Raw genomic sequence first — 109,341 nt, 5'->3', positions numbered from 1 at the left:
CCGCTACGAACGCAAAGCCGTCCACTTCCTCGCCTTCGCCAGCATCGCCAGCACCCTCATCTGCTACCGCCGACTCACCAATTGAGATGACCTTTTACCCCCCGGTAACACGGCAGTACCGAGACACGGTCCCGTGTCCGCGCCCGGTCAAAGGTGACGGTGTGACTCACCGTCTGTGCGGGTGAGTTGACGGCAGAGCGTCGCTGAGCCACACCGGGACGCGCTTGCCGAAATCGGCATCGAATTGGGTATGAAGGACGTCGCCACCTCGACCAGCGGCGTCGTGCCGGGAAGTGTGATCGACCAGTTGCTTTTCACCGAGAACCGGCGCGACGGCGTGCGCACCATCAGCGCCCTGATCCGGCGCCCCGTCACCACTGAAGCCACTCGGTCCCGGGGGGCCGTAGAACGGTCTGCGCGGATGGGCATATGGCTGTGCGGAGCAGGAATCATGTGACGGTGATCGGCCAGTCCGGTCGCCCCGTGCTGATGCTGGCGCACGGGTTCGGGTGCGACCAGAACATGTGGCGGCTGGTGGTACCGCTTCTGGAGCGCGACTTCACCGTGGTGCCCTTCGACCACGTGGGAGCGGGACGTTCTGACCTTGCGGCGTGGAGCATGGAGCGCTATTCCTCGATGGAGGGATACGCCGATGAGTGAGCTCCTCGCCCAGTTCCGGACGCTCGGGATTTCCCATGATCACCGGAGGCATGGCACCTGACCAGCCCAGATAGTTCGCGTCCAGCGATTCCAGGAGCTCATCGATGTCCTCGGCACTGAGCCCGCCCCGATGGCCGGCGGCCGGATCGTCTATGAAACACGGCGACGGGGCGAGCAGGACCAGACCGGCGAAGGCCTCCGGCTCCCGCGCCGCAGCGAGAACGCCCATCATCGCGCTCACCGAATGCTCGGCGTCGCGGAACGAACGCCGGGGAGAATCCGCGGTGCCGGAAGTCGAGCCGGGGCAATGGAGGCCCACTGGGCTACACGGGCGCGAATGTCGGGAAGTCGGCGGACTCGTTCACCTCCGCCCATACTGTCTTGCCGTGCCGGGCGTGACGCGTGCCCCAGCGCTCGGCGAGTTGGGCGACCAGGAGCAGGCCGCGTCCTCCCTCGTCGTAAGCGCGGGCGCGGCGCTGGTGCGGGGTGGTGCTGCTGGCGTCGGAGACCTCGCAGAGGAGGGCGCGGTCGTGGATGAGGCGCAGCTGGATGGGGGGCCTGCCGTAGCGGATGGCGTTGGTGACCAGTTCGCTGACCACCAGTTCGGCGGTGAAGTCGAGGTCCTCCAGCCCCCAGGTGCTCAGCTGTTGGGAGACTCTCGACCGGGCCCCGGCAACTGCGGCGGGGTCGGCCGCCAGGTCCCAGCTGGCGACCTGGCGGCTACCGAGGGCGTGGGTGCGGGCCAGGAGCAGGGCCACGTCGTCGTCCGGGCGAGCCCGTAGCAGGCGTTCGAGCACGATGTCGCAGGCGGCTTCCAGGGAGGCAGTGGGCTCGGCGAGGGCTTGGCGCAGCAGGGTGAGGCCGGTGTCGATGTCGTGGTCGCGGGCTTCGATCAGGCCGTCGGTGTAGAGGGCGAGGAGGCTGCCTTCGGGCAGGTCGACCTCCGCGGCTTCGAACGGCAGGCCGCCCAGGCCAAGCGGCGGACCCGGTGGCAGGTCCAGGATGTCGACGGTGCCGTCCCGGGTCACCACGGTAGGCAGCACATGGCCCGCGCGGGCGAGGGTGCAGCAACTGCTGACGGGGTCGTAGACCGCGTACAGGCAGGTGGCGCCGACGTCCCCGTCGGTTTCGGTGTCCGGGTCGGCTTCGGTGTCCGGGTCGGTGGAGACTTCCGCGGACAGGCGCAGGACGACGTCGTCCAGGTGCGTGAGGAGTTCGTCGGGCGGCAGGTCGATGTCGGCCAGCGTGCGAACGGCGGTCCGCAGCCGACCCATGGTGGCGGCCGCGTGAATGCCGTGGCCGACCACGTCGCCCACCACCAGGGCGACTCGGGCTCCCGACAGCGGGATGACGTCGTACCAGTCGCCGCCCACCCCCACCTCCGCGCCGGCGGGCAGGTAGCGGCAGGCGACCTCCACAGCTGACTGCCGTGGCATACACGGCGGGAGCAGGCTGCGCTGGAGGCCGAGGGCGGTGGCGCGGGCGTGGGTGTAGCGGCGGGCATTGTCGACGGCGACGGCTGCCCTGGCGGCGATCTCCTGCGCGAGGAGCAGGTCCTCGTCGTCGTAGGGACTGGGATTGCGATGGCGGGAGAACTCCGCGACGCCCAGGACGGTGCCACGGGCACGCAGGGGAACGACCAGGGTCGAGTGGGTCTGGTGGGCGTCGACGCCGCGGCCGGGTCCCGGGTTCCCCGGCGAGCGGTCGAGAGTCCCGTCGAAGTGGTGCCGTGAAGGTTGTCCGGTGGTCAGGGCGCGGTCCGGCGGCGATCCGTCCGGGTAGGTGTGGCGCTGCTGCCGCGTGATGGTCGCCTCCGGGCAGTCCTCGGTCACCGACCGCTGGGCGACCCGGCGCAGTACCAGCGGCTTCTCCTCCGGGGTGTCGTTTCCGTGGAGCGCGGAGTCGAGCAGGTCGACGGTGGCGAGGTCGGCGAAGTGCTCGGTGGCGAGGTCCGCCAGTTCCTGCGTCGTGCGGGAGATGTCCAGGGTGGTGCCGATGCGCAGGCCGGCCTCGTTCACCATCGCCAGCCGCCACCGCAGTCGGAGGTCCCGCTCCTCCTGGAACGCCATGACGCCCTGCTCGGAGGTTCGGTCCACGTATCCGGTCGTTGCCGCGATCAGTTTGCGTGCCGCCGCGCCGATCAGCTCGGCGTCGCTCGTCAGTCGCGGCAGCTCTTCGAGCAGCCTGTCGAGAGCGATGCCCTGTGCGAGCCGGTGAGCCCGCAGCATCGCGCTGAGGGATACTCCGCGCCGGGCCAGCCGACGTGCCCGTTCGACGTCGGCGACGGGCGGATCGATCCGGCTCAGCTCGATGCCGTGCTCGAGGCCGCCCAAGACGCCGTCGATGTGGTCGGCGATGTTCTCCGAGGTGATGCGGGCGGTCTCCGGGTCGTTCGACAGCTCCGGGACGTCACGCCGCAGGCACCGCTCCACGTCGGCGATCAGCCTGTCCGCGCTCAGACTGAGCTTATGCGCGGCACGGGACACGAGGCTGTCCGCGGCGACCTCCACAAGGATGACGTTACGCCGAACAGGCGAGAACGCATCGGCAGGAAACGGACGGCCCGGGGCACCTTCACGACCGTGCTGCTGCCCTTTCGCCGGTCGACACCCTCGAGATCGGCCGACGAGTTCTGCCCGGCCCCGACGGGAGGAGGCCGGGCAGGATTCTCAGGAGTCCAGGCGGATCACTGAACGGAGCCGGCGTACTCCTCGCCCCGGTCAGTCTCCGGTGCCACCGGCCCCTCCTGGCGGTGCTTGCCGGTAGCCCGGCGGCCGGGCAGGACCGTCAGCACTATCAGGGTTCCACCAGCCATGATGATGCCGCCGATGAGGCTGGTGTGGGCGATGGCGTGGGCGAACGACTCGTGGACCGCGCCGATCAGGGTCTGGGCCTGCTGGGGTCCGCCGCGCGGGTTCTTCGCGACCTGTTCGGCGACCGCGAGGCCGCCGCCCACCGAGTCCTTGGCGGTGTCCATCGCGGCGACCGGGAGGTGGCCGCCGAGCAGGTCGGTCAGGTTGTCCTTGTAGGACGTGGCGAGGAGCGAGCCGAGGATGGCGATGCCCAGGGAGGCGCCGAGTTCCAGCGCGGTGTCGTTGGCGCCGCCGCCGACGCCCAGCTCCGACTCGGGGAAGGAGCCCATGATGGTGTCGGTGGCCGGGGACAGGCTCAGACCGATCGCGAAGCCGAGCAGCAGCAAAGACGCCAGGAAGTCGGTGTAGGTCGAGCCCGACTCGATCCGCGTCAGCAGAAAGACGCCTGCGGTGCCGACCACCATGCCGGTTCCCACCACCGGCTTCACGCCCAGCTTCGGGGCCAGTCGTCCGGTCACCGCGGCGCCGGCGAAGACGGCCCCGGCCAGCGGCAGCAGTCGCACGCCGGTGTCCAGCGCGTTGTAGCCGAGGACGAACTGGAGGAACTGGGTCGCGTAGTAGATCGAGCCGAAGGTGCCGAAGAAGAAGAACAGCACCGAGAGCATGGAGCCGCTGAAGGGGCGCTCCTTGAACTTGCGTACGTCGAGCATGGGGTGGGGGTGGCGCAACTCCCACACGACGAAGGCCGGCAGGCCGAGACCGGCGACCACGGCCGCGGTGATGGGGCCGGTGCCCCAACCGAAGTGCGGGCCCTCGATGGTCGCGTAGACCAGGCTGCCGACGGTGACGATCGAGAGCAGACCGCCGACGTAGTCGATCCCGCCCATCTTCTCCGCCTTCGACGGCGGCACCAGGAGCAGTGCACCGACGACGCCGACCACCGCGATGGGGACGTTCATCAGGAAGGTCGAGCCCCACGCGTGGTTCTCCAGCAGCCAACCGGCCGCCAGCGGACCGGCGGCGATGGCGAGGCCGGAGGTCGCGCTCCAGGCCGTGATGGCCTTGGCGCGCTCCGCCCTCGGAAAGATCGCGACGAGCAGCGACAGGGTGGCCGGCATCACGACGGCGGCGCCGACGCCCATGATCGCGCGGGCTGTGACGACCAAGCCGGTCTCGTCGACCAGGCCGCCCATCACCGATCCGCCCGCGAAGATCAAAAGGCCCAGGATCAGCGCGCCGCGGCGGCTGTACTTGTCGCCGATCGAGCCCAGTACGAGCATCAGCGCGGCGTAGGGGACGGTGTAGCCGTCGATGACCCACTGCAGGTCACTGCTGGACAGGCCCAGGTCCCGGGTCATGTCGGGCGCGGCCACGATCAGCGATGTATTTGCCATGACCACGATCAGCAGGCTCAGGCACAGCACCAGCAGGGCCCACCAGCGTCGCGGGTACGGCTCCGTCATCTTCTCGGCGGGCGTGTGGGCAAAGAGCGGCATCGGAAGCTCCTCAGGGCGAAGCGGCAGCTTCAAGGGGTGGTGGGTCCGCAGGAGCAGTGCGGGCACGGCCACGGCACTGCGGGCAGATATTTGCTCAACGATGTGCAGATTAGTTTGTTGCCCATCGATGTGCAAGTATTGGCGTGCCCTTCCCCGTCGACCGGAGGTCCGACATGATCAGCCCACGCGTCACAGGCAGCGGGCGCCGCCAGACACAGCTCACCCGGGCCCGCATCCTCGAAGCAGCGAGGCGGCAACTCGGCCGCGATCCCGACAGCAGCCTCAGCGACGTCGCCGAGGCGGCCAGCGTGGTGCGTCGTACCGTCTACGACCACTTCGCCGGCCGGTCCGCGCTGGTCGAGGGGCTCGTCACGGACGCCGCGGAAGCGCTGCGACGGGCACTGGCGGCCGTGACGATCCACGATCCCGACGCCGCAACCGACATGGCCCGCTTCGTCCTGGCCCTGTGGCCCGTCGGCGACCGCTATCGCATGCTGCTGAGACTCGCGCCTCAGGACCTGGGAGCGGAACGCGTGAACGAAGTCCTCGCCCCCGCCCGCGACATGGCGGCGTCGATCATCGAGCGGGGGCAACGGCAGCGCGTCTTCCGGACCAGCGTCCCGCCCGGGCCGCTCAGTCGGGCACTCGAAGGGCATCTGCTGGCGCTCCTGGAGTGCGTGAACGCCGGAACCTGGCGCGACGACGGCACGCGCACCGCGACCGCCGCCCTGATCGCGGTGGGGGCGGACGTCGACCTCGCCGCCGCACAGGTCCACCGGCTCGGCCGTCCCGAGTCCGTCGGCGCCTAGAAATCCCGTCCGAGTCCGAGTCCGACTCCGACTCCGACTCCGACAGTTTGGGCGCGCGTCCGGAGATCACTTCCCGAGAAGACCCGAGAGGAAAGCCATGTACCAGTCCCGGCATGACCAGGAGCCCGCGGGCGAGCCGTCTTACGGTGACGCCGCCTTGTATGCGAGCCCCCCGGCACCGAGGAGGCGGCGCAGGATCATCGCCGTCGCCTCCCTGGCCGCGGTGCTGGCCGGCGCCGTCGCCGTCGACCGTGTTGCCGCGGCCCGCGCGGAGAGCCGTACGGCGGAAGCGTTCCAGGAGGGCATGGCGACCCCAAAGCGGCCTTCGGTGCACGTCAGCGGCTTTCCCGTACTCACGCAGCTGGCCGAGGGCAGCCTGCGGCACGTCGACATCACCGCCCACGACATCCCGGCGAGCGGATCGAACCGGCCGCTACCGTTGACGCAACTGAGCGTCGGCCTCGACGGGTTGAAGACTTCGGGCAGCGCCGGCGAGGCCCATGCGCGCAGCGTCGAGGCGACCGCCTTCCTGTCGTACAAGGACGTGTCGGGCGCGCTCGGCCTGGAGGTCTCGCAGGGCGACGAGCCGGGCCGGGTGGAGGTGCGCGTCGGCCTGCCGCTCGTCGGCGACGTGACCGTGAGTACCGCCGTCTCGGCGGCCGGCGCCAACCGCATCGCCTTCACGGACGTCCGTGTCACCCAGGGCGAGTTGATCCCTCCCGTGAAGGCTCTGCTCGACAAGGCCTTGGCGGAGCCCGTCCCCCTCCAGAACATCCCCGAGGGGCTGCACCTGCGGTCGGTCACCACGGCGAAGAGCGGCATCAGCGCCCGCTTCACCGGCAAGGCGGTCACCTTCCACCCGAGTTCGTCGTCCGCGTGATCCCTCGGGGTGTCAGGTGCGTGCTCTCAGCGTGCCGTCGAGGTCGGGCAGCGGTCGCCGGGCGACGTCCTGAGCGTCCTCCGAGGGAGCGGGCCCGTACCGCCGGAAGAGCACCCCGCCACCGCCAGAGCAAACAGGCAGGTGAGCCCGGCAGCCGGCCTCAGATAACCCCTCATTGCGTATGCACGAGTGGATGTGTCCGAGGCCGCGGTGGCGCAGAACCTGCATCAGTTCAGGCTGTGAGTCGGCCAGACGGGCGCTGAGGCGGAATCCCGCCGCGACGAGTTCCGCCGGGTCGTCGATGCCCCGCAGGTGTTCGTCGAAGGTCTGGCCGGGCTCTTCGAGGGCGTCCGTGACCGCCGCGTCGAACAGCTCCGCCTTCGATGCGAAGTGGTCGTAGAAGGAGCCGAAGCCGACATCGGCGCGCTCCGCGACAGCCTGAATGCTCGTCGCCGTTCAAAGCGGTTACGGGACAGGGCTGACCTCGGCATACGCACGAGTTTGCCCATGAGATCCACATGCCACAGTTCTGATGAATCGATCAGTACATACCTGACGATTTCGTCACTAGCCCAGGATCCAGCTATTGACGATCGAAGAATCAAAGCTGATGATTTCCTCATTACAGCAATGTCGCTTGGAGGACACCATGTCCGAAACTCGCGTCGACGCGGTCGGCGTCACGGACGTCAGGACGGCCCACCAGGACCTCCACAGTGAGCAAGGAGCCCTGCGCGGCGAGCACCCGGGCCGGGCCCGAAATCCTGTGATCAAGGTGGCGGACGTGGCCTGGCTGGAGTTCGAGAAGCCCGACCTGGACCGGGCCGAGGTGTTCGCTCGTGACTTCGGCTTCGGGGTCGCCGCGCGCACCGAGCGTGAGCTGTGGCTGCGCGGAACCTTCGCCGGCTCGCCGTGCATGGTGATCCGCAAGGGGCGCGCCAGCAGGTTCATCGGCCCGGCGTTCCGCGCGGCCGAGCGGGCCGACCTGGACCGGCTGGCCCGCGCCACCGGCTCGGACGTAGGCGACGCCCACGTCCCCGGCGGCGGAAGAGGCGTCGACCTGCTCGACCCCTCCGGCTTCCCGGTCCGGGTCGTGCACTGTGGCGAGCAGTTGCCGGGGCTGCCCGAACAGCAGCCGCTGCTTCTCAACTTCGGTACGGACCATCGTCGTACGAACGTCACGCAGCGGCCACCCCGGGAGCCCTCCCGCATCCAGCGCCTGGGGCATGTGGTGCTGGAGACACGGGTGTTCGCCCGCGCTCTGGACTGGTATCTCGACACGCTCGGGATGATCGTGTCCGACTTCCTGTTCCTGGACGGGCAGCGCGACCGTGGTCCGACGATGGCGTTCATCCGCTGCGACCTGGGGAGTGTGCCGGCCGACCATCACACCCTGGCCATGCACCTGGGGCCGGGCAACGGTTACGTCCACTCCGCCTACCAGGTCACCGACCTCGACTCGATCGCCGCCGGCGGTGAGTACCTGGGCGAGCGTGGATACCAGCGCAGTTGGGGCATCGGCCGGCACATCCAGGGCAGCCAGCTGTTCGACTACTGGCGCGACCCGGACCACCTCATGCTGGAGCACTTCGCCGACGGCGACCTGTTCTCCTGCGACCTCGAACCCGGTTGGGCACCCATGTCGACCAGCGGCCTCGCCCAGTGGGGCCCGCCAGCGACCCGCGACTTCCTCGGCGCCGGCCCTTCCCCCGCAAGGGTCCGCGACGTCATCCAGGCCCTGCGCGGCGACAACGAAATGGACCCGGCGCGCCTCCTGGGCCTGCTGAAGGCCGCGAACTCCTGACCCCCGACTTCCTGACCCCCGACCCCCTGACGAAAGCACTGACATGAGCACCAATGTCCTGCGTACCGCAGACGGCTGGTGGGTGGCGCGCGACGCGCACGCCGTCCGTATCGACACCAAGGCCGTCACCACCGCCGAGCTGCTCGCCGACCGGACCACCGTCCGGGAGGCCGCCGACTCCGGCGATCCGGGTACTCCGCTCGCCGACCTGGTGGCCCTCTCCCCTGTCACCACTCCGTGCCGGGTGGTCGCCCAGATGGTCAACTACCGCAGCCACGCACGCGATTCGGGCTTCACCGGCGACATCCCGCCCGCCTTCTTCCGAAAGGCGTCCGGCTCGGTCAGCGGCCCGCAGGAGAGCATCGTCCGGCCGCAGCATGTGAAGTTCCTGGACTACGAGATAGAGCTGGGCCTGGTCATGGGTGCGCCCCTCCCCGTCGGCACCGTCGTCGAGGAGCGGGACCTGCCCGCCTACGTCGCCGGTCTCGTGATCACCAACGACGTCAGCGCCCGAGACGTACAGCTGACGAAGACGCAGTTCTACGAGAGCAAGTCGTACCCGACCTTCACTCCCACCGGCCCCTACCTGGCCCTGCTTGAGCAGAAGGACTTCGCCCATCTCCTGGACCTGCGGCTGAAGTTGTCCGTCAACGGCGACCTGCGCCAGGACCGCACCCTCGCCGACATGATCGTCCGCCCGGCGCAGGCGCTGACCCTGCTGGCCCGCTTCCAGGCCCTCGCTCCCGGGGACCTGCTGCTGACCGGAACCCCCGGCGGCACCGCGCTCAAGGCCCCGCCCAAGGCCGTCGAGAAGATCGGCTCGCTGCTGCCGCCCGCCATGAAGTGGAAGGCGTTCTTCAAGAGCCAGGCGAAGAACCCGCGCTACCTCCGGCGCGGCGATGTGATGACCGGGACGATCGCCACGCCGGACGGGCGGATCGACCTCGGTGAACAGCGCACCCCCGTGACCGACGCGAACTGACCGACACGAACCGTGACCCGAAGTGAGCCGCACATGACCGTCGAGCACAACTCGGCAGACGTACCCGTGGTGATTGTCGGAGCGGGGCCCGTGGGCGTGACCGCCGCCCTGTTGCTGGCCCGGCGTGGCGTGAGGACTGTCGTCCTCGAACGCCACCACGACGTCTACCCGCTGCCGCGCGCCGTCGCCACGGACGACGAGGTGCGCCGCATCCTCCAGGCCGCAGGGGTCCAGGAGGAGTTCGCCGCGATCGCCCGCCCCGCGCGGGGCTGCGGCTGCTGGACGCCGGGCACCGCGTGATGGCCGAGTTCCCGCGCGTCGCGCAGGGACCCCACGGCTTCCCGCAGACCAGCATGTTCGACCAGCCCGAGCTGGAACGGCTGCTGCGCGACACCCTCGCTCGCACCCCGGCGTGCGAACTGCGCGGCGGGGTGGAGGTCGTCGGCGTCGAACAGGACGGCCACGGTCCGGTCCGCGTGACCTACCGCGACGACACGAGCGAACACCTTCTGCGGGCGGACGCCGTCCTCGGCTGCGACGGCGCGGGCAGCCTGATCCGCGACGCCATCGGCGCCGCGTGGGAGGACTTGCGCTTCGAGGAACGCTGGACGGTCATCGACGTGCGCACCAGCCTCCCGGTCCGCTGCTGGGAAGGTGTCGAACAGGTCTGCGATCCGCAGCGGCCGGCGACGTTCATGCGCGTCAGCGAGGACCGCTACCGCTGGGAGTTCCGGCTCCGGGACGACTCGGCACTGAGTCACGAGCGGCTGCGGGAGCTGATCGCTCCCTGGGTGGATCTCACGTACGGCGCCGACTTCGAGGTGATGCGGCAGGCGCGGTACACCTTCCGGGCGCGGGTCGCCGACCGCTGGCGCCGGGGGCGTGTCTTCCTCCTCGGCGACGCCGCCCACCTCACCCCGCCGTTCATCGGGCAGGGGCTGTGCGCGGGCCTGCGCGACGCCTACAACCTCACCTGGAAACTCGCCCGAGTTCTCCAACAGGGCGCCGAGGAAAGGCTGTTGGAGACCTACGAGGGCGAACGCAAGCCGCACACGCGCCGCATGGTGCGGCTCGCGGTCGCCATGGGCTGGGCCATGACCGGCGGCCAGGACGGTGCCGCGGCCGTTCGCCGCGGTGTCCTGAGCGCGGCCGTCCGTATCCCTGGCCTGAGTACGGCGGCCGCACGCGACCTCAGTCCCGCCCTGACCGCGGGGCCGCTCGTACGCCGTCGTACGCGCTGGAGCGGCCGCGGTCTCGTCGGCACCTTCTGCCCCCAGCCGTGGGTGGCCGTCGACGGACGACGCGCCCGCCTCGACGAACTGCTCGGCGACTCCTTCGCCCTGCTGACCGCCGTACCGCTCTCGCCCTCGCTGAAGGCGGTCGCCGACGGCCTCGATGCCCGGACCGTTCCCGCGGCCGACCTGGGTGACGACGGCCACCTCGCCGCCTGGCTGCGCGAGGGGCGGGCGGACGCCGTGCTGCTGCGGCCCGACCGTGTCGTGATGGACGTCGTCCCGCCCGGTGGCGATGACTTCACGGACACCGCCGCCTGGGCGTCCCTTCTGCACACCACACGAAGCCCCGTCCCTTCCCAACGGACCGTTGAGAAAAGCCTGTTGAGGAGCACAACGCGATGAAAACGCCGTACCCGGACCCCTTCTTCACTCCTGATCCGCAGGCCGCAGCCGCCAGTCGCATCGTGGACTTCGCCCACGCGGCGGCCGGGCACCGGGGTGTTGCCGTGGACTCGGACTACGCCTCCCTGCACCACTGGTCGGTCACCGATCTCGAAGGATTCTGGGGCGCGGTGTGGGAGTACTTCGACATCGAGGCGGCCACGCCCCATCAGCGGGTGCTGGAGGACGAGCGGATGCCCGGCGCCCGCTGGTTCCCCGGCGCCACCCTCAATTACACCCACCACGCCCTGCGCAGCCTCGCGGACGACGACGCGGCGATCGTCGCGCTCGACGAGACCGGTGCCGGCCACGAGGTGACCGGGCGGCGGTTGCGTGCCCAGGTCGCCTCCGTCGCCGCGACCCTGCGCGATCTCGGCGTGGGCCGGGGCGACCGGGTCGTCGGCTACCTTCCCAACACCCCCCACGCGATCGTGGCGTTCCTGGCCGCCGCGAGCCTGGGCGCCGTCTGGTCGGTGTGCGGGCAGGACTACGCTCCCCAGGCCGCTGCCGACCGCTTCGCGCAGCTCCAACCCACCGTCCTGATCACGGCCGACGGCTACCTCTTCAACGGCACCACCCATGACCGCCGGGAGGCCGCCCTCGAACTGGCCCATGCGCTGCCGACGTTGAAAGCGACCCTGCTCGTCGACCACGTAGGTCTGCCCTGGCCCTCGCGGAGCTGTCCCTCGCTGGTCATCCCGTGGGAGGACGCCTCCACCCGCACCGAGCGACTCGACTGCACGCCCGTGCCGTTCGACCACCCCCTGTGGGTCGTCTTCTCCTCCGGCACCACCGGCCTGCCCAAGGGCATCGTCCACGGTCACGGCGGCGTCCTGCTCGAACATCTCAAGACCCTCGGCCTGCACTCCGACCTCGGCCCCGGCGACCGCCTCCTCTGGTACACCACCACCCACTGGATGATGTGGAACCTGGTCGTCTCCACCCTGCTGACCGGCGCGACCACCTGCACGTACGACGGCAGTCCCGCCCCGCTGACCAGCCCGGACGTTCTGTGGGAACTGGCGGCCCGCCACCGCGTCACCGTCTTCGGCACCAGCCCGCAATACCTCCTGGCCATGGCCAAGTTCGGCATCGACCCGTCCGTGCACGACCTGTCCTCGATCCGCGTCCTCGGCTGCACCGGCTCCGCGCTGCCCGCCTCCGCCTACCCCTGGGTCCGCGACCATGTCGGCGGTCACGTCCTGCTCGCCTCCATCAGCGGAGGTACCGACATCGTCTCCGGCTTCGCCGGCAGCGCGCCCACGATCCCGGTCTGGGCGGGGGAACTGTCGGCTCCGCACCTGGGTGTGGCACTCGCCGCGTACGACACCGAGGGTCTTCCGGTCGTCGACCAGGTCGGCGAGCTGGTCGTCACTCGCCCCATGCCGTCGATGCCGCTGTCCTTCTGGAACGACCCCGACGGCGCCCGTTACCACGACGCCTACTTCTCGGCGTACCCCGGTGTGTGGCGGCACGGCGACTGGATCACCCACACCGCCCACGGCTCGGTGATCGTACACGGCCGCTCCGACTCCACCCTCAACCGCAACGGCGTACGCCTGGGCAGCGCCGACATCCACGACGTCGTCGAACGCCTCCCGGAGATCACCGAAGCACTCGTCATCGGCGCGGAGGAACCCGACGGCGGCTACTGGATGCCGCTGTTCGTCGTCCCGGCGCCCGGCGTCGCCCTCGACGACGCTCTGCGCGACCGCATCCGCGACGCCATCCGCACCGGCGCTTCACCCCGCCACGTCCCCGACGAGATCCTCGAGGTCCCGGCCATCCCACACACCCGCACCGGCAAGAAGCTCGAGGTCCCGGTCAAACGCCTGCTCCAAGGCGCCTCCGCCGAGCAGGTCGTCAACCTCGCCGCCGTGGACGCCCCCGAACTCGTCGACTACTACGCCCGTCTGGGCGCCGAACGCCGCGGCCGAAGGACCACGGCTTGAGAACGGCCGACGCTGTTGGGCTACGGATGACCTGCACGCTCCGTTCCACGATGTAGGCGTGGGCGGCCGTCAGGACCGTGTGCTGGTCGGCGACGATCCCGGCCACCTGCTCGGACTTCAGCAACTCGTCCACGGCGGCGCGGCTGTCGGCTCCGACGACAACGCTTCCGTGGTAGCGGCGCAAGGCCGGGGTGTCGTGACAGACACCGAGTGTGGGGTGCACGCACCGCGACCAGGGCAGGAACGTGTACGTGCGCAGGTCGCGCGCACCGGCCTCGTGGAGCGCGGAACCGATGCGGTCGTGGGCGTACGCCCGGAACGCCCGACCGCGCACACCACGGCGCAGGAGCAGAACCGTGCCGTGGCCTACGGCGTCGTCGTGGCCGTCGGTCCACCAGCGGCCTCCGCCGGGGTCGGTGACCTGTCCGAGGACCCGTTCGAAGAGACTCTGATCATCCAGGTAGACCTCCCGCATGCGCATCGGCATGGCGAGCGCGGCGACCCTGCTCCCGAACCGCACGGTCGAGGACGCGTTGGAGTGGTTCGGTGGTCTCATGGACGAGCTCACCGCGGCCATCGACGACCCGGCGGTCGCGTACGCCAGAGCTTCCGGATGACCGGCAGCCTGCACCGCCGCTACCCGCAGCTCAGCCGGGTTCTCCTGAACCACGGGCTCGACGTGGCCTACTCCGACCGTGGGTTGGCGCCGCGCACACTGCGCGACATCCGTACCGCGGCGGCCGCCGGGCGCTTCGAGGTGGAGGACCTGGACCTCGCCCTCGCCCTCGCCATGACGGTCAGCGCCCAACTGGCCCTCGGTTCGCTGCCGCACGCGCAGCCCGACCGTGACGACGCGAAGTCCTCGGACCTGGTGGTGCGTGGTCTGCTGCGCCACTTCGGCATGACCGCCGACGAGGCCGCGCGGATCTGCTCGCTGGACCTGCCCGCCCTGGACATGGTCGACGCAGCCGTCAGGTGAGCGTCCGCTGCTGGTCGGCGAGACGACTCACGCGTCGGCGGCAGCCTCCGCGACCGCCACGGACGCGACATCGTCGACCACCGCACCCGCCTGTTCCTCCGGCACACCGGCCGCGATGAGCGTGGCGACGGCGACCCGGGTTCCGTCGTCTTCCAGCGCCCCGGTGTTGACGGCTTCCAGCAGCGCGACCGTCATGGCCTCCAGTCCGGCGCTCAGCACAGCGGGCGGCAGATGGGTGTGAAAGACGCCGTCGCGCTGCCCTCGTTCCAGGATGGCCGTGGCCTCGTCGCGGGCCGGTGCCAGGATCTCGGCCACGCGTTCCATACCCAGGTCCTTGCGCGCCAGCGCCACGAGCATGCGATAGCGGTCACCTACAGGCCACACGGAGAGCACGAAGTACGCGAGGGCTCGCTCGGCCGGCTCCGTCGAGTTCGCTCCGGCCGAGACGACGCTCCGAATCGCCTCGGAGGCCTCCTCGGCGAGAGCCTCCAGCAACGCCGCGCGTCCGGGAAAGTGCCCGAAGAGGGTGCGCCGCACGATACCGGCGGCTCGCGCGAGTTCCTCCAGGGTGACGTCAGGGTTCCGCCCCAGTTCCTGGCGGGCCGTGGCCAGGATGCGCGCCCGGTTGGACCGTGAATTACGTCGCATTGGCTCGCGGGCCACGGGCTTGGGCACGGAAACAACCTCGGTGGATCAGTATGGGGTGAACGACGGACCGGGACGAGCCGCCCGACCAGTCTGCCACGGGTCCTTCGGCGTGATCCGGAACCGGATCTGTTCCGGGCCCCGTCGGGCCGGCGGGGCCCGGCCCGGCGGTCAGTCGCCGGACATGCCGGTTCCGCTGAGGGCGGGGACGGTGACTTCCGGGCGAGTGAGGGAGAGGGCGCCGCGTCGGAACTGGTCGAGTTTGTCGATGATGGTCCGGCCGACGGGTGTATGCCCCCAGATGCTGATGCCCTGGTGGGTGGTGGGCTGCCAGGTGGCTTCGTCGATGATGACGGGGTTCCAGCCGACCTCCCATTCGAAGCCGGAGGGCGTGCGGGCGTAGTAGGAGAGCTCTTTGTCATGGATGTGCTGTCCCACGGACAGCGCCATGTCGAAGCCGAGTTCACCCACGCGCTGGTAGCTCTGGGCGATGTCGTCGAGGGTGGCGGCCTGGACGTTGAGGTGCTGGACGCGGGTGCGGATCTGGTCGATCGGCAGACCCTGATCGGCGGCGACGGCGAGGGAGCGGTGGCGTTGAGGCCGCCGACCTGGCGCGGCGGCTCAACGACTCCTCCGCGCCCCTCGCCGCCGATCACGCGGGCCGTTTCGGGTACTTCGCCACCCTGCCCATGCCCGATCCCACCGCCTCCGCCACGGAGGCCCGGCGGGCGCTGGACGAACTCGGCGCCGACGGGGTCACCCCGCTGGCCGACAACCAGGGCACCGGCCTCGGCGCAGGCGGCCAGGACCCGCTGTGGCAGGCCCTGGACGAGCGGGGCGCGATCGTCTTCGTACACCCCGCCGAGTTGCCCGCACCGGCCGTCGAGGGCATCCCACCGTTCACCGCCGACTTCCTCCTGGACACGACCAGGGCCGCGTGCCTGCTCGTACGCAACGGCATCGCGCGCACATACCCGAACATCCGGTTCATCCTCAGCCACGCCGGCGGGTTCGTGCCGTACGCCTCTCACCGCATGGCCGTCTCCATCGCGGGCAACACCGGGCGCAGCCCCCTGGACGTGCTGGACGACTTCCGCGCCTTCTGATTCGACACCGCACTGTCCTCCAGTCCCGCCGCCCTGCCCACCCTGCTCGCCTTCGCCTGCCCCGGGCACGTCCTCTTCGGCAGCGACAGGCCCTTCGCCCCACACCTGCCTGCCAGTCTTCGCGGGCGGCCTGGACACCGGCGTGGACCTCGACCTCCTCCAGGCCGTCAACCGCGGCAACGCCGAAGCCCTGTTCCCCAGCCTGGCCGACTCCCCCGTACCCACTCCGGTTCGCCCGGTCCCGACCCGCCTGCGCCGGTCCGCCCAACGGGCCGCCGCCCGCTTCGTCTTCAAGCTCGTTCAACCCGGCACCGACTGAGGAAGGTCCCCAAGACCTCCCCACCCGTACGCCATCGCGCACGGCGTCGGCATCCCACCGGGCCCGGCCGAGTCGGTGCTGCAGGCCGTACGGTGTGGCCTCCCCCGGCCCGCTCGGCGATGCTCCAGCGGCTTTTGCGCGGCAGCTCCGCCAGCAGCCCCAGCGCCGGATCTCGAATCCGGCGCCGGGGCTCCCCCCCCGAACCGTCTTCACGCACCGATGATCACCAGTGGCCGTACCAGTCTGCGTCTCGCCCGGCGCCGGGCGCTCCGGCCGACGACTCCGAGCGTTCAGGTTGGCTCGGAGGTCCAGTTCATTTTCTTCGCCCGCATCTTCGTGCGTCCGACCTTCCTGAGAATCAGTGGCACTCCCGTGGCGACGGCCGCCTCGACTGCCGCCAGGATCCAGAATCCCCGGGTGGTGCCCGTGGACAGGGTGATACCCAAGGCAATGGCAGCACCGACAGAGATCCCCAACGACGGTCGCCAGTCGTCGGTACGGATCACCGTCCAGCACAGCGGCGGGAAGGAAAGGGCCGCGATGATGAAGACGACGGCATACCAGCCGTAGCCGTCCGGCACCCCACACGCGCTACGTCGGCCGTCGTCATGCCAGTCGCATCCGCCCTCGACAAGCCCGGTCGCCCCCCCAGCCGAGCGCGACAGCGAAGCACAGCGCGTAGAGGAATCCCCACCCCTGGCCGGACCCTACTGGGGCATCTCGGCTGACCTTCTCGACGGCGTCACCCGGCACCGGCCGCGACCTCAGGAGCTACGACCGGACCACCAGCGGCGCACCACGCCCCACGTCCGGTTCCACGCCCGGAGATCGACCGCAGCAGACCTCGCCGGAGACGTGGTCGGCCGCCGGATCCTGGACGCCGGTTGCGGCTCGGGCCCCCTGGCCGCCGCACTGCGCGACCCCGGGTGCCGTCGTCACCGGCATCGACGCCAGCGCCGGGATGCCGGCGTTGGCGAGGCGGCGGCTCGGTGACGACGTAGCCCTGCACGTGGTCGACCTGAGCGGCCGTCTGCCGTTCGCCGACGGTGCGTTCGACGACGTGGTGGCGTCGCTGGTGCTGCACTACCTGGAGGACCGGGGGCCGACACTGGCCGAGTTGCGGTGAGTGCTCAGGCCCGGCGGCCGGCTGATCATGTCGGTGGAACACCCCTTCATGGCCTGCACATTCCAGGAAGCTCGGCCCGACGACTTCGTGATCTTTCACCCAAAGCCTCCTTGGCGAAGAACTCCTCGACTGGAAGCACGAGCGCAACCGCTCGCCCCTACAAGTCCGCGCTCGCGTTGAGCGAACCTCGCCCGCACGAAGACTTGGAAGATCCTTCGCGACTGCCGCCCCAGGGGCGACGGCGTCCACCACGCCATGCTCGACATCGCCCGCCCGCACGACCTCATCCTCCCGGGACAAGTGAACGGGTCTCACGGCGGCGGAGCCGTTGGGCAACCCGTGACGCCCTCGATGTCCGCCGGGCGTCGAGAGTTTCATGGTCATTCCCGAGACGCTGGACCAGCGAGCGCCGGCACAACTGATCTTCGCGTCTTCCGTTAACCAGAGGAACCCACCCGCATCACTCCGATAGCATGATCGATCTACTTAGCCAACGTCTAACAAATCGGCCAAAACAGTTGATATCGAGATCATCGCGGGTGTTTTCGCGAATAAACTGCAGAATTGCGTTCGCAGCGTGGCGCCAACCGCGGGCGATGCTGTGGGTCATGGCGGGCGTGACGGCCTTCGGGTTCCTCGTCGCCCTGGAGATCGCCGCGCGCCGTTACGGCCTACCGGGGCCGATCACCAACCAGGCGCGCGAGGTGATATTCGCTCCCAAGTCGGGTTTCCTGCTGTACGCCGGTATGGCGTTGATGATGGTGGTCCTCACCTGGCGGCAACGGTTCATCGCGGCTGGAGCCGCGGTCGGTATCGACGTCGCCATCTTGCTGGTGCGGTGGGCGGTCGACGCCGAGGTGACCGAGGGCCACCCCTTCGGCAACGGCGCATTGTGGGTGATTCTGGGCCATGCGGTGATCGCCATCACGCGCCGCACCGGCCGGGAACGTGTCCTGCTGCTGAAGGGCGTCGGCCTCGGCCTGCTGCTGGTGACCGGGCGCAAGACTGGCGATACCTGGCTCCTCATCACGTCGAAGACCCGCCCGACGACGCTCGACCAGTACGTGGCAACCGCCGACCACGCGCTGGGCAACCCGTCGTGGCTGGTGGGCCGGATGGTCACAGCCACCGGACCGATCGGCGCCCATGTTCTCGGCTTCGTCTACATTCAGCTCGCGGTGGCCGCGGTCGTCGTGGCGCTGTACCAGCTGCGTAGCGTGGCGGTCGAGCGCCGCTTCCCGCGCCATCATCTGGTGCGCACCTTTCTGGTCATCGGCCTCCTCGGGCCGGCCATCTACATGATCTTCCCGGTGGTCGGACCGGTCTTCGCCTTCGGCGCGGACGGCGGGCATTGGGCGGTGGCCAACCTGTGGCCGAACACGCCGCCGCCGATCAACACCCCGCGCCAGATGCCATTCGACGAGATCACCCCACGCAATTGCATGCCCAGCCTGCACACAGCGTGGGCCACCGCGATTTTCATTCATTCCCGTAGGGGCCCTCGGATTCTGCGATTCGCAGGCACGTTCTGGCTGATTGCCACGCTCAGCGCAACGCTGGGATTCGGCTACCACTACGGCGTGGATCTCGTTGCCGGTGTGGTGTTTGCATTCACGATCGAGGCAGCGCTGCGCTCACTCGACCGCGGCTGGGACCGGTCAGGAATTCAGCTGGTCACCTACAGTGCCACGGTCTTCGCCGCGCTCTTGGTGTCATATCGCTATCTTCCGGTGGAGATGGCCACATATCCGTGGATATTTGGGCCGCTTCTCATTCTGGCAATGGCCTCAGTGGTCCGCGGCTACATGCAGACCGCCAGGCTGTGGGATCCGAAGACCGCACCAGCGCGGCTACCGGAACCGCAACCCGAACTGGTTTGAGTTACAGGCCATTTCATTCGGGGAGTATGCGGTAGCAGATGAGTGCGGCCGCGACAGTCGGTTCCACGTGCAGCCGGACGTGGCCACGAACACCATCGCGGCCACGACCTCCCTGCCACTCCGCGTCTCCGATGATGCCTTCCGCGCGGGCCGGCGGGAGCACTCACGCCACTGCTCCCCTGGCGAAGGCGTCGGCCCTCGAACGGCCGGTCGGAGCGGGTCACGACGTTGTTGACGTGGCGTCGGTCAGCGGCTTCGGCGGATAGGCGCGGAGCACGAGTGACGTGGTGGCAGGGCCGTAGCGGGCAAGCGCGTCGACGACTTCCTCGAGTCGTCCTGCTTGCGGGCAATGGACGTCGAAGATGAGGCAGTCCTCCCCGGTGACTCTCAGGGTGGAGACGACCTCGGGGATCCGGGAAGCCAGGTCCAGGGCGCGGGAGAGCTGGGCATGCGTAGTGCGCAGGCGAATGATCGCGTGAATGTTCAGACCGAGTGCCGCGGGGTCGACATCGGCCCGGTAGCCGGTGATGACGCCGCTCTTCTCCAGCCGCTGGATGCGCGCACTGGCCGCGGGCTGCGACAGTCCGACGCGGCGTCCTACCTCCGCTCCGGTCAACCGGCCTTCGGTCTGGAGCAAGGCGAGGATGTCCCGGTCGATCCGGTCAAGTGATTCCATCGTTGTCCGTACCATCTTCTTTGAGATCGCTTGCGTCGCTGTCGCTGTTCTGTTGCTTCCAACAGAATCAGCGCCAGACGTCCCCAGGATCGCAGGGGGCGACGAGTGAAACGGTGGCAAGCAGTGGTCGCGTACGTCATCATCCCCGGCATCGACGGCTCCGACGAGCAGCACTGGCAGACCTTGTGGGAGCAACAGTGGGGAACCTCAGCGGTGAGAATCTCCCCTGCCTCGTGGTCCGCCCCCGACCTGGATGACTGGGTCGACGCTGTCCAGAGGGCATACGACGATGCTTGCCGTGAGGACAGCCACGTTGTGCTGGTAGCCCACAGCTTGGGCTGCTGGGCGGTCTCCACCTGGCTGAACAAGAACCCGACGAGCCCGATACGCGGCGCGTTCCTGGTCGCGCCACCCGACCCACAGGGGCCGGCGTTCCCACGTCAGACTGCCCCGACGTTCATCGAACTGTCCGCACGACCGTTGCCGTGCCCGGCCCTGGTGGTGGGCAGCACCAACGACCCGTACTGCACCCCCGAGGCAGCCGTGGACTTCGCGGAGCGATGGACGGCGCGATGGCATCAGGCGGGCGCGTACGGACACATCAACTCCGCCAGCGGCCTGGGCCCGTGGCCGCTTGGCCGCGAACTCCTGGACTCACTGACCCAGTTGTGATCAGCCACCGCAACTGATGTGGCGTCAAAGCCAGTTCAGGAGACCTCAGTCGCTTCCGCCCACGACATCACCGAGCTTGCACCGCAAACAGAACGGCTGTTCTGTTAGTGTGCTTCACAAGCAGAATGGCAGTTCCTTTTGCGGGGGGGTGTGATGCCGCGACTCACCGACGCGCGCAAGGAGCTCCGGCGCGCCCAGATCACCGAGGCCGCCGTACGCTGCTTCGGCCGCAACGGCCTCGAGCGGACCTCGATCGCCGACATCACCGCCGAGTCCGGCCTCTCGACCGGCTCGATCTACGCCCACTACGACAACAAGGCCGACCTGGTCCAAGCCGCAGCCCGCGAGGTGCTCGCCCAGCGCGCCGCGGTCCTCGGCGAGTACGCCGGCAGCGACACCCCGCCCGACCCGGAGGAACTGCTGGCCCGCCTGATCGCCGCCATCGACGTGGTCGACGCCCGGGTCGGCGTGCAGACCTGGGGCGAGGCGACCACCGACCCGGCCATCCGCGACATCGTCGTCGACATGACGGACCGGATGCGCGCACTGCTGCACGACTGCGTCACGGCCTGGCTCGTCAAGGTAGAGCGCCACGAGCCGGCCGAGGCCCGCGAGCGCGCCACCCCGATCGCTCACCGGATCTCGGCGCTCTACCTGGCCGAACTGCTGTACGCCGCCTTGCGATCACCGACCGAGGAGACAGCTTTATGACCACCCTGACCGCTTCGTTCGCCGGCCGCACCGTTCTACGGGTCGGCTACGGCGCATTACAGCTCGAACGCCTGCATGACCGCCGCGACGAGGCGGTCGAACTGCTGCGCCACGCGGTCGAGTTGGGCGTCGACCACGTGGACACCGCCGAATTCTACGGCTTCGGTTTCGCCAACGACGTGATCCGCGAGACGCTGCGCCCCGAGGACGGCGTCCTGGTGGTCACGAAGGTCGGCGCCGACCCCGACCCGGGCGGGCGGTTGCCGCTGCGTCTGGCGCAGCGGCCCGAACAGCTGCGCGCCAGCGTCGAGGACAACCTGCGCAGCCTCGGCGTCGACCGGCTCCCGGTGGTCAACCTCCGCCGTCTGGACACCGGCCCCGGCCTGCGTCCCGAGGGCGACCAAGTGGTCGGCCTCGACGACCAGCTCGCGGTGATGACCGCCCTGCGCGACGAAGGCAAGATCGGTGCGATCGGTCTGAGCAGCGTCACCCTCGACGGCCTGCGCCGCGCTCTGCCCGCGGGCATCGCCTGCGTGCAGAACGCGTACAGCCTCGTCTCCCGCGACGACGAGGACATGCTGCAGCTGTGTGCGGCCGAGGGCATCGCCTGGGTGCCGTTCTTCCCGCTCGGCGGGGCCTTCCCGGGTCTGCCCAAGATCACCGATGAGCCGGTGGTGCACGCCGTGGCCGAGTCCCTGGGCGTCGCACCCTCCCAGGTCGGCCTCGCCTGGCTACTGCACCACGCCCCGAACGTGTTGCTCATCCCCGGCACCGCCGACGCCGCCCACCTCGAGGCCAACCTGGCGGCCGGCAAGATCACCTTCGACGCCGCGACCCTCGCCACCCTCGATGCGATCGAGTCCCGTCCCAACGAGCTCCCCATCGGCTGACCGGAACCGTTCTTAGGACGGATCATGAAGGCCATCGTCTATCGCCACAACGGCGGCCCCGACGTTCGTCAACTCGTGGACCGTGACCTGTCCGCGCCCGGTCCTGGAGAGGTTCGCGTCCGGGTTGCCGTGTCCGAGATCAACCCGACCGACTGGCAGGCGCGCTCCGGCGCCGCCCACCCCAAGCACTTCTTGGAGGTCACCCCGCACCTCAACGGCGCCGGCACGATCGACGCCGTCGGCGAGGGGATCGACCAGAGCCGGGACGGTCGGCGGGTCTGGGTGTTCATGGCCGCCGCCGGGCGGCCCCCCGGTACCGCCGCCGAGTTCGCTGTCGTACCCGCCGAGCAGGCCGTGCCGTTGCCCGACGAGGCCGGTTTTCGACGTCGGCGCCTCGCTCGGCGTCCCCGCGCACCGCGCGCTCACGGTCGCCGAGGACGGGCCGCGCCGTCTGCGGCCCGGGGCGCTCGACGGCAGGGTGGTGCTCGCCGCGGGCGGGGCCGCGGCGGTCGGGCATGCGGTGATCCAGCTCGCCCGATGGGCCGACGCCACCGTGATCAGCAGGTAGGTGGCGAACAGGGTGAGCACGGCCAGGGCGCTCTCCAGCACGCGGTCGCGCAACCGGCTGCGCAGTGCCACCACGACGGCGGCGCAGGCGGCGCTGATCGCGATACCGCCCGCGTAGGCCGGCAGAAAGCGTGCGGTGGCCCCCGTCCAGGTGACGGCCTGTCCCTGAACGGCGACCCCGACGACCACCGCGTAGAGGGCAAGTGCGGTGCCGTCGTTGATCAGGCTCTCCGCCCTCAGGACGGTCTGGATCCGACGGGGCAGGAGCCGGGCGACCGTCTGCACAGCGATGGCGTCGGTGGGGGCCACTACGGCGCCCAGGACGAGGGCGAGCGGCCAGGAGAGGCCCAGCGCGTGCCTCACCCCGGCCACGGCGGCAGCGGTGGCCGACACCTGATGGGTCGCGAGTAGCACGGTCCCGCGCAGATTCGTCCGGATCTCGCGGAGCGAGGTGGTCAGTGACTCCCCGTAGAGCAAGGGTGGCAAGAAGAGCAGAAGAACGACCCAGGCGACAGGACCAGCGTGCGGAACCCGGGGGTGAGGCCGATCAGCCAGCCACCCGCCACCAGCAGGACCGACTCGTCCCAGCGCAGGCGGCGGGCCAGCCACGTCATGGCCGGCACGGTCGCGAGAATCGCCGTGCCGACTTCCAGGCCCCGCATGCGGCACCGCCTTCCCGATGGGTCAGGCACCTCCTTGCCTGGTTGTTCAGCCCTGGGCGAGTTCCGCCAGGGCGTCGAGACGGGTGGGCGTCCAGCCGAGCTCGCGGCGCGCCCGGGCGCCGCTGAACTGCTGGTCGAGGACGAACGCCTCGGCGATCGGGCCCATCCGCCGTACGGCCTCCTCGACGGTCAGCGACTCGATCCGGTCCGGGCATCCGGCGGCGTGGCTGAGGGCCCGGGTGACGTCCGCCAGCGGAAGGTTCTGACCGCCGACCCCGGCGTAGACGGAACCGGCCGGGGCGTTCAGGGCCAGGGCGTACAGGTAGGCGATGTCGTCGACATGGACCAGTGCCCAGTGGTTGGAGCCGTCCCGGATGCAGGGCACGGCTCCCGCCGTGCGCCCCGGCTCGACGAAGAACGACTGCGCCAGTCCGCCGGAGCGGCCGTAGACCAGCCCTGGCATCACGACCACCGGGCGCTCGGGCGAGCACCCGCTTCTCGTTCTCCAGACGCCAGGCGGTGATACGCGGCGGGCTCAGCGGGGCGTCCTCGTCGACGACCCCGTCGGTGTCGCCGTACGCCCACACCCCGCCCGTGTGCACATGGGGTCCGCTTCCCACGCCGTCCTGCAATGCCTCCGCCGCCGCGCGGTCGACGTCCGCGGTGCCCTCGGCGTAGTCCATCCCGAGGTGGATGACCCCGTCGGCCCTGCGGGCCGCCTCATGGAGGACATCGGTATCGCTGAGCGCCCCCGCAACCGGGGTGGCACCGAGGTCAGACACGGTGCGCGCCGCGTGCTCGCTGCGCGCCAGCGTCGTCACGCCGATGCCGTGCCCGGTCAGTGCGCGGATGGTGGAGCGGCCGATGTAGCCGGAGCCGCCTGTGATGAAGATCTGCATCGCTCTCACGGTCCTTGTGGTCGGCCACTCGGGGACGGCGTCGGGGTCCTGCGGCAGCCGGTCGGGCGCCGGATCCGCGTCGACGGTCGCCGGCCGTCAACTGCTGGAGGACACGCGCCGCCTGGCCGCCGCCGCGCAGGCGCTGTGCCGGCTTGTAGGGGTTACGGATCCGGAAATTTCGCAGGGGGCTCGACGACACCGGAGTCCACGCCAGGGTGCGGCCCGCGCTAACGGTGTCGAGGTCCTGGCGGAGGGAACCAGCGAAGCCCCACATCTGGCTTCGGGGCATCCTGTTCAGCCTGGTGGATCCACTCCAGCAGCAGGGTGGTCGCGCCGGCGCCGGACGAGATCGGCAGCGACTCCCGGTGCGCCGGGGCCGGCTTCCTTGCCCCCCCGTGTACCTTGACCGCCTTCGTGTAGGCGGTGGCGGCCCGGTCAAGGGAGATGGTCTCCGCGCCGGGACGGTCCTTGAGCCAGGCCGCGAACATCTCCGAGGTGCGATCGGGCAGCACGTCCACCACCCGGCCGGTCTCGACGCCGACCAGGACAGTGCCGTAACTGCAGCCCTTGCGGAAGAGGGATTCGTCGACCGACAGCACCCGGCGGGGCCCGGTCCCGCACCGACGGTGCCGTCGGGAGTCTGAGCAGCCGGGTCCGGCCCGCGGCCAGCCTCAACCCCCAGCGCAGCCGCGCGGCCGGACGGCCGCCCAGCTCCACCGCGACCGACCGCCTCCACCCCGTAAGGCCGCTGTACCCGAAGCAGAACCCTGCCCCGTCGGCCGCCCAACGACCGCTCGTACAGCATCCGTTGACTCGTCCAGCATCCGTGGACACGACCTGTGCTCCCGTGCGGCCCGTTTGCGACAATCCGGGCACCACCCCGGCCCGCCGACGGACACCGCCTTCACCACTACGGCGTCCGCGCAGGCGTTCACGCGCTCCACTCGCACATCGATCCCGGGAAGCAGCACACCCTCAACCGTTTCCCTCCCTGTCCTGGGCATTCACGCAACGGCGGCCGGAGCCAAATTCCGGCGAGGGTACACAGCACCGAGAAGCCGACGCACATCCACCGGTCCAGCCGGAAGATCCGGCTACGGCCGATCCGCTCCCCCAACGGCCCCAGCAGCGCGGCGCCGCACATCGCGGCAGCCAAGACCAGTCCCCATAGTGCGGAGCCGACCGCGAAATCCTTGGCGACCGGCGGATCGGCCACCCCGATTCGTGCACAGCCGCTGGGTGAGATCCGCGTGGGGCACGGCACTCTCCTGCCCCTCCTCCTGCCCCTCATGATCGGACTCGGCCGCGCCGGGCAGCGGGCGCTTCGGCCGCTGGAGGCGCGAGTTGTTCCTGCCGGTGCTCACCATGACCCCGGCATGCGCTCGATCGCCACCATGGCGGCGTCGTCATCCAGATATCCGCCGGCGTGGTGCAACAGGTCCGCGCACAGGTGGGCCAGGAGAGCGTCGGGCCCCTTGCCGGACTTGCCGGCCACTCGTTCCGCGAGCGGGTAGAACGTGCCGTTCCGGTCGCGGGCCTCGATGACTCCGTCGGTGTAGAGAAGGGCGATGTCGCCGGGCTCAAAGGCGAACGTTTCCGGGAAGAGTTCGGATTCCACGAATTCGGTGAGACCCAGAGGAGGCGCTGCGTTTCGCACCTCGAGCAGGCCGACCTGGCCGCCGCGCAGCAGCAGGGGCGGGGGGTGCCCGCAGTTGATCATGTGAAGGGCCGGATCGTGGTCCGGGACGTCCAGCACGGCGGCGGTAATGAACGCCTCGCCGCGATCCTCGGTCTCGCCTTCGGGGGCAGCGGGGTCGTCCAGGTCCGAGGAGACGGTTCCCTCCAGGAAGGCGACCAACGCGGGCAGGTCGGCCTGTCTGTGGGCCGCGGCCCGGAATGCGCCGAGAAGGAGGGCGGCGTCCCCGACCGCCTCGAGGCCCTTGCCCCTGACATCGCCGATGACGATCCGGGTTCCTTTGGCCGTGCGGGCGGCGGCATACAGGTCGCCACCGATCTGCGCCTCGGTCTCCGCGGCCAGGTAGACAGAGGCGATACGCAACGGGCCGATCCGTTGGGGAATCGGCTTGAGCACCACTTCTTGTGCGGCCATCGCCACCGAGCGCAGTCGGCTCACTTCCCTTTCATGGCGTCCTCGCAGGTGGGCAAAGAAGGTCACGAGCGCTGACATCAGGATCAGGACGATGAGCTGGAAGGTGTGGTTCAGATCAATAAGGCTGGTGCGCATCACCGCGACCACGGTCTGGGCCAGGACGGCGAGCGCGCCGATGAGGCCGGTCGCCCAGGGCCCTGCGAACGACGCGGTGAGAGCAGGTGCGGCGACCAGAAAGGGCCCGAGGTGGACGCTGGGCGGAGCGAGTATGTCGACCACCGTGACAATCGCGATCAACGCGATCGGTACCGCCAGCAGAAAATGACGTGGCTCCCCGGACAAACCGTGACCTTTACCGAGTCGTCGAGAAACCATATGTCCTGGATACACCGCATCGCGCCCCGGCGCCCGCGCCGACAGGCGGCACTCCTACCGCGCCTGCACCGACCATCACGCGGCGGAGTGCTGGATCAATCGCCCGAAGCGCCACCGGACAGCGGCCACGCGGTACGACGAACTCGCCGTCGGCCACGAAGCCACAGTCACCATCACCGGCATCAACGAGTGGCTCTGACGACGTTGAACGTCGACGTTGAACGCGAGTACCGCAACGTGGTCAGATACGGCCGTCGTACGCACGAACCTGTCATCCCGGGAGATCCGTCGTGCCCTACTACCTGCTCACAGTGGAGAGCTCGCATCGCACCGGCTTCGGCCTCCAGATCAAACCCACCGTGCGGATCAAGGATCTGGCGTCACGGGTGAAAGACCTGGACATACCCATGCCGGGCGACAAGCTTCTGCTTCTCTTCCCGGGCGAGGGGACATGGCAGGCGCCCCTGGCCGGGTTCGGCGTCGAGGCATGGAGCCGGGACGGCGTTTACTACAGCCACAGCAGCCCCTCGGACCCGGAATTCACCGTCACCATAGGCGGCAACCGCGAGCCCGCGGATCTCCCCGTGGGCACAGAGATCTGGCTGGACGACACAGCCCCTACGGGAGGCCACCGGACGAAAGGCTGGCGGCAGATCATCGAGGACATCACATCGGCGCCGTGGTGGCAGGCAGACCCGGACACCATCGACCCGCCTGTCCCGGATCGCTAAGGCCTCGTCACCTCGGCCACGCGCATCATGAAGGCCAAGCACTTCAAAAACGCGCCCCAGGCTCGCGACTACCCCGAGCGCCATGCCGTGGACGGCGGGATCAACCGTCTCAAACGTCACCGGGCCGTGGCCACCAGGTACGAGAAGCTTGCCGTCCGCTACGAGGCGACCGCGCTCGTCGCAGTCCTCAACGAATGACTGCGATCAGCACTTTCCCCATAGGCCCCGGGCCAGCCGGCCTGGGGCCGTAGCCGCTGGACGGCGCGCAGAGCGAGCGTCGGCCATCGCGCTTGCCCGTGGGGCTCACTTCCTTGTCCGTGCATCGCAGGTACAGGCGATCTCCACTTCGGCTCCGCAGATCCTCCGTCGGCGCCCTCGGTCGTCAGGACCGTCAGGGCCCTCCAGCAGATGGCCAGCTTCGCAGGGCCATGTCGGCCACCTGCTGGAGGTCGTCGCGGGTGGCGCCTCCGGCGGCCTGGACAGCGATGCCGTTTGCCACGGTCATGAGGTAGCGGGCGAGTAGTTCGGGATCGGCGTCGGGGGGAGGTCGCCTTCGTCGACGGCTTGCCGGAACCGGTCGTGGAGGCGGGAGGTGTGCTCGTTGCGCCAGGCGATGAGGGCGTCGCGGGCATTGCTTCCCGGGCCGCCGGCGGCGAGGGCCCCTTGGACACCGAGGCACCCGGTGGGGCAGCCGGGGAAGGTGGTGGCCCGAACGGAGCCGTCGAGGAACGCGGCGGCCACCTGTCGGGCGGTCGGTTCTTGCAGGGCCCGGGCCCCGTACGAGGCGGGGCCTTCGGTGTAGCGCTCCAAGGCCTTCCGGAACAGGTCCTCCTTGTTGCCGAAGGCCGCGTACATGCTGGTGCGGGTGATGCCCATGGCGTTGGTCAGTTCGGTGAGGCTGGCACCTTCGTAGCCCTGTCCCCAAAAGACCCGCATGGCGCGCTCAAGGGCCTCGTCGGCGTCGAAACTCCTCGGTCGGCCGATCGGTGCCTGCTGCCGCGTCTCCATGCGATCGATCACACCTCTTCCATACCGATCGGTACTGAATTTTATGGAGGTCATTCGCATGGGAGCGCTCGTAGGCAGGACCGCCGTCGTCACCGGCGGCGGCATCGGGATCGGCCTGGCCGCCGCCGTTCGGCTGGCAGCCGAGGGGGCACACGTGTTCATCACCGGCCGGCGCAAGGCCGTGCTGGACGCGGCCGTCGAGACCATCGGCCCGGCGAGCGCCACCGCGGTGGTGGGTGACATCTCCGATCTGGCCGCGCCGGACCGGCTCTACGACACGGTCCGCGCCCGGGGCCGTGGCCTGGACGTGCTGTTCGCCAACGCCGGCACCGCGTCGTTCGCGACGCTGGCGCCTGGAGGCCCTGACGCCCGCGCGCCGCGCAGCTCTGCGGGCGGCCCTGCTGCGCGGCCGGGAACCGGTCGACGACCAGAGCCGTCTCGCGGTGCGTCGCCGTCCTCGACGTGCTGCGAAACCTCGCCGCCACCGGCCCCGTTCTGCTGGTCATCGACGACCTCCAGTGGCTCGACGGGCCCAGCGCCGAGGTGCTCGCCTTCGCCGTACGCCGCGTCGAGGGCCTCGACATACGCGTGGTGGCCGCCGAGCGGGTGGCCGACGGCGAGCAGCCCGAACGGCCGCGCTGCTGCCCGCCGGGCACCGTCGAACTTCCCGTGCCGCCGCTGGCGGACGGCGAGGTGGCACACCTCGTGCGCACCGGCATCGGTGCCGACCTGCCACCGGCGGTGCTGCGGGCCATCCAGGCAGCCGCTGCCGGGAACCCTTGGTACGCACTGGAGTTGGGGCGGGCGGCCACGCGCGAGCGAGGTCCCGTCGGCTTCGGCCGGACACTGCCCGTACCCCGCAGGCTTCGTAGCCTGCTGCTGAACCAGGCGCGTACGCTGCCGGAAAAAGTGCGGCGCACGCTCCTCGTCACGAGCGCCGCCGCCCGCCCCAGCCTCACTCTGCTGCGTGCCGCCGGGCTCCAGGACCCCGCCGCGGACCTCGCGGAGGCCGAACGACTGGGCGTCGCGACGGCCGACGCCGACGGAACCATACGTTTCCGCAATCCGCTGATCCGGGCCGCTGTCTATGCCGACGCCCCGGAGTGCGGCCGCCGGCAGGCACACGCCCTGCTGGCTCGTGCGGTCACCGAGCCCGTGGAGCAGGCCCGCCACCTCGCTCTCGCCCACCCGCGCGAGGACGAGACCACCGCCCGCACGCTGATGTCCGCGGCGGAGTCCGCACGCCGCCACGGCGCACCCGAGGCCGCCTTTGAACTGGCCGAGCTCGCTGTCCGACGCACCCCCGGCGACCGCTCCGCGGATCGCGCCGACCGGCTGCTGGCCGCGGCCGAGTACGCATGCGACGCGGGACAACTGGAGGAGGCGGGGCAGGCGGCCGAGACCGTCCTCGCCGAGTCGGTCTCCGCACGGCAGCGGGTGCGGGCCCGGCTGATCCTGCTGCGCAACGCCGGGCAGGCGCTGGGAGGCTTCCATGACCTGATCGAGGAGGGTCTCCGGGACGCCGACGGCGACCCTGAGGCCGAGACATGGCTGCACCACTGGGCGGCGGTACGCGGCCTGCCGTGTGGGGAGTTGGAGGAGGCGGCCCGGCATGCCCGGCGCGCTGCCCGGCATGCGGCCCGGGCCGGCGACACCGACACCCGGATCGGGGCGCTCGCCACCCTCGCCCGGGTGCGGTCCCTGGCCGGGGAACCGGTCGCCGCCGACGCCGCGCTCGAGGAGGCACTCGCTCTGGTCGGCGGCGCCGACGCCGGCCCGGAGAGTTGGGGCCTGATCCGGATGCGGGCGATCCTCGCCCTGGACTCCGACAAGGTGACCGAGGCCCGGGACCAGGTCGCCGGACTCCTCGCGGAAATCGGCGAGTTCGCCGGGGTCGAGGAGGTCACGGCGACCTTGGTGTCGCTGACTCGTATTCAGGTGCGCTCCGAGGACTGCCAGGGTGCGCGCTCACCCACGCGACGCGCGTGTCGGACGAACGGTCGGGAAGCAGGCCGACCACCGTCGGGGTATCGACGTCGGGTGACGATGCCAGGTAAGTGACACCCCGTCACGCTCTACGCAAATCTTCGACTGAACCAGATTCGATCCCTCCTGGGCGCGTCCACTCGACGCGTGCCCGCCGCCGCGAGAGACCCCGCGCGCACCCTTGGCACGAACTCCTGGCCAATCATGGCAACATTCCGGGACATGCAAGTACATTTCCGACCACCGCTTCGAGATGCCACCGGCAGACGGGGGTAGAGGATGAGCGCGGACGACCGCGTCGCGGTGACAACCGGCATCGCACGGCTGCACGCGTCGCCCGGACTTGCCGGGCCCGGACGGCTCGGGCTGGTGACCAACCACACCGGCGTCCTCCCCGACCTGCGTCCGGCCGCGCCCGCGCTGCTCGAGGCCGGCGCGCGGCTGATCGCCCTGTTCGGTCCCGAGCACGGGCTGCACGGGACCGGCCAGGCCGGCGCGAGCGAGGCCGCTCAGACGGACCCCACCACCGGCCTGCCGGTCCACGACACATACCGGTGCAGCGGCGAGCGCCTCGACAAACTGCTCCTCGACAGCGGCGTCGACGCCCTCGTGTACGACCTGCAGGACATCGGGGCCAGGTTCTACACCTACGTGTGGACCATGTTCGACCTGATGGTCTCGGCGGCTCGCACGGGCGTACGGTTCGTGGTCGCCGACCGGCCGAATCCCCTCGGTGGACTCGTCAGCGAGGGCCCGCTGCTCGACCCGGCGTGGGCCAGTTTCGTCGGGCGCGCGGCGGTACCCGTCCGCCACGGCCTCACCTGCGGTGAACTCGCCCGGCATCTCAACGCCTCGGCCGTGCCCCAAGTAGCGGGCAGTGTCGCTGACTTGGCGGTGATCGAGGCCGTCGGCTGGCGGCGCGCCATGGACGCGGAGACCACCGGCCTGCCGTGGGTCGCGCCCTCGCCGAACATCCCGACGCCGGCCACCGCCACGTTCTACCCCGGCACCTGTTTGTTCGAAGGGACGAATCTCTCGGAGGGCCGTGGTACCACGCAGCCCTTCGAGATCGTCGGGGCCCCGTACATCGACGCGCGGTTCGCGCCCTCGCTCGCCGAGCTCGCCTTGCCTGGAGTGCACTTCCGTGATCTTCGGTACGTACCGACCTTCCACAAACACGCCGGACGGCCGCTACGCGGAGTCCAGCTCCACCTCACCGATCGCAAGGTGTTCGCGCCCGTCCGTACCGCCGTCGCGATGCTCGCCACGCTGCGACGGCTGTACCCGGACGACTTCGACTGGCGTCCCTCGGACGGGGGCGCGGAAGGAACCGGCCACCGTCACTTCATCGACCTGCTGTGGGGGTCCGACCGGTTGCGGCGCGCCGTCGACGCGGGCGACGACCCACTGCCGCTGTGCGACCCGCCGGCGCCGCCCGGCCGGTGGGCCGGCGACGACGTGCTGCTCTACTCCTGAGACCTCCTGGCCCGCCGCCACGACGCGTTGCCCGCTGTCATCACCAACGCCACGACCAGCCCCATCGCCGACACCGACACCGTCGTCGTCGGCGTCGACGCCGCGGGCGACGTTCGACGCCGTCCGTGATCCGCGTATGGAAGGACAACCCCATTGCTGACGACAACCCCGTCGACGACCGATCGCACGACGACATCCCGGCTCGAGATTCGTGGCTTCGGCGCTGGCGACGGCCCGGGCTTGGTGGAGGCGTGGCGCCGGAGTGCGCCGGCCGACTCCATCACCCCGGACCGCTTCCGCTCCCTGGTACTGCTCGACGCCAACTTCGATCCGGAGGGCCTTCGGGTCGCCGTCGACGGCGACCGCGTCGTCGGCGCGGCCTACGCGGTGCGCCGTCTGACACCGATGTCCGGCACCGACCTGGAGCCGGAGCAGGGCTGGATCCCGTTCTTCTTCGTCGACCCGGCCGCCCGCGGTCGCGGCCTCGGCCGCCGGCTGGTGACCGAAGCCCTCGACTGGCTGCACGGCCACGGCCGCACCCGGGTGGACTTCTCCTCGTACACGCCGAACTATGTCCTCCCCGGCCTGGACGCCGAGGCGTACCCGGAAGCGGCCGGGCTCCTTGAGTCCCTGGGCTTTCGCACGCTGTACGAGGCGGCGGCGATGGACCGCGGCCTGGTCGGCTATCGGATCCCTGAGGATGTCGCGTGCCGCTTGGACGAACTGACGGCGCAGGGCTACCGGTTCGCCACTCCGTACGACGACGACCTGGTGGACCTGTTCGCGCTCGCCGGGAACCACTTCGGCCCGGACTGGGCGTGCACGATCCGGCAGTGTCTGGCCGCGGGCACCCCACTCGACCGGATCGTCGTCGCCCGGGACCCTTCGGGCCGTCTGGTCGGCTGGGCGATGCACGGCACGTTCGATTCGGTGGACGAGCGGTTCGGGCCGTTCGGCGTGCTGGAGGAGATGCGCGGCACCGGACTCGGCAAGGTCCTGCTCCACCTGGTCCTGGAGCGGATGCGGGCGCGCCGTGCGCACTCCGCGTGGTTCCTGTGGACCGGCGAGCAGTCCCCGGCGGGCCACCTGTACCGCAAGAGCGGTTTCACCACGACCCGGGTGTTTCGCGTGCTGCGCCGGGAGACCGCTCGATGACGCCGTCACACCCAACCGGTGGCCTGAGCCGCCGTCACTTCGCGCTTGCGCTCCCCTGGGCGCTGCTCCCTCCGGCCCTGCTCGCCTCCGGATGCGCCGCGCCGTACCAGGGCACCGGGCGGCCCGGGGAACCAATCATCCTCACCCTGCTCTCCCACTATGCGAGCGGGACACTCAAGGAGGCCCTGCAGCGCCCGGTCGACGAGTGGAACGCCACTCATGACCGGGTCAAGGTGCGGACGAAGGCTGTCGAGTTCACGGACCTGCTGACCACGTTCATGGTCCGGCAGGCCGCAGGCCAGGGCGCCGACATCCTCCATCCGTACTGCCTCTGGAACGGCCAGCTCGTCCAGGCCGGCGTCCTGCGGCCCGCTCCGTCCGAGCACGCCGAGGAGATCAGGCGCGGCTACGGCGGGGCCGCGGTCGGCGCCTCGTCGGTGGGAGGCAGGATCTACGGCTATCCCACCGAGGTGCAGACGTACGCCCTCTACTACAACAAGCGGCTGCTGCGCGAGGCCGGCATCGAGCGCCCTCCGCGCACCTGGCACGAGTTGGAGGAGGCGGCCTACCGCACCGCCAAGCGGGACCGGTACGGCAACACGCTGGTCCAGGGGTTCGGGCTGTCGACCTACGACGACTCCACCACCGTCGGCCAGACGCTCGCCCTGCTCAACGCCGCCGGCGGAACGTTCGTCTCCGCGGACGGCAGGAGCACCGCCATCGACTCGCCGGCCGGCCGGGCCGTCTTCGATCTGGAGCACCGCCTCGTCGTCAAAGGTGTGAGCGCGCCCGGCGTCAACGTCTACAAGGCGTTCCAGTCCGGACAGGTGGCCATGGTGGTCAGCGCCGGCTGGTGGACCGGAAGCCTGAAGACCGAGATGGGCAAGGCCTACCGCGATGTCGGCGTCGCTCCGCTGCCTCTCCCTGCGGCGGACGACAAGCGCTCCACACTCTCCACCGGCTTCATGCTGGGGGTCAACACCGCCAGTGAACACCCGCGCGAGGCCTGGGAGTTCCTGCGCTGGCTCAACACCGAGAAGGTGGGCACGAACAGCGCCAAGAAGGGTGCGACAGCGACCCGGATGAGCTCCCTGCAGGTGTCGGTCGGCTCCCTGACCGGCCGCGCCGACGACATGCGGACACTCCTGAGTGAAGGCAGCGATCCGAACCTGCGCCCCTTCCTGGACGCGCTGGCGTACGCGGTGCCGGAGCCGAACGTACCCGGCGCGCAGCAGGCCAAGTCGCTGCTGCGCAAGAACATCGAGGCGTTGTGGACCGGTCAGCAGTCGGTCGACGAGTCACTGCGCACCATCCGCCGTCAGGTCGATCAGGAGGTGTCGCGCTCATGGTGAACACCTTGACCCCGGAGACGACCGAACGGGTGCACAGCCCGCGGGGCGCCGGGTCTACCGTCGACGGCCTCCGCCGGACCCGGCCTCGACGCCGCCAGGCCGTCGTCGCCTATCTCTTCCTGGCCCCGACGTTGCTGTTCTTCGCGGTCTTCCTGATCCTGCCCCTCGGCTTCGCGCTGCTGCTGTCGATGTCTCGCTGGGCCGGGTTCGACCTCGGCGACATCGACCCGGTCGGCCTGGACAACTTCACCAACCTCTTCGTGGACGGATCGACGTTCCTGGCGCCGATCCTCACCAATACGCTGCTGTTCGCCCTGGGCACCGTGGCCCTCGCGCTCGCCGGCTCCGTCCTCGTCGCCAACTGCATCGACAAGCTGCGGTTCCAAGGGCTGTGGCGCACCCTGTACTTCCTGCCGATCGTCACGACCGTCGTCGCCATCGGCAACGTATGGAAGTACATGTACGAGCCGGGCGGCCTCGTCAACGGCGTCCTCAACGCCCTCGGGCTCGGCTCGGTGGCGTTCCTCCAGGACCCGGACACCGCACTGCCCGCGGTCGTGGTCGTGCAGGCCTGGGCCTCGGTCGGCACGGCGATCCTCATCCTGACCGCCGGGCTGAAGTCCATTCCCGAGTCGTACTACGAGGCCGCCGCGCTCGACGGTGCCGGGCCCGTCACCGTCTTCTGGAAAATCACACTGCCGCTGCTGCGGCCGTCTCTGCTCTTCGTGTGCATCACGCAGTTCATCACCGGTCTGCAGTCGTTCGCGCTGATCATCGTGATGACCAAGGGCGGCCCGGGTGACGCGACCAATGTCGCCGCACTGGAGATGTACCGCCAGGCCTTCACGTACGGAGACTGGGGCACTGCGAGCGCCGCCGCCTTCGTGCTGTTCCTGGTGGTCCTCGTGGTCACCCTCGTGCAGTTGTGGATCTTCCGGCGCAAGGGGGAGGACACATGATTCGCCGCCGTTTCCCGTGGTTCTCGTATCTGGTGGTCGTGATCGGCGCCGTACTCACGGTGGTGCCGTTCCTCGACATGGTGATGACGTCCTTCAAGGGGCCCGGCGAGTCCGGCACGCTGCCCTACCGGTTCCTGCCCCAGGCGTTCGACCTGTCCAACTACCGGGCGGCGATCCACCAGCTCGATCTGCCGGTGCTCTTCCGCAACAGCGTCATCGCCACCGCCGTGATCACCGGATCGGTGCTGCTCACGTCGTCACTCGCGGGCTACGCGCTCGCCAAACTCCACTTCCCCGGCCGGAACTTCATCTTCCGCCTTGTGCTGTCGACGATGATGTTCCCCCCGTTCCTCTTCTTCATCCCGCACTTCCTGATCCTGGTGCACTGGCCGCTCGCAGGCGGCAACGACCTGTTCGGGCGTGGCGGCGCCGGCCTGACCCTCAGCATCACGGCGCTCGCCATGCCGTTCCTCGTCAACGGCTTCGGGATCTTCCTGATGCGCCAGTTCATGGTCTCCATCCCGGACGAGGTCCTCGAGGCCGCGCGCATCGACGGGGCCGGCGAGTTCGCTGTGTGGTGGCGGATCGTGGTGCCGCAGACCAAGCCGGTCATGGTGACGCTCGGGCTGCTGACCTTCGTCGATGCCTGGAACGAGTACATCTGGGCGCTGCTCGTCTCGACCGCCAACCCGGACGTGATGACCCTGCCCGTCGGCATCCAGCTCCTGCAGGACTATGTCGACCCGACCCGCACGATGCCCATCGTCATGGCCGGCCTCGTCCTGAGCATCCTGCCGGTCCTGATCCTCTTCCTGCTGCTGCAGAAGTACTACATCCGCGGCGTCATGCTCAGCGGCCTCAAGTGAAGTACGCAGCCGCCGACACCACGCTGACCACCAACTACTCACTTCCCGTTCCAGCAGGCCCCCTCAGGCCGCCACACCTATCGTGGAGAGGAGGAAGGGGCGACTGCACATCGTCGATGTGTACGCCCAGGGCTGCAACGTCAAGGAGCGCGTCATGTCGCGCAGCAGCAACGCCGCCATCCTGGAAGGCTTCGGATCAGCGGTGAACGCTGACCACCTCGGCGAGCTCGAGGAATACGTGGCGCCCGACTCTGTGGACCACGACCCGGCCCCAGGACAGGTTCCGGGACCGGAAGGCTATGAGGAGATGTTCGCCACGATGAGGCGGGCCTTCCCCGATCTGCACATCGAGGTCGAGCACGTGATGGCCACCGACGACGAAGTCGCGTTCTCCTACACCATCACTGGCACACATCTCGGTGAACTGATGGGGCACGGTCCGACGGGAAAGACGGTGAGTTACCGAGGCATGCAGATCAGCCGCTTCGCCGACGGGAAGATGGTCGAGCGCTGGGGTAGCAGCGATGAGCTCGGCATGCTCCGTCAGCTCGGTCTCGCCTGATCAAGTACACACCACCGGGCCATCGGGCGGTCGGCCTTCGACTCGGCGCGATCCCGCCGGGGCCACCGCGTTCGCGTCGGTCAGATCTTTCGGGTCCAGGCGCCCTCCTGGGCCTGCTTGAGGAGGTCCTCGATGGCGGGCGGCCACACGTTGCAGTAGGTGCCGTCTTCGGCGCCGATGACGGAGACCATCCTGACCCGCCATGATCTGGGCGAAGTTGGCCCTGACGTCGTCCTCGCGGGTGAAGTTGACCGCGTCGTCGTGCCAGCGGTAGGTCGTGTCGGCCATGCGGTCGTTAAAGCCGGTCTCGTACGCCGCGCGTGCAGCGGGTACCGGAAAGCACTCGATTCCACGCCCAGCCCGATGAGCCAGTCGACGATCGGCTCCGCTTCGTTCGGGGCATGCGAGGCGTAGCCCACTATGTCTCGCTGCACCGACGTTTCGACGGCATCGTTGTACCCGGAAACCCGGGCTCGCGAGTCCAGCTCTCTCGCGATCGACATCGAAAACACATCCTTCACCTGACAGGCAGGACCGGACAGCGACAAGCGGACTCCTGGGCATCGTGACGTCGGTGAAGCTGGTCCTCATGCGAAGCAAACGGTTCGTCCGGGCGATCCCGGCTCTGCGACAAACCAGTCCGCTAGGTCGCGGGGCGTTCGGCATCAAAGTCTCCGGGCCCTTCCAGGCTCCGTGAGGCGCAAACCGAGCACCCGGCTCACTGGCTATTGGAGGAGATGTGACCAACCTGCTCTCAGCAGTTCTCGAGGCCCATGGCGGCACGGAGCGGTGGGGCCGGCTCGCAACCGTGACTGCCACCATCGTCAGTGACGGGGAGCTCTTTGTGGCCAAGGGCCTGCCCCAGGACCTCCAGCCACGTCGGATGACTGTCGACATGCACAAGGAACACGCTTCAGTGCGCCCTTTCGGGGCTCCCGAACAGCGCTCGGACTTCACACCTGACCGCATCGCGATCGAACGCGCCGACGGCACCGTCGTAGCCGAACGTTTCAATCCTCGAGTGTCATTCCGGGGACACACCCTGGAAACGCCCTGGGATCCGCTGGACCGCGCCTACTTCAACGGCTACGCCCTGTGGACGTACCTGACCACGCCGTTCTTCGCGATCATGAACGGCATGGGCGTAGAGGAGGCGGAACCGTGGAACGAGTCGTCAACTGAGCGATGGCGTCATCTGAGGGTCACTTTCCCGGCCGACATCGCAAGCCACAGCACCGTGCAGGACTTCTATTTCGGGGACGACTTTCTGCTCAGGCGCCACGACTACCACGTCGACATCGCCGGCGGCTTCGCGGCCGCGCAGTACGTCTACGACATCGATGAAGCAGACGGAATCAAGTTCCCGACCAGGCGTCGCGCGTACCTCCGCCGGTCCGACGGGCGTCCCGACCACGATCACCTCATGGTCAGTATCGACCTGCGCGATGTCCACTACTCCTGACAGCACCAGCCAAGCGGAGCCCTGGTTCCTCGCCGAGGACACCCAGCTACTCCGTGGGTCGTCCCTGCAGGACGCATCCGTTCACAGAGGAGGCTGCCCTGGTGCGGCAGGCGGCTCAGGCGCCGACAAGCGAGGCACAACGGCGCAGACCACGCCGGAGGACGGGCTGTCAGACCTGGTCGGCACCGGCCCGCTTGCGCGCACGATAGTTGCGCAGGTTGGCAGCGTTGCCGCAGACATGGACGTCGTGCCAGACGCCGCTGTTGTTGCGGGAGCGGTCGTAGAAGGCAGTCAGGCACCGTGTGTTTCGGCAAGACTTCAGGCGGCGCAGGGTGTCGGTGCACTGCGCCTGGTAGACCTCGATGAGGGCGAGTGACGCCACCTGCCGCCATCCCGTACCGCGGGGCTCGGCGTGGATGACCCCGTGCTCATCGAGCCGCAGTGCGGTGGGCAAGGTCATCAGGGAAGCCGCCGGGCCGCCCTCCGTCGTCGAGTCACCGAGCTGGGCGTGGAGGCTCCGACTCAGGTCATGTCGGAAGTCGCGCAGGCCCTGCACGTCCTCGGCGGTCAGTTCGATGCCGGGTGCGGGCCGGTGGGTCACGCCACTCCAGCTCTTCAACGCCTGGTCAAGCCAAGCACGGGCGGCCTCGGCGGTCTGCAGAAGGTCGGGCTCCCGGGGCTTGCTGGCCGACAGTGTGTTGAGCAGGTCCTGCACGAAGGCCAGCCCGCCCGGGGCGGGCTCCAGGCCATATCGGGCTGTCGCGGTCCAGGACATTCGCGGATCTCTTTCGGTGACGGCAGCTACAGCAACATGTCCATAGCCTATTTACTTATTACGTCTGAAAGTGTAACTCTCCGAATGACGAGGCTCCCCGAAGTTCCGCGTAGGTTCCGGTGGGTTCGCCCATACGGGCTGTGCGGCTCGGGTGCGTCGCGGACAGAAGCATCGGGACGTCGGATAGACACTCGGCTGACGCCTCTTCGCACCGGGCGCCCCGACCATTGCGTGACCAGGCGGCCAGGCGCGGCCGCTCAGCCCTTGGCGGACCTCGCCGAGCCCCACAGCGCGCCCTGGTTGACGCGGCCAGGATGCAGTTCCAACATGCCGCGGTAGAGGTCGAGAGTGGTCGTGGTGCGGTCTGCGACCGCCTCGAAGTCGTGGATGTAGCGCCGGGTCTCGGCGATTGTCTTCGGGTCGTCCGGACGGTCGGGGTTCTTGTGTCCCGCGACCACCGCTGTCGGCTCCAGCGCGGCGATGGTGTCGAGCGCGTTCAGCCAGGCTCGCCGGCCCTCGGCGGGCGATTCGGCGAGATAGAGGTGAACATCGTTGTAGACGGCGTCTCCGGCCACGACCAGGTCGATCGACGGCACGTGCAGACAGGTGGTGTCATCGGTGTCCGTGTGCCCGAGTCCCACGATGACAAGGTCATGGCCCTCCAGCTCCAGCCGATCGCCGGCCAGTGACTCCGCGGCCACGAGCCTGTCCGGGATCTGGCCGGGGAAGCGCTTGTCCCAGGACGACGCCACGAACTCCGGTGCCATCTGCTTCTTCATCTGCTCCACCACCGCCGGCGTCGCCACTGCGCGCGCCCCAGGGAAGCGTTCAAGAAGCGTGCCCAGCCCGAACCAGTGGTCACCGTGCCCGTGGGTCACGAAGACCGTGGTGAGGTTCATGCCGCTCGCCGCAACCCAGTCGGCCAGCCGGTCGGCCTGGTCGGCAGTCATCAGCGCGTCGACCAGCACCGCGTCGCGCTCACCCGTGATCAGTGTGGCCGTGATGGGCGACCACATGCGCCGGGGGACGTCGGGCGGCAGGTCCGCGATCTCGGTGGGGATCGACGGCGCCACGTGGACACTCCAGCTCAGTCGCGCTCCGGGCATGATCGCTTCCTTGGGACTCAGAGGCAGCTACGAGGGAGCCGTATCCGATCAGCCATGTCGATACCTGTGAGTGCTGCCTGGCCTGTCGTACTTCTCCAACCGAAAGTAACTCGACTGAACGACAGAGTCAAGATGTGTATGACTATGTCGTATGGTCGTCGTTGCGCAGGCATTCAAATTCCGCTGCGCAAGCGGACCGCCGCCGCAGGTACATGACCAGAGGACCGTGCGGGCCGTACGTCGCCCCTCAGGGAGGAGTCATCATGACCGCATCCGCGCCCAGCTCTCTGGAGTACGAAACCTTCGTTTCCGACGGCACACCCCGGGCCGGCGAGGAACGTCTGCCGAACGGCGACAGACTCGTTTCCTCACCGCTGACCTCAACGCTGATCTTCGGGGAAGAGGACGCCGTGCTGGTCGATCCGCCTTTCACCCGTGATCAGACCGAACAGGTCGGTGACTGGGTCGAGCGGTCCGGCAGGCGCCTGACTCACATCTACTCCACCCACGGGCACGGCGATCACTGGTTCGGCACCGCGGAACTCGTGAAGCGATTCCCCGGGGTCACTGTCTACGCGACCCGCGGCACCATCGAGGTCATGCACCAACAGGCCACCGACGGGCGCGAACAGATGTGGGACAAGCGCTTCCCCGGCCTGATCCCCGACAGCCCGGTTCTGGCCCAGCCCATTCCCGCCGACGGCTTCCAGTTGGAGCGCAACCTGATCCTGGCCGTCGAGGTCGGACACACGGACACCGACGAGACGTCCGTCCTGCATGTACCGTCCCTCGGTCTCATAGTGGCCGGCGACGTCGCCTACAACGGGGTGCACCAGTACATCCTCGAAGGCGGCAATGGCGGCCTGCAGAAGTGGCTTACGGCCATCGATCGCGTCGCCGCGCTCGAGCCGCGCACGGTTGTGGCCGGCCACAAGAACAAAGAACTACCGGACGATCCCGCCATTCTCGACCGAACCCGGCAGTACCTGCTGGACGCCATCCGGCTGCTCGACGAAAACCCGACCGCCCGAGAGTTCTTCGACCGGATGACAGGGCTCTACCCGGATCTGCTCAACCCGGGTCCGGTGTGGTACGGAGCGATCGGGCTACTGGGAAAGTGACCCGGAGAAGTCGTGATGGCGACAGAGCAGCGGCTGACACGAACGGTGCCAGCGAGACTTCGCCGTTCACCTGAGTAACTTCACGCTACGGAATCCGGGTGCTCGACCAGACCAAGGAGTCGAGGGTCGATAACACGTCACCGCAGCTTCAGGAGGGGGCCGGCCCGCTGCCCCCATCGCACGACGATGTGGCAGCCGAACTACCGTCCACTCGCCGCCATCTGAGGCCATGAACCGCGCGGGCGCCGTCCTGCCCCATCCGGCTCGGGTCGCGCCCCTGCCGGCCGGCAGCCATCCTGAAGGGAGTACCGACCGCCCACGACCAGGGCAGGAACTGCCAATTTAGCGCCGCCCAGCACGCCGTAGGCGGGCGTCGCCGACCGAGGCGTCCTGTCGCGCCGCCGCCTTCCGCCTCGGCAGGCAGCTGATGCCCCCTGCGCAAGAGGGATTACATCTGGTCCTGTGCACCGCCTGGTCCCGTCCGGACCAGACACGTTCGCTCCAACTGCGGGGCGTCCGGGGCGATGGGCACCCAGCGCGCGACGGTGACGCCGTGGCCGCGGCAGGCCACGCGGCGGGCTGCGGACCGCGAGACGTGGAAGGCGGCCGTGCGAATCTTCCCCCTCCCTGCGTTGCAGGAGCCCGGTTCGAGTTCCCTTTTCCCGGAGGAACTTCAGATGACCACGCGTACCGACGTCATCGACCACGCCGCCCGGCGGCTTGTCGTGGGGCTCCCCACTCCCTACGACGCGGCCCGCGAGCGCTACGAAACCCTCGTCCCCGAGGCCGATCTCAGGCGCTTCACCGACATGCCCTCCTGGCAGGCCACGCTCGAACTGGCCGAGATCAACGCTCCGCACGGCTTCATGCGCTATTACCGCAGCGACATCACCGCGGTGATGACCGGATCGACGTCCTGTTGGAAGGCCACCCAGTACCTCATGGGCAACCACACCATCGCCGAACGCATGTACCGCCACGACCCATCGGTCATGCTCCACGCCCCTCTGCGGTCCCTCCTGTACATCGACCTCGACGGCGTCACGAAACTGGCCATCGACCAGCCGAGCCTGCTGTTCGCCAGCTACGGCGACCCGCACATCACCGACGTCGGCCGCGAACTCGACGCCCACCTCGCCCGACTGGTCGCCCTGCTCGGCGGCGAGGTGCCCCCGCAACTGACCCAGTGACAGTTCCGGACGGTCGACATGCCGCGAGCGCGATAGGGCCCAGCAGTTGTTGACGGCCCGTCTCCCCCTCGGCCCCGCAGTGCGCGCGGCCTCGCGACGGTCCTGCCTGGAGCGGCATCGCTTGCTCCACATGACGTCAGTCAACTGCCGTTCGTGCGGCAATAACTTCACTGGTCAAAGGGCTGACTGAGTCCGTCCTCGGTACGGTCGGAGCGGTGTCCGACGCGCGTCGGGGTCGGCCACCATGGGCGTGGACGGCTTCCGCGCCTGGAATGACGGCTGCTTTGACTCCTGTAGCTGTCGCCGATAATTTCGCGTTCATGTCTGATACTCCGCGCCTTCCAGGGCTGAAGTTGGCCGAGGCAGATTGGTTAGTGCAAGCCGCGTTGGCGGTCGGTACGGAGCGAGGCTTCCCTCCGCTGGCGGTGGCCGTTGTCGACGTTGCCGGAGAGGTGATCGTCCTGCGGCGAGACGATGGCGGCATGCCTATGACCAGCCGAATTGCTGTGGCCAAGGCGCGCACAGCACTCATTGCACTGAAGCCCTCCAGCCAGATCAACCTACCCGGAGGGATCGTCGACAGCATCCAGCACCTCTACGGCGGCGACTTCGTGCCGTGGGCCGGCGGTGTTCTGGTCACCGACGGTGAGTTGATCCTCGGTGCCGCAGGCGCATCCGGTGCCCATGCTCTCGAAGACGAGGAGGCCGTGCAAACAGCAGTACAGCGGTGGCAGGAGAACCGTTCCGTAGATGGCCAGAAATGAAGCCGCCGCGGTAATGCTAGGCAGCCCCCTGGGGGCGAGTTCGCATTGCGCACGAACCCGATAAGGCTTGGCTCGACGGACAACAGGGCCTGCGCGAGCTGCCCCTCCTCAAGCCGAAACGCTTCAACTACCCGGCCCCTGATCCCATGCCGATCAGGCGACCCAACCAGAACAGGCGCAGCATGAGACCTCAAAGGCGCTCCGCGTCCTGGGTACGGTCGAGGTCGCGTCTGACGCACGTCGGAGCCGCTCACTCCTAACGCGCTGACCCGCGATTGATCTTGGGGCGTGCCGGCCTGGGGTTCGGCTGGCGGTGGTTCACTCGCGGACCGGCCCGTTACTCGTACCGGTACTTCAGCGAGTCCGCCTCCGACTGCTCGATGTCGGCGATCGTCAACTCCGGCATCCGCAGTTGGGCCAGCGTCACCTCTGCCGAGGTCGGCTGGGCGTCCGCCGGCAGCCACTGCTCCGGCTTCCAGGCCCCGCTGCGCAGCAGCGACTTGGGGCAGTGCGGGTAGACCTCCTCGATCCCCAGCACCAGCGCACTGGCCGGCGGCTTGCCTACGGCGGTCAGCTGCGACAGCAGCTCCGGGCGGGTGGAGACGACAGCCCGGCCGTTCACCCGCAGGGTGGTGGTCCGCCCGGGGATGACGAACAGTAGCCCGGCCCGTCCGGTGGCAATGACGTTCTGCAGGGTGTCCAGCCGCTTGTTGCCGGTCGCGTCCGGTATCGCCACCGTCCGTGCGTCCAGAACGGCGACGAACCCGGCGGGGCCGCCGCGCGGCGAGACGTCGCAGTTGCCCTCGGCGTCCGCGCTGGCGACCAGGACCAGCGATGAGCAGCCGATCAACCGCCGTGTCTGTTCGGTGAGTTCGGTCATCTGCTTGCGCACGGCGGCGTCGCCGGGGAGTGCGTACGCCCGGCGCAACGCCTCCAGGTCGGGCACGGCGTCGAGGCGGAGCGAGTCGAAGGCACTGCCGGCCAGAGGTGTCGTCATGTCTCCGACCCTAACGAGCCGACCTGCGGTCGATGTTGGTCGGGTGGGGGCAGGGACATGGAGACGGCCGGGCGAGTTGTCTGGTGTGTGACGATCGAACAGGCCCGCGCGGCCATGTCCCGTCCTGACATCTGCGGGCTGTCGCGCCAACATCTCGGCGAGTTGGCCGGGGAACTCGCCCCGCGCTGGGTAGCGCCCTGCGTGTCCGGGCGTCACGGGCGACGTGAGGGCGACGGTCGGCGGGAGGCGGGGACCGGGCCGAAACACGAACCGGTCTTCATCGACCGGTTCCCGGTGGCACTGGTCCATCTGCGGACCTGGCTCACCCATGAGGAGTCGGGTGTGCTCTACGAGGTGGGATCCTCCACGATCGGCCGGGCCATCCGGGAGGCCCGCCCGCTGCCGGCAGGCGGAGCCCGGGACTTTAGGGCATCGCGGGTCAGCCTTTGGAGGGACGTGGGGCCCGCAGGTGCGCCCGCTCCTTCAGCTCCTCCTCGTCGACCAACTTGAGCATCGGCTGACCCGGCGCGCACACCATGGTCACGACGAACTTGGTCGGCGCATCCGACAGGGCGTTGCCGTCCTGGTAGTGGATCACGTCACCACCCGGCTCCCAGAACGTCCCACCGGCCTCGACCACTCGCTCCGGCTCGCCCTCGAGCTCGAACCGGACCGCGCCCTCCATCACGTAGCCGAACGACGGCCCCGAGTGGCGGTGCGGAGGGAGCCCGGGGTGACCGGGAGGCCAATCGACAAGGATGGTCATTCCCGAACCACCCTCGGGGAAGAAGGGCGGAGTGACGTCTTGCAGCAACTGGACTTCGGGCGGCAACGAGATCTCGTGCCCCTCGTCGGCGGTCCCGTGCACTGGGTTCTTCTCTGACATGCACCACACCTCCGTAACCCTGCCTGAAATGGACGAACTTGCGTCGGCCACTGCGTCTGGACCAGTGAAGCGATCCACTCGTTCGGCGGTGACCGAGTTCGTCGGTTCCGGGCTCACACACCTTGCTCCATCATGAGGACCACAGCCCGCATCCGTGACACACCATGCGCCTTCTGCCTCGCTCAGATAGTCCCGAGACCACTGTGCCTCCCGTCGGCGGCCGCCACAATCCGGGAGCGGGCGGCATCGAGAACACATCGCACCATGTCATCGGCCGGCACCTGGCAGGCGTCGGTCAACGGGGGTGCCGGCGGAGCTAGTCTTCGACCGGCAGGACTCCGGGGAGTGCACCCACTCGGGTCCTCTTCCCTGACCTTCTCCTGAGGGAAGGGGCGGCCGGTACCGGAGCATCGTGATCCCGGCTCCCAGGTTTGCGATATGTGCGGTGGGACGGCGGCGGGCGAGCGCCAGCTGGTCATGTGTGGCCTTGGTGGCGACGGCTGTTTACCCGAGGGCGCCGCCCGCGCCTATCTCCGGGACTTGCCCGGCGCCTAGAGATCCTTAACGGCTGAGGTTACGGCGGTTGGAAGTCGAGGCCGGTCTTGGCGATGAGGCCCTCGATGAGACGGGGGCGGTACTGCATCCGCTTCAGCCGCGTCTTCACCAAGGCGGTGAGCTGGTCGAGGCTGTGTTTCGTGAGGTTGGCCAGCGACCTCTTCAGGTGCGACCACACGCTTTCGACGGGGTTGAACTCGGGAGCGTAAGGGGGCGGCTGGTAGACGGTCAGCCATAACCGGGCGGCGATCAGCTCGCGCATGGTACGGCTGACGTGCGTGTTCAGATTGACCCCATCCTCACAGTCCCAGACCAGCACGACAGGACCGCCAAGCTGCTGGTGGGCGGCAGCCAGCAGGCGGACGTAGTCGGTCTCGGTGAAGCCCTTGCGGCGGCCCTTGGCAGGGCCGCGGTCGAGGTGGATGCGGTAGATCAGCCGGGGCCGCCGGCCGGGCTTGGTGCAGATCAGCGCCGCCATAGAGACGCGTTTGGTGCCCTGGCCGGTGCCCCGCACGACCGGTGTGTGGCCCCGGTGGCCCCAGATGCGGCCTTTGGGCGGCCTCAGGCCCGGGCCGGCTTCGTCCTCGAAGCAGAGCCAGGCGCCCAAGTCCGCCACCCTCTCTTTATGACGGGCCACTGCTCGTCCTTCCAGGCGGCGATCTTCGCCTCGTTGTGCTCGGCGGCCTTGCGGGAGGGCACCTGCATGCTCCAGCCGATGCGGTGCAGCAGCAGGTCCAGCCCGGCCAAGGTGTACTCGGCGCCGAACAGGCGGCGCACGATCTCAGCGATCTGGGCCAGCGTCCAGCACTGGTCACTCCAGCCGGAGGCGGCAGGACCGGCGTCCAGCACCGCCTCCCGCACCCGGAGTTGTCCCGTGTCCAGCTTGCAGCGGGCCCCGCCGGGACCCTTGGAGGCCAAAGCCTGCCGACCGCCCGAAGCCAATGCACGCCGCCACCGGTCCGCCGACATCCGGGTCACCCTGAACCGCCGGGCCACCTCCCGGTCACTGGCCCCGGCCTCGATCAGATCAGCGGCTTCAAACCGCACTTGCTCACGCCAAGCCCGCTCCTCGGCCGCCAGCCCACCGCCATCGGGATACCTCACCTTCCCGGCACAGCGCATCCCACGGGAGCCGTCACGACCCGACGCAACCCGCACCGTTAAAGATCTCCTAGGGCCTGTCTGACGGGTCGCGTCACCGACCCCGCACCCGACAGCGCTTTCACCCGAATGGCGCAACATGACGTGCCACCCACATGGGTGAAGATCACGCTGACTAGTGCCCCAACCGAGGCAATCCGTGAAAGGGAAACCAAATGCGCATTCGACGAATCCTCGCCGCCGTCATCGCCACGACAGCCCTCGCCGGACTCGGCCTCACAGGCGCCGCCACCGCGCAGGGTGCCACATCCTACGTCACCCCTTCTCAGTGCAAGCAGGGCGGCGGGACGCCCGATCTGGCGGACAACACCTGCAAGGGCGGTATGTACAACGGGGAGAAGATCGACTAAACCCCACAAGGCGCCCCGCAGCCACGCGCTGCGGGGCGCTCCCCCGCGAGCGTGGCCGGGAGAGTCGCAGGGACCGTGCCGACCCGTCGGGCACGCTGGGTCCGAGTCGACCCGGAAGCACGTGGCGGGTGGGAACTCCTCATCTCGGCTGCCAGCTCGCGGCTCGTCATGATGAGCGAAGGGACGGACTGGCGCTCGCCTTCGAGGGCGCGCCCGCCCATGACGAGCACCTGTTCCAAGTCGCCCTCCCGCGCGCCTCGCCGGGCCCCTTGGTGGCCAAAGCCTGCCGACCGCCCGAAGCCAATGCCCGCCGCCACCGGTTCGCCGACATCCGGGTCACCCTGAACCGCCGGGCCGCCACCTCCCGGTCACTGGCCCCGGCCTCGATCGAATCAGCGGCTTCAAACCGCACTTGCTCACGCCAAGCCCGCTCCTCGGCCGCCAGCCCACCGCCACCGGGATACCTCACCTTCCCGGCATAGCGCATCCCACGGGAGCCGTCACGACCCGACGCAACCCGCACCGTTAAAGATCTCTAGCTACAGCTGCTTGACCGCGGCGGACACCGGCTCCTGGAGACGCATCTGGACAAGGTCATCGTCCTGGTCCGCGATTTCCTCGGCCGGGCGCACGCCGCTCGGGCGCCCCCGCCCTGAGCCCGCGCCGGACGATGGGACCACGAACACCCAGTTGCGCGACGCCCCGACCGGCCCAGGGCACATCATCAGTGACCGCGATGCTGGTGCCGCCTTCGCTGCGCCGGCCCTCGACTTCGGCTGCCTGCCGGGCCAGATCTGGATCAGCGACCTGACGGCCACCTCCCGGAGTCCGCAGACCACTCTGGCCCGTGGGTCCGCTACTACCCCGATCCCAGCAACGGGGCCGCATGGCACGACATCTACCGGTCACAACTAAGCGACCTGACTGCAGACACTCAGGCGCTGCTCGTCACTCTCGCCGCACTCGTGAACCCCGCCAGCCCGTAACTTGCGGCTCGGCTAGATGACCACCGTCGCCGTCTTGCGTACGTTGTGGAACAGCAAGGGCAGTGGCAGAACACCGGCCGACTGAGGCGCGCTCTGGCGCGCATCCGTCTTTCCGCCATGGCAGACCACGCCGGTCGCGAGACCCGCTGCCCCCTGCCTGCTGGGGGCAGCGGCGGAACGTGACCGCTGCGCGCCAGGCCGACCGCACCCCTTCCAGCCGCCTCACGCCTGAGCGCTGACGCCACCGCACGCCACACCTGGGCCCGCCTCCGCCGTCACCGGCCGGCGCGGGCCCGTCGCCGTTCCCAGCTGGACAACGGTGCTTGGCCCAACTCGCCGACGTCGCCGAGCTCGAACTGCTCACCATGTTCAACCCACCTGGTCCGACACACCGTCGCTCTGTCCAGACATCTCAACTGACGTGCCACAGCCAAGACGGTCCAGGCGGTCACGGGCCGGTACTGGTCCGCTGCCACCTATGGCGGGGTGGGCCGCGCTCGGATACAGCCGGCCCCTGAGCTCCTGCTTGATTTCTCCGCCGTACTCGGCGTGGTCTCCGACGACTTGGCGGCGATGACCGACCGCGGCGCCATACCGTCCACGGCCTGCTCCAGCCCGGTCGCGGCCCGCACCAGGAAGTTCACGTCCAGGCCCGCCCGCGCAAGCCGAGCCGGGTCGAGCCGAACCGAGCCCCGAAGCATCCGCCCTTCGCGCCTGCACCCAGCACCCAGCACCCAGCACCCAGCACCCAGCACCAGGATCCTCATCGGCCAACCCACTCTGAGCGTCGCCACAGCGGGCGCCGCCGCGCTATCGCCACAGGCAACCGCGACGCAGCCATGTTCTTACATTCTCCGGCAGTGGCGGCCAGGTACCGTAATGCCCGACTTGTGCGACATAGCCAAACGCCGTACGCTTATTTCCATCGGGAGCTCGAGGTGCAGCGCCCCTCCCCCCGGCGCCGCACCCGGCAGTGGTCGTACGGCGTGCAGCGCTGTTCCCATGCCGCGTTCCCATCGATGGAGGTCTGACGATGATCATTGACGCTGCGGAACTCGACGCCGCCCACGCGTACAAACTGCTGATCGGAAGCATCATTCCGCGCGCCGTGGCCTGGGTCAGCACGGTGTCGACCGAGGGCGTGGCCAATCTCGCGCCCATCTCGTTCTTCACCGCCGTCGGCAGGAAGCCGCCCATGGTCTCGATCACCATGCAGCCGCAGGCGGACGGCGTCACGCTGAAGGACACCTTCATCAACATCCGTGACACCGGCGAGTTCGTCACCAACCTGGTGACGCTGCCGCAGGCGGACGCCATGCACAGTTCGGCATACGGGTTCGAGCCGGACGTGGATGAGTTCGAGGCGCTCGACCTGGGCAAGGAGCCGTCCGAAGTCGTGCGCGCACCCCGGGTCAAGGACGCGCCGATCTCCTTCGAGTGCGTCGTCGACCGGATCATCCCCGTCGGGGACGACATGGTCGACCACGTGGTGTGGGGCCGGGTGGTGCGCTTCCATGTCCGGGACGACCTCTACCTGGAGCGGGGCCGGATCGACACCGCCGCCCTCCCGGCCGTGGGACGCCTGGCCGCCGAGTACACGCTGGTCGAGAACGTCTTCACCACCCCCCTGGACAAGGACTTGCTCGAAGCCCGGCACGGTCGGCGGATGCAGCGCCTGGACGGACTTCCCGCCGACTGGTCCCCGATCAACACCAAGGAATGGTCCCCCTCGGGCGAGGTCAGGGTCGCTCCCGGAAAGTGAGCACAGCAATGAGGACAGAGCGGATCGGAACGAGCGATGTGCGGTTCCGGCGGCAGGGCGAGGGGGACTTCGCTGTGGTGTTCGTCCACGGCTTCCTGGACGACCAGTACGTCTGGGACGACCTGATCGGCGAACTCACCACTCCCGGCATCGAATGCGTCACTCTCGATCTGGCCGGGAGCGGCGACCGTACGCAGGCGAGCGGGCCGTTCACCTACGACCGGTTCGCCGACGAGGTGGGCGCCGTGGCCGACGCCCTCGGCAAGCCCTTCGTGATCGTCGGGCAGAGCCTGGGATCGGCGGTGGCCGAGCTGGTGGCCGCACAGCGCCCCGACCGGGCTCTCGGTCTGGTCCTGGTCACCCCGGTCCCACTGGCCGGCACCCGGCAGCCCGACGAGGTGATGGACACCTTCCGTTCCCTGGGCGGTGACAGCGACGCGCAGCGCGCGGTCAGGACACAGCTGTCGGCCGCGCTGGCGGAGGCGGACCTCGACCGGCTGGTGGTGAGTGGCACGCGGATGCGTCCCGAGACCGTGCGGGAGGCCGCCGACTGCTGGAACAACGGGCACCCGGCGGGCGAGCAGCCCAGCCGGTACACGGGGCCCGTGCTCATCGTGCGCGCCGAGGACGACGGCTTCGTCACCGAGGAATCGGTCGCCCAGGGGGTCGCGCCGCGGTTCGCGGCGCCCGAGACGGTGGCGGTCGCCCAGACCGGGCACTGGGCCCACTTGGAGCAGCCGACCCGCGTCGCGGGCCACCTCGATCGCTTCCTGGCCCGCGCGCTGCCTGCCGTGCAGGTGTCGGCCTGGACCAACGCCTTCGAGGAGAAGTCGGCCAACGCGTTCAGCGACGCCTTCGCCGCCGACGTGACGCTGGACGCGAGCGCCCTCACCCGCACGGTCGAGGGCCGCGACCAGGTCAAGAACGTGATGGCAGCGGCGAGCACGATCTACGACTCGCTCGTCTTCACCCAGGAGACCGCCAGCGGGGAGCGCTCCTACCTGGAGTGGCGGGCCACCGCGTTGGGCGGCATGCAGATCGACGGCGTGACGATCCTGACGAAGAACGCGGACGGGCAGATCGTCCGGGCCGCCATCCACCACCGGCCGCTGGGCGCCGTCCACCGGTTCTCCGCCGAACTGGGCCGCAGGCTGAACGGCGTCCTCGACGCCGAGTACTTCCACCGGGGCTGAGCCCCCGTTTCCGTCATTCCGGCCAGGGCCCGGCCCTGGCCGCACCGAGGAGGTTGTTCCATGGTCCAGCGCGAGGATGTCGCATTCGACGTCGACGGCGGGGTCACGTTGCGCGGCTGGCTCTTCCTGCCGGACGGTCCCGGCCCCCACCCGGCGATCACCATGGCCCACGGCTATGCCGGGGTCAGGGACCACGGCCTGGAGCCCTTCGCGCGGGCCTTCGCCGATGCGGGCTTCGTCGTCCTGCTGCACGACCACCGCAACTTCGGCGCCAGCGACGGCCTTCCCCGGCAGGACATCGACCCCTGGCGGCAGATCGCCGACTGGCGCCGCGCCATCTCCTACCTGGAAAGCCGACCCGAGGTCGACGCCGACCGGATCGGCCTCTGGGGCACCAGCTACGCCGGCGGCCACGCGATCGTGCTGGGTGCCACCGACCGTCGGCTGCGCGCCGTCGTCTCCCAGGTGCCGACCATCAGCGGCTTCGAGCAGGGGCGGCGCCGCATCGCGCCGGAAGCGGTCACGAAGCTGGAGGCGGCTTTCGACGAGGACGAGCGCGCCCAGGCCCGCGGTGAGGCCCCCCGCACCCAGGCCGTCGTCGGCGACGACCCGGCTGTGCCCGCCTCCTACCGCACGCAGGAAGCCATCGACTTCTACCTCCAGCCCGTACCGGAGGGTGTGTGGAGCAACGAGGTCACGATCCGCTCCAACCGACTGGCCCGCATGTACGAGCCCGGGACCTGGGTCACCCGGGTCTCCCCCACGCCGCTGCTCATGGTGGTCGCCGCGAACGACACCGTGACCCTCACCGACACGGGGCTCGCGGCCTTCGAGCAGGCCCTGGAGCCCAAGCGGCTACAGATGATCCCCGGCGGCCACTTCGACCCGTACACCACCGAGTTCGACCAGGCGAGCACCGGCGCCCTCGACTGGTTCCGCCGGCACCTCTCCTGACGAACGCCCCCCACAGAGTGCAAGGACGACCCATGCCCCATCTGACCTACTCCATCGACGATGGCCTCGCCACGCTGCTCCTGACCAACCCGCCGCAGAACCGCATCGACCCGCAGATGGCCACCGACCTCGCCGAAGCGCTGGAGGCGATCGGCCACAGCGACGCCCGCGCGGTCCTGGTGCGCGCCGAGGGCCTGGACTTCAGCTTCGGTGGCGACATCGTCGACTGGCCGGATGCGGACGTACGTGAACTGCGGACCCTCTTCGAACGCTACATGCAGGTCTTCAACCAGCTCGAGCGGCTCCCGCTGCCGGTGATCGCCGCCGTCCACGGGCTGTGCTTCGGCGGCGGTCTGGAACTCGCGCTCCGCGCCGACGTGATCTTCGCCGGCGAGACGGCCCGCTTCGGCCACCCCGAGCAGACCCTGGGCATCGTCACCCTGCTCGGCGGGATCTACCGGGTCGCCGAGCGTGCGGGCCGGGCACGCGCCGCGGAGTGGGCACTCACCTCCGAGCAGGTGCCCGCCAAGGTCATGGCCGACGCCGGTGTCGTCAATCGGGTCGTCGCCGACGACACCCTGCTGGCCGAGGCGACCGCTTTCGCTCGCAAGGTGGCCAAGGGACCCACCCGCGCTTACGCCGCACACAAGGCCCTGCTGCGCGCCTGGGCCGTCGGCGGCGTCTCCGCCGCGGACGAGGCGATGTTCGACATCGCCATGCCTCTGTTCGAAACCGACGACGTCAACAAGGGCCTCCCCTCCGCCGTCAAGGCGTTCAAGGCGAAGCAGCCCCGGCCCGCCGTCGACTTCCAGGGCCGCTGACCGGCCCACCCCAGAAAGCCGCAGGAACCCTCCCCCGGGCACCACGCCCCATGCCGCGGGCACCCGCCGATGAAGGACGGATGCCCGGAGCACAGCACCCACCGTGACCGGCACCGCATGACCGGCCCGCATGACCGGCACCGAGGCCCGGCAGAGCTGCCACACCATGACCCGGGCCGGGCCGGCCGCACGGCCCCCGGCACCACGGCACACGGCGCCGGTACGACAGAGCAACCGCGCCGTCGCGTACGGCACCAGCCCGGGGAACGGACCTCCACCGCAGCCCTCGCGTTTGCCTGCCCAGGGCAGGCAGGCGCGACGCGCACGAAGGAACAGCAGTCATGAACGCAGAAAGCGCCACGTCAGCCAAGTACCGCGAAGCCGTCGGCCGGGACAGCAAGCCGGTCTTCGCGCTGCACCGCCGCGGCAAGATGGCGATCACATCGACGGGGCCGCTGCGCGACAGCGACGACCTCTCCCTCGCCTACGCCCCCGGCGTCGCCGAGGTGTGCACCGCGATCGCCGAGCAGCCCGAACTCGTTCACGACTACACCTGGGCCTCCCACACCGTCGCGGTCGTCACCGACGGCTCCGCCGTGCTCGGCCTCGGCAGCATCGGGCCGCAGGCCTCGCTGCCGGTCATGGAAGGCAAAGCGGTCCTGTTCAAGCAGTTCGGCGCCGTGGACGCGGTCCCCGTCGCACTGGCCACGACCGACACGGACGAGATCGTGGAAACGGTGGCGCGCCTCGCCCCCTCCTTCGGCGGCATCAACTTCGAGGACGTCTCCGCCCCCCCGGTGCTTCGAGATCGAACGCAGGCTCCAGGAACGCCTCGACATCGCCGTCGCCTACCGGACCGGCATCATCCACCGCGGTCGGACCGACCTGACCGACGTCAAGCGCGACCTCGCGGTCACCACCAACCGGGCCGGACTCGCCGGCACCCTGCAGGACGCCCTCGCCGTCGCCGACGCCTTCATCGGTGTCTCCGGCGGCACGGTCCCCGAAACCGCTGTCCCCACCATGGCCAAGGGAGCGTTCATCTTCGCCATGGCCAACCCCACTCCAGAAATCCACCCCGACATCGCCCGCAGCTACGCGGCCGTCGTGGCCACCAGCCGCAGCGACTACCCCCACCAGATCAACAACGTCCTCGCGTTCCCCGGCATCATCGCCGGAGCCCTCCGCGTCCGCGCCGGCCGCATCACCCCCGGCATGAAACTCGCCGCCGCCGAGGCCGTCGCCACCGCCGCCCGGCTCGAGGGGGTAGCCCGGCGGTGAGCCACCCAGCGGAGTCACCGCGAACAGATCCCACTGTCGTCGAGCTACCACCAGTCATGGAGAAACCCGGAGTGCATCCCCAGCCCCACCCCCCGCATCACAGGCGCCGCCTTCCCATCCGCATCTGGCTGCAACCCTTCCTAATCGGCCTGGTCATCGTCTCTGCGTTCGTGAGCTGCTACATCGGACTCATGCGCGACCCCCAGCCCCACCGGATACCCGTGGCGGTCACGGGACCGCAGCTGGCGAACAAGGTTCAGCAGGCCCTGGGCGACTCGATCGATGTCCGGCGCGCCGACTCCACCACCGAGGCACTCGATGCGCTGCGCCACCGCGACACCCTGGCCGTTCTTGGCACCGGCCCGCACGGCAAAGGCCTCCAACTCGACGTCGCGAGCGCGAACGGCCTGTCCACGACCACCGCCGTCACCAAACTCGTCACCGCCTACGCACACGGCGCCGACCAGCACCTCAGCGTCTCCGACATCGTGCCGCTCGACCGGTATGACGCCCGCGGCCTGGCCGGGTTCTACGTCTCCTTCGGGGTGACCCTCTCCGGCTTCGCCCTCGCCCAGAGCGTCGTGGGACTCAGCAGCCTGCTCCACCTGCGGCACCGCTTCACGCTGATGACCGGGTTCGCCGCAGCGTCGGGCCTTGTCGCGGCCGCCATCGCCGGCCCCATGCTCAACGCCGTCCCCGCACCGTATCTCCCCCTCGCCTTCGTCCTGGCCCTGCTGGCTGCCGCCGCTGCCTTCACCACGAAGATGCTGGCCACCTACGTCGGCCCCCTCGGCATCCCCCTCGCCACCCTGCTGTTGCTTACGGTCGGCAACTCCACCAGCGGCGCGACCATCGGCACCGACCTGATGCCCAGCGGAGCCCGCGCCGTGTCGGCACTGCTGCCCCCCGGCGCCGCCGTCCGCGCCATCGCCGACCTCAGCTACTTCCAGGGCTCCCACGTCCTCGCCCCGCTGGCGACACTCATCCTGTGGGCCGCGGGTTCCGCAGTCCTGCTGGCCTTCCGCACCACCGAACAACGCCCGGCCGCCCCCGTGTCGCCCCAGCCCCAAACAGCCCCGACCCCGCACCGGTCCGGAGAAGGCCGCCCCACATCACACCGAGCCACCATTGACGACACACCCACAACCCACTGGGCCGACACCGACGAGAGACACTCACCATCAGGCAACGGCACCACACGGCAGCCGGCGTTCACCGCGCCGCCGAAAGAGCCCGACACGATGCTGAAAGCCTCGTCCGACAGCGCCTGACCGATGTGTCTCGGTGCACGCGTCGACGCTGCCCACCGGCAGATCTACACCACCATCTACCAACCGACTTGGACCATACGGATGACATCGGTGCGGTGGCCTGGCAAGCGGCGCGGTGGCCTGACCCGTCCTCGCCTCACGCGACAGTCCGTAGCGTGTGAACCTGGAATGCGTCGAAAGGTCTTCTCCGGACGCCCGTTCGCCTCCTTCCCCTCGCGGGCGGCTGGACGCGGCTCCCCCGCCCTCGCCGGACCAGCCGCGTCAGGAAGTTCAAACCCCGCCCACCGAAACTTCGGCCCGATGGGCAAAAACGGGAGGATTCCGCATGAGAATCGCGATTCTGGACGACTATCAGGGCGTTGCGCTGGGCCTGGCCGACTGGGATTCGCTCCACGCCGAGATATATGTCTTCACTGAAGCCTTCGAAAACGAGGAGGCGGTGGTGGCGGCGCTCGCCGAGTATGAGGTCGTGGTGGCCATGCGAGAGCGGACCCCCTTTCCGTCCTCAACCCTGAAAAGACTGCCACGTCTGAAGTTGCTCGTCACCACCGGGCCGGTCAACGCGGCAATCGATCTGGATGCCGCACACCGTTCGGGTATCACCGTGTGCGGTACGGGGTATTTCTCGTACCCGACGGTTGAACTCACCTGGGGGCTCATCCTTTCCGCAGCACGCCTGATACCACAACAGGTGGACTCCGTTCGCCGAGGTGGATGGCAAGAGGGGCTGGGGGTGAGCCTCAGGGGTGCCACGCTGGGAGTTCTGGGCCTCGGGCGACTGGGGACTGCGGTAGCGGAGATTGGGCGCGCTTTCGGCATGCAGACCATCGCCTGGAGCAAGAACCTGACACCCGAGGACGCGCAGGCGAAAGGAACGACATACGTTTCGCGAGACGAATTGTTCACTCGCTCCGATGTCTTGAGCATTCACGTAGTACTCAGTGAGCGCACTCGAGGGCTCGTCGGTGAGCGCGAACTGGGCCTCATGAAGCCGACGGCGATTTTGGTGAATACCTCGCGCGGGCCCGTGGTGGACGAGGCGGCGCTACTGAGGGCGTTGGCCGAGAAGAGGATCGGTTCAGCGGCGCTGGATGTCTTCGATCGCGAACCCCTTCCGGCCGATCACCCTCTGCGTTCACTGAGCAACGCTGTGGTGACACCTCATATCGGCTACGTAAGTCGGGATCTGTATGAGGTCTTCTATCGGGACGCGGTCGAGGACATCGCCGCATGGAAGTCCGGAACACCTGTTCGCACGCTGTCTTGACGGGCGTAATGTGCTCCCGGAAAGCACCGTCGCTCTCTATCGTTCGGCGACGCATCACGACGCCGCCTGCAAGCACCGCGACTACTCTTTGTTCGCGCACGAGGTCACGTGAGTTGACGGCACGAAGCAGATCTGGTCGGCGGGAAAAATAGGCCCTTGATGCGGCCAGACCATGTGGTGCAGCCGCAGCGACTACGCACAGCACGGGACGACGGGGGCGAGTCCGCCGACCGACGGTTTTGTGCGGAGTGGTTTCACCAGCAACGGAGCTGTCCGCGGCGTGGGGGTCGGTGCCAGAAACCGGCGGCGGGGTCGTGTCCGCGGTTCCTCACGCCCGAAGTACTGGACCTCAGCCTTTCGGAGGCCGGCCGGCATAGTGGCCTGGCCCCCCGCGCGCTGCTCACCTGGCCGAGCCAGTAGCTCGTGGTCACCAACCGCGCCGGGACCACGCGCTCCACGTGATGCGGTGCCGTTTCTGATGCGAAACCCTGGGTTGAGTCCCCGGTTACTCGTCAGACGGCGAGCGGTGCCGATGTTCGGGCTGTGTTGGTCGCGTGGCTGCCTTCTTGGAAGGGGCGCCATGGGCTTGCGGAGTGCAGAGTCAAGCTGCAGCCCGCCTACCCATCCCTTGGCTGGAGGTGTCCAGATAGGGAGTCCGCGGTTCTCTCGGCACGGCGGCAACTTACGAAAACGAGGTGTCCGGCCATGGAGGTCAAAGGATCGGTCGCGCTGGTGACCGGCGCGAACAGGGGTATCGGACTCGCCTTCACCCGTGCTCTGCTCGCCCGGGGCGCAGCCAAGGTGTACGCGGGTGTCCGCGACCCCGAGAGCGTCCGTGAGCCGGGGGTCGAGACGCTGCGTCTCGATGTCACCGACGAGGACCAGATCGCGGCTGCGGCGGTGGCGGCGTCCGACGCGACCATCGTGATCAACAACGCCGGCATCCAGGCCGGGCCGAGCCTGTTGGAGGGATCTCTGGAGGGCGCGCGGCGCGAGCTGGAGGTGAACTACCTGGGCACCTGGGCGGTCTCGCGGGCCTTCGCTCCGGTGCTCGCGGCCAACGGCGGCGGAACTCTCGTCAACATGCTGTCGGTGGCGTCGTGGCGGGTGAACAAGCCGTGGCCCAGTTATGCGGCGTCGAAGGCCGCTGAGTGGTCGCTGACCAATGCATTGCGCGTTGGTCTGCGACAGCAGGGGACACTGGTCGTCGGGGTGCATGTGGGCCTTGTGGACACCGACGCCACCGCGGGTCTCGACGTGCCGAAAGTGCCGGCTGCGGAGGTGGCGGCGCAGACCATGGACGCGATCAGCCGCGACCTGCCCGAGGTACTGGTCGATGAGGTCTCCCGCCGGGTGCGCGCGGCGTTGTCCGGCCCTGTGGAGCTCCTGGATCCAGCGCCGTGAACAGCGACGGCGGGATTACCCAAGGCCATCCGACGCCAATGGAGAGATGGGATGGACACTGACTTCGATGTCGTCGTCCTCGGTGCGGTCCCGGCGGATATGTGGCTGCCATCCGCTCTGCGCAGCTGGGGCTTCGTACGGCCATCGTGGAGGGTCGTTTCTGGGGCGGGGTGTGCCTGCACATCGGCTGTATTCCGGCTTGCCTGCTCGAGCGTCGTGGCGTCGGCATCCGCCTTGGCAAGGGAATCGATGCCTCTGATGACGCTCAGCAGCAGATACCCCAGAGCCGAGCAGTCGACATGGTCGGCCACTTCCCCTGCGGCCTAGGCATCGTGGATCGCGCCCGCGAGGACGCCGGCAAGATCGGCGAACGCACGGCGGGCCGTCTGCGCAACGTGCTGGCAAATCCAGTCGTCCAGGACTGGTCGTGTACGACGTTCAGTACAACCGCCTCGTCGAAGCCTCGTCTTCTTCCCGTTCCGCCAGGGCACGCCGTTGTGGTCCACCTGGACCACAACGGCTGGTGACCCGTTCACGACGCGCGGAACACCTCTCGGCCCGGACCGAATTGAGGATGCCCGTCTCCCCGCCCCATCGACCGGTCCGTCCCGCCCAACGCACTCGTGGACATGTACCGCACGGCGGACGACCGCTGGATCGTCCTCGTCTTCGTCAACGAGGACAAGCAGGTCCCGCTCCTCCTCAAGGCCATCAGTCATCGAGGCAGCGGAGAACCCGCGCTACGCCGACACCCCGAGCCGTCGCGCCCACGCCGCCGAGATCGTTACCCTGTTGGACAGGACGTTCGCGACTCGCTCCCTGGCCGAGTGGCGCGAGGTCCTCGACGCCGCAGGCCTCACGTACGGGGTCGTCCGGACGCTCGAACAGTGCGCCCAGGACCCCCAGTTCCTCGCCAACCGGGTGTTCGTGCCGATCCACGACGGCAGCGACGACCCGCACCTGACCGTCGACAGCCCCGTCCGACTGGACCAGGAACAGAAGGTCCGTCCGGCCCCGGCCCCCGACCTGGGCGAACACACCGAGTCCGTGCTCCGCGACCTCGGCTTCGACGCCGCCGGAATCGAGGAGCTGCGCAAGGCCGAAGCAGTCGGCTGAAGCCGCGACTCGGCAACGCGACGGAAGAAGGGAAACACCATCATGACTACGGCCAACGACACGCCGACCGTACGAACTGAGGAGACCGACGGCATCTTCGTGATCACGATCGACCGGCCGAAGGCTCGCAACGCCATCGACGGCGCCACCGCCAGGGCCCTGGCGGCTGCCGTCGATCACCTGGAGGCCCGTGACGACCTCCTGGTCGGCATCCTCACCGGGGCCGGCGGCGTCTTCAGCGCAGGTATGGACCTCAAGGCCTTCGCGGCCGGAGACAAGCCCATCGTCGAAGGACGGGGCTTCGCCGGCATCACCCGCGCCCGGATCAAGACCCCGCTCATCGCCGCCGTCGAGGGCTACGCGCTGGGCGGCGGGACCGAGATGGCGCTCGCCTGCGACATGATCGTGGCCGCGCGGAACGCCACTTTCGGTCAGACCGAGGTCCACTACGGCATCGTGCCACCCGAAGGGGGCATGGTTCGCCTGCCCGAGCGCATCCCGCGCAACATAGCCCTGGAGCTACTGCTGACCGGCGAGCCGCTGCCCGCCGAACGCGCAGAGCGGTTGGGCCTGGTCAACCACCTCACAGATCCGGGCCAGGCCCTGCACCGGGCCCTGGAACTCGCCACCAGCATCGCGCACAACGCGCCCCTGGCCGTGGCAGCCATCAAACGCGTCGTCAACGAGCGGCGAGCGTTCAGCGACGACGACGCGTTTGTCGAGCAGGACCGGATCGTCGCCCCGGTCCTGGCGTCCCACGACGCCCAGGAGGGCGCCCACGCCTTCGCCGAGAGGCGCTCACCGCACTGGCAGGGCCGCTGACACCAGCCCCGGCGGCGGAGAAGCTGCGCGCTTCCGTCGCCAGTGGCGGCATCACCGGTGCATTTCACGGGGGGCTGACGCGAAGGAGCCTTCGAGCCGAGGTACTCAAGGGGCTGCGCGGCCGAAAGACCCAGAGAGTCGAGGAGAGGAGCTGGCATGAACCTCGCATCCCGCTTGGTGAGCAGCGCCCGGACTCATCCGGATCGCGCCGCGCTCCGTCTCGAGGACGCCGTCGTGTCCTATCGCACGCTCGACCAGGGCAGCGCCCACATGACCGGACTGCTCCGCAACCATGGCGTGAAACCCGGGGACCGAGTGGCGATCATGCTGCCCAACGTCCCTGAGTTCGCTCTCGTGTACTTCGGCGTACTCAGGGCCGGCGGCATCGTCGTGCCGATGAACCCCCTGCTCAAGTCCCGCGAGGTCGCCTACTACCTCAGCAACTCGGGCGCCCGGCTCCTGTTCGCCTGGCACGCCTTCGCCGACGAGGCGCGGGCCGGTGCGCAGCAGGCCGAAGGCGAGGTGGTCGTCGTCAGTCCTGGCGCATTCGATTCTCTGCTCACGTCCGCCCCGTCCGTCGAGGACCTGGCCGACCGGCACAAGGACGACACGGCGGTGATTCTCTACACCTCGGGAACGACCGGTGAGCCGAAGGGCGCCGAACTGACCCACGCCAACCTCACCCGCAACTGCGACATCGTGGCCAACGAGCTGGTCCAGCTCACCGCCGACGACGTGATCTTCGGTGGGCTGCCCCTATTCCACGCGTTCGGACAGACCTGCACCCTCAACGCGGCCGTCGTCTCCGGCGCGTGCCTCACCCTGCTGCCGCGCTTCGACGCCGGGAAGGCACTGGGAATCCTCGGCGAGCACGGAGTGAGCGTCTTCGCCGCGGTGCCGACGGTGTTCAGCAGGTTGGTGCGGGAGCCCGACCGGGACGCGTACCCCGTCTCCCGGCTGCGCGTGTCCGTCACCAGTGGCGCGGCCATGCCGGCCCAGGTGCTGCACGACTTCCAGGCCGCGTTCGACTGCGTCGTGCTCGAAGGGTACGGACTGTCGGAGACCTCGCCCGTCGCCTCGTTCAACACCTTGCAGGCCGGGCACAAGCCCGGTTCGGTCGGCACCCCGATCCGGGGCGTCGAGATGCGGGTGGTCGCCGACGGCAGGGAGGTACCGCACGGGGAAAGCGGCGAGATCGCGATCCGCGGGCACAACGTGATGAAGCGGTATTGGCAACGCCCCGAGGCGACCGCCGCCACGATCCGGGACGGTTGGCTGTACACCGGCGACATCGGCCGGGTCGACCAGGACGGGTACTTCTGGATCATCGGACGGACGAAGGACGTGATCATTCGAGGCGGCTACAACGTGTACCCCCGCGAGGTCGAAGATGTGCTGTACGAGCATCCGGCGGTCGCCGACGCCGCGGTCATCGGCCTGCCCAGCGCCGATCTCGGTGAGGAGGTCGGTGCGGCGGTCGTTCTCAAGCCGGGCGCCCGAACCACGGCCGAAGAACTGCGTGAGTACGTAAAGCATCAGGTCGCCGCCTACAAGTATCCGCGGAAGGTATGGATCACGGACGCGCTGCCGAAGGGGCCGACCGGCAAGATCCTCAAGCGGCAGATCGTCCCGCCGCCCGAGCTGGACAGTCGATGAGGCGACTGGGCCGTGGCGGGTCCGCGACCGCCCGACGCCCGACCGGATGCCTTCCTCACTGGCGGTGACGCGGTCGACGGTGACGCCGTTGTCGATGTCATGCAGGTCATGCAGGTCATGCAGGTCATGCAGGTCATGCAGGTCATGCAGAAAGGCGTACCCGCGACTGCCGTAACGCTTCCCGACCTGAGGGACACACCCGCCATGCGCCGTGCGTGCGTGCGTGCCCACAGGGGGCCGCTACTCGTCGGCGGCCTTCGGCTCGCTCATCCGGCGGGCGGCTTCGACGACCGCCGAGCGGTGCAGGGCCAGCCGCCGCGGCGACCAGGACTGGCTGACCTCCTCGGGGCCGACGTCCTCGGCAGCCCAGAACCACGCCTGGGCCGCGGCGAGAACCATGGTCAGGAGATCGGCGGGCTCCATCCCCTGGGCGAGCTCGCCACGCTGCTGCGCGTCGGCCACTTCGGTGGCCTTGCGCCGGAAGGCGTCCGGTTCGAGTCCGGTGACGGAGGGGCGCTCCAGTAGTTTCCACAGGCGTAGGCGCATCAGGTCCGGCCGGGCGACGAGGTGGTCGAAGATCGCGCCGGCGTATCCGGGCAGGTCCTCGACGTCGAACGGCACCGACTCGGCTCCCGCCGTCATTGCCTGTCGCAACACCTGGTCGAACAACTGCTCCTTGTTGCCGAAGTAGGCGTAGATCAGCCGCTTGTTCGCCCCCGCGGCCTCCGCGATGCGGTCCACTCGGGCGCCGGCGATGCCGTAGGCGGCGAATTCTCTGAAGGCGGCGTCGAGCAGCCGGGCCTTAGTGGCACTGGAGTCCTGCGGCATGCGTGCCACCCTAGCAAGTAACTATCTAGTTATTCACTCCGGCAACCTGCGGGTCTATGGAATCCGCCGCTGAGGAAGTGTCGGCAGCGGAACATCAGGACGACATCCTGCGCTGAGCCCTGCACTCGAAGCACCCCGGACCCTCCTGTCCGGAGAAATCAGTCGATCACGGCGACCCGCCAGGTATCTTCGTCGGCGTCCAGGAGCGCCGCGACGAGGGCGGGGTCCGGCAGCGGGCCGTGGTCTGCGGCGACTCTCAGGGCCGAGGCCGCGGTCAGATGGCCCAGTCGCAGGGCGCGGTCCACGGGCAGCTGCCGCAGCAGACCGCTGAGGAATCCGGCGGCGAAGGCGTCGCCGGCGCCGACCGGCTCGGCGACGCGCACGGTCAGGGCGGGCACGCTGTGGGCAGCGGTCCCCACGAAGGCGGTGGCGGCGCGGTCTCCGTCCTTCACGACGAGCACGTGCGGGCCGGACAGGAGTTCGCGGACCCGTTCGGCGTCGGTGATCTCGTCCCCCCACAGGGCCTGGGCCTCGTCGAGGCCGACGAGCACGATGTCGGCCCGGTCTGCGAGCCGCCGCAGCACGTCGGCGGCGGAGCGGCCGTCCCACAGCGCGGGGCGATGGTTGACGTCGAAGCTGACGGGCCACGGTCGGTCGGGGCGCAGCGCGCGTTCGACGAGGGCGCGGCAGCCGGGCGACAGGGCGGGGGTGATGCCGCTGAGGTGGACGAGTGCGGCGCCCGCCACCGCCGGATCGTCGAGCACGTCGGGGGTGAGGGCCGAGGCGGCTGATCCGGCGCGGTGGTAGTGGACGCGGGTGCCGTGCCCGCGCGGGCCCGGGTCCTTGAGCAGCAGTCCGGTGGGCCGCTGCGGGTCGGTGCGCACGCCGCTCACGTCGACGCCGCCTGCGGCGATCCGGGCGCGGACGCGACGGCCGAAGGGGTCGTCGCCGACCGCGGAGACCCAGCGGGCGGGAATGCCGTGGTCGGCGAGGTAGAGGGCGACGTTCGACTCGGCGCCCGCGATGTCGACGCGCAGCAGGTCGGCGCCGTCCAACGGCCCGAGGGGGTCGGGGGCGAGGGCTGCCATGGTCTCGCCGACGCAGACCACGGGGCCGGGGCGCAGTGGCCGGTAGGTGCTCATGGTGGGTTTCCTAGGGTGTGTCGGCGCGGTCCGCCGGGGCCAGAACGGAGGGGACCGCCGGGCGGTACGGGGCGGCCGGGGCGCCGGGAACGTCGACCCGGAGCGCGAAGACGGCGCCGTCGAGGGGTCCCGGGACGGGCAGGCCGATGTGCGCGCTGGTGACGAGGAGCGTACGGCCGTCGGGGCCACCGAGGCAGAGTCCCGCGGGCTGTCCGGCGGGCAGGTCGACGATCCGGTCGAGGCCCCCGTCGGGGCGGTAGCGGTGGACCTGCCCGGTGCCCCAGACGGCGGTCCACAGGCAGCCCTCGATGTCGGTGGTCATGCCGTCGGGGCTGCCGGAGCCGAGGGTGACGAAGTGTTCGGGGGTGTCCAGGTCGCCGGTCACGGGGTCGACCGGATAGCGGCGGATGACGCCCCGTGCGCTGTCGGCGAGGTACATGACGGTGCCGTCGGTGCTGAAGGCCGGGCCGTTGGGGATCGTGACGTCCCGCAGGACGCGGGTGACGCGGCCGTCGCGGTCGACGCGGTAGAGGGAGCCCGCGTCCTGGGTGGCCTCGTACGCCATGCTGCCCGCCCAGAAGCGGCCGTGCGGGTCGGCGACGCCGTCGTTCATCCGCATCGGCACGGGTGCGTCCTCCTCGGGGCGCGCGATCCAGTCGACGCGGCCCGCGGGGTCGATGCGGCAGATGCCGGTGCCCGCCGCCGCGATCCAGTGGCCGGGGTGCCCCTCCACCGGTGCCACGGCGCCCAGCGGGCAGGGCAGTCGGGTGATCGGGGCGAGCGGCGCGTCGGGTCCGTCGGGCACGGCGAGCAGCCGGCCGGTGAGGATGTCCGTCAGCACGGCGCGGCCGTCCGTCCAGCGGATGCCCTCGCCCAGTTCGAGGCGGTCCCTCCCCAGGACCGCGGGGGCGGTCACGGGCGGGTGTCCGCGCGGACGACGTCCAGGAACGCGCGGGCGCGCTCACGCAGGGCGGTGAGGTCGCCGCCCTCGGCGGCGTCGCCGATCAGGGGCGATCCGACGCCGACGGCGATGGCTCCCTCGCGCAGGTAGTCGGCGGCTGCCGCCGCGTCCACTCCCCCGACGGGTACGAAGGGCAGGTCCGGGAAGGGTCCGCGCAGGTCCCGCAGATAGCCGGGGCCCCCCGCGCTGCCTGCCGGGAAGAGTTTGAGGGCGTCGGCGCCGAGCCGCTGTGCCTGGAGGATGTCGGTGGGCGTCATCACGCCGGCGAGCACGGGGAGTTCGAGTTCCCGCCCGGTGGCGATGCCGTCGCTGACCCCCGGGGTGACGAGGAAGGCGGCGCCGGCCTTCTGGGCGGCCCTGGCGTCGTCGGAGCTGAGCACGGTTCCGGCGCCGAGCGTCGCGTCGGGGCCGAGCGCGGTGCGGGCCCGCGCGATGACGTCGAGCGCGTCGCGCCCGGAGAGGGAGACCTCGATGAGGGTGACGCCCTCCTCGGCGAGGGTGAGTACGGTGGTCAGCGCGGCGTCCGGGTCGCTGCCGCGGACGATGGCGAGCAGCCGGTGGGCGCGCAGCTCGGCGAGCAGGTTCATCCTGGATCCCTTCTGGTGACGGTGGTTCAAGGGCGGCGGGTCGCGGTGACGGTGAGCCGCCAGGTGACCTCGCCGGCCGGCGGCACTGTGGCGGTGTCGCCGTGGGCCGCCGCGGCGCGGTCGAAGACGCGGCCGAGCATCGGCTCGACGCCGATCGAGCGGTACGGCGCGCCCTGGGGGAAGCCGCCGAGGTTGCGCCAGAGGGCGACGGCGACGGGCTGCCCGGCGGCCTCGACGGACAGGTGCAGCGTGTCGGCGCCGTCGTGCACGGACACCCGGGAGGTGAGGACGACCGCTCCCACGGCGCTCCCGTCGTCCGGGCCGAGCCGGTCCAGCGGTACGCCGTCGACGCCGGGCCAGTTGCCGGCGACCCAGCGGTCGCCCTCGTCCGGGTAGAGCCGGGTCGCCGCCGGTCCGACGACGCCGATCCGGGCGGCCGGGGAGAGGTCGAGCAGGGCGTGGGCGGCCCACACGAAGCGGTAGCCGGGCTCGGCGGCGAGCGTGTAGTCGGCGACGACCGCGTCCCCTCGCTCGCCGATGCGCCGGATCAGGCGGAAGTCGGGGCACTCCGCGACGTCCTCCTCCCCCGCCCTCCGCCAGGGCCGCGACCAGGCGTCCCCGTGGTCGGGCAGCCCGCGCACGGTGGGCACGCACTCCTCCAGGCCGCCGGCGTCGGCGAAGGGGTCACCGGGCCGGACCACGCGGCGGCGGGGCTCGTCGCGGTGCCACAGCCACTCGCGGCCACCGGCGGTCAGTGACGTCCAGCGTCCGCCGTGGTCCGGGTCGGTGGCGACGCGGACGGGCAACCGCGTGGCGCTCACCATTCGGCGAAGGAGCCGTCGACGTGCCGCCAGACGGGGTTGCGCCAGGCGTGGCCGGACCGGTCGGCGGCGCGGACCGCCACCTCGTCGACGGCGATGCCGAGTCCGGGCAGTCCGGTGCGGTGCGCCTGGCCGTCGACGAAGCGGAAGGGCTCGGTGTCGACCAGGTAGGACAGGAGGTCGGCGTCCTTGTTGTAGTGGATGCCCCGGCTCTGCTCCTGGATCAGGAAGTTGGGTGTGGCGAAGGCGACTTGGAGGCTGGCGGCCAGCGCGATGGGACCGAGCGGGCAGTGCGGCGCCAGGTGGGCCCCGAAGGTCTCGGCGAGCGAGGCGATCCGGGTGACCTCCGATATCCCTCCGGCGTGCGACAGGTCCGGCTGGGCCACGGCGACGCCCGCGGTCAGCACCGGGAGGAAGTCGGCCCGCCCGTAGAGCCGTTCGCCGGTGGCCAGCGGCACGGACGAGGCGGCGACCAGACCGGGCAGCAGGTGCGCCTGCTCGGGCAGGACGGGTTCCTCGACGAACAGCGGGTGCAGCGGGGCCATCTCGTGGAGTACGCGGCGCGCGTTGGCGGCGCTGAAGCGGCCGTGGAAGTCGACGGCGACGTCGCGGTGCGGGCCGAGGGCCTCGCGGGCGGCCGCCACGCGCTCGACGACGGCAGCCGTCTCTGCGGGGCTGCCGATCGGCGGGGTGCGCCCGGCTGCGTTCATCTTGACGGCGGTGAAGCCGGCCTCCACCTGGGCGGTGACCTCCTCCTTGAGCCGCGTGGGTTCGTCGCCGCCGACCCAGGCGTACACCCGGACGGTGTCGCGGACCGGGCCGCCGAGCAGGGTGTGCACCGGCACCCCGAGGGCGCGGCCCGCGATGTCCCACAGGGCCTGGTCGATGCCGGCGACGGCGCTGGAGAGGACCGGGCCGCCCCGGTAGAAGCCGCCCTTGCTCAGCACCTGCCAGTGGTCCTGGATGCGCAGCGGGTCCTGGCCCACCAGGTACTCCGCCAGCACCTCGACGGCCGACCGGACCACCTCGGCCCGGCCCTCCACCACCGGCTCGCCCCAGCCGACGGCCCCGTCGTCGGTCTCGATGCGGCAGAACAGCCACCGGGGCGGGACGAGAAAGGTCTCGACGCGCGCGATCTTCACTGTGCCTGACCGTCCTTCTCGTGGGTGGAGCCGTCCGCGCCCTCGGGCGCGGACGGACCGCTGAGTTTGTCGAGGTCGCGCGTCGCCTGGTCGAGCAGGGCGCGCATGGCGTGTTCCGCGCCGTCGGGGTCCCGGTCGCGCACGGCGTCGAGGACGGCGCGGTGGCTGGGGACCGGGTCCTCGCTGTGGGGGGCGCTGTGCACGAGCCGATCGCGCTGGGCCAGGCCGGACTCGATGACCATCTCCATGCGTTCCAGCAGTTCGTTGTGGGTGGCCGCGAGCAGCGCCCGGTGGAAGGCGAGGTCGGCCTCGACGGCGTCGCTCGCGCCGCCCTCCTGGCCCATCGCGGTCAGTGCCGCCTCCAGTGCCTCGAGGTCGGCGTCGGTGCGGCGGGCCGCGGCCAGCCGCACGGCGGCGGGTTCGATGATGCCGCGGACCTCGCCGAGGTTGCGGAGCAGCGCGGGGTCGGCGCCGGTGCCGCTGCTCTCGGAGAACTGCCAGCGCAGCACGTCGGCGTCGAGCAGGTTCCAGTCGGAGCGGGGCCGTACGAACGTGCCGCGCTTCTGCCGGGCGTCGACCATGCCCTTGGCCGCGAGCACCTTGAGGGATTCACGCAGGGCGGTCAGGCTGACGTCCAGTTCGCTCTGCAGGGCCGCCATGTCGAGCGTCGCTCCCTCGGGGATCTCGCCGCTGAGTACCCGGCGGGCAAGGGTCTCCACGGTCTGGCCGTGCACTCCGCGGCGCGCGTATGGCGTCATGTGTTTGCCTTTCTTGCTGGTCGGTCGGTGGCTGGAGCGGTCGGTCCCGTCACGCGGAGGCCTTGCTGACGCTCCAGCCGCCGTCCACGAGCAGACTCGATCCGGTGATGTAGGAGGCCTCGTCGGCGGCGAGGAAGGCGACGGCGGCGGCGACCTCCTCGGGGGTGCCGAAGCGGCGGGCCGCGGTCTCGGCGACGCTGAGCTCGCGCTCGGCCTGCGGGACCCGGTCCCAGGCGGCGGTCAGGATCGGTCCCGGCAGTACGGCGTTGACCCGTACCCCGGGGCCGTACTCGACGGCGAGCTGACCGCACAGCGACAGCAGCGCTCCCTTGCTCGCCGCGTACGCCGGGTGGCCGGGGATCCCCCGGTGGGCGTGGACGGAGGAGATGAGCACCACGGCGCCCTGGTGCTCGCGCAGGTCGGGCAGTGTCGCCCTGACGCCCAGGAAGGCGCCGGTGAGGTTGACCGAGAGCTGCCGTTCCCAGGAGGCGAGGCTGGTCTCGTGGGCCGGTGCGACCGCCACCGTGTACGCGTTGCTGACCAGGACGCCCACGGGCCCGAAGCGGTGAGCGGCGGTGATCACTCGCTGCCAGTCGTCCTCGCTCGCGACGTCGGCGGCGACGAAGAGGGCCCGGGCCCCGTCCTTGCGCAGCCGCTCGGCGGCTTCCTCGCCGCGTTCGGCGGCGATGTCGACCAGGACGACGGCCGCGCCCTCCGCGGCGAGGCGTGCCGCGGTGGCCGCGCCGATGCCCGACGCGGCGCCGGTGACGACGGCGACGCGGTTGGTGAAGCGGGCGGCTGGGTTCATGAGGTGGGTCGTCTCCTGTTCGAGAGGGAGGTGGGGTGCAGATGTTCGAGGGGTGGGGCGAATTCTTCCGTCGTCGTCACTGCCGGGCCAGCACGGTCAGCTCCGCGTCGTGTCCGGCGGTCCAGGCGAACGGCAGCCCCGAGTGGAGCAGGTACGCCCCGCTGTAGCGGATGCCGGTCGCGGTGTCGGTGTAGCCGGCGTCCGGTCTCAGGCCGCGCAGTCGGAGCCGGGCGGCCCGGCCGGGCACCAGGGGCGCGCCGTCGAGCGGGCCGGTGTTCCAGGCCGTCACCACCAGTCGGGCGCCGCCGGGTTCCTCGTACTGGATGCCGCAGGTCGGGTCGGCGGGGCTGCCGAGCAGACTCACCTCGCCGTGGTGGACGATGTCGCGGACTTCCTTGTAGCGGGCGATCCACTCGGTGGCCTCGGCGCGCTGCTGCGGCGTCCAGTGGCGTATGTCGGCGCCGATGCCCAGGACTCCGGCGATGGAGTTGACGAACCGGAAGGCGAGGGAGCGGGGGCGCGGGTCGAAGACGCCGGGGGCGTCGGTGACCCAGGAGCTCATGGTGTGCGGGGCGTGCGCGTGGAGATAGCCGTACTGGATGCGCAGCCGGTCCATGGGCGCGGTGTTGTCGCTGGGCCACATCACGTCGGTGCGGGCGAGGGTGGCGTGCTCGACGCGGGCGCCACCGCCTGCGCAGCCCTCGACGGTGACGTGCGGGTGGGCGGTGCGCAGGTGGTCCAAAACGCGCAGGTAGCCGGCGGCGTGAGCGGCGTCGAGGTCCTGGAGCTCGGGGTCGGGACCGGCCGGGTGGCCGGGGCGACCGCGCTCGGTGGGCGGCCGGTTCATGTCCCACTTGAGGTAGCTGATGGCGTACGAGCCGAGCAGCCGGTCGAGCGTGCCGATGACGAAGTCCTGGACGTCCTCGCGGCCGAGGTCGAGCAGGAGCTGGTTGCGTACGAGCGTCGCGGGCCGGCCCTCGATCCGGTACACCCACTCGGGGTGCTCCGCGTAGAGCCTGGAGCGGGGGCTGATGCCCTCGGGCTCCACCCAGAGGCCGAAGTCCATGCCGAGGGCGCGGACGTCCTCGACGAACCGGTCGAACCCGCCGGGGAATTCGACCGGGTCCGGATCCCAGTCGCCGAGACCGCCGGTGTCGTCGGCGCGCCCGGTGAACCAGCCGTCGTCGACGACGAACAGTTCGGCGCCCAGGTCCGCGGCCGTCCTGGCGAGCTCCAGCTGCCCTGCGGCGTCGACGTCGAAGCCGGTCGCCTCCCACGAGTTGTAGAGGACCCTGCGCCGCCGGTGGATCCGGTCGCCGGTGAGGTACCGCTCGTAGCGGTGCCACACGCGGGCCAGCCCGTCGAGCCCGTCCGGGCTGAAGGCGCAGGCCAGCCGGGGTGTGACGAGGGTGGCGCCGGGGGCGAGGCGGACCGCGCCCTCGTGGGGCACGCGGCCGGCGCGTACGCGTACGGCGCCGCCGGGCTCGGCGTCGGCGGTGATCCGCCAGTTGCCTGACCACTCCAGGGCGATGCCGTACGTGGGGGTGGCGCCCTCGGCGGGGGCGGCGGCGTCCTGGACCGCGAGCCAGGGGTGGTAGGCGTGCCCGGCCGAGCCCTGGGTGCTCTCCATCTCGAAGCGGCCGCGCTCCAGCTCCACGTGCTTCAGCTGGAACTCCTGCGACCACTGTCCGGCCAGGTACGTCATCCGCGCGCCGCCCTGGACGGGCACATTGACGGCGGCGGAGTCGAAGCGCTCCAGGCGTACCTCGGTCTCGCCGGTGCAGGTCAGCTCCGTCCAGCGCAGCACGACGTCCGTGCCGGGCACCGTCTCGTAGCGGAGCGTCGTACGCAGCCCGAGGACGTCGTCGGCGAACTCCAGGCGCAGCGCCCGGTCGCCGTCCTGTGTGGCGCCGGTGAATCGCCACCAGCTGCCGCGGTCGCCGCCGGGACGGGAGGCGACCAGGTCGGCGCCGGTGAACGGCCGCAGCCCGTACGGGATGTACTCGGCCGGGGCGGCGTCGGCGGGCACGATGAAGTGAGTGCGCCGCGACCAGTCCATGGGCGACGGCCCGTCCTCGACGCCGTGCGGCCCCCAGGCCGCGAGTTCGGCCCAGCGGTCGTCGCCGCCGAGGGTGACTGCGTAGGTGGTGGTGTCGGTGCGCAGCAGCCACCGGTCGTGCACGGTCACTTGACGGCTCCGAGGTTCAGTCCGGCCACGAAGTGGCGCTGGAAGCGGAGGAAGACGGCCACCGTCGGGGCGGCGGCGATCACCGAGCCGGCCGCGATCACGTTCCACATGGACACGTACTGGCCCTGCAGCCCGATGAGGGAGGCGGTGATGGGCATCTGGGAGTCGGTGCGCAGCACCGTGATGGCCCACAGCAGGTCGTTGAAGATCCAGGTGAACGACAGGGCGGTCAGCGCGGCCAGCGCCGGGCGGGCCAGCGGCAGGATGACCCGCCAGTAGATCTGCCACGGGTTCGCGCCGTCGATGACGGCGGCCTGCTGGATCTCGCCGGGGATCGCCCGCATGAATCCGTGCAGGACGAAGACGTAGAAGCCGACGCCGAAGCCGACCTGCACGCCGATGAGGGCGTACAACTGGTCGTAGATGCCGAGCATTTCGCTGAGCTTGGAGACCGGGATCAGCAGGATCTGCGGGGGCAGCAGGTTGCCGCCGAGCATGAGCAGCAGCAGGACGCGCCGGAAGGGCAGGTCGTAGCGGCTGAGCGCGAAGGCCGCCATGGACGCGAGGCCTAGCGAGAGCACCACGGTGGGGATGGTGACCAGCATGCTGTTGATGAGGGCGCGCTGCTGACCGCCGTCCACCCACGCCTGCCGGAAGCTGTCGAAGGTGAACGAGTGCGGCCAGCTGCCGACGCCGTGCGCGGCGATGTCGTCGAACGTCCGGGTGCTGGTGACCAGGACGAGGGCGATCGGCAGCAGCCACACCGCGGAGATCAGGCCCGCGGAGAGGTGGAAGCCGGCGGTGCGCAGGGCGCGGCCGCTCAGGGCGGGGCGGCGGGGCGCCGCGACCTCGACCGGGCCGGGCCGGCCCGCCGGGCCCTCGGCGTCCTTGAGGTCCGTGGTGGCGTGGGTGGCGGTCATGAGTCGGCCTCCCGGAAGGCGCGCACGAGGTAGCTCGCGATGACGCCGAAGGCCAGCACGAAGATGACGACGGCGAGTGCGGAGCCGTATCCCAGGCGCAGCGACTGGAACGCGGTGGAGTACATGTAGGTGCTCAGCAGTTCGGAGGAGTGGTACGGGCCGCCGCGGGTGAGCGCCCACACCACGTCGAACGAGCGCAGCGAGTCGATGACGATCACCGACAGGACGACCGCGTTGACGCTGCGCAGCTGCGGCAGGGTGATGTGCCGGAACTGCTGCAGGCGGGTGGCGCCGTCGACCTTCGCCGCCTCGTACAGCACGGGGTCGATGCCCTTGAGGCCGGCCAGGTACAGCACCATCACGTAGCCGACCTGGCGCCACAGCGCGGGCACGATCACCGCGTAGAAGGCGGTGTCCTGGTCGGCGAGCCAGGCGTGCTTCAAGCCGCCCAGACCGATGGCTTCCAGCACGTTGTTGATCAGGCCGTCCGGCTGGTACATGGCCTGCCACACCAGCGCGGTCGCGACCAGTGAGAAGACCACCGGCAGGAAGAGCGCCGCCCGGTAGAAGCCGATGCCGCGCCGCTCCTGCTGGAGCAGCAGCGCGGCACCGAGCCCGAGGGCGGCGGACAGCCCGCCGAAGAGCAGCAGCCACAGCACCGTGTTGACCGCGGCGGTGCGGAAGACCTCGTCGTGCACCATCTCGCTGAAGTTGCCGAGGCCGACGAACTTCGGGGCCGACAGACCGTCCCAAGAGGTCAGGGAGAGGTAGAAGCCCTGGAGGGCCGGCCAGAAGACCCAGAACGCCTCGACGAGCAGCGGGACGAGGACGAAGGCCAGGACCACCGGGGGCACCCGAGTGGCCCTGGACCGTCGTGTGGAGCCGATCAAAGCCATTGTCACTGGCTCCAGATCTTCTGTGCGCTGCGCTGCCACGTGGTGAGGATGGAGCCGATCTCCTTGGGCTTGGCCAGGTAGTGCACGAGCGCCGTGTCGGCGGTCGGCTGGAGCGCGTCGCTGGAGTCCCGGTTGAAGAACTGCGTCACGTCGGTGGCGCTCTCGATGAGTTTGCGGCCCTTGAGGACGAGCGGCGTGCCGGCGTCCTTGGCGTCCGGGTGCGTGGGCAGCGCGGTGCCGGAGGAGTTCTTGAGGTACAGCTCCTGCGCCTCGGCGGAGGCCAGGTAGCGCAGCAGTTCCTTGACGCCGTCGGCGCGCTTGGTGCGGGCGCTGGCGAAGTAGCCGTCCGTGGGCGCCTCTTCGGCGACCGGCACCTTCGGGTCGATGATGGGGAACTGGAAGAAGTCCAGGTCGCCCAGGGCGTCCTTGGGGGCGGCGTCGGCGAAGAAGGTACCGATGAGCATCATGCCGGTGCGGCCCTGGAGGAGGGCGGTGGTGGCGTCCTGGAAGGGGATCGCCGTGCCGTTGGGGTCGAAGTACGGCCGGGCCTGGTCCCAGGTGTCGAAGACCTTGCGGACCTCGGGGTCGTCGAAGCGGTGCTTGCCCGCGAGGAGTTCGCGGTGGTACTTGGCGCCGTTGACGCGGATGTCGAGGTAGTCGAACCAGGCGGAGGCCACCCACGGGGTGTCGCCGCCGGCACCGAGGCCGATCGGGGCGACGCCCTTGCTCTTGAGCTTGTCGCACAGGTCGAGGAACTCGTCCCAGGTCTTGGGCTCCTTCACGCCCCACTTGGCGAAGTTGGACTTCCGGTAGAACATGCCCCACCAGTAGTAGCTGGTGGGCACGAAGACCTTCTTGCCACTGGAGGCCGAGGTGCACAGCTTCTTCAGCGCGTCGGAGTAGCCCGCGAGTTCGGGCTTCTCCCATAGGTCGTCCAGACCGAGGAGCAGGTCCTTCTTGGCGTACGACTCGGCCACGGAGCCGGGGTACCAGGTGTAGGCGTCCGGCGGGTTGGCCGACGTGAGGTAGGTCGGCAGCTGGGTACGGAAGGTCTCGGACGCGACGGTGTTGAGCTGCGCCCTGGTGTCGCCGCGCTTGTCGAAGGCGGCGACGATCGCCTGCAACGCGGTCTTGGCCTGCGGAGAGGAGAGGTTGGACTGCAGGGTCACCGGGCCGCCGGACTTTCCTCCGGAGGCGGACGGACTCTGGGTGACGCAGCTGCTGAGCAGCGCGCCGGCACCGACTGCGCCGGCTCCTACGAGGAATCTGCGGCGGTTGGCGTTGAACGCGGTCATCTATGCACTCCCTAAGTGCCCACGGAACGGAGCTGAGGCCCCCTGACGGCCCGGCTCTGCCTGCGGCAGGCACAGCCTGCCGCAGGGGTCCGAGCACCGTCAAGATTAATTACTAATTTATTTCTTGGAGGGTGTGCCTCCAAGCCGAACAACACCCGGAGGCACACCTGTTGGTTCTGGGTGTTCTGGAGCGCGCGGAGCTCAGAGCCCGGCCTGGTGGACGCGGCCGTCCACCCCGCGGTAGGCGGCCAGTACGCCGCCGTCCGGCCCGGCGACGGCACCGAGCGCGCCGTCGAAGGCACCGCTGACGAAGTCGGTGTCCTTGCTCCAGCCGGCCCAGCCGCCGTCGGCGGTCCAACTGCGCGTCCAGAGCGTGTAGTCCCCGGCCCGCGCGTACAGATGGACGGTACCTCCGGAGGCCACCAGGGTCGGGCTGCCACTGGTCGTGCCGCCGAGGGCCGTCCAGTCCGACCAGGTGCCGGAGGTGTCGCGGGTCCGCGACCACACTGAGTCGTCGGGGGTGCGCACGGCCACGTGCAGCCGTCCGGCGTCGTCGACGACGGCCGACGGACGTCCGTAGAACGGCCGGCCCTGCGGAGCGCCGAGCGAGGTCCAGCCGGAGGCCGGGCCGCGCGACCACACCTTGCCGTCCGCACCGCGCCCGAACAGGGTCCAGTCGTCCGGTCCCGCGAAGGCCGCGGTCGGCGCGTCCGTCAGCGTCCCGCCGAGACTCTGCCAGCGCCCCCAGTGCCCGTCCGCGTACACGCGCCGGTAGGCGGTGTCGTCGGTGCCGCGCACGAAGACGTCGATCCGTCCCCCGGCCGAGGCGTATGCCGCGGGCTGACCCAGGATGCGGCCGCCCGTCGGGCCACCCAGATCGGCGGTCCGGGACGTGGCCCAGTCACCACCGCGCGCGGTCTGCGCGCGCAGCGCGCCGTCCGTGCCGCGGGTGAAGGCGGTCAGCGTGTCGCCGTCGCGCACCAGGGCCGGACTCGCCGACGAGCGGCCGGGAAGCTGCGCGCCAGGGGCCTCGTCGGTGCCGGTCAGCCTCAGGAAGGCCGTGCCGTGCGCGGGGACGCGCACCGTGTACGAGCCGGTGAAGGTGCCGCGCGAGGCACGGGCCCGCAGGTCACGCACCGCGACCTCGCCAGCGAGGCCGGCGTCCGCGAAGGTCACCGTGCGGTCCTGCGCCTGGTCGGAACGGTTGAGCAGGACGACCGCCCGCTTGCCCGCGCCCTGCAGCACCTTGCTGTAGACGTCGCCGACCGAGTCGGTCGCCACGCGGACGCCCTGGATGCCCAGCGGGTCCTGGTCGACGGCGATGATCTCGGGGTTGCGCAGGGTGTCGATCATCGACTGTCCCAGGGTGCGCGGGTCACTGCCGAGCACGAGCGGCGAGGCCATCTCGGCCCACATCACGAACTGGGTGGTGGACTCCTCCTCCGTCAGCTCGTAGCCGCCCTCGGCGAGCTTGCGCATCGGGATGAGGTTGTCCGGGTCGTTCCAGTGCCCGGGACCCTGGGCCTCGGGGTGCCAGGCATTGGCGTCCATGCTGCGCAGGATGTTCGGCCACTCCCCCGCCGTCGGGGTGCCCCAGGCGAGGTCGGTGCCGGTACGCCAGGAGTCGGCGGTCGTCGGGCCGTAGACGAAGGTGTTGTGCGCGTCCTGTTCCGGGGTGTGCGGCATGCCCCAGTCGTCGGTGAGCGGGTTGCACAGATTGAGCAGCATCTTCCGCCCGGACTTGGCGACGGCGTCGCTGAACTCCTTGAAAGCGGGGCCCGGATCGAGCCCGGCGCCGATGCCGCAGAGGAAGTCCACCTTGATGGCGTCGACCTTCCACCCGGCGAACTGGCGGGCGTCCTGCTCGTAGTGACCGCGGCTGCCCAGGCCACACCACTTCCCGCCGTCGTACTCACCCGCGTCGGTGTAGATGCCGACCTTGAGGCCCCGCTTGTGGAGGTACGTCACCAGCGCGGGGATGCCTGAGGGAAAGCGGGTGGGGTTGGCCACGAGCCTGCCCGTCTGCGGATCGCGCGGCTGGTCCGCCTGCCAACCGCCGTCCAGCCAGACGATGTCGTAACCGCTGTCGCGCAGCCCGCTGCTGACGAGGTGGTCGGCGACCTTCTTGACCTGGTCCTCCGTCGGGGCGCCGAGCCCGTAGTAGGTGTTCCATCCCATGTACGGCGTGGAGGCGAGACCGCTGTCGTAGTACTGCGGCGCGCCCTGGTCGTCCGCGGCGTGTGCCGCCGGAACCGCCGACCCGACCAGCACCACGGCACCGAGCACCACCGCGGTCCGCCGCGGTCGCGCCATCCCTGCACGATGCGAAGCCACTGAATTCTCCCGAGAGTTGGGGGTACGGGGCACCCCGCTCCGATCGTGCCTGGGCGCCGGTGCCACGGCGGAAACTGTGCCCAGACCCCTCAGGCCTGTCAATATTAATTGCTAATTAACTTAAAAACGGGATCTCGCGGTGACGTAGCCACCGCCCCGGGACGGTTTCCGCAGGCTGCGGCGGCGCCCCAGCCCCGGCTGATCACCGGCGGGACGGGCCGGCGCGGAATTGTTTGGACCCCTCACGCGCTGATGAAGCCAAGGGCATGGGATGCCGCCGGTGTGCGAGCCGAGCAGCCCGAGTGACCGAGGCGACAGACATTGGAGGGGCCGAAAATGGCAGCGCAGACGCAGAGGGCCGTACTGGCGGGCGGATGCTTCTGGGGGATGGAAGACCTGATCCGTCGGCTCCCGGGCGTGACAGCGACCCGGGTCGGATACACCGGGGGTGACGTGCCGAACGCGACGTACCGTAACCACGGCACCCACGCGGAGGCCATCGAGATCCACTTCGACCCCGAGAAGACCGACTTCCGCACGATCCTGGAGTTCTTCTTCCAGATCCACGACCCGAGCACCAAGAACCGCCAAGGCAACGACATCGGTCTCAGCTACCGCTCGGCGATCTACTACGTGGACGACGAGCAGAAGCGGATCGCCGAGGACACCATCGCGGACGTGGACGCCTCCGGACTGTGGCCGGGCAAGGTCGTCACCGAGGTCGAGCCGGTCGGCCCCTTCTGGGAGGCCGAGCCCGAGCACCAGGACTACCTGGAGCGTTACCCCGATGGGTACACCTGCCACTTCCCGCGCCCGGGATGGCGGCTGCCCGCCCGCACGGACGGCTGACCGCGCGGAGAACTGACCACGCGGAGGACTGACGCGGAGAGCTGACCGCGCGAGGCGGCAACCAGCTCATCCAGCGTGAGGAAGAACGGCGAGTGCGTCGGCGGCCGGACCGGTCGCCGATGCCTGGCAAGCACGTCACGGCATGGCGCGACATGGCGTTCGGCTCCGGTCGCCGACCGGCCGTGTACGCACCATGGCAGAAACCATCGGCGAGCGAGGCTTCGAGTTGGGGCAGCTGCCGAGTTTGGCGACTGTGCCGCCCTTCACTGGAACCGCGCCGGGTTATCTGTTGATGCCGTTCCCGTGCCTGGTCAAGGCACGGCGGGGCCCCTCCGCCCGGGGCGGGGCTTCATCCGGCATTTGCACGCAAAGCCTGCGTACTCTTTCCCATCCCGATCACCTTCATACAGCAGCCTTCGGTTGCCTCTCAAAGGCCCCGGTTAAAGGTGAAGGGGTCGGCCGAGATCAGCAGTACGCCCGGGATTCCACGCAGTGAGACGGCATGGAATCCCGGGCTTGCGATTCGTGCAGCGTTGCCTAGTTGCAGTTCGTCGAGTCTCGAACGGCGTTGACGAGGTATGTGCTTGAGCTTGAGCTGTTCTTCATCAGCGCGGTGACCGTGCCGCAACCGCCGTGGGCGCGGTAGACAGGTCCTGCATACTCGCTGAAGTTGCCCTCGTCACTCGCACAGCCCTCTGCCGTGTAGTTCGAGCAGAGCTTGAGCTTCATCCACTTCGCGCCACTCGTGTTGTTATCGAAGATGGCACACGTAGGAGCGTCATTACTCGCGGGGTTGGATCCCTTGACGTAGACGAAGAGGGTCCCCAGGCGCGAGGCGTCGGGCAACTGCTCGGCCTTGTAGAGATTGTATCCCGTACCACAGACCGTTGCGGCAGCTACGACTGCGACGGGATTCTCCGCTGCAATTGCCCTGGCGTTCTTGTCGGCCTTGACCGAAATGCTGGGAACCGGCTGGTCGGCTGCCGCGACCTGCGGAGCAGTCAGGGCGAGAATGCCCAGGCTGGCTGCAGCCGCCGAAAAGATGACTCTTGCCGCATGCTTGCTTCGCACGGTCATGAGATCCCCCTCTGGAAACCATTCAAGTTGCCGCCCAAGAAACTCAAGAATCATTTATGGGCGAAGCGAATAACAGCAGCGCGAGCCAATCAGATCGCCCCTCCTGCTGTCTACGTGGATTCCCGCGAGAAAACGGATGCTGTCGTTCCGCTGTGACCCTATGCGCGTGGACCTTCCTCTCTCGGGGGGAAGAATCAGGCAATCGCCCGACCGCCTAGTTACCCGTAGTCCCACCCCTGAGTGAGTTGAGTGGCGCACGTCACATCACAGGCGAAGTTACGGGCCCGCCTGCTTTTGGCCATTGGCCGAATATTGGCGGGAGTTCGCCCCCACTGCGGCAGTGCTGATGTGGAGAGGCGCCGACACCTGCGTCGAGGGCGAGGAGCGCCGTTGATGTGGATTTGGCGCCCCTGCACTTGAAGCCGAAGAGAGAAGCCACGGCGGTTCCCGCCGGGCTCCTGCTGAAGCTTCGCGACCATCCGCCCCGCTTCACCGGTGAAAGCGATGGCGTTCAAGGGTGGTCTCCGTCCTCCGGGTCGGACGTTCCGGCCCTCGACTATGACGACTCGGGTCAACTCCGTGAGGAATCGTTCGAGGTGTCGGGACCTGGCCTGCCGGGTGTGTGCGGCCCGCAGTTTCGCGTTACCGCCGTAGAGTTCGTCGCCAGTTACCGGTCTCCACCGCCGCGCGCCCGCGCCGACCTGCGTAAATTAAGGAGACGGCGCCCCTGGGTGTTTCCCAGGCAGTGCAGCCCGCGTCCGATACGTCGCATGCGATTCAGGCACCCAACGGCCGTCTTGGCATGCCGCCCCTTGGCACTTCGTCAGTCCGCTACTGTGCGGCCATGTTGCAGACGAGATTCACCGATATGTTCGGGCTCGCTCATCCGGTGATGTCGGCCCCCATGGCCCTGCACAGCGGCGGGACACTCGCCGCCGCGGTCTCCGCCGCCGGCGGCCTCGGCTGTTTCGGGGGTACACATCCCTGGAAGAGACCCGACTGGATCCGTGCGGAGATCGCGACCATCCGCGCCACGACGGACCGGCCCTTCGCAGTCGGGTTCATCACGCCGTTCCTCCCTTTCACCGAGCCGCTGTTCGACGCCACGCTGGAGGAGCGGCCAGCGGTCGTCGCATTGTCGTTCGCCGATCCCCAGCCGTGGCTTGCCCGGGCCAAGGACGCGGGAGCCCGGGTGATGTGCCAGGTCCAGAACTACGAGGACGCCGAGGCGGCGGTTGCCGCGGGGGCCGATGTCCTCGTGGCGCAGGGCAACGAGGCCGGCGGTCACACCGGGACGATGGGTCTGCTGCCGTTCCTGACCGGGATCGTGCGCAGGTACCCCGATGTCCCGGTGCTGGCCGCAGGCGGCATCGGCGACGGACGGACGCTCGCGGCCGTCCTCACCGCAGGTGCGGACGGCGCCTGGCTGGGCACGGCATTCCTTGCCACACCCGAGGCGGTCGAGGTGCACGACATCCACAAGCGCCTGATCGTCGAGAGCGACGGCGGCGACACCGTATGGACACGGGCCTACGACATCGTGTCAGGACTTCCGTGGCCGACGGGTATCGGTGAACGCGTCCGCCGCAACCGGTTCACCGACGAGTGGGCGGAGCGCGAATCAACGCTGCGGGACCGCGCGGAGGAATTCAGGCCCGAGGAAGGCGCCAACCCCTTCGGGACCCCGCCGGACCCCGGCACGAGTGAGATCATCTACGGCCAGTCGGCGTCCTGCGTCGATGGCGTGCGCCCGGCCGCTGACGTGGTCCGGGCCATCAGCGAGGAGGCCGAAGCGATCCTGGATGCGCGGCCTCGCTCGCTGCTCCGCCGCCCGACAACCTGATCGGCGTGACAGCCGGCCCCGGCGGAAACGGCCACACACGCCCCTGCTGTGGAATACACAGGCCCGCCGGTCACCGTGTTCCGGACGGTGGGCTTGATCCGCCGACGCCGCAGATATCGGCGGTCGCCGCCTGATGAGTACGCCTTGTCACCGCTCAGGTGGTCCGGCCGGGTGTGCGAATGGCCGCCCGCCGGACAGTGCACGCGCATGCGTTCCCGGACCGCGATCACCCGATCATCACCTGATCACCTGCGAAACGATCCCCCGTTCTCCCCGCTGACCTGGGGATTCACGGAGATGCGGACAGAGCCGACGTAGGTGAGGTCCTCCGCTGCCGGCGTGAACGTCGGCAGCGGTCCGCCCGATCTTCCCCCGGTCGCCGGTCAGGGCTGGATGTTCTCCAGGTCCTCCAGGAGGCGCGGGTGCTTCGGCTCCCAGCAGAGTGCCTGCTGGGTGTGGGTGCTGGACGAGGGCTGGTCGGTCGCGAAGATCGGGCCGAGAGGACCGTAGGTCTCCGATGGGACCGACTCGACGGGCAGGCCCAGCCGTCGGCCGATGACCGTGGCGATGTCCCTCACCTTGTCTCCCTCGTCGGCCACCGCGTGCCAGGCGGTACCGGCCGGCGCCTGCTCCAGGGCGAGACGGAAGAGAACTGCCGCATCGAGCGCGTGCACGGCCGGCCAACGCTGTGCGCCGTCGCCCGGGTAGCCGGACACCCCGGTCTGGCGTGCGATGCCGGTCAGCAGACCGGCGAACCCGCCCGTGCCCTGGTGGTGAACCGTGCGCGGCATGCGTACGGCCGTGCTCCGGACTCCGCGTGCGGCCAAGCCCAGGACCGCCGTGACCGCGCGACCGCGACCACCGACCGGCCCGTCGGTCGGCAGCGGGTCCGCCTCGGTGGAGACGCGGCCCGGCACATAGGGCGTACCCGAGACGGTGACGAAGGGCCGGTCGCTGCCGACGAGTTCCTCGCCGAGGGCAGCGAGGGCGGCACTTTCCTCGGCGACCGCCCGTGCGAGGGCGTCGGGGCTGCTGAAGTCGTTGGCGAATGCCAAGTGGATCACCCCGTCGGCCTGAGCAACGCCGGCACGAAGGCTGTCCAGATCGGCGAGACCTCCCCGGAGCGGTTCGGCGCCGGCCGCCTCCGCGACCAGCGCGGACGCGTCGGAGCGGGCGAGCGCGAGAACGGTGTGGCCGTTGCCGAGCAGTTCGGCGACGACGGCGGAACCGATCAGACCGGTACCACCAGTGACAAAGACGCGCATGAAACTCTCCCCCAAGTGATGGGACTCTTGTCCCATCACCATAGCAGGGTGATGGGACAAGAGTCCCATCACGTACGATGGCCCCATGGGTCGATGGGAACCAGGCGCACGCGAACGCCTCGTCATGGCCGCCGTCGACCTGTTCACCGAGCAGGGCTACGACGCCACGACGGTCGCGCAGATCGCCGAGCGCGCGGGAGTCACCAAAAGCACCTTCTTCCGGCACTTCCCCGACAAGCGCGAGCTGCTGGTGGCCGGACAGGAGACGCTGAGCCGGCTGCTGGCCGAGGGGATCGCCGAGGCGCCCGGTGCTGCCAGCCCGCTCGAGGCGGTCGCTGCCGGTCTTGAGCGCGCGTCGAGCGCGATGGGCCCCATGAATCGCGAGCTCGCCCCTCGTCTGAAGGCGGCCGTCGCCGCCAGCGCCGAACTTCAAGAGCGTGACGCCCTCAAGAGCGTCAGCCTCGCGGCCGCGATGACGGTCGCTCTGGTCGCCCGCGGCGTACCCGATCCGACCGCGGCTCTCGCGGGCGAGCTGGGCGTCCTCGCGTTCAAGCGGGGGTACGCCGAATGGTCCGAGGGCGACCGCGACGCCAAGGAAGGGCTCGCCGAGTACACCCTGGCGGCCCTGGACGAGCTGCGTGCGGCGAGCGCAGCGCTGGGCTGACCAGGCAAAACCTCACCCGTCGTTCACAGAACCGCGGTCACAGCCTTTTCCCAGAGTCCTCATCAGTTTCCGGAGCCGGGTGGTCTCGCAGCACCCTTCGGGTCCACGCGGGCGGCCTTTCGATGGCAGAGGCGAAGGCCGCCTCCAGCCGCCCGGAAAGGGGCAGGAGCGCGGACAGCGGGTCCTGGCCCGAGCGCTGTCGGCCGCTCAGCACCGCCGGCAGCTCCTGCAGCGCGAGCGGGTCGCCGGCGGTCTCGGCCGGCAATCGCCGCCCGTACCGACGGCCCCAGCCCGGGCTGACGAGCGTCCAGCAGTTCGGCTGTCGCCTGCGCCGCGAGCGGCCCGATCTCTCGCACGGGACGCTGGAGTTGATGGAAGAACCGGTCCGCCTCGGTCCGCATGGCGGCGAGGAGGACGATCGGATCGTCGCTGATCCTGCGGACGAAGAACCCCAGCACGGTCGCGCCGGCGCGGTCGATCCAGGGCACGTCGTCGGCGATCACCAGCAGCGGACGCTCTACGGAGACCTCGCCGAGCAAGGCGAGCACGGCTGTCGAGACGTCCATCGGGTCCGGCGACGGTCCCGGCGTGAGACCGAAGATCCGTCTGGGGAGGCATGTCCGAGGGGCAACGCGGACAGCTTCGGCAACTGAGGCCCCGCAGGGTCGTTGCGGCCGAGTCCGAGACGCCGGAGTCTGAATGAAGGTGCGGGATGGGGAGGGTGTGCGATGACGGAGAACATGGGCGGAGCGGACCCCGAGCGACTGCGGCTCGCGGAGGCCGACGCGGGGCGCGCGGCGTGGCGGCGCTGGGGGCCGTATCTGAGCGAGCGGCAGTGGGGCACGGTCCGCGAGGACTACAGCCCCGGCGGTGACGCCTGGTCGTACTTCACCCACGACCAGGCCCGCTCACGGGCCTACCGCTGGGGCGAGGACGGCATCGCGGGCGTCAGCGACGACCGGCAGCGGCTGTGCTTCGCGCTCGCCCTGTGGAACGGCCGGGATCCGATCCTCAAGGAGCGGATGTTCGGCCTGACCAACGCCGAGGGCAATCACGGGGAGGACGTCAAGGAGTACTACTTCCACCTCGACTCGACGCCCACCCACTCGTACATGAAGTACCTCTACAAGTACCCGCAGGGCGCCTTCCCGTACGACGATCTCGTGACCGTCAACCGGGCCCGCGGGCGGCACGATCCCGAGTACGAACTCCTCGACACCGGCGTCTTCGACGAGGACCGCTACTTCGACGTGTTCGTCGAGTACGCCAAGTCAGGCCCCGAGGACCTGCTGGTCGAGATCACCGCGCACAACCGCGGCCCCGACGAGGCCACCCTCCACCTGCTGCCGACCCTGTGGTTCCGGCACACGTGGTCGTGGGCGGGCGGCACCGCCGTGCCCGACTTGCGACGCACCCCGGACGCTGTCCGCGCCGTGCACGAGGAACTCGGCACGCGGTGGCTGTACTTCACCGGCGAGACGGAGACCCTGTTCACCGAGAACGACACCGACAACGAGCGCGTCTTCGGCAGTCCGAACGCCACTCCGTACGTCAAGGACGGCATCGACCGGTACGTCGTCCAGGGCGAGACCGGCGCCGTCAACCCGCAGCAGACCGGCACGAAGGCTGCCGTGCACCACGTCCTCACCGTGCCCGCCGGTGACAGCGTGACCGTGCGGCTGCGCCTGACCGACACCGAACTCGCGGACCCCTGGGCCGAGTTCAACCAGGTGCTCGACACGCGGCGGACCGAGGCCGACGCGTTCTTCGAGGGCGTCGTCCCCGAGGGACTGGGCGAGGACGAACGGCGCATGGTGCGGCAGGCGCTCGCCGGAATGCTGTGGAGCAAGCAGTACTACTACCTCGACGTCGAGCGCTGGCTCGCCGAGCACGGTGTCGATCCGCTGGCCGCCGACCCCCGTATCCGCAACAGCTCCTGGTACCACATGGTCAACGACGAGGTCATCTCGATGCCGGACACCTGGGAGTATCCCTGGTTCGCGGCCTGGGACCTCGCCTTCCACGCCATCTCCCTGTCCATGGTCGACATCGGTTTCGCCAAGTCGCAGCTGGAGTTGCTGCTGCGGCGGCTGTATCTGCATCCCAACGGCCAGATCCCGGCGTACGAATGGAACTTCGGTGACGTCAACCCGCCGGTGCACGCCTGGGCCGTCCTCTTCGTCTACGAGCTGGAGAAGCACCGCACGGGCCGCGGCGACCGGGTCTTCCTGGAGAACGCCTTCCAGAAGCTGATGAAGAACTTCACCTGGTGGCTCAACCGCAAGGACGTCGATGGCAACAACGTCTTCCAGGGCGGCTTCCTCGGTCTCGACAACATCGGCGTCTTCGACCGCAGCGCCCCGCTGCCCACCGGCGGCCACCTCGACCAGGCCGACGGCACCGCGTGGATGGCCCTGTACTGCCAGAACCTCCTGGAGATCGCCCTCGAACTGGCCGACGACAACCGGGTCTACGTCGAGCACGCACAGACCCTGTTCGAGCACTTCGCCTGGATCACGGTCGCGATGAACCACATCGGCGACGACAACCAGAGCCTGTGGGACGAGGAGGACGGCTTCTTCTACGACGTCCTGCGCCTGCCCGACGGCGGCGCGACCCGGCTGAAGGTCCGCTCCCTGGTCGGGCTGATCCCGCTCGCCGCGACCAGCGTGATCGGCGGCTGGACGGATCGACGTTTCCCGGAACTGGTGCAGGGCGCACGGGAGTTCGTGCGCGGGCACCCGGCCGTCGAAGCCCTTGTCTCCTCCCACCACGTCCTCGGGCCGGGCGCGGCGGGGCATCACCTGTTCGCCCTGTTCGACGAGGACCGGCTGCGGCGCGTCCTGTCGCGCATGCTCGACGAGGACGAGTTCCTCGGCCCGCACGGCATCCGCTCGCTGTCGCGGTATCACGCCGCGCACCCGTACACCTTCGAGGTGCACGGCGAGCCGTACGGGGTCGGCTATCTGCCCGCCGAGTCGGACTCGGGCATGTTCGGGGGCAATTCCAACTGGCGTGGCCCGGTGTGGTTCCCGGTCAACCTCCTCCTGGTCCGTGCCCTGCTGAACCTTCACGCGTACCACGGCGACGACTTCACCGTGGAGTGCCCGACCGGCTCCGGCCGACGCATGAACCTCTACGAGGTCGCGCGCGAGATCTCCGGCCGGCTCACCTCCACCTTCCTCAGCGATGCCGAGGGCCACCGCCCGGTGCACGGCGCCCAGCCGAAGTTCGCCAAGGACCCACACTGGAAGGACCTGATCCTGTTCTACGAGTACTTCCACGGAGACAACGGCGCCGGGCTCGGCGCCTCCCACCAGACCGGCTGGACCGGCCTGGCCGCGGTCACCGCCACCCTGTTCCATCTCGTCGGCGACGGTGACTGGGGCGCTCTGAGGGAGGAACCCCTGTCATGACGGTGATATACGAGATCAACACCCTGGTCTGGCTTCGCGAGTGGGGCAATCGGTACGGACGTCCGGTCACTCTGGGCAGCGTGCCCGGCGAGGTCTGGGACGAGGTCGCACGACCGGGTGTGGACACCGTATGGCTGATGGGTGTGTGGGAGCGCAGCCCGGCGGGACTTGGCATCGCCCTGCGGGACGACCGTCTTCTGCTCGCCTCCTTCCGCGACGCCCTGCCCGACCTCACCCCGGCGGACATCGCCGGGTCCCCGTACTGCGTACGGAACTACGTCGTCGACGAGAGCCTCGGCGGCCCCGAGGGACTGGCCGCGGCACGGGCCGAACTGGCCGCGCGGGGCGTACGCCTGATCCTGGACTACGTCCCCAATCACGTGGCCCCCGACCATCCCTGGCTCACCGAGCGCCCGGACTGCCTGGTCCGGGGCACGCCGGACGACCTGGCCCGCGCACCCGAGGCCTTCCTGGAGGCGGGCGGGCAGGTGTACGCGCGCGGCCGGGACCCGTACTTCCCGCCGTGGCCGGACGTCGTGCAGCTGAACGCCTTCAGCGACGACCTGCGGGCGGCGGCGGTGGACACGCTGGCGGCGATCGGCGACCAGGCGGACGGAGTGCGCTGCGACATGGCGATGCTCCTCATGAACGACGTGTTCGCGAAGACATGGGGCGACCTCGCGGGAACGGTCCCCACGGAGGACTTCTGGCCGTACGTCATCCCCCGTGTGCGGGAGCGCCACCCCGATCTCCTCTTCGTCGCGGAGGCGTACTGGGACCTCGAATGGGACCTCCAGCAGCAGGGCTTCGACCACTGCTACGACAAACGGCTCTACGACCGCCTGGTCCACGAGGGCGCCGGATCCGTCCGCGCCCACCTCGGCGCCGGCCTCGATTACCAGCGCCGGCTCGTCCGCTTCCTGGAGAACCACGACGAACCCCGGGCCGCCGCCACCCTGCCCGACCGACGGGAACGCGCCGCGGCCGTTGCCGTCGCCACCCTGCCCGGCGCGACCCTCTGGCACGAGGGCCAGTTCGAAGGACGCCGCGTGCGCCTGCCGGTGTTCCTCTCGCGCCGGCCCCAGGAACCGGCCGACGCGTCCCTGCACGACTTCTACGACCGCCTGGTGAGCGCCGTGGCCCCCGTCCGCGAGGGCGACTGGGAGCTGCTGACCTGCACGGGGTGGCCGGACAACGACACTCATCACAACCTGCTCGCCTGGTCCTGGACCGGCGGCCGGGAACGGTACCTCGTCGTGATCAACTACTCGGACGGGCCCGCCCAGGGGCGGGTTCCGCTGCCCTGGACGGACTTGCGCGGCCGGTCGTGCGAACTGACCGGACTGCTCACCGAGGACACCTACGAACGGGAGGGCGACGAACTGGTCGACCCGGGCCTGTTCGTCGCCCTCGACGCCTGGCACTGGCACCTGCTCTCACTCCGCCGGTAGTCGGACGGGGGCCCCTGCGGCTCGGCCGCCGGGGTCACCCCCTTCCTCATGACGCTCATGGCGCTCATGACGTTCATGGCGCCTCTCGCGTCCTCGCGGACTTCTCGGAGCAGGCGGTGGCGTGGACCTCAGGCCTCGAGAGTCCCTGGCGCGACCTCGGCACCCCGGCACTCGACGAGCGGACGATCCAACTCCTCTCCCGACAAGCGCGTTACGGCGCGAGTATCGAAGAACTGGAGGCGTCACGAGACGAGGCGCAGATCAAGGTGATGCGGGCGGCATCCGTACCGTCCACTCCGGGCACCTGACTCGACCATGACCCGCGCGGGCGCGGACCGGACATCAGCGGGGCTGATGTGTTCCTGGAGTGTGTCCGAAGGCACGGCGGAAGACATCGATGAACGCACTGGCCGACGACCAGCCACACATGTGTGCCACGGTGGTCACCGGGATGTTCTCGGCAAGCAGGACCAAGGCATGGTGCAGGCGCAGCTGGGTGCGCCACTGCGGGAAGGTCATGCCGAGATCCGCTTTGAAGAGGCGGGAGAGGGTGCGGTCGCTGGCGCCGACCTGCCTGCCCAGTGCGGCCAGGGTGCGGTCGTCGGCCGGATTCGTGCGCAGGATCTCGCACACTGCCCTCAGCTGAGGGGTGGTCGGGGTGGGCAGGTGGAGGGGTTGCTGAGGTGAGGCCCGCAACTGGTCGAGCAACACCGCTCGTAGCCGCCCGCGTTCGGGGCTGTCGTCGTGCGGGGTGTGCGTGTAGGCGAGGATCAGTTCCCGGAGGAGGGGCCCGACGGTCAGCACGGTCGGCTCGTCCAGGCCGAGCGGGTTGTCACGCGCGGGCAGGCCGACCAGGTGCAGTTCGAGTTCGCCGTGGGCCTGGTGTGCGTGCACGGTGCCGGCCGGTACCCAGATGGCGCGCGTGCCCGGCGCGATCCACGAACCGGCGCTGGTCGTCACGGCCAGCACTCCACGGCCCGCATAGACGATCTGGTGGTCGTCATGGCGGTGGGCGTCGATGGCGGCTCCGGACGCCAGCCACTGGGTGCGGGTCGGCGCTACCGGATCGTGGCGGATTTCTGTCATTGATTGGCAGTTTATCGGAAGTGCGCCACCATGTGCGGCGATGACCATGGCGATGTGCCAAGGAACAGATCGATCATCATGCTGTCGGTCGGCCATGCCTGCGTGGACGTCTACCAGGGCGCGGTCGCCTCACTGGTCCCCTTCTTCGTCGCCGAGCGCGCCTACGGCTATGCCGCGGTCTCGGGCGTCGTGCTCGCCGCGTCTCTGCTGTCCTCGGTGGCCCAGCCGCTGTTCGGCGTGCTCACCGACCGCTGGGCGATGCCCTGGCTGTTGCCGGTGAGTACGGTCCTCGGCGGACTGGGGATCGCCCTGAGCGGCCTGAGTGGTTCCTACGCCCTGACACTGGTGTTCGTGGCCGTGTCCGGTGTCGGGGTCGCCGCCTACCATCCCGAGTCCGCCCGCGTCGCACGGCTCGTCAGCGAGGGCAGCCACAGCGCGATGGGCTGGTTCTCCCTCGGTGGCAACCTCGGCTTCGCCGCCGCGCCGCTCATGGTCACCGCCGTCGTCGCCTCCGGCGGGCTGCGCCTGTCGCCACTGCTCGTGCTGCCGGCCCTCGCCGGAAGCGTGCTGTGCCTGCCCGTCCTGCGCGCACTGGAGAAGACGGGACACGGCTGCTCCGGCACCGCGGTTGCGACGGGCGCCGACGACACGGTCTCGTTCGTGAAGCTGTCGCTCGCCGTGGTCTGCCGGTCCGTCGTCTTCGTCGGCCTGAGCACATTCATCTCCCTCTACGCCCGGCAACGTCTGGGAGGCGGTACCGCCGTGGGCACTACGGCGCTGTTCGTGCTCTATCTCGGCGGCGCGGTCGGCTCCGTGCTGGGCGGCAGTCTGGCCAACCGCTGGGACCGGGTCGCTGTCGCCCGCTGGTCGTACCTCGTCACGGTCGTCGCCGTCGCGGGGATCGTGTTCGTACCCGGCCCGGCGTTCTACGTGTTCGTGGCGCTGACCTCCGCCGGCCTGTACGTGCCCTTCTCCCTACAGGTCACCCTCGGCCAGGACTACCTGCCCACGCGCGTCGGCACCGCCAGCGGGATCACCCTCGGGCTGACCGTCAGCATCGGCGGCCTGGTCAGCCCGCTCATCGGCAGTGTCGCCGACGCGACCTCCCTGCGTACCGCCCTGACACCACTGATCCTGATGCCCGCTCTGAGCTGGCTGTTGTTCCGCACGCTGCCCGAACCCACCGCGCCGAAGCCGATGGCGGCGGCGCGGGCGAAGGTGATCACCGGCAAGGGCTGAAGGCGATCGCAGGCATCATCTTGGGGACGGCTGGTGATCCAGACACCCCCAGGTCGTCGGATCAGACAGGCGGCCTGTGGATCTACCCACCGGATCCGATGCGATAGGTTCCCGGTGTCTGGCCCATGGTGCGGCCGAACGTGTCGATGAACGCACTGGTCGTGGCCCACCCGCAGCGTCGTCCCGTTTCGCTGACGCTTGCTCCTTCGGCCAGCAGCACCATGGCGTGAAAGACCCGGATGTTGGTCCTCCATTGCGGATACGTCATGCCGAACTCGGACCTGAACAGCCGGGCCAGGGTGCGCTCGCTCACGCCGATGCGCCGTGCGAGCCAGGCGGCGGTCCGCGGTTGCCGCAGATCGTCGGTCACCAGCGCGCATGCCTGCCGCAGCAGGGAGTTGCTGGGGGTGGGCAGCGTCAAGGGTTCCACGAGGGCTCGCCGCAGCCGGTCCCGCAGGACGGCGCGCAGGTGGCGTGCCTCCTGCTGCGGGAGGGACGGTTCGCTGCACGCGATGATCAGTTCACGCACCAGGGCGTCCACGACCACGACGACCGGCGCCTCGGACCTCAGCAGAACGTCGTGGGCGGCGAAGCCGAGCGTGTGCACGGAGGTGTGCCCGTGTACCCGGTGCTGATGCCAGGTGCCCGCCGGAATCCACACGGCGCGCGCGCTGGACGCCACCCAGGACGCCTCGCCCGTCTGCACGGCCACCACACCGGCGCTGACATAGAGAAGCTGGTGATAGCCATGCTGGTGGCGGCCGATGACCTCACCCGCGAGGTGGGCATGGGTGCTGTCCCTGGGTTCCGCCGTCGCCGTCTCCGCCTGACCGTTTTCCGACATACGACGGCAGAATAACGGAAGCGGCGCATCGCGCGGTCCTGCCAGCGTTGTGACCATGCCCACGACATCCGACACCCCTCGTGATCTTCCCCCCGCCGCCCCACCCGCGCTGAAGGCCCGGCTGGCCTCCGGTCTGCGCGGCGTCACCCTCGACACGCGCCCGCTGGCGCTCCCCGTCTTCCGGCGCCTGTTGATCGGGCAGAGCGCCGCATACGTCGGGACCATGGTCACCGGCGTCACCATCCCCGTACAGATCTACGCGCTGTCGCGGTCGTCGCTGTCGGTAGGGCTGACGGGACTGGCCGGCCTCGTGCCGCTCGTGGTCTTCGGCCTGTACGGCGGTGCCATCGCCGACCGGTTCGACCGCCGTGTGCTGTATCTGGCGTCGGCATGCCTCACTTGGGCGACCACACTCGCCCTGCTGCTTCAGGCGGTCGTCGATCTGCGCTCGGTTCCCCTCATCCTCGCCCTCGTCGCCGTCCAGGCCGGCGCTTTCGGCGTGTCGTCCGCCGCCCGGGGCGCGATCATCCCCCGCATCGTTCCCACACCCCTGGTACCAGCCGCGAACACGCTGTACTTCACCGCCGGCAACGTCGGGCAGGTTGCCGGGCCGCTAGTAGCGGGCATCCTGATCTCGCTGCCGAACGGCTACTGCTGGGCATACGGCGCCGACGCCGCGCTGTTCTCTCTCCTGCTGTACTCGGCCGTTCACCTGCCCCCGATCATGCCGACCGGATCGGGGGCCCGGCCCGGTGGACTGCGCTCGGTCTTCGACGGGTTGCGGTTCATCGCCGCCGCCCCGGTGCTGTGGATGTCCTTCGCGGTCGACATCGCGGCGATGACGTTGGCCATGCCGACCGCCCTGTTCCCGGAAGCGGCTCAGCTGCGCTTCGGCGGAGGAGTGGGGCTGCTGTACTCGGCCATCGCCATCGGGTCGGTCGTAGCGGGGCTGTTCAGCGGATGGATCGGACGCGTGCGCCGCCAAGGCCGGGCCCTGGCCGTCGCCGTCACCGCCTGGGCGGCGGCCATCGCCCTCGCGGGCACCGTCCACCACCTTCTCGCCGCCGCGGCACTACTGGCCGCTGCCGGAGCGGCGGACCTCGTCAGCGCGGTCTATCGCGAGACGATTCTGCAAACCTACGCACCTGACGCCATGCGCGGCCGTCTGCAGGGCGTCTTCACCGTCGTCGTCGCCGGCGGTCCCCGCCTCGGAGACCTGCGCGCCGGCGCCATGGCATCCGCCACCGGTCTCGGCCTCGCGTGGACAGGCAGCTCGCTGCTCTGCATGATCGTCGTCGCCGTCGGCGCCCTGCTTGTGCGACCGTTCTGGCGCTATTCCGTCACCTCGGCGCAGCCTCCGTCCCCACCGACCCAGCCCTCCCCGCCTGCCGTCGACCCGCTCAGTCCGTGAGGCCCAGCGCCCCCGCTGCCTGGATCGCCAGCCAGACCTCGGCCAGGGCTCCCGTCGACGTCAGGTCGCGATCGGCGAGGGAGCCGAAGCGGCGCAGCCGGTAGGCGAGGGTGTTGGGGTGGATGTGGAGCGCCGCCGCAGCCGTCTCCGTACGGCGGTCGCGCTCCATCCAGGTGCGGGCGGAGACCAGCAGCTGCGAGTCATGGGCCTCGTCGTACCGCAGGACCTCGCCGAGCACGTGCTCGACCAGCGCGGTCAGGACAGCGGGGTCGTCGGGCAGCCACCGGCCCGTCGAGTCGTCGCCGTATCGGACGACGGGGCGGCCCGACTCCACGGACTTGGAGACCGCCCAGAGCGCCTCGCGCTGGGCGACCTTCAGTGCGGCCCCCGGCAGGAAGGGGCGGCTGATCCCGGCCGCGACGGCCGGGAGCTCACCGACGGCCGCTCCCAGTTCCGGTGCCCCCAGGACGTAGCGGTCCTCGCCTCGGGTGAGCAGCAGATGGGGTCGGTCCTCCAGACAGCGCAGCAGCGCCTCGTCGGTGGTGTGGCGCACGACGAGGAGGACGGTGTCGCCCTCGATCGCGTGCCGGGCGAGCCGGCGGCGCGCCGCCTCCGGGTCGAGCACCTCCTGCAGCAGTTCGGCCAGCGTCTCCGCGCCCTCGCGGCGCAGCGTCTCGCGTTCGTTGCGTACCATCGCCACCCGCAGCGCCGCCACGGTGGCGATGTGCTGGACGACGGCGAGTCCCGCGGGCTGGGCGCCCTGACGCTCGTATGCGACGAGAAAGCCCGCCGGGCCCCCGGGCGCGGGCACCGGGAGGACGAATCCGCCGGGGATCGTGGGCGGAGCGTCGACAGAGGCGGGCAGGACAGCGGGATCCGGTACGGGCACGCCGGGCAGGAGGGGGCGGCCCTGCGGTGTGCAGAGGTAGACGTCGTAACCCGACAGGCCTTCGAGACGGCGCAGAAGTGTCGGCGTGTCGAGGTTCTCGGCGACGAGCCAGCGCAGCGCGCCGAAGACCTGGAGCTGCGCGCCCAGCCGGTGCCGGGCGTCCTCCTGGGCCGCGGCCGCGATCTCCTGGGCGACGGCGATGAACGGGACGGCGAGCGGCACTTCGAGGACCGGGAAGCCCCGCTCCTCCGCCGCCTGGAAGAACGCGTCGTGCAGCGGGGGCATGTGCAGCTGCGCGGAGAGCGCGAGAGCGGACACCCCGGCGTCGTCCAGCCGCTCCAGATAGGCACGCTGTCCGGCCGCGGTACGGGGGACCGCCAGGCCCGCCGTCATGATCACCTCGGCGCCCAGGAGCCAGGGTGTCGGATCGGCGAGCTCGCTGGCGTGCGCCCAGGACACGGACCGGTTCAGACCGCCACTGCCGGCCTTCACGGAGAGCTGGAGTGCGGGGAAGGAGAGCAGGTCCCCGACGGTGAGTTTGTTGCTGGCCACACAAAACAGCGTACGTCTCTGTGATGGACACAATTGTCGCTGGTCAGCCATGGGCCACACACTGTGAAACCGTCCCCCATGCATGAACGGAAGGTGAATCGCCCGTGACGAGCTCGATCACCGAAATCGAGACCTATGGTGTCGAGCGGATCCCGGACGAGGACCGCACGGCCCGCCCGATCGATCTGTTCCGGCTCGCCTTCGGCGGTGCCAACACCTTCGCGACCTGTGTGCTGGGCGCCTTCCCGATCCTCTTCGGCCTCTCCTTCTGGCAGGGGCTCGCGGCGACCGTCCTGGGCCTCGTGGCGGGTGCGCTGCTGCTGGCCCCGATGGCACTGTTCGGCCCTGCCAACGGCACGAACAACGCCGTCTCCTCCTCCGCGCACCTGGGCGTGCACGGCCGGGTCGTCGGCTCGTTCCTCTCCCTGCTCACCGCCGTCGCGTTCTTCTCGATCTCGGTGTGGTCCTCGGGAGACGCGCTCGTCGGCGGCGCCCACCGGCTCGTCCACGTCCCCGAGTCGGACGTCACCTACGGCATCGCGTACGCGATCTTCGCCGGGCTCGTACTCGTCGTGTGCATCTACGGTTTCCGGTTCATGCTGCTGGTCAACAAGATCGCGGTGCTGGCGGCATCGGCCCTCTTCGTGCTCGGCGCCTTCGCCTTCGCGGGCGACTTCGACCCCGGTTACGCGGGAACCTTCACCTCCACCGCCGACCCGCTGTTCTGGCCGTCGTTCATCGGCGCCGCGCTGATCGTGCTCTCCAACCCGGTCTCCTTCGGCGCGTTCCTCGGTGACTGGTCCCGCTACATCCCGGCCGGGACTCCGCGCCGCCGGGTGATGGGGGCCGCGTTCCTCGCACAGGTCGCCACCCTGCTGCCGTTCCTCTTCGGCCTGGCCACCGCGTCGATCATCGCGTCGAAGGCCGCGAAGTACGTCGACCCGGCCGCCCCGAACTACGTGGGCGGACTGCTCGCGATCTCACCCGGCTGGTACTTCCTGCCGCTCTGCCTGATCGCCCTGATCGGCGGCCTCTCCACCGGCACGACGTCCCTGTACGGCACGGGGCTCGACTTCTCCAGCGTCTTCACACGCTTCAGCCGCGTCCAGGCCACCTTCTTCATCGGCGCCCTGTCCATCGCGTTCATCTTCGCCGGCCGCTTCGCGCTCAACCTCGCGCAGTCCATCTCCACCTTCGCCACGCTGATCATCACCTGCACGGCACCGTGGATGATCGTCATGACGCTCGGCTATGTCACCCGGCGCGGCTGGTACGACGCGGAAGCGCTGCAGGTCTTCAACCGCCGCCAACGTGGGGGCCGCTACTGGTTCACGCACGGCTGGAACTGGCGCGGCATGTCCACCTGGCTCGTCTCCGCCGTCGTGGCACTCCTCTTCACCAACCTGCCGGGCCAGTTCGTCGGCCCGCTGGGCAACCTCGCGGGCGGTACGGACATCTCGCTGCCGGTCGGCCTCGCCCTCGCGGTCGTGCTCTACCTCGCCCTGCTCACCCTGTTCCCCGAGCCGCGCGCCGTGTACGGACCGGCCGGACCCCGCTTCGTCCGGGCGTCGGACGCCCCGGTGCCGCCGATCACCGGCGGCAGCGAGGGGATCGTCCCCGAACCCGCCGCGGCCCACTGAGGCCTCACTCCCCCGTAACCGAACGCCCGCCGTTCCGGCCCCGCTGCCGAACGCCCGTGACCAGGAGCCGTGCATGAGCACCACCACTGTCCAGGAAGTCCGGACCGCCGCGGACGCGCTTGTCGCCGCCTTCGCCGAGGGCCGCCTCGACGACTACTTCGGCGCCTTCGCCCCCGACGCGACCTTCATCTTCCACACCACCCCGCAGCGGCTCGGCTCCACGGCCGAGTACCGCGCGCTCTGGCAGCAGTGGGTGGAACAGGACGGCTTCCGCATCCTCGGCTGCACCTCGTCGGCACAGCTGATCCAGCCCGTCGGCGACACCGCCGTTTTCAGTCACGACGTCGAAACCCGGGTCGCCACCCACGCCGGGGAGGAGACGGTCCACGAGCGGGAGACCATCGTGTTCACCCGCGCCGACGACGGCGGCTGGGTCGCCGTCCACGAGCACCTGTCCGCCCGTACCGCCGCCTGACCAGGAGAGACGTTCCATGAGCACCATCTTCCGCAACTACATCGACGGTGCGTTCGCGGACGCCTCGGACGGCCGCACGCTCGATGTGGTGGATCCCACCACCGGTGACGTCTACGCGACCTCCCCACTGTCGGGGGCGGCCGACGTCGACGCGGCGATGGCAGCCGCGGCCTCGGCGTTCCCCGTCTGGCGCGACACCACCCCGTCCGTGCGGCAGCGCGCGCTGTTGAAGATCGCCGACGCGATGGAGGCACGGGCCGACGAACTGGTCGCCGCCGAGAGCCGGGACACCGGCAAGCCGCTCCACCTCACCCGCAGTGAGGAACTCGCCCCCGCCATCGACCAGGTCCGCTTCTTCGCGGGTGCGGCCCGCATGCTGGAGGGCCGCTCGGCCGGTGAGTACATGGAGGGGATGACCTCCATCATCCGCCGCGAGCCGGTCGGTGTGTGCGCCCAGGTGGCGCCATGGAACTACCCCCTGCTGATGGCGGTGTGGAAGTTCGCCCCGGCGCTCGCGGCGGGCAACGCGGTGGTCCTCAAGCCCTCGGACACCACCCCGGCCTCCACGGTGCTGATCGCCGAGATCATCGGCGGTGTCCTGGAAGAGCTGGCACTGCCCCGCGGGATCTTCAACGTCATCTGCGGCGACCGTGACACGGGCCGCCTGATGGTGGAGCACCCGACCCCCGCGATGGCCTCCATCACGGGTTCGGTACGCGCCGGTATCCAGGTCGCCCAGAGCGCGGCCAAGGACGTCAAGCGGGTCCACCTGGAGCTCGGCGGCAAGGCCCCCGCGGTGATCTTCGAGGACGCCGACCTGGCGAAGGCGGTCGAGGACCTGGTGGTCGGCGGCTTCTTCAACGCCGGTCAGGACTGCACGGCCGCGACCCGCGTCCTGGTCCACGAGTCGGTCCACGACGAGTTCGTCGCCGCCCTCGCCAAGGCCGCGGCCGACACCAGGACCGGGCTGCCGGACGACGAGGACGTGCTCTACGGACCGCTGAACAACGCGGGCCAGCTCGCCCAGGTCACCGGCTTCATCGAGCGCCTCCCCGAGCACGCCAGGATCGAGGCGGGCGGCCACCGGGTCGGCGAGCGGGGCTACTTCTATGCCCCGACCGTGGTCTCCGGCCTCAAGCAGGACGACGAGATCATCCAGAACGAGGTCTTCGGCCCGGTCATCACCGTCCAGTCCTTCACGGACGAGGCCCAGGCCGTGCGGTACGCCAACGGCGTCGACTACGCACTGGCTTCCTCGGTGTGGACTAAGGACCACGCGCGGGCGATGCGGATGTCGAAGAACCTCGACTTCGGATGTGTGTGGATCAACACCCACATGGCCCTCGTCGCCGAGATGCCGCACGGCGGCTTCAAGAAGTCCGGCTACGGCAAGGACCTCTCCGCGTACGGCTTCGAGGACTACACCCGGATCAAGCACGTCATGACGTCGCTCTGACTTCCGGCTGACATCCCGGAACGCGTCGGCCGACCCTGAGAATCCGCACAACAGCGCCACACGGACTGCACACAGGCTTTCGAAAGCCTCGTTAGCGTTGCTGGCTGCTCGATCTCACGTGCGAGCGCGACCAGGCCCGGCGGGGCGACGGCATGTCAACTCAGGAAGACCGCAAATGGACTACTGCTCCTCGTGTCGGCGGCATCTCAATGGCGCCCTGGTGTGTCCCGGGTGTGGCGCTTACGCTCCGGACATCGCGCCGGTCACCGTCGACCGTGGCATCGTCCCGGCCTGGGTCGGCACGGCGCCGACGAGCACAGCGGTGAGCGCATCGGTGCCGTGGGAGTCCACGGCCTCGCAGGCGTGGCACGACGGCCGTCTCGATGACGAGGCTGGGGTCGCGGCCGACCTGGAGGAAGCCCCGCGGACCGACCCGTACCGCGACATCGAGGGCGCGCCGCCCGCACCGCAAGGGCGGGCGGCGCGGCGTCGCCAGATGGCCCGCTGGAAGAAGAACCAGCGCCGGGCCGTGGTCGCGACCGCCGTCGCGCTCGTCGGCGGCGGCCTGACCGTCGCCTCGATGAACCGGCACTCCGCCGACCAGGCACAGGCGGCGACAGCGCCTGACGTCACCACCATGGGCACCGCGGACGAACAGGCGACCGACCAGCCCAGCCCGTCGTCGACACAACCTCAAACTCACGTGTCTTCGCACACTCCCCCCGCGCAGGCGACCACGACCGCCCTTGCACGCCGGCAGTCCATCGGTGCCCCGTCCCACGTCACGCCGGCGAGCGCTCAGCCGTTCGCCGCTGCCTCTTCTCATCCGACGGCGGCGTCGGCGACCCCTCAGCCTCAGGCCGCCTCCCCGTCCTCCGTCGGAACGGTGCCCGACCACACCACTACGTCGGTGCAGGAGACGTCCGCGCCTGCCGGCGCCGACGGCACGGCCTCGGGGACACCGCAGGCGGCCCCGACGCCGACAAAGACGTCACCTTCACACATCTGCCTGCTCCTGGTGTGCCTCGGCTGACCGCGCCGAACGTTCGACCAGCTGAGACGGGAAGCCGGCGCCTGATCCTCCGGGCGAGGAGCGTCGTCGTTCCCTCAGAACACGCGGATCGGGATCTCGGCGGGGCGGCGAGCAGATCGGAGAGCTCGTCGTCCAGCCGGACCGGTGTGACGGAGACGCCGGCCATGTCGAACGAGGTGCAGTACTCACCGACGCAGCTGCGCCCGATCTCGATGCCCCGCTCGGTCAGCTGCTTGTGGGCCCGTCCGTACACCAGGCAGAGCTCACCCACCATCGCGTCCGCCGACTGGAGCTTCTCCCGCTTCCGGCCCGGCTCGCCGTGGATGCCCACGCCCATCTCGACCGCGTCCTCGGGCAGGTCGAACAGCGGCGAGCCCTTCTCCGGCGGCGTGCAGGCGGTGAGCGCCATGCCCATGGAACGGGTGGCGGAGTTGACCTTCTCTCCGATCCGGTGGACCTCGCCGACAGCTCCTCGGCCATCTCGAAGGCCATCCGGTCCCCCGTGTAGTTGGTGACCAGCAGCAGGACGCCCTTCGGGGAGGCGACCAGCTTGACCGTCTCGTAGACGGAGTCGGCCGGCGGCGCGGCGAACACATCGCCGGGACAGGCCGCGTCGAGCATCCCCTTGCCGACGGTCATCACATGCGCCGGCTCGTGACCCCGTCACTCCTTCGTGGTGCCGGTCCCGGATGCCCGGAGGCGATCCGGGAGCCGGGTCCGTCACCCGCCGTCCGTCGCGTGGGGAACTTGCGCGTAGGCATCGGCGGGCCGGTGCGGCCGGTCAGCGCCACCGTCGCCGCACCGGTGGCGACGTCGGACGGACGGAACCCGGGAAATGCCGGGCGTACAACGGATGTTGCTCACGTCATGACTCAAGACCCCGCACCGCGCCTCCTGTCCGACGAAGCCCTCTCCCACCTGCTCGGCAAGCAGCGGTTCGGCACCCTCGCCACGGTCAAACGCTCCGGCCATCCCCACCTGACCACCATGCTCTACAGCTGGGACGCCGAGGCCCGCGTCCTGCGGTTCTCGACGACGGCCGACCGCGTCAAGGTCAAGCACCTGCGGCGCGACCCGCATGCCGCGCTGCATGTGCACGGCGGCGACGTGTGGTCGTTCGCCGTCGCCGAGGGCACGGCCTCCGTCTCCGAGATCACGACGGTTCCCGGTGACGCGGTCGGGCGGGAACTCCTCGGGATGGTCCCGAAGGACTCGAAGCCGGCGGACGAAGCCGCGTTCCTGCGGCAGTTGGTCGACGAGCGTCGGTTGGTCATCCGGTTGAAGGTGGACCGGTTGTACGGAACGGCGCTCGACATCAACGGCTAGGGTCCGCCGGGAAGGCGCTGGTCACCGCCGCGGCGCCGGCCACGGACGGCCACCGTCGGCGGGACAGGCCAGTCCCTCCCCCGACCGACCGCACACGGCCTACGCGGACTCACGCAGCCTGAGCTCCGCCCCCACCACCAGTTCGTCATGGCCGAGCGGATCCTCGCCGGTCAGCAGCCGGGCCGTCTGCTCCACGACGAGAGCACCGAGCGCCCGCGTGTCCAGGGCCACGGTGGACAGCGGCGGCTCGACGAGCGCCCCCAGTTGGAGGCCGTCGAAGCCGATCACCGCGAGGTCGCGAGGAACCTCGCGTCCGAGCCGGCGCGCTCCGCGCAGCGCACCTATGGCGACGATGTCGTTGAAGGCGAACACGGCCGTCACATCCGGGTGTTCGGCGAGCAGGTCCTTCAGCGCGCTCTCCCCGCCCTCCACGCTCTGGTCGGCGCGGCTCACCGGGCCGGCGTCGAGCCCGCAGGCGGCCATCGCGTCGGCGAACCAGGCGTGGCGGATGCTGGGCTCGGACCGGCCCGCATGATCGAGCATGCCGATGTGCCGGTGCCCGGACTCGACGAGGTGCGCGATGGCCGCGCGGACGCCCTTCTCGCCGTCGATCCGGATGGAACTGAACCGTTCGGTACGGTGCTCCCGGTCGATGAGCACCACGGGCAGCCCGCGTGCCAGTTTGTCGATCTCGTCCTCGGGCTGGCTCAGATAGCCGACCACGGCGTCCACCTGGGAGGCGATTACCTGGAGTGTGCCGCGCTCCTCCTCGATGCGGTCACCCGTGTCGTACACGACGACATGCCAGCCACGGGACCGCGCCGCGTCCAGAGCTGCCGCGGCGACCTCGGTGAAGAACGGGTTGAGCAGGTCGGGGATCACCAGCCCGACGCTGATGGTGTCCTGTCGCACGAGCCCTCTGGCGAACCTGCTGGGGCGGTACCCCAGCGCGAGCGCCGCGTCGAGGACGCGCTGCTTGGTCGTGACGTCGATCTCGCCCTTGTCGTTGAGCGCCCGTGACACCGTCTGCCGGGACACTCCTGCGGTCCGGGCCACATCGTTGATCGTCACTCTGCGGGGTCCGGTCCCCGACGACGCCATCACTACCTCCGTACCTGAGTCGACGCAGGCGCGCCGTAGGGACACTGAGTATGCACCGGGCCGAAGCCATGGTGCGACCTTGTGCGCGGGCGCTCGACGATCATGGCCGTGGTGCGGCCTTCGCCGCTGGCGCCAGGCCATCATCGGTGGTCAGCGGCGTCATGTGAGCTCTCCTTGACCTGCCGGACGCATGGACGACTCAAGAGTCTTGACACTCGGCCGTGCCGCGGCGCAAACTCCGAGTCGCTTCATCACACGGTCCCGTGAACGCTCCCGTGAACGTTCACGTGAACGCTCACGAACCTTATCCCAACCAGAAGGCATCCCCGCCTGAGCTGTCAACGTCGACCCGCCTAGCGCCGCCGCTAGTCGTTCTCTGGAACGGAAAACATGAGCAAGACAGTCACGCGCACCCGTCTCGCCGCCGTCGCCGCGGCAGCCACTCTCGTCGCCCTCGCCGGTTGCTCGTCGTCCGCTCCGTCGGACAAGGCGTCCGCGGCCTCCTGCACCCCGGCCAAGGGGAAGGTCACCCTCCAGTACTGGAACACCGTTCCGGGCATGGACAAGGTCGTGGACCTGTGGAACAAGAAGAACCCGGACATCCAGGTCCAGACGAAGAACATCTCCAACGACCAGTACGGCACCCTCGGCAACGCCCTCAAGGCGGGCAAGGCGCCGGACCTCGCTCAGGTGGGCTACGACGAGCTCCCCGCCCTGCGCACCCAGAACGCCTTCGTGGACGCCTCGGCGTGCTCGGCGGCCACCGCGGCCAAGTCGAAGTTCGTGCCGTGGACCTGGTCGCAGACCAGCTTCGGCGGCACGGGCGTGTTCGCCCTCCCGCAGGACACCGGTCCGATGGCCCTGTACGTGCGCAGTGACATCTTCAAGAAGTACGACATCGCGATCCCCACGACCTGGGACGAGTACGCGGCGGCCGCGCAGAAGCTGCACAAGGCGGACCCCAGCCTCGACATCACCTTCTTCGACCCGAACAACGCCGAGTGGTTCAACGGGCTCCTCTGGCAGAACAGCGCCCAGATGTACGGCTACTCCGGCGACAAGTGGCACGTCACCGTCGCGTCGGACCAGAGCAAGCAGGTCGCCGACTACTGGCAGAAGCTGATCACCGGCAAGCTCGTGCGCACCGACCTCGCCAACGGTTCGACGCAGATGTACGCCGCCTACCAGAAGGACCAGATCGCCAGCTACGTCGGCGCCGCCTGGGGCTACAGCATGTTCCGCGACAACCTGCCCAAGCAGTCCGGCAAGTGGTCGATCGTACCGATGCCGACGTGGGGCGCGAACGGCGCCTCCGGCGACTGGGGCGGCTCGACCGTCGCGTTCATGAAGGGCAGCACGCACCTCTACGAGTCGGTCAAGTTCAACACCTGGCTGAACTCCGACCCGGAGGCGCTGGCACTCGAGAACCAGTTGGGCGGTCTCTACCCGGCGGCCGACGCGGGGCTCAAGCTGCCCGCGCTGTCGAAGGGTGTGCCGTACTACAACAACGAGAAGATCTTCGACGTCTTCGCCGACTCGTCCAGGAAGATCGACACCAACTTCGCCTGGGGCCCCACCCAGAAGACGGTGAACCTGGCCCTCCAGGACGCGATGGCCAAGGCCGCGGCCGGTGACGGCACGCTGACCGACGCGCTCTCGGCGGCCCAGGCCGCCGCCCTGAAGTCGATGAAGGCCCAGGCGATCCCGGCCACGGCGGGCAAGTGACCTGGGAATGACCGACATCGCACCCCGCGCGGTGACGTCAGGTGGCCGCCGCCGTCCAGGCGGCGGCCCCCGGGCGGCCACCGTCATCGCGTTCCTCACCCCGTTCTTCCTGCCGTTCGTGCTGTTCTACCTGGTGCCCGTCGGCTACGCGCTCTGGCAGAGCTTCCGCGTCGTGCGCCGCACCGGAGGCCAGTACGGGACCTCGTACACGACTTTCGGCGGATTCGACCAGTACACGCAGGTGTTCCAGAACAGCGAGTTCTGGAACAGCATCGGCCGCATCGGGCTGTTCGGCATCGTGCAGGTGCCCGTCATGCTGTTCGTCGCACTGGTCATGGCGCTGCTGCTCGACACGCCCCTGCTGAAGCTCAAGGCGTTCTTCCGCATCACCGCGTTCATGCCGTACGCCGTTCCCGGGGTCATCGCCGCGATCATGTGGTCGTACCTGTACTCGCCGCAGCTCAGCCCCGTTGTCGACCTGTTCGAGCGCATCGGCCTGCACCCCGATTTCCTCGGTCCGGGCGCCGTGCTGTGGTCGGCGGCGAACGTCTCCACCTGGCTCTGGACCGGCTACAACATGCTGATCATGTACTCGGCGCTCCAGTCGATCCCGCAGGAGCTCTACGAGGCCGCGAAGATCGACGGCGCGACCAACTGGACGATCGCATGGCGGATCAAGGTCCCGATCATCGCGCCGTCGATCGTCCTGACGACGGTGTTCTCGATCATCGGCACGCTCCAGCTCTACGCCGAGCCGGCCGTGCTGCGCCAGATCTCCTCGAACATCTCCAGCACGTTCACCCCGAACATGCTGGCCTACGCGGTGGCCTCCGGGAACAACTACCAGCAGGCCGCCGCCATTTCGGTGGTCATCGCCGTCATCACCTTCGTCTTGAGCTTCGGGTTCATGCGACTCACCTCGAAGAAGGCGGGACTGTGAGCAACCCCTCCACGATCCGCGAGAGCCGGGGCAGCCGTACGGCCGTCATGGCCCTGATGTTCCTCCTGGCCGTCTACTTCCTGTTGCCGGTGTACTTCCTGGTCGTCGCGGCGACGAAGCCGCAGGGTGAGCTCGCCACCACCAACGGGCTGGCGTTCTCGCACTTCAACCTGTTCGAGAACCTGCGGATCCTGTTCACCCGCAGCGACGGCATCTTCGGGCGGTGGGCCCTCAACACCGTCATCTACGCGGTGCTGGGCGCGGCCGTGGGCACCCTGATCTCGGCCCTGTGCGGCTACGCGCTGGCCAAGTTCCGCTTCCGCGGCAGGGAGTTCCTCTTCTCCGTCGTGCTCGGCGGTGTCCTCGTCCCGACCACCGCGCTGGCACTGCCGCTGTTCCTGCTCTTCTCGGCGACCGGGATCGTCAACACCTACCTCGCGGTGTTCCTGCCCAGCATCGTCAGCCCGTTCGGTGTCTATCTGGCGCGCATCTTCGCCAACGCCGCCGTCCCGCAGGAGCTGATCGAGTCGGCGCGGCTGGACGGCGCCGGCGAGTTCCGCACGTTCTTCTCGGTGTCGTCCAGGCTGATGACGCCGGCCCTGGTGACCATCTTCCTGTTCCAGTTCGTGGCCATCTGGAACAACTTCTTCCTGCCGATGGTGATGCTCCAGAAGGAGTCACTGTTCCCGATCACGCTCGGTCTGTACGAGTGGAACGGCCAGACCGCCCGGGCCCCGCTGCTCCAGGAGTCCGTGATCACCGGCTCGCTGGTGTCGATCGTGCCGGTGATCATCGTGTTCATCCTCCTCCAGCGGTTCTGGCGCACCGGGCTCGCCGCCGGTTCCCTCAAGTGACCGCTCTCCCCCGCACATCCGCACAGAAGGTCCCCCTCGCCATGCAGAACTCCGCCGTCTTCGTGCCCCATTTCCACTGGGACCGGGAGTGGTACGAGCCGTTCCAGGTGTTCCGGCACCGGCTCGTCACCGCCCTGGACACCGTGCTGGAGACGGCCGAGGCGAACCCGGACTTCCGGTTCACCGTCGACGGACAGATGGCCGCGGTCGAGGACTACCTGGAGATGCGGCCGGAGAACCGCGACCGCTTCGTAGCGCTGGTGCGCGAGGGCCGGCTCGCCATCGGACCGTGGCTGATCCTGCTCGACGAGTTCCTCTGCTCGGGCGAGACGATCGTGCGCAACCTCCGGATGGGCTGGGACGCGGCGGAGCGACTGGGCGGTGCGATGCCCGTCGGGTATCTGCCGGACATGTTCGGCCACATCGCGCAGATGCCGCAGATCCTGGCCCGCGCCGGGATCGAGCACGCGGCGCTGTGGCGCGGTGTGCCCGGCTCCGTCGACGGCCACGCCTTCCGCTGGCGCGCGCCGGACGGTTCCGAGGTGCGCACCGAGTTCCTCTTCGACGGCTACGACAACGGTCTCGACGTCCTGCTGGTGCCCGACCGGATCGGCCGCGCGCTCGGCGACTACGCGCGGATGACGGCCGAGCGATGGGGCGGTGACCCGGTGCTGGCGATGGCCGGCACCGACCACAACGCGCCCGACCCGCGGCTCGCGGACTGGCTGCGGCGCGCTTCCGGCGGGGAGCGCGCCATCACGATCGCGACCCTCGACGAGTACATCCGCGAGCACGTGCGGGACGAGGTGTCCGCCGTCGTCACCGGCGAGCTGCGCAGCCATGTCCGCGGCAACATCCTGCCCGGCGTGCTCTCCGTGCGGCTCGGGCTCAAGCAGCGGATGGCCGTGGCCGAACGCACCGTGGACCACGCCGAGCGTGTGAACGCCCTGTGGTCCCGGCGGGACGACACGCCGTTCCTGTCCCTCGCCTGGCACAAGATCATCGAGTCGACGGCGCACGACTCGGTCGTCGGCTCGGGCACCGACGAGACCTGCGACCAGGTCGACGCCCGCCTGGCCGAGGCCGCGCAGACCGCGCGTGCCGTGCGGGACGCCGCGCTCGCCGAGCCCGCCTCCCGGGTGCCGAGCGACGCTCATCTCGTCGTCAACCCGCTGCCGTTCGCCCGTACGGCGCTGGTCGAGGTGGACGTCGTGGCGCCACCTGCGGGAGCCGGGCTGGTCGCGACCGCCGCCGACGGCTCCACGCACTCCGTGCAACTGATCTCACAGGCCCCGACCGTGCTGAGCGACGAGCGCATGGACGCCTCCCGGCTCGAACGCGTCCTGCGCCGCATCCACCGCCGCGAGTTGTTCGGCCGGCTGATCGACCACTACGAACTCACCCCGAACTCGCTCGTGTTCCACCTCGCCGAGGTGCCCACGAGCGGACCGTTCGACCTGCTGAACCTGCGCCGTGAGGTCGCCGAGGCGGCTGCCGCGCACCCGGGCGAGTGGCGGGTGCTGACGCTGGAGGAGGCGCGGGCGACCGCGCTGGTGCCCGTGCACGTGCCGGCCTCCGGGCTGGCGAGCTTCCGCGTCGCGCCGAGCCGGTGGCCGGCCGCCCCGTCGGCCACCCTCGCGGATGCCACGGCGACGCCTCGCGGAGTGTCCAACGGCCTGGTCGACGTCGAGGTCGCCGCCGACGGCACCCTGACCGTGACCGGCGCCGACGGCACCGTCCTGAGCGGCGTCGGCCGCCTCGTCGACGGCGGTGATCGCGGCGACAGCTACAACTACGCGCCCCCGGCGCGGGACGTACTCGTGTCGGAGCCGGTGGAGACGACCGTCGACGTCGTCGAAGAGGGTCCGCTGCGCTCCCGGTTGCGGATCAGCCGCGTCTACGCATGGCCCGCCGCGCTGTCCGACGACCGCGATCTGCGCGCCGGGCGGACCGTGGCGACTCCGGTGGAGACGCTCGTCGAGGTGCGCGCGGGCGAGCCGTTCGTCCGGGTCTCCACGTCGTTCCTGAACCAGTCCGCCGACCACCGGCTGCGGTTCCACGTGCCGCTGCCCGAGCCGGTGACCGTCTCCGCGTCCGCCGGACAGTTCGCCGTGACGGAGCGCGGGCTCACGGCCGAGGGCGGCTGGGGCGAGTACCCGCTCCCGACCTTCCCGGCGAGCTCGTTCGTGTCTGCCGGAGCGGCGACCGTGCTGCTCGACCACTCCAGCGAGTACGAACTCGTCGACGGCGGCGCGGAACTGGCCGTCACCCTGCTGCGCGCGATCGGCTCGATCAGCGTCAACATCCACCCTCTGCGCGACGAGCCCGCGGCGAGCGAGATCCCCGCGCCGGGTGCGCAGGACCTCGGCATGCGGATCGCGAACCGCTTCGCCGTGCTGCCCTCCTCGACCGGCTGGCAGGGGGCCGACGCGGTCGCCCTCGCCGAGGACTTCCGTAACGACGTGCTCGTCACCCGCGGTACCGCACCCGGCGGAGGCGACCTGCCGGACGACGCGACCGGACTCCGGGTCGACGGCAGGGACGTCCTCGTCTCCAGCGTCCGCCGCGTCACCGACGACGAGCGCGGGTCCGGAACCGAGGTGCGACTGGCCGCGCTGAGCGACACCGGCTCGGCCGTCCGGGTTTCTGGCTCGTTCACCGAGGCGACAACGGTCGACCTGCTCGGCAGACCGCTCTCCGTGGAAGCCGAATCGTCCGGCGACGGCCTCGAACTCGCCCTCGGCCCCTGGGAGATCCGCACCGTGGTCCTCCGCTAGCCCTCAAAGAATCTCCCCGCTGCCACCAAGAAAGTTGTGACCTCTTGCCCTCCGAGCTTTCCGCGTACGTTTCGGACCCCACACCCGGGCGCGGTGCCCTGCGCCCGGCACGCTCGTGGCTGCACTCCGACGCTCCCTCGCTCTCGCTGAACGGAGCCTGGCGTTTCCGGCTGTCGCCCACGGCGTCGGTGGCACAGGACTTCGCGGCCGAGGAATTCGACGACCACGGCTGGGAGAGCATCCCGGTGCCGTCCCACTGGGTGCTGGAGGGCGACGGAGCCCACGGCCGGCCGATCTACACCAACATCCAGTTCCCGTTCCCGATCGACCCGCCCCACGTCCCGGACGAGAACCCCACCGGCGACTACCGGCGTCACTTCGCCCTACCCGCCGACTGGTCCGACGCCGAACGGATCGTGCTGCGGTTCGACGGTGTCGAGTCGCTCTTGCGGGTCTGGGTCAACGGTGTCGACATCGGCAGTGCCGGCGGCAGCCGGCTCGCCCACGAGTTCGACGTCACGCGGGCGGTGCGTCCGGGCGACAACGTCGTCGCCGTACGAGTGCATCAGTGGTCGGCGGCCAGTTACGTCGAGGACCAGGACCAGTGGTGGCTGCCGGGCATCTTCCGCGACGTCACGCTGACCGCCCGGCCGCTCGGCGGCATCGAGGACGTCTGGCTGCGGACCGGATTCCGCGACGGTCACGGGCGCGTCGAAGCGGAGATCACCGCCGAGGCGTCCGCGTTCCCGGTCACCCTGCGCATCCCCGAACTCGGCATCGAGCGGGTCTGGGCGACCGCTGCCGACGTGACGCCCGTCGACACCGGCGAGGTGGAGCCCTGGTCGGCCGAGCAGCCCCGCCTGTACGACGCCACCGTGTCGACGGCGGCGGAGAGCATCGCGCTGCGCGTGGGCTTCCGGACGGTCGAGATCCGCGGTGACCGGTTCCTGGTCAACGGCCGTCGTGTCGTGTTCCACGGGGTCAACCGCCACGAGGCGCATCCCGTGCGCGGCCGGGTCTTCGACGAGGAGCACGCCCGCGAGGACCTGGCCCGGATGAAGCGGTTCAACGTGAACGCCATCCGCACCAGCCACTACCCGCCGCATCCGCGTCTGCTCGACCTCGCCGACGAACTCGGCTTCTGGGTCGTGCTCGAATGCGATCTGGAAACCCACGGCTTCGAGAAGCTCGGCTGGGTGGGCAACCCGAGCGACGACCCGGCTTGGCGGGAGGCGTACCTCGACCGCATCCGGCGGACGGTGGAACGGGACAAGAACCACCCGAGCATCGTGATCTGGTCGCTCGGCAACGAGTCGGGTACCGGTAGCAACCTCGCCGCCATGTCGGCCTGGGTGCACGCACGGGACGCCGAACGCCCCGTGCACTACGAGGGCGACTACACCGGCGAGTACACCGACGTGTACTCCCGCATGTACGCGTCGGTGCCGGAGACCGAGCGCATCGGCACGGACGGTACGGACACGCCGCTGCTGAACTGCACCCCCGCGCAGAGCGCCCGGCAGCGGGCCAAGCCGTTCCTGCTGTGCGAGTACGCCCACGCCATGGGCAACGGGCCGGGGGCGCTCGATCAGTACGAGGCGCTGGTGCACGAACATCCGCGGCTGCACGGCGGGTTCGTCTGGGAATGGCGCGACCACGGCATCCTGGCCACGGCGGCGGACGGCACTGCGTACCACGCCTACGGAGGCGACTTCGGGGAGGTCGTGCACGACGGCAACTTCGTGATGGACGGCATGCTGCTGAGCGACGACGTCCCGACTCCCAGCCTGTACGAGTACAAGGTGGTCGTACAGCCGCTCCGTTTCGTCTTCGACGGCGACAAGGTCGCGGTGACGAACCTGCGGCACTCGGCCGACACGTCCGACCTGCGCTTTCGCTGGCGCGTCGAGCACGACGGAACGCCTGTGGACGCCGGGGACCTGGAGGTCCCGGTGGTCGCGGCGGGCGAGTCGGGGTGGGTGTCCCTCCCGCCGGTCCCGGTGGCGCCCGAGGGCGAGACATGGCTGACGATCGACGCGGTCCTGACGACCGCCGCCCCCTGGGCCCCCCTGGGGCATGTGGTGGCCACCGTCCAGTCGGACCGTTCGCCGCACATCCCCGTGCCCGCCGTCCGGCATCGCAATGGCTGGCGACCGGACCCCGGAACGCTGACGCTCGGGGCCGCCGAGTTCGTAGACGGCCGCCTCGTGAATCTGGCCGGCCGGGCCGTGACAGGACCACGGCTGGAGTTGTTCCGTGCGCCGACCGACAACGACGAGAGCCCGTCGGACGGTGTGGAGGAGAGCGACGCGAGTGTCCCGGGGGTGTCCAACGCCGAGCTGTGGCGTCGCGACGGTCTCGATCGGCTCACCGCACGTCGTGTGTCGGTGGAGCGCCCCCACGACAAGGCGGACGCGCTGCGCACGCTCGACAAGGTCTCCACGGCGAACTCCGCCCTGTTCGTGATGGTGGAGTCCGTCTGGTCGCTCGAAGCCGGCGAGCTCGAACTCCGGGTGGAGATCGAGCCGTCGAGGGGCTGGAGCACGGTGTGGCCACGGATCGGAATCCGCTTCGACCTGCCCGACGGCGGGGCGCCCGTCGACGGCGCCGAGTGGTTCGGGCTCGGCCCGTGGGAGTCGTACCCCGACAGTCTGCGGGCGGCGCGCACCGGCCGTTTCTCCTCCGGCATCGACGACCTCTCGGTCGACTACGCACGTCCCCAGGAGACCGGACACCGGTCCGGCCTGCGCCGGCTGACCCTCACGAGCACGGGCGCGAGGGTGTTCCGTGTCGAGGCCCTGCCCGACACGCACGGACGGCGGCCCGGCTTCACGCTCAGCCGCCACACACCCCAGGAACTCGCACGGGCCGCACACCCGTACGAACTCCCCGCCTCGACGACGAGCCGTCTGACCATCGACGCGGCGCAGCACGGACTCGGTTCGCGGTCGTGCGGCCCGGACGTGTGGCCCGATTTCGCCCTGCGTCCCGAGGCCCGCACGATCAGGCTGCGCATCTGGGCCGGCTGGGGGGGGGGGGCGAAGCAGAGGGTGGGAAGAAGGGG

At 69.7% G+C, this 109,341-nt stretch carries 90 protein-coding genes and 20 pseudogenes; 64 read left to right on the top strand and 46 right to left on the bottom strand.

Annotated elements, in window-relative coordinates; genetic code table 11:
* The first annotated feature begins 250 nt into the window (after positions 1-250).
* Complete coding sequence (locus tag ACZ7M2_RS29375) at positions 251-457, top strand: hypothetical protein (RefSeq protein WP_471597817.1); 207 nt, start codon at positions 251-253, stop codon at positions 455-457.
* A pseudogene (locus tag ACZ7M2_RS29370) lies at positions 430-657 on the top strand (alpha/beta fold hydrolase); the annotation flags it as partial. The gene ACZ7M2_RS29375 and the pseudogene ACZ7M2_RS29370, both read left to right, overlap by 28 nt.
* On the opposite strand, the pseudogene ACZ7M2_RS29365 reads toward ACZ7M2_RS29370, so the two are convergent.
* From ACZ7M2_RS29365 to ACZ7M2_RS29355, 3 genes and pseudogenes are all read right to left on the bottom strand, one after another.
* A pseudogene (locus ACZ7M2_RS29365) lies at positions 653-907 on the bottom strand (alpha/beta fold hydrolase); the annotation flags it as partial. The pseudogenes ACZ7M2_RS29370 and ACZ7M2_RS29365 overlap by 5 nt on opposite strands.
* Positions 908-983: 76 nt before the next feature.
* On the bottom strand, positions 984-3,170 hold the full coding sequence (locus tag ACZ7M2_RS29360) for an ATP-binding SpoIIE family protein phosphatase (protein WP_471597816.1): 2,187 nt from the start codon (positions 3,168-3,170) through the stop codon (positions 984-986).
* Positions 3,171-3,346: 176 nt separating this feature from the next.
* Positions 3,347-4,969 carry an MFS transporter gene (locus ACZ7M2_RS29355; protein ID WP_471597815.1) on the bottom strand — a complete coding sequence of 541 codons (1,623 nt, stop codon included), beginning with the start codon at positions 4,967-4,969 and terminating at the stop codon, positions 3,347-3,349.
* Between the two features lie 173 nt (positions 4,970-5,142).
* On the opposite strand from ACZ7M2_RS29355, the gene ACZ7M2_RS29350 reads away from it, so the two are divergent.
* Together ACZ7M2_RS29350 and ACZ7M2_RS29345 are read left to right on the top strand one after the other, a co-directional pair.
* Complete coding sequence (locus tag ACZ7M2_RS29350) at positions 5,143-5,778, top strand: TetR/AcrR family transcriptional regulator (protein WP_471597814.1); 636 nt, start codon at positions 5,143-5,145, stop codon at positions 5,776-5,778.
* Between the two features lie 97 nt (positions 5,779-5,875).
* Entirely contained in the window at positions 5,876-6,658 is a 783-nt protein-coding gene (locus ACZ7M2_RS29345) for an LmeA family phospholipid-binding protein (protein WP_471597813.1), read from the top strand.
* 12 nt (positions 6,659-6,670) lie between these two features.
* On the opposite strand, the gene ACZ7M2_RS29340 is transcribed toward ACZ7M2_RS29345, so the two are convergent.
* The gene (locus ACZ7M2_RS29340; RefSeq protein ID WP_471597832.1) at positions 6,671-7,102 is read right to left on the bottom strand and encodes a TetR/AcrR family transcriptional regulator; all 432 of its coding nucleotides are present in this window, start codon (positions 7,100-7,102) and stop codon (positions 6,671-6,673) included.
* A gap of 205 nt (positions 7,103-7,307) precedes the next feature.
* On the opposite strand from ACZ7M2_RS29340, the gene ACZ7M2_RS29335 reads away from it, so the two are divergent.
* The 4 genes and pseudogenes from ACZ7M2_RS29335 to ACZ7M2_RS29320 all read left to right on the top strand — a co-directional run bounded on the left by ACZ7M2_RS29335 (position 7,308) and on the right by ACZ7M2_RS29320 (position 13,072).
* Positions 7,308-8,462 carry a VOC family protein gene (locus ACZ7M2_RS29335; protein WP_471597812.1) on the top strand — a complete coding sequence of 385 codons (1,155 nt, stop codon included), beginning with the start codon at positions 7,308-7,310 and terminating at the stop codon, positions 8,460-8,462.
* 43 nt (positions 8,463-8,505) lie between these two features.
* On the top strand, positions 8,506-9,444 hold the full coding sequence (locus tag ACZ7M2_RS29330) for a fumarylacetoacetate hydrolase family protein (RefSeq protein WP_471597811.1): 939 nt from the start codon (positions 8,506-8,508) through the stop codon (positions 9,442-9,444).
* A 33-nt stretch (positions 9,445-9,477) separates the two neighbouring features.
* A pseudogene (mhpA, locus tag ACZ7M2_RS29325) lies at positions 9,478-11,081 on the top strand (bifunctional 3-(3-hydroxy-phenyl)propionate/3-hydroxycinnamic acid hydroxylase MhpA).
* Positions 11,078-13,072, top strand: coding sequence for an acetoacetate--CoA ligase (locus ACZ7M2_RS29320; RefSeq protein WP_471597810.1), 1,995 nt, complete (start codon positions 11,078-11,080; stop codon positions 13,070-13,072). The pseudogene mhpA and the gene ACZ7M2_RS29320 overlap by 4 nt, the downstream one beginning before the upstream one ends.
* Here ACZ7M2_RS29320 and ACZ7M2_RS29315 read toward each other — a convergent pair.
* The gene (locus ACZ7M2_RS29315; RefSeq protein WP_471597809.1) at positions 12,984-13,547 is read right to left on the bottom strand and encodes a hypothetical protein; all 564 of its coding nucleotides are present in this window, start codon (positions 13,545-13,547) and stop codon (positions 12,984-12,986) included. The genes ACZ7M2_RS29320 and ACZ7M2_RS29315 overlap by 89 nt on opposite strands.
* On the opposite strand from ACZ7M2_RS29315, the gene ACZ7M2_RS29310 reads away from it, so the two are divergent.
* A complete protein-coding gene (locus ACZ7M2_RS29310) occupies positions 13,546-13,689 on the top strand; it encodes a hypothetical protein (protein ID WP_471597808.1) in 144 nt (47 codons plus the stop codon). The genes ACZ7M2_RS29315 and ACZ7M2_RS29310 overlap by 2 nt on opposite strands.
* Positions 13,686-14,051 (top strand): hypothetical protein, encoded by a 366-nt coding sequence (locus ACZ7M2_RS29305; RefSeq protein WP_471597807.1) that lies wholly within the window; start codon positions 13,686-13,688, stop codon positions 14,049-14,051. Before ACZ7M2_RS29310 ends, ACZ7M2_RS29305 begins: the two co-directional genes overlap by 4 nt.
* A 27-nt stretch (positions 14,052-14,078) precedes the next feature.
* Here ACZ7M2_RS29305 and ACZ7M2_RS29300 read toward each other — a convergent pair whose 3' ends face one another.
* The gene (locus tag ACZ7M2_RS29300; RefSeq protein WP_471597806.1) at positions 14,079-14,726 is read right to left on the bottom strand and encodes a TetR/AcrR family transcriptional regulator; all 648 of its coding nucleotides are present in this window, start codon (positions 14,724-14,726) and stop codon (positions 14,079-14,081) included.
* A 141-nt stretch (positions 14,727-14,867) separates the two neighbouring features.
* A pseudogene (locus tag ACZ7M2_RS29295) lies at positions 14,868-15,293 on the bottom strand (VOC family protein); the annotation flags it as partial.
* A gap of 11 nt (positions 15,294-15,304) precedes the next feature.
* Between ACZ7M2_RS29295 and ACZ7M2_RS29290 the strand changes: the two are divergent.
* Together ACZ7M2_RS29290 and ACZ7M2_RS29285 are read left to right on the top strand one after the other, a co-directional pair.
* On the top strand, positions 15,305-15,802 hold the full coding sequence (locus ACZ7M2_RS29290; protein WP_471597831.1) for an amidohydrolase family protein: 498 nt from the start codon (positions 15,305-15,307) through the stop codon (positions 15,800-15,802).
* Positions 15,803-15,944: 142 nt separating this feature from the next.
* Positions 15,945-16,121 carry a hypothetical protein gene (locus ACZ7M2_RS29285; RefSeq protein ID WP_471597836.1) on the top strand — a complete coding sequence of 59 codons (177 nt, stop codon included), beginning with the start codon at positions 15,945-15,947 and terminating at the stop codon, positions 16,119-16,121.
* A gap of 24 nt (positions 16,122-16,145) precedes the next feature.
* Here ACZ7M2_RS29285 and ACZ7M2_RS29280 read toward each other — a convergent pair.
* Together ACZ7M2_RS29280 and ACZ7M2_RS29275 are read right to left on the bottom strand one after the other, a co-directional pair.
* Positions 16,146-16,338 (bottom strand): annotated as a pseudogene (locus ACZ7M2_RS29280) (hypothetical protein); the annotation flags it as partial.
* Between the two features lie 73 nt (positions 16,339-16,411).
* Complete coding sequence (locus tag ACZ7M2_RS29275; protein ID WP_471597805.1) at positions 16,412-16,702, bottom strand: hypothetical protein; 291 nt, start codon at positions 16,700-16,702, stop codon at positions 16,412-16,414.
* 259 nt (positions 16,703-16,961) lie between these two features.
* Here ACZ7M2_RS29275 and ACZ7M2_RS29270 point away from each other — a divergent pair.
* The 3 genes and pseudogenes from ACZ7M2_RS29270 to ACZ7M2_RS29260 form a co-directional block, all read left to right on the top strand.
* Positions 16,962-17,334: pseudogene (locus ACZ7M2_RS29270) on the top strand (class I SAM-dependent methyltransferase); the annotation flags it as partial.
* Positions 17,335-17,365: 31 nt separating this feature from the next.
* Positions 17,366-17,544: pseudogene (locus ACZ7M2_RS29265) on the top strand (IS5/IS1182 family transposase); the annotation flags it as partial.
* Positions 17,545-17,843: 299 nt separating this feature from the next.
* Positions 17,844-19,127, top strand: a complete 1,284-nt coding sequence (locus tag ACZ7M2_RS29260; RefSeq protein WP_471597804.1) for a phosphatase PAP2 family protein — start codon at positions 17,844-17,846, stop codon at positions 19,125-19,127.
* Positions 19,128-19,181: 54 nt separating this feature from the next.
* Here ACZ7M2_RS29260 and ACZ7M2_RS29255 read toward each other — a convergent pair.
* A pseudogene (locus ACZ7M2_RS29255) lies at positions 19,182-19,288 on the bottom strand (IS5/IS1182 family transposase); the annotation flags it as partial.
* Positions 19,289-19,347: 59 nt separating this feature from the next.
* Complete coding sequence (locus ACZ7M2_RS29250) at positions 19,348-19,803, bottom strand: Lrp/AsnC family transcriptional regulator (RefSeq protein WP_352047586.1); 456 nt, start codon at positions 19,801-19,803, stop codon at positions 19,348-19,350.
* Positions 19,804-19,908: 105 nt separating this feature from the next.
* Here ACZ7M2_RS29250 and ACZ7M2_RS29245 point away from each other — a divergent pair, with 105 nt between their 5' ends.
* The 4 genes and pseudogenes from ACZ7M2_RS29245 to ACZ7M2_RS29230 all read left to right on the top strand — a co-directional run.
* Positions 19,909-20,475 carry an RBBP9/YdeN family alpha/beta hydrolase gene (locus ACZ7M2_RS29245; RefSeq protein ID WP_471597803.1) on the top strand — a complete coding sequence of 189 codons (567 nt, stop codon included), beginning with the start codon at positions 19,909-19,911 and terminating at the stop codon, positions 20,473-20,475.
* A 153-nt stretch (positions 20,476-20,628) separates the two neighbouring features.
* Positions 20,629-21,186: a TetR/AcrR family transcriptional regulator gene (locus tag ACZ7M2_RS29240; protein WP_471597802.1), complete on the top strand. Its 558-nt coding sequence runs from the start codon at positions 20,629-20,631 to the stop codon at positions 21,184-21,186.
* Positions 21,183-22,076 carry an aldo/keto reductase gene (locus ACZ7M2_RS29235; RefSeq protein ID WP_471597801.1) on the top strand — a complete coding sequence of 298 codons (894 nt, stop codon included), beginning with the start codon at positions 21,183-21,185 and terminating at the stop codon, positions 22,074-22,076. Before ACZ7M2_RS29240 ends, ACZ7M2_RS29235 begins: the two co-directional genes overlap by 4 nt.
* Positions 22,077-22,100: 24 nt before the next feature.
* Positions 22,101-22,385, top strand: a pseudogene (locus tag ACZ7M2_RS29230) (alcohol dehydrogenase catalytic domain-containing protein); the annotation flags it as partial.
* Positions 22,386-22,676: 291 nt separating this feature from the next.
* On the opposite strand, the pseudogene ACZ7M2_RS29225 reads toward ACZ7M2_RS29230, so the two are convergent.
* From ACZ7M2_RS29225 to ACZ7M2_RS29200, 6 genes and pseudogenes are all read right to left on the bottom strand, one after another.
* Positions 22,677-23,120 (bottom strand): annotated as a pseudogene (locus ACZ7M2_RS29225) (cation:proton antiporter domain-containing protein); the annotation flags it as partial.
* The gene (locus ACZ7M2_RS29220) at positions 23,099-23,305 is read right to left on the bottom strand and encodes a hypothetical protein (protein ID WP_471597800.1); all 207 of its coding nucleotides are present in this window, start codon (positions 23,303-23,305) and stop codon (positions 23,099-23,101) included. The pseudogene ACZ7M2_RS29225 and the gene ACZ7M2_RS29220, both read right to left, overlap by 22 nt.
* Positions 23,306-23,351: 46 nt before the next feature.
* Positions 23,352-23,768 carry a Rossmann-fold NAD(P)-binding domain-containing protein gene (locus ACZ7M2_RS29215; RefSeq protein ID WP_471597799.1) on the bottom strand — a complete coding sequence of 139 codons (417 nt, stop codon included), beginning with the start codon at positions 23,766-23,768 and terminating at the stop codon, positions 23,352-23,354.
* Between the two features lie 241 nt (positions 23,769-24,009).
* A pseudogene (locus ACZ7M2_RS29210) lies at positions 24,010-24,204 on the bottom strand (NmrA family NAD(P)-binding protein); the annotation flags it as partial.
* A 227-nt stretch (positions 24,205-24,431) separates the two neighbouring features.
* Entirely contained in the window at positions 24,432-24,803 is a 372-nt protein-coding gene (locus ACZ7M2_RS29205) for a transposase (RefSeq protein ID WP_471597798.1), read from the bottom strand.
* Between the two features lie 761 nt (positions 24,804-25,564).
* Positions 25,565-26,689, bottom strand: a complete 1,125-nt coding sequence (locus ACZ7M2_RS29200; RefSeq protein WP_471597797.1) for a PP2C family protein-serine/threonine phosphatase — start codon at positions 26,687-26,689, stop codon at positions 25,565-25,567.
* Between the two features lie 290 nt (positions 26,690-26,979).
* Here ACZ7M2_RS29200 and ACZ7M2_RS29195 point away from each other — a divergent pair, with 290 nt between their 5' ends.
* Both ACZ7M2_RS29195 and ACZ7M2_RS29190 read left to right on the top strand, forming a co-directional pair.
* Complete coding sequence (locus ACZ7M2_RS29195; RefSeq protein WP_471597796.1) at positions 26,980-27,420, top strand: hypothetical protein; 441 nt, start codon at positions 26,980-26,982, stop codon at positions 27,418-27,420.
* Positions 27,421-27,486: 66 nt separating this feature from the next.
* Positions 27,487-27,618 (top strand): annotated as a pseudogene (locus tag ACZ7M2_RS29190) (IS5 family transposase); the annotation flags it as partial.
* A gap of 193 nt (positions 27,619-27,811) precedes the next feature.
* On the opposite strand, the pseudogene ACZ7M2_RS29185 reads toward ACZ7M2_RS29190, so the two are convergent.
* Positions 27,812-28,428: pseudogene (locus ACZ7M2_RS29185) on the bottom strand (TetR/AcrR family transcriptional regulator).
* A 58-nt stretch (positions 28,429-28,486) separates the two neighbouring features.
* On the opposite strand from ACZ7M2_RS29185, the pseudogene ACZ7M2_RS29180 reads away from it, so the two are divergent.
* The 9 genes and pseudogenes from ACZ7M2_RS29180 to ACZ7M2_RS29140 form a co-directional block, all read left to right on the top strand.
* Positions 28,487-28,777, top strand: a pseudogene (locus ACZ7M2_RS29180) (SDR family NAD(P)-dependent oxidoreductase); the annotation flags it as partial.
* Positions 28,778-28,890: 113 nt separating this feature from the next.
* Positions 28,891-30,489, top strand: coding sequence for an ATP-binding protein (locus ACZ7M2_RS29175; RefSeq protein ID WP_471597835.1), 1,599 nt, complete (start codon positions 28,891-28,893; stop codon positions 30,487-30,489).
* A gap of 204 nt (positions 30,490-30,693) precedes the next feature.
* Complete coding sequence (locus ACZ7M2_RS29170) at positions 30,694-31,890, top strand: exo-beta-N-acetylmuramidase NamZ family protein (RefSeq protein ID WP_471597795.1); 1,197 nt, start codon at positions 30,694-30,696, stop codon at positions 31,888-31,890.
* Positions 31,891-32,043: 153 nt separating this feature from the next.
* The gene (locus tag ACZ7M2_RS29165; RefSeq protein WP_471597794.1) at positions 32,044-33,045 is read left to right on the top strand and encodes a GNAT family N-acetyltransferase; all 1,002 of its coding nucleotides are present in this window, start codon (positions 32,044-32,046) and stop codon (positions 33,043-33,045) included.
* The gene (locus tag ACZ7M2_RS29160) at positions 33,042-34,397 is read left to right on the top strand and encodes an ABC transporter substrate-binding protein (protein WP_471597793.1); all 1,356 of its coding nucleotides are present in this window, start codon (positions 33,042-33,044) and stop codon (positions 34,395-34,397) included. Before ACZ7M2_RS29165 ends, ACZ7M2_RS29160 begins: the two co-directional genes overlap by 4 nt.
* Positions 34,391-35,356 (top strand): carbohydrate ABC transporter permease, encoded by a 966-nt coding sequence (locus ACZ7M2_RS29155; RefSeq protein WP_471597792.1) that lies wholly within the window; start codon positions 34,391-34,393, stop codon positions 35,354-35,356. The genes ACZ7M2_RS29160 and ACZ7M2_RS29155 overlap by 7 nt, the downstream gene beginning before the upstream one ends.
* The gene (locus ACZ7M2_RS29150) at positions 35,353-36,222 is read left to right on the top strand and encodes a carbohydrate ABC transporter permease (protein WP_471597791.1); all 870 of its coding nucleotides are present in this window, start codon (positions 35,353-35,355) and stop codon (positions 36,220-36,222) included. Before ACZ7M2_RS29155 ends, ACZ7M2_RS29150 begins: the two co-directional genes overlap by 4 nt.
* A 118-nt stretch (positions 36,223-36,340) precedes the next feature.
* Positions 36,341-36,784 (top strand): ester cyclase, encoded by a 444-nt coding sequence (locus ACZ7M2_RS29145; protein WP_471597790.1) that lies wholly within the window; start codon positions 36,341-36,343, stop codon positions 36,782-36,784.
* Between the two features lie 739 nt (positions 36,785-37,523).
* Positions 37,524-38,246 carry a hypothetical protein gene (locus ACZ7M2_RS29140; RefSeq protein WP_471597789.1) on the top strand — a complete coding sequence of 241 codons (723 nt, stop codon included), beginning with the start codon at positions 37,524-37,526 and terminating at the stop codon, positions 38,244-38,246.
* Between the two features lie 169 nt (positions 38,247-38,415).
* Here the strand turns inward: ACZ7M2_RS29140 and ACZ7M2_RS29135 are convergent, their stop codons facing one another.
* Positions 38,416-39,021 carry a CGNR zinc finger domain-containing protein gene (locus ACZ7M2_RS29135; protein WP_471597788.1) on the bottom strand — a complete coding sequence of 202 codons (606 nt, stop codon included), beginning with the start codon at positions 39,019-39,021 and terminating at the stop codon, positions 38,416-38,418.
* A 257-nt stretch (positions 39,022-39,278) separates the two neighbouring features.
* A complete protein-coding gene (locus ACZ7M2_RS29130; protein ID WP_471597787.1) occupies positions 39,279-40,127 on the bottom strand; it encodes an MBL fold metallo-hydrolase in 849 nt (282 codons plus the stop codon).
* A 263-nt stretch (positions 40,128-40,390) separates the two neighbouring features.
* On the opposite strand from ACZ7M2_RS29130, the gene ACZ7M2_RS29125 reads away from it, so the two are divergent.
* From ACZ7M2_RS29125 to ACZ7M2_RS29115, 3 genes are all read left to right on the top strand, one after another.
* Positions 40,391-41,248, top strand: a complete 858-nt coding sequence (locus tag ACZ7M2_RS29125) for an MBL fold metallo-hydrolase (protein ID WP_471597786.1) — start codon at positions 40,391-40,393, stop codon at positions 41,246-41,248.
* Between the two features lie 677 nt (positions 41,249-41,925).
* Positions 41,926-42,438, top strand: coding sequence for a DUF302 domain-containing protein (locus ACZ7M2_RS29120; RefSeq protein ID WP_471597785.1), 513 nt, complete (start codon positions 41,926-41,928; stop codon positions 42,436-42,438).
* A gap of 320 nt (positions 42,439-42,758) precedes the next feature.
* Positions 42,759-43,202, top strand: a complete 444-nt coding sequence (locus tag ACZ7M2_RS29115) for a GlcG/HbpS family heme-binding protein (protein WP_471597784.1) — start codon at positions 42,759-42,761, stop codon at positions 43,200-43,202.
* A gap of 337 nt (positions 43,203-43,539) precedes the next feature.
* On the opposite strand, the gene ACZ7M2_RS29110 is transcribed toward ACZ7M2_RS29115, so the two are convergent.
* The 3 genes from ACZ7M2_RS29110 to ACZ7M2_RS29100 form a co-directional block, all read right to left on the bottom strand.
* The gene (locus ACZ7M2_RS29110; RefSeq protein ID WP_471597783.1) at positions 43,540-44,199 is read right to left on the bottom strand and encodes an MSMEG_1061 family FMN-dependent PPOX-type flavoprotein; all 660 of its coding nucleotides are present in this window, start codon (positions 44,197-44,199) and stop codon (positions 43,540-43,542) included.
* A gap of 439 nt (positions 44,200-44,638) precedes the next feature.
* Positions 44,639-45,085, bottom strand: a complete 447-nt coding sequence (locus ACZ7M2_RS29105; RefSeq protein ID WP_352047557.1) for a cupin domain-containing protein — start codon at positions 45,083-45,085, stop codon at positions 44,639-44,641.
* 574 nt (positions 45,086-45,659) lie between these two features.
* Positions 45,660-46,744 (bottom strand): IS630 family transposase gene (locus tag ACZ7M2_RS29100; RefSeq protein ID WP_471597782.1). Its coding sequence is split into 2 segments (ribosomal slippage): positions 45,660-46,261 and positions 46,261-46,744, totalling 1,086 coding nucleotides; the frame shifts between segments, so codons are not numbered across the junction.
* Positions 46,745-46,956: 212 nt separating this feature from the next.
* Here ACZ7M2_RS29100 and ACZ7M2_RS29095 point away from each other — a divergent pair.
* Complete coding sequence (locus ACZ7M2_RS29095; protein WP_471597781.1) at positions 46,957-47,151, top strand: hypothetical protein; 195 nt, start codon at positions 46,957-46,959, stop codon at positions 47,149-47,151.
* A 250-nt stretch (positions 47,152-47,401) separates the two neighbouring features.
* Here the strand turns inward: ACZ7M2_RS29095 and ACZ7M2_RS29090 are convergent.
* Positions 47,402-47,620 (bottom strand): annotated as a pseudogene (locus ACZ7M2_RS29090) (IS630 family transposase); the annotation flags it as partial.
* Between the two features lie 1,550 nt (positions 47,621-49,170).
* Between ACZ7M2_RS29090 and ACZ7M2_RS29085 the strand changes: the two are divergent.
* From ACZ7M2_RS29085 to ACZ7M2_RS29030, 12 genes and pseudogenes are all read left to right on the top strand, one after another.
* Positions 49,171-49,899 carry a flavin reductase family protein gene (locus ACZ7M2_RS29085; RefSeq protein ID WP_471597780.1) on the top strand — a complete coding sequence of 243 codons (729 nt, stop codon included), beginning with the start codon at positions 49,171-49,173 and terminating at the stop codon, positions 49,897-49,899.
* A gap of 8 nt (positions 49,900-49,907) precedes the next feature.
* Positions 49,908-51,092 (top strand): alpha/beta fold hydrolase, encoded by a 1,185-nt coding sequence (locus ACZ7M2_RS29080; protein WP_471597779.1) that lies wholly within the window; start codon positions 49,908-49,910, stop codon positions 51,090-51,092.
* A gap of 60 nt (positions 51,093-51,152) precedes the next feature.
* Positions 51,153-52,046, top strand: a complete 894-nt coding sequence (locus ACZ7M2_RS29075; RefSeq protein WP_471597778.1) for an alpha/beta hydrolase — start codon at positions 51,153-51,155, stop codon at positions 52,044-52,046.
* 32 nt (positions 52,047-52,078) lie between these two features.
* Entirely contained in the window at positions 52,079-52,867 is a 789-nt protein-coding gene (locus ACZ7M2_RS29070; RefSeq protein ID WP_471597777.1) for an enoyl-CoA hydratase/isomerase family protein, read from the top strand.
* Positions 52,868-53,208: 341 nt separating this feature from the next.
* Positions 53,209-54,148 (top strand): annotated as a pseudogene (locus tag ACZ7M2_RS29065) (NAD(P)-dependent malic enzyme).
* A gap of 191 nt (positions 54,149-54,339) precedes the next feature.
* Positions 54,340-55,419, top strand: a complete 1,080-nt coding sequence (locus ACZ7M2_RS29060) for a hypothetical protein (RefSeq protein WP_471597776.1) — start codon at positions 54,340-54,342, stop codon at positions 55,417-55,419.
* Between the two features lie 325 nt (positions 55,420-55,744).
* Positions 55,745-56,686, top strand: coding sequence for a D-2-hydroxyacid dehydrogenase family protein (locus ACZ7M2_RS29055; protein WP_471597775.1), 942 nt, complete (start codon positions 55,745-55,747; stop codon positions 56,684-56,686).
* Positions 56,687-57,391: 705 nt separating this feature from the next.
* The gene (locus ACZ7M2_RS29050; RefSeq protein ID WP_471597774.1) at positions 57,392-58,090 is read left to right on the top strand and encodes an SDR family oxidoreductase; all 699 of its coding nucleotides are present in this window, start codon (positions 57,392-57,394) and stop codon (positions 58,088-58,090) included.
* Positions 58,091-58,141: 51 nt separating this feature from the next.
* Positions 58,142-58,305, top strand: a pseudogene (locus ACZ7M2_RS29045) (FAD-dependent oxidoreductase); the annotation flags it as partial.
* Between the two features lie 280 nt (positions 58,306-58,585).
* Positions 58,586-59,206, top strand: coding sequence for a CoA transferase (locus ACZ7M2_RS29040; protein ID WP_471597773.1), 621 nt, complete (start codon positions 58,586-58,588; stop codon positions 59,204-59,206).
* A 42-nt stretch (positions 59,207-59,248) separates the two neighbouring features.
* Positions 59,249-60,028: a crotonase/enoyl-CoA hydratase family protein gene (locus tag ACZ7M2_RS29035; protein WP_471597772.1), complete on the top strand. Its 780-nt coding sequence runs from the start codon at positions 59,249-59,251 to the stop codon at positions 60,026-60,028.
* A 156-nt stretch (positions 60,029-60,184) separates the two neighbouring features.
* Positions 60,185-61,684: a long-chain-fatty-acid--CoA ligase gene (locus ACZ7M2_RS29030; protein ID WP_471597771.1), complete on the top strand. Its 1,500-nt coding sequence runs from the start codon at positions 60,185-60,187 to the stop codon at positions 61,682-61,684.
* 240 nt (positions 61,685-61,924) lie between these two features.
* On the opposite strand, the gene ACZ7M2_RS29025 is transcribed toward ACZ7M2_RS29030, so the two are convergent.
* The 13 genes from ACZ7M2_RS29025 to ACZ7M2_RS28965 all read right to left on the bottom strand — a co-directional run bounded on the left by ACZ7M2_RS29025 (position 61,925) and on the right by ACZ7M2_RS28965 (position 76,343).
* Positions 61,925-62,512 carry a TetR/AcrR family transcriptional regulator gene (locus ACZ7M2_RS29025; protein ID WP_471597770.1) on the bottom strand — a complete coding sequence of 196 codons (588 nt, stop codon included), beginning with the start codon at positions 62,510-62,512 and terminating at the stop codon, positions 61,925-61,927.
* A 158-nt stretch (positions 62,513-62,670) separates the two neighbouring features.
* Positions 62,671-63,654 (bottom strand): sugar kinase, encoded by a 984-nt coding sequence (locus tag ACZ7M2_RS29020; RefSeq protein ID WP_471597769.1) that lies wholly within the window; start codon positions 63,652-63,654, stop codon positions 62,671-62,673.
* Between the two features lie 10 nt (positions 63,655-63,664).
* A complete protein-coding gene (locus ACZ7M2_RS29015) occupies positions 63,665-64,570 on the bottom strand; it encodes an SMP-30/gluconolactonase/LRE family protein (protein ID WP_471597768.1) in 906 nt (301 codons plus the stop codon).
* On the bottom strand, positions 64,567-65,202 hold the full coding sequence (locus ACZ7M2_RS29010) for a bifunctional 4-hydroxy-2-oxoglutarate aldolase/2-dehydro-3-deoxy-phosphogluconate aldolase (RefSeq protein ID WP_471597767.1): 636 nt from the start codon (positions 65,200-65,202) through the stop codon (positions 64,567-64,569). The genes ACZ7M2_RS29015 and ACZ7M2_RS29010 overlap by 4 nt, the downstream gene beginning before the upstream one ends.
* A gap of 26 nt (positions 65,203-65,228) precedes the next feature.
* Positions 65,229-66,026, bottom strand: coding sequence for a hypothetical protein (locus tag ACZ7M2_RS29005; RefSeq protein WP_471597766.1), 798 nt, complete (start codon positions 66,024-66,026; stop codon positions 65,229-65,231).
* Complete coding sequence (dgoD, locus tag ACZ7M2_RS29000) at positions 66,020-67,165, bottom strand: galactonate dehydratase (RefSeq protein WP_471597765.1); 1,146 nt, start codon at positions 67,163-67,165, stop codon at positions 66,020-66,022. Before dgoD ends, ACZ7M2_RS29005 begins: the two co-directional genes overlap by 7 nt.
* Entirely contained in the window at positions 67,162-67,923 is a 762-nt protein-coding gene (locus tag ACZ7M2_RS28995; protein WP_403692091.1) for a FadR/GntR family transcriptional regulator, read from the bottom strand. Before ACZ7M2_RS28995 ends, dgoD begins: the two co-directional genes overlap by 4 nt.
* 49 nt (positions 67,924-67,972) lie before the next feature.
* Complete coding sequence (locus ACZ7M2_RS28990) at positions 67,973-68,731, bottom strand: SDR family NAD(P)-dependent oxidoreductase (protein WP_352047544.1); 759 nt, start codon at positions 68,729-68,731, stop codon at positions 67,973-67,975.
* Positions 68,732-68,807: 76 nt separating this feature from the next.
* Positions 68,808-70,919: an alpha-galactosidase gene (locus tag ACZ7M2_RS28985; RefSeq protein WP_471597764.1), complete on the bottom strand. Its 2,112-nt coding sequence runs from the start codon at positions 70,917-70,919 to the stop codon at positions 68,808-68,810.
* Positions 70,916-71,839 (bottom strand): carbohydrate ABC transporter permease, encoded by a 924-nt coding sequence (locus tag ACZ7M2_RS28980; RefSeq protein ID WP_471597763.1) that lies wholly within the window; start codon positions 71,837-71,839, stop codon positions 70,916-70,918. Before ACZ7M2_RS28980 ends, ACZ7M2_RS28985 begins: the two co-directional genes overlap by 4 nt.
* On the bottom strand, positions 71,836-72,693 hold the full coding sequence (locus tag ACZ7M2_RS28975; protein ID WP_471597762.1) for a carbohydrate ABC transporter permease: 858 nt from the start codon (positions 72,691-72,693) through the stop codon (positions 71,836-71,838). Before ACZ7M2_RS28975 ends, ACZ7M2_RS28980 begins: the two co-directional genes overlap by 4 nt.
* Positions 72,694-72,737: 44 nt before the next feature.
* Positions 72,738-74,030, bottom strand: coding sequence for an ABC transporter substrate-binding protein (locus ACZ7M2_RS28970; RefSeq protein ID WP_352047541.1), 1,293 nt, complete (start codon positions 74,028-74,030; stop codon positions 72,738-72,740).
* 201 nt (positions 74,031-74,231) lie between these two features.
* The gene (locus ACZ7M2_RS28965) at positions 74,232-76,343 is read right to left on the bottom strand and encodes a DUF8189 domain-containing protein (protein WP_471597761.1); all 2,112 of its coding nucleotides are present in this window, start codon (positions 76,341-76,343) and stop codon (positions 74,232-74,234) included.
* 357 nt (positions 76,344-76,700) lie between these two features.
* On the opposite strand from ACZ7M2_RS28965, the gene msrA reads away from it, so the two are divergent.
* On the top strand, positions 76,701-77,213 hold the full coding sequence (gene msrA / locus ACZ7M2_RS28960) for a peptide-methionine (S)-S-oxide reductase MsrA (protein ID WP_471597760.1): 513 nt from the start codon (positions 76,701-76,703) through the stop codon (positions 77,211-77,213).
* A gap of 537 nt (positions 77,214-77,750) precedes the next feature.
* Here msrA and ACZ7M2_RS28955 read toward each other — a convergent pair.
* Positions 77,751-78,290 carry a hypothetical protein gene (locus ACZ7M2_RS28955; RefSeq protein WP_471597759.1) on the bottom strand — a complete coding sequence of 180 codons (540 nt, stop codon included), beginning with the start codon at positions 78,288-78,290 and terminating at the stop codon, positions 77,751-77,753.
* Between the two features lie 802 nt (positions 78,291-79,092).
* Here ACZ7M2_RS28955 and ACZ7M2_RS28950 point away from each other — a divergent pair.
* Positions 79,093-80,133: an NAD(P)H-dependent flavin oxidoreductase gene (locus ACZ7M2_RS28950; RefSeq protein ID WP_471597758.1), complete on the top strand. Its 1,041-nt coding sequence runs from the start codon at positions 79,093-79,095 to the stop codon at positions 80,131-80,133.
* Between the two features lie 12 nt (positions 80,134-80,145).
* On the opposite strand, the pseudogene ACZ7M2_RS28945 reads toward ACZ7M2_RS28950, so the two are convergent.
* Positions 80,146-80,366: pseudogene (locus tag ACZ7M2_RS28945) on the bottom strand (hypothetical protein); the annotation flags it as partial.
* A 150-nt stretch (positions 80,367-80,516) separates the two neighbouring features.
* Entirely contained in the window at positions 80,517-81,398 is an 882-nt protein-coding gene (locus ACZ7M2_RS28940) for an SDR family oxidoreductase (RefSeq protein WP_471597757.1), read from the bottom strand.
* A gap of 85 nt (positions 81,399-81,483) precedes the next feature.
* Here ACZ7M2_RS28940 and ACZ7M2_RS28935 point away from each other — a divergent pair, with 85 nt between their 5' ends.
* From ACZ7M2_RS28935 to ACZ7M2_RS28920, 4 genes are all read left to right on the top strand, one after another.
* Complete coding sequence (locus ACZ7M2_RS28935) at positions 81,484-82,062, top strand: TetR/AcrR family transcriptional regulator (RefSeq protein WP_471597756.1); 579 nt, start codon at positions 81,484-81,486, stop codon at positions 82,060-82,062.
* A 728-nt stretch (positions 82,063-82,790) separates the two neighbouring features.
* Positions 82,791-85,478: an MGH1-like glycoside hydrolase domain-containing protein gene (locus tag ACZ7M2_RS28930; RefSeq protein ID WP_471597755.1), complete on the top strand. Its 2,688-nt coding sequence runs from the start codon at positions 82,791-82,793 to the stop codon at positions 85,476-85,478.
* Positions 85,475-86,929: an alpha-amylase gene (locus ACZ7M2_RS28925; RefSeq protein ID WP_471597754.1), complete on the top strand. Its 1,455-nt coding sequence runs from the start codon at positions 85,475-85,477 to the stop codon at positions 86,927-86,929. Before ACZ7M2_RS28930 ends, ACZ7M2_RS28925 begins: the two co-directional genes overlap by 4 nt.
* A gap of 116 nt (positions 86,930-87,045) precedes the next feature.
* A complete protein-coding gene (locus ACZ7M2_RS28920) occupies positions 87,046-87,237 on the top strand; it encodes a hypothetical protein (protein ID WP_471597753.1) in 192 nt (63 codons plus the stop codon).
* Positions 87,238-87,271: 34 nt separating this feature from the next.
* On the opposite strand, the gene ACZ7M2_RS28915 is transcribed toward ACZ7M2_RS28920, so the two are convergent.
* A complete protein-coding gene (locus tag ACZ7M2_RS28915; protein WP_471597752.1) occupies positions 87,272-88,015 on the bottom strand; it encodes a helix-turn-helix transcriptional regulator in 744 nt (247 codons plus the stop codon).
* Positions 88,016-88,069: 54 nt separating this feature from the next.
* Here ACZ7M2_RS28915 and ACZ7M2_RS28910 point away from each other — a divergent pair, with 54 nt between their 5' ends.
* Entirely contained in the window at positions 88,070-89,254 is a 1,185-nt protein-coding gene (locus ACZ7M2_RS28910; protein WP_471597751.1) for an MFS transporter, read from the top strand.
* Between the two features lie 82 nt (positions 89,255-89,336).
* Here ACZ7M2_RS28910 and ACZ7M2_RS28905 read toward each other — a convergent pair whose 3' ends face one another.
* A complete protein-coding gene (locus ACZ7M2_RS28905) occupies positions 89,337-90,098 on the bottom strand; it encodes a helix-turn-helix transcriptional regulator (protein WP_471597750.1) in 762 nt (253 codons plus the stop codon).
* A gap of 55 nt (positions 90,099-90,153) precedes the next feature.
* Here ACZ7M2_RS28905 and ACZ7M2_RS28900 point away from each other — a divergent pair, with 55 nt between their 5' ends.
* Entirely contained in the window at positions 90,154-91,509 is a 1,356-nt protein-coding gene (locus tag ACZ7M2_RS28900; RefSeq protein WP_471597749.1) for an MFS transporter, read from the top strand.
* Here ACZ7M2_RS28900 and ACZ7M2_RS28895 read toward each other — a convergent pair.
* Entirely contained in the window at positions 91,499-92,950 is a 1,452-nt protein-coding gene (locus ACZ7M2_RS28895) for a PucR family transcriptional regulator (RefSeq protein WP_352047527.1), read from the bottom strand. The two genes, ACZ7M2_RS28900 and ACZ7M2_RS28895, sit on opposite strands and share 11 nt — an antisense overlap.
* 104 nt (positions 92,951-93,054) lie before the next feature.
* Between ACZ7M2_RS28895 and ACZ7M2_RS28890 the strand changes: the two genes are divergently transcribed.
* The 4 genes from ACZ7M2_RS28890 (at position 93,055) to ACZ7M2_RS28875 (ending at position 97,554) form a co-directional block, all read left to right on the top strand.
* Positions 93,055-94,590, top strand: coding sequence for a purine-cytosine permease family protein (locus ACZ7M2_RS28890; protein ID WP_471597748.1), 1,536 nt, complete (start codon positions 93,055-93,057; stop codon positions 94,588-94,590).
* A gap of 73 nt (positions 94,591-94,663) precedes the next feature.
* Entirely contained in the window at positions 94,664-95,065 is a 402-nt protein-coding gene (locus ACZ7M2_RS28885) for a nuclear transport factor 2 family protein (RefSeq protein ID WP_352047525.1), read from the top strand.
* A gap of 16 nt (positions 95,066-95,081) precedes the next feature.
* Positions 95,082-96,521: a gamma-aminobutyraldehyde dehydrogenase gene (locus ACZ7M2_RS28880; protein WP_403692120.1), complete on the top strand. Its 1,440-nt coding sequence runs from the start codon at positions 95,082-95,084 to the stop codon at positions 96,519-96,521.
* Between the two features lie 175 nt (positions 96,522-96,696).
* The gene (locus tag ACZ7M2_RS28875) at positions 96,697-97,554 is read left to right on the top strand and encodes an SCO2400 family protein (protein ID WP_471597747.1); all 858 of its coding nucleotides are present in this window, start codon (positions 96,697-96,699) and stop codon (positions 97,552-97,554) included.
* A gap of 109 nt (positions 97,555-97,663) precedes the next feature.
* On the opposite strand, the pseudogene ACZ7M2_RS28870 reads toward ACZ7M2_RS28875, so the two are convergent.
* Together ACZ7M2_RS28870 and ACZ7M2_RS28865 are read right to left on the bottom strand one after the other, a co-directional pair.
* Positions 97,664-98,005 (bottom strand): annotated as a pseudogene (locus ACZ7M2_RS28870) (dihydroxyacetone kinase subunit DhaK); the annotation flags it as partial.
* Between the two features lie 24 nt (positions 98,006-98,029).
* Positions 98,030-98,202: pseudogene (locus tag ACZ7M2_RS28865) on the bottom strand (dihydroxyacetone kinase subunit DhaK); the annotation flags it as partial.
* 219 nt (positions 98,203-98,421) lie between these two features.
* On the opposite strand from ACZ7M2_RS28865, the gene ACZ7M2_RS28860 reads away from it, so the two are divergent.
* Positions 98,422-98,880: a PPOX class F420-dependent oxidoreductase gene (locus ACZ7M2_RS28860; protein ID WP_471597746.1), complete on the top strand. Its 459-nt coding sequence runs from the start codon at positions 98,422-98,424 to the stop codon at positions 98,878-98,880.
* A gap of 99 nt (positions 98,881-98,979) precedes the next feature.
* Here the strand turns inward: ACZ7M2_RS28860 and ACZ7M2_RS28855 are convergent, their stop codons facing one another.
* Positions 98,980-99,981, bottom strand: coding sequence for a LacI family DNA-binding transcriptional regulator (locus ACZ7M2_RS28855; RefSeq protein ID WP_054235783.1), 1,002 nt, complete (start codon positions 99,979-99,981; stop codon positions 98,980-98,982).
* A gap of 390 nt (positions 99,982-100,371) precedes the next feature.
* Here ACZ7M2_RS28855 and ACZ7M2_RS28850 point away from each other — a divergent pair, with 390 nt between their 5' ends.
* The 5 genes from ACZ7M2_RS28850 to ACZ7M2_RS28830 form a co-directional block, all read left to right on the top strand.
* Positions 100,372-101,706: an ABC transporter substrate-binding protein gene (locus tag ACZ7M2_RS28850; RefSeq protein WP_352047520.1), complete on the top strand. Its 1,335-nt coding sequence runs from the start codon at positions 100,372-100,374 to the stop codon at positions 101,704-101,706.
* A gap of 7 nt (positions 101,707-101,713) precedes the next feature.
* Positions 101,714-102,646, top strand: a complete 933-nt coding sequence (locus ACZ7M2_RS28845) for a carbohydrate ABC transporter permease (protein ID WP_471597745.1) — start codon at positions 101,714-101,716, stop codon at positions 102,644-102,646.
* A gap of 47 nt (positions 102,647-102,693) precedes the next feature.
* Positions 102,694-103,500, top strand: a complete 807-nt coding sequence (locus ACZ7M2_RS28840; protein ID WP_352047604.1) for a carbohydrate ABC transporter permease — start codon at positions 102,694-102,696, stop codon at positions 103,498-103,500.
* Between the two features lie 41 nt (positions 103,501-103,541).
* Positions 103,542-106,277, top strand: a complete 2,736-nt coding sequence (locus tag ACZ7M2_RS28835) for a glycoside hydrolase family 38 N-terminal domain-containing protein (RefSeq protein ID WP_471597744.1) — start codon at positions 103,542-103,544, stop codon at positions 106,275-106,277.
* A 44-nt stretch (positions 106,278-106,321) separates the two neighbouring features.
* Positions 106,322-109,341: glycoside hydrolase family 2 TIM barrel-domain containing protein (locus ACZ7M2_RS28830; RefSeq protein ID WP_471597743.1), on the top strand; the 3,020-nt coding region annotated here is incomplete at its 3' end.

It is taken from the genome of Streptomyces sp. NPDC111507 (genome assembly GCF_055638955.1).
This window is presented reverse-complemented; position numbering and strand designations above follow the sequence as displayed.

What these genes read in the sequence shown, in the direction of transcription:
- ACZ7M2_RS28955 (WP_471597759.1), bottom strand. Translation starts at nt 78,290, where the DNA reads ATGACCGTGCGAAGCAAGCATGCGGCAAGAGTCATCTTTTCGGCGGCT.
- ACZ7M2_RS28900 (WP_471597749.1), top strand. Translation starts at nt 90,154, where the DNA reads ATGCCCACGACATCCGACACCCCTCGTGATCTTCCCCCCGCCGCCCCA.
- ACZ7M2_RS28935 (WP_471597756.1), top strand. Translation starts at nt 81,484, where the DNA reads ATGGGTCGATGGGAACCAGGCGCACGCGAACGCCTCGTCATGGCCGCC.
- ACZ7M2_RS29305 (WP_471597807.1), top strand. Translation starts at nt 13,686, where the DNA reads ATGACCGGCAGCCTGCACCGCCGCTACCCGCAGCTCAGCCGGGTTCTC.
- ACZ7M2_RS29250 (WP_352047586.1), bottom strand. Translation starts at nt 19,803, where the DNA reads ATGGAATCACTTGACCGGATCGACCGGGACATCCTCGCCTTGCTCCAG.
- ACZ7M2_RS29260 (WP_471597804.1), top strand. Translation starts at nt 17,844, where the DNA reads ATGCTGTGGGTCATGGCGGGCGTGACGGCCTTCGGGTTCCTCGTCGCC.
- ACZ7M2_RS29110 (WP_471597783.1), bottom strand. Translation starts at nt 44,199, where the DNA reads ATGACGACACCTCTGGCCGGCAGTGCCTTCGACTCGCTCCGCCTCGAC.
- ACZ7M2_RS28925 (WP_471597754.1), top strand. Translation starts at nt 85,475, where the DNA reads ATGACGGTGATATACGAGATCAACACCCTGGTCTGGCTTCGCGAGTGG.
- ACZ7M2_RS29320 (WP_471597810.1), top strand. Translation starts at nt 11,078, where the DNA reads ATGAAAACGCCGTACCCGGACCCCTTCTTCACTCCTGATCCGCAGGCC.
- ACZ7M2_RS29200 (WP_471597797.1), bottom strand. Translation starts at nt 26,689, where the DNA reads ATGGTTTCTCGACGACTCGGTAAAGGTCACGGTTTGTCCGGGGAGCCA.
- ACZ7M2_RS29375 (WP_471597817.1), top strand. Translation starts at nt 251, where the DNA reads ATGAAGGACGTCGCCACCTCGACCAGCGGCGTCGTGCCGGGAAGTGTG.
- ACZ7M2_RS28965 (WP_471597761.1), bottom strand. Translation starts at nt 76,343, where the DNA reads ATGGCGCGACCGCGGCGGACCGCGGTGGTGCTCGGTGCCGTGGTGCTG.
- ACZ7M2_RS29075 (WP_471597778.1), top strand. Translation starts at nt 51,153, where the DNA reads ATGGTCCAGCGCGAGGATGTCGCATTCGACGTCGACGGCGGGGTCACG.
- ACZ7M2_RS29025 (WP_471597770.1), bottom strand. Translation starts at nt 62,512, where the DNA reads ATGCCGCAGGACTCCAGTGCCACTAAGGCCCGGCTGCTCGACGCCGCC.
- ACZ7M2_RS29135 (WP_471597788.1), bottom strand. Translation starts at nt 39,021, where the DNA reads ATGTCCTGGACCGCGACAGCCCGATATGGCCTGGAGCCCGCCCCGGGC.
- ACZ7M2_RS28840 (WP_352047604.1), top strand. Translation starts at nt 102,694, where the DNA reads ATGGCCCTGATGTTCCTCCTGGCCGTCTACTTCCTGTTGCCGGTGTAC.
- ACZ7M2_RS29235 (WP_471597801.1), top strand. Translation starts at nt 21,183, where the DNA reads ATGACCACCCTGACCGCTTCGTTCGCCGGCCGCACCGTTCTACGGGTC.
- ACZ7M2_RS28950 (WP_471597758.1), top strand. Translation starts at nt 79,093, where the DNA reads ATGCCGCCCCTTGGCACTTCGTCAGTCCGCTACTGTGCGGCCATGTTG.
- ACZ7M2_RS28990 (WP_352047544.1), bottom strand. Translation starts at nt 68,731, where the DNA reads ATGAACCCAGCCGCCCGCTTCACCAACCGCGTCGCCGTCGTCACCGGC.
- ACZ7M2_RS28930 (WP_471597755.1), top strand. Translation starts at nt 82,791, where the DNA reads ATGACGGAGAACATGGGCGGAGCGGACCCCGAGCGACTGCGGCTCGCG.
- ACZ7M2_RS29050 (WP_471597774.1), top strand. Translation starts at nt 57,392, where the DNA reads ATGGAGGTCAAAGGATCGGTCGCGCTGGTGACCGGCGCGAACAGGGGT.
- ACZ7M2_RS29220 (WP_471597800.1), bottom strand. Translation starts at nt 23,305, where the DNA reads ATGCGGGGCCTGGAAGTCGGCACGGCGATTCTCGCGACCGTGCCGGCC.
- ACZ7M2_RS29095 (WP_471597781.1), top strand. Translation starts at nt 46,957, where the DNA reads ATGCGCATTCGACGAATCCTCGCCGCCGTCATCGCCACGACAGCCCTC.
- ACZ7M2_RS28835 (WP_471597744.1), top strand. Translation starts at nt 103,542, where the DNA reads ATGCAGAACTCCGCCGTCTTCGTGCCCCATTTCCACTGGGACCGGGAG.
- ACZ7M2_RS28845 (WP_471597745.1), top strand. Translation starts at nt 101,714, where the DNA reads ATGACCGACATCGCACCCCGCGCGGTGACGTCAGGTGGCCGCCGCCGT.
- ACZ7M2_RS29030 (WP_471597771.1), top strand. Translation starts at nt 60,185, where the DNA reads ATGAACCTCGCATCCCGCTTGGTGAGCAGCGCCCGGACTCATCCGGAT.
- ACZ7M2_RS29085 (WP_471597780.1), top strand. Translation starts at nt 49,171, where the DNA reads ATGATCATTGACGCTGCGGAACTCGACGCCGCCCACGCGTACAAACTG.
- ACZ7M2_RS29060 (WP_471597776.1), top strand. Translation starts at nt 54,340, where the DNA reads ATGCGCGACCCCCAGCCCCACCGGATACCCGTGGCGGTCACGGGACCG.
- ACZ7M2_RS28885 (WP_352047525.1), top strand. Translation starts at nt 94,664, where the DNA reads ATGAGCACCACCACTGTCCAGGAAGTCCGGACCGCCGCGGACGCGCTT.
- ACZ7M2_RS29315 (WP_471597809.1), bottom strand. Translation starts at nt 13,547, where the DNA reads ATGCGGGAGGTCTACCTGGATGATCAGAGTCTCTTCGAACGGGTCCTC.
- ACZ7M2_RS28970 (WP_352047541.1), bottom strand. Translation starts at nt 74,030, where the DNA reads ATGACCGCGTTCAACGCCAACCGCCGCAGATTCCTCGTAGGAGCCGGC.
- ACZ7M2_RS29155 (WP_471597792.1), top strand. Translation starts at nt 34,391, where the DNA reads ATGGTGAACACCTTGACCCCGGAGACGACCGAACGGGTGCACAGCCCG.
- ACZ7M2_RS29240 (WP_471597802.1), top strand. Translation starts at nt 20,629, where the DNA reads ATGCCGCGACTCACCGACGCGCGCAAGGAGCTCCGGCGCGCCCAGATC.
- ACZ7M2_RS28855 (WP_054235783.1), bottom strand. Translation starts at nt 99,981, where the DNA reads ATGGCGTCGTCGGGGACCGGACCCCGCAGAGTGACGATCAACGATGTG.
- ACZ7M2_RS28880 (WP_403692120.1), top strand. Translation starts at nt 95,082, where the DNA reads ATGAGCACCATCTTCCGCAACTACATCGACGGTGCGTTCGCGGACGCC.
- ACZ7M2_RS29105 (WP_352047557.1), bottom strand. Translation starts at nt 45,085, where the DNA reads ATGTCAGAGAAGAACCCAGTGCACGGGACCGCCGACGAGGGGCACGAG.
- ACZ7M2_RS29335 (WP_471597812.1), top strand. Translation starts at nt 7,308, where the DNA reads ATGTCCGAAACTCGCGTCGACGCGGTCGGCGTCACGGACGTCAGGACG.
- ACZ7M2_RS28995 (WP_403692091.1), bottom strand. Translation starts at nt 67,923, where the DNA reads ATGACGCCATACGCGCGCCGCGGAGTGCACGGCCAGACCGTGGAGACC.
- ACZ7M2_RS29120 (WP_471597785.1), top strand. Translation starts at nt 41,926, where the DNA reads ATGACCACGCGTACCGACGTCATCGACCACGCCGCCCGGCGGCTTGTC.
- ACZ7M2_RS29125 (WP_471597786.1), top strand. Translation starts at nt 40,391, where the DNA reads ATGACCGCATCCGCGCCCAGCTCTCTGGAGTACGAAACCTTCGTTTCC.
- ACZ7M2_RS28875 (WP_471597747.1), top strand. Translation starts at nt 96,697, where the DNA reads ATGGACTACTGCTCCTCGTGTCGGCGGCATCTCAATGGCGCCCTGGTG.
- ACZ7M2_RS29080 (WP_471597779.1), top strand. Translation starts at nt 49,908, where the DNA reads ATGAGGACAGAGCGGATCGGAACGAGCGATGTGCGGTTCCGGCGGCAG.
- ACZ7M2_RS29005 (WP_471597766.1), bottom strand. Translation starts at nt 66,026, where the DNA reads ATGGTGAGCGCCACGCGGTTGCCCGTCCGCGTCGCCACCGACCCGGAC.
- ACZ7M2_RS29345 (WP_471597813.1), top strand. Translation starts at nt 5,876, where the DNA reads ATGTACCAGTCCCGGCATGACCAGGAGCCCGCGGGCGAGCCGTCTTAC.
- ACZ7M2_RS29035 (WP_471597772.1), top strand. Translation starts at nt 59,249, where the DNA reads ATGACTACGGCCAACGACACGCCGACCGTACGAACTGAGGAGACCGAC.
- ACZ7M2_RS29010 (WP_471597767.1), bottom strand. Translation starts at nt 65,202, where the DNA reads ATGAACCTGCTCGCCGAGCTGCGCGCCCACCGGCTGCTCGCCATCGTC.
- ACZ7M2_RS29355 (WP_471597815.1), bottom strand. Translation starts at nt 4,969, where the DNA reads ATGCCGCTCTTTGCCCACACGCCCGCCGAGAAGATGACGGAGCCGTAC.
- ACZ7M2_RS29170 (WP_471597795.1), top strand. Translation starts at nt 30,694, where the DNA reads ATGAGCGCGGACGACCGCGTCGCGGTGACAACCGGCATCGCACGGCTG.
- ACZ7M2_RS28860 (WP_471597746.1), top strand. Translation starts at nt 98,422, where the DNA reads ATGACTCAAGACCCCGCACCGCGCCTCCTGTCCGACGAAGCCCTCTCC.
- ACZ7M2_RS29150 (WP_471597791.1), top strand. Translation starts at nt 35,353, where the DNA reads ATGATTCGCCGCCGTTTCCCGTGGTTCTCGTATCTGGTGGTCGTGATC.
- ACZ7M2_RS29215 (WP_471597799.1), bottom strand. Translation starts at nt 23,768, where the DNA reads ATGCCAGGGCTGGTCTACGGCCGCTCCGGCGGACTGGCGCAGTCGTTC.
- ACZ7M2_RS29350 (WP_471597814.1), top strand. Translation starts at nt 5,143, where the DNA reads ATGATCAGCCCACGCGTCACAGGCAGCGGGCGCCGCCAGACACAGCTC.
- ACZ7M2_RS29330 (WP_471597811.1), top strand. Translation starts at nt 8,506, where the DNA reads ATGAGCACCAATGTCCTGCGTACCGCAGACGGCTGGTGGGTGGCGCGC.
- ACZ7M2_RS28940 (WP_471597757.1), bottom strand. Translation starts at nt 81,398, where the DNA reads ATGCGCGTCTTTGTCACTGGTGGTACCGGTCTGATCGGTTCCGCCGTC.
- ACZ7M2_RS28850 (WP_352047520.1), top strand. Translation starts at nt 100,372, where the DNA reads ATGAGCAAGACAGTCACGCGCACCCGTCTCGCCGCCGTCGCCGCGGCA.
- ACZ7M2_RS29115 (WP_471597784.1), top strand. Translation starts at nt 42,759, where the DNA reads ATGTCTGATACTCCGCGCCTTCCAGGGCTGAAGTTGGCCGAGGCAGAT.
- ACZ7M2_RS28905 (WP_471597750.1), bottom strand. Translation starts at nt 90,098, where the DNA reads ATGTCGGAAAACGGTCAGGCGGAGACGGCGACGGCGGAACCCAGGGAC.
- ACZ7M2_RS29310 (WP_471597808.1), top strand. Translation starts at nt 13,546, where the DNA reads ATGCGCATCGGCATGGCGAGCGCGGCGACCCTGCTCCCGAACCGCACG.
- ACZ7M2_RS29020 (WP_471597769.1), bottom strand. Translation starts at nt 63,654, where the DNA reads ATGAGCACCTACCGGCCACTGCGCCCCGGCCCCGTGGTCTGCGTCGGC.
- ACZ7M2_RS29160 (WP_471597793.1), top strand. Translation starts at nt 33,042, where the DNA reads ATGACGCCGTCACACCCAACCGGTGGCCTGAGCCGCCGTCACTTCGCG.
- ACZ7M2_RS28980 (WP_471597763.1), bottom strand. Translation starts at nt 71,839, where the DNA reads ATGACCGCCACCCACGCCACCACGGACCTCAAGGACGCCGAGGGCCCG.
- ACZ7M2_RS29070 (WP_471597777.1), top strand. Translation starts at nt 52,079, where the DNA reads ATGCCCCATCTGACCTACTCCATCGACGATGGCCTCGCCACGCTGCTC.
- ACZ7M2_RS29055 (WP_471597775.1), top strand. Translation starts at nt 55,745, where the DNA reads ATGAGAATCGCGATTCTGGACGACTATCAGGGCGTTGCGCTGGGCCTG.
- ACZ7M2_RS28915 (WP_471597752.1), bottom strand. Translation starts at nt 88,015, where the DNA reads ATGACAGAAATCCGCCACGATCCGGTAGCGCCGACCCGCACCCAGTGG.
- msrA (WP_471597760.1), top strand. Translation starts at nt 76,701, where the DNA reads ATGGCAGCGCAGACGCAGAGGGCCGTACTGGCGGGCGGATGCTTCTGG.
- ACZ7M2_RS29130 (WP_471597787.1), bottom strand. Translation starts at nt 40,127, where the DNA reads ATGCCCGGAGCGCGACTGAGCTGGAGTGTCCACGTGGCGCCGTCGATC.